We start from the raw sequence: 91,740 nt of genomic DNA, 5'->3' as shown, positions 1-91,740 counted from the left end.
GCCGTGCACGGCGCGCGCCGCGGCACCGATGCGGTGCATGCGGACCACCGATCGGCCGGTTTGGGGCGACCGACTTCCGGGTATAATTACGGCCTTCCTTTCGCCCCACGTCGCCACCTCGCGCGACTCATCGACGTCAGTCCAGCCCATGGCTCACTTCTCGTGTTTTCCCGGCGCTTCGGCCCTCTCCGATTTCCGTCAAACCCGTCTGCTCGACACGCTCAGGCAAATCGACGCCAACATCGTCGCGGTGCGCGGCCAGTTCCTGCACTTCGTCAATGCGGCCGTGCCGCTGTCGGCCGACGACAGCGCACGCATCGACGCGCTGATGCACTATGGCGCGCCGTTCGAGCCGGCGGCCGAGAAGGGCGCGGCCGAGACCTTCGTCGTGCTGCCGCGCTTCGGCACGGTCTCGCCGTGGGCGAGCAAGGCGACCGACATCGCCCAGCACTGCGGCCTCACGCAGGTGCGCCGCATCGAGCGCGGCGTCGAATTCACGGTCACGCTGAAGTCGGGCCTGCTCGGCGGTAAGAAGGCGCTGTCCGACGACGCGCGTGCAGCCGTCGCCGCTGCGCTGCATGACCGGATGACCGAAAGCGTGGTTGCCGCGCGCGACGACGCGAAGCACCTGTTCGACGAGCTGCCGGCCAAACCGCTCGCGAGCGTCGACGTGCTGGGCGTCGGCCGCGGCGCGCTCGAGCGCGCGAACGTCGAGCTGGGCCTCGCGCTCGCCGACGACGAGATCGACTACCTGGTCGACGCATTCCGCAAGCTCGAACGCAATCCGACCGACGTCGAACTGATGATGTTCGCGCAGGCGAACAGCGAGCACTGCCGCCACAAGATCTTCAACGCGCAGTGGACGATCGACGGCGAAGCGCAGGACATGTCGCTGTTCGCGATGATCCGCAACACCGAGAAGCTGAACCCGCAGGGCACGATCGTCGCGTATTCCGACAACTCGTCGATCATGGTCGGCGCCGAGGCCGAGCGCTGGTTCCCGCGCAACGCGGGCGCGGCCGGCGAGCCCGGCGAGCGTTATGGCCGCCACACCGAGCTCACGCACACGCTGATGAAGGTCGAGACGCACAACCACCCGACGGCGATCTCGCCGTTCCCGGGTGCGGCGACCGGCGCGGGCGGCGAGATCCGCGACGAAGGCGCGACGGGCCGCGGCGCGCGTCCGAAGGCCGGCCTCACGGGCTTCACCGTGTCGAACCTCGACCTGCCCGATGCACGCCAGTCGTGGGAAAACGCGCGCGACGCGGCGCAGCCGGTCGGCGAGCGCAACCCGAACGATGCGCACGGCCCGTACGGCCGCCCGGACCGCATCGCGTCGCCGCTGCAGATCATGATCGACGGCCCGCTCGGCGGTGCCGCGTTCAACAACGAATTCGGCCGTCCGAACCTCGGCGGCTACTTCCGCGTGTACGAGCAGAACGTCGGCGGCCAGGTGCGCGGTTATCACAAGCCGATCATGATCGCGGGCGGCCTCGGCAACATCGCGGATCAACATACGCACAAGCACGACGTGCCGGCCGGCTCGCTGCTGATCCAGATCGGCGGCCCCGGCATGCGGATCGGCATGGGCGGCGGCGCCGCGAGTTCGATGGCGACCGGCGCGAACACGGCCGAGCTCGACTTCGACTCGGTGCAGCGCGGCAACCCCGAAATCGAGCGTCGCGCGCAGGAAGTGATCAACGGCTGCTGGCAGCTCGGCGCGGAAAACCCGATCCTGAGCATCCACGACGTCGGCGCGGGCGGCCTGTCGAACGCGTTCCCCGAGATCGTCGACGGCGCGGGCAAGGGCGCGCGCTTCGAACTGCGCAAGGTCGCGCTCGAGGAATCGGGCCTGTCGCCGCGCGAGATCTGGTCGAACGAGGCGCAGGAGCGCTACGTGCTCGCGATCGCGCCGGCCGACCTGCCGCGCTTCGAGGCGATCTGCGCGCGTGAGCGCTGCCCGTTCGCGGTGGTCGGCGTTGCAACCGACGAGCGCCAGCTGCAACTCGTCGACGCCGAAGCGACCGGTGCCGACGAATACCCGGTCGACATGCCGATGGAAGTGCTGCTCGGCAAGCCGCCGCGCATGCACCGCGACGTCACGCGCGTGGCGACCGAGCGTGCGCCGGTCGACGTGACGGGGATCGCGCTGTCGGAAGTCGCGGTCGACGTGCTGAAGCACCCGACGGTCGGCAGCAAGTCGTTCCTGATCACGATCGGCGACCGTTCGGTCGGCGGCACGTCGGTGCGCGACCAGATGGTCGGCCCGTGGCAGGTGCCGGTGGCCGACTGCGCGGTCACCGCGCTCGACTATGCAGGCTTCAAGGGCGAGGCGATGACGATGGCCGAGCGCACGCCGCTCGCGGTGATCGACGCGCCGGCATCGGGCCGCATGGCCGTCGGCGAAGCGATCACGAACATCGCGAGCGCGCCGATTGCGTCGCTCGACAAGCTGAAGCTGTCGGCGAACTGGATGGCCGCGTGCGGCACCGCCGGCGAGGACGCCGCGCTGTTCGACACGGTCAAGGCGATCGGCATGGAGCTGTGTCCGGCGCTCGGGATCGGCATCCCGGTCGGCAAGGACTCGCTGTCGATGAAGACGAAGTGGGACGAGCAGGGCGTCGCGAAGGAAGTGGTCGCGCCGGTATCGCTGATCATCTCCGCGTTCGCGCCGGTCGAGGACGTGCGGCTCCACCTGACGCCGCAACTGCGCCGCGTCGCCGACGCGGGCGACAGCGTGCTGATCGCGATCGATCTCGGCCGCGGCAAGAACCGGATGGGCGGCAGCATCTTCGCGCAGGTTACGCAGCAGGTCGGCGACACGACGCCGGACGTCGACGATGCGGAAGACCTGAAGCGTTTCTTCAACGCGATCCAGTCGCTCAATGCGCAGGGCAAGCTGCTCGCGTACCACGACCGCTCGGACGGCGGTCTGTGGGCGACGGTGTGCGAAATGGCGTTCGCGGGCCACGCGGGCGTGTCGCTGAACGTCGACATGCTGACGCTCGACCCGCATCACGAATCCGACTACGGCGACGCGAAGGACTGGGCGAAGCAGACGAGCGGCCGCCGCGACGATCGCACGCTGCGCGCGCTGTTCTCCGAGGAGCTCGGCGCCGTCGTGCAGGTGCGCACGGCCGACCGCGACGCGGTGCTCGGCGCGTTGCGCGAATTCGGCCTGTCGACGTGCTCGCACGTGATCGGCTCGGTCAACGACCGCGACGTGATCGAGGTGTACCGCGACGCGAAGAAGATCTTCGACGCGCCGCGCACCGAACTCCATCGCGCATGGGGCGAAGTGAGCTGGCGCATTGCGCGTCTGCGCGACAACCCCGCATGCGCGGATGCCGAATACGACGCGCTGCTCGACGCGGCCGATCCGGGCATCTCGCCGGTGCTGAGTTTCGATCCGGCCGACGACATCGCCGCGCCGTTCATCGCGACGGGCGCGCGGCCGCGCGTCGCGATCCTGCGCGAGCAGGGCGTGAACTCGCATCTGGAAACGGCCTATGCGTTCGACCGCGCGGGCTTCGACGCGCACGACGTGCACATGAGCGACCTGCTCGCGGGCCGCGCGACGCTCGCCGATTTCGCGGGTGCGGTCGCGTGCGGCGGCTTCTCGTACGGCGACGTGCTCGGTGCGGGCGAAGGCTGGGCGAAGACGATCCGTTTCAACGCGAACCTCGCCGACATGTTCTCGGCGTTCTTCGCGCGTCCCGACACGTTCGCGCTCGGCATCTGCAACGGCTGCCAGATGCTGTCGAGCCTCGCGTCGATGATTCCGGGCGCCGAAGCATGGCCGAAGTTCACGCGCAACAAGTCCGAGCAGTTCGAGGCGCGCTTCTCGTTCGTCGAAGTGGAGAAGTCGCCGTCGATCTTCTTCGCGGGGATGGAAGGCTCGCGGATTCCGGTCGCGGTCGCGCACGGCGAAGGTTATGCGGACTTCTCGCAGCAGGGCGACATCGACCGCGTTGCAGTCGCAATGCGTTTCGTCGACCACCGCGGCGAAGCGACCGAGCGTTATCCGTTCAACCCGAACGGCTCGCCGGCCGGCATCACGTCGGTGACGACGGCCGACGGCCGCTTCTCGGTGCTGATGCCGCACATGGAGCGCGTGCACCGTACGGTCGCGATGAGCTGGCACCCGGAAGGCTGGGGTGAAGCGAGCCCGTGGATGCGTGTGTTCCGCAACGCGCGCCGCTGGATCGGCTGATCCGGATGATGTTCGCCCCGAACGCGCCGGTCGAGGTCGTCACGCTGCGCGACGAGCGCTATCACGACGTGTTCCATCCCGCGTAGCGAACGCGGCGGCGCGGGTGATGTCCGGCACGAGAGGCCGCTCTTCGGAGCGGCCTTTTTATCGCGCGTCGACCGGCTGCGGAACCCTCACGAGGCATGCGATCCCGCGCGCCAAATGAAAAAGCCGCTCCGAAGAGCGGCTTTCCGATGCACGGGCGACGGGCGCCTGCGTTACTGGATCTTTGCCTGCTGGCGCAGACCTTCCTCGAACGCCTGCAGCTTCTGCTGCACGAGCTGTTGCGCGATCTGCGCCTTCACCTGGTCGAACGGCGGCGGCGCGATGTCGCGGACGTCGTCGACGCGGATGATGTGCCAGCCGAACTGCGTCTTCACCGGCGCGTCGGTCATCTGGCCTTTCTGCAGCTTCTGCGCGGCTGCCGCGAATTCCGGCACGTACGCCTTCGGGTCCGACCAGTCGAGATCGCCGCCGTTCTTGCCCGAACCCGGATCCTTCGAGTATTGCTTCGCGAGATCCTCGAACTTCGCGCCGGCCTTGATCTTCGCGATCAGGTCCTTGGCCTGCTGCTCGTTGTCGACGAGGATGTGGTGCAGGTGATATTCGCGGTTGCCGCCGGCGCCCTTGACGAGTTCGTCGTAGCGCGCCTTCACTTCGGCGTCGGTCGGCTGGTTCTTCTTCAGGAAGCTCTCGATCATCGAACGCAGCACGACGGTCTGCTGCGCGACGGCGACCTGCGCCTTCACGTCCGGACGGTTCGGGATGCCTTCGCGGATCGCTTCCTGCATCAGGATTTCGCGGTTCACGAGTTCCTGGCGCACGGCCTGCTGCAGTTGCGGGCTGTCGGTCTGGCCTTGCTGGACGAGTTGCGCGACCATCGCGTCGGCGCGCGACTTCGGAATCGGCGTGCCGTTCACGACGGCGATGTTCTGGGCGAATGCCGGTGCCGCTGCGAATGCAGCCGCCGCGACCCACAGGCGAGGGGATTTCAGGATCATCGGGAATTCCTAATGAGACTAGATTGAAGATTCGTTGAATTCTTCGGGCGTGTAAGCCACGATCGCGAGCGCGTGAATGCCGCGCTGCATCGCATCAGCGAGCGCATCATACACCAGCCGGTGCCGTGCGACGCGCGGCTTGCCCGCGAATGCGGCCGACACGATCGTGACCGTGTAGTGGCCGCCCGAGGCCGCGCCGGCGTGGCCCGCGTGCTGCGCGCTGTCGTCGCGCACGGCGAGCGACACGGGTGCGAGCGACGCGGTGAGGCGTGCTTCGATCAGCGCGATGCGTTCGTCGGGCGACGCGTGGAGAAAGGCGTCCGTCATGTCATTCGTCCTTCAGGTATTTCGTGAGCCACAGGCTCTGCAGGATGATGAACACGACCATCGCGCCCGTCGTGCCAAACAGCTTGAAGTTTACCCATTGCGATTCGGTGAAGTTGTGCACCACGTACAGGTTCGCGACGCCGAGCACCGCGAAGAACAGCGCCCATGCGACGTTCAGCTTGTCCCACACGGGGTGCGGCAGCGTGAGCTGCTTGCCCATCATCTTCTCGATCAGGTTGTTGCCGAACGCATAGCGCGCGGCAAGCAGCCCGACCGCAAACAGCCAATACAGCACAGTCGGTTTCCATTGAATGAATTTCTCGTCATGCAGGACGAGGGTGGCGCCGCCGAAGACGACGATCACGCCGAGGCTGACCCACAGCATCGTGTCGACCTTCCGGTGCCGGAAGGCGACCCACGCGACCTGGGCCAGCGTCGCGACGATCGCGACGGCGGTGGCGGTGAAGATGCCCCAGACCTTGAAGGCGGCAAAAAACAGGATGATCGGAAACAGATCGAACAGGAATTTCATGGCGCTCGCAGCTGCGTGAAAGGCCGCTTGCGCGGCCTTTCACCGTTGTAGGGACCCGCCAGGCACCGCCGTTGCGGATCGGGACGGCCAGCCCGAGGGTAGCCGCCCGGCGAGGTCACCTCGCCGATCCGCCCGGCGCCGCTCATTCGTTTTCGGGTCGGGACTCGAAGTTTAACGCAGCCGAATTGATGCAGTACCGCAAACCGGTCTTGTCGCGCGGGCCGTCCTCGAAGACGTGCCCGAGATGCGCGCCGCAATGGTTGCAGCGGACCTCGACGCGCACCATGCCGTGCGAGTAGTCGACCTTCTCGTCGATCACCTCGCCGTCGAGCGGCTTGAAGTAGCTGGGCCAGCCGCAGCCCGAATGGAATTTGGAACCGGATTCGAACAGCGGCGTGCTGCAGACGACGCATTTGTAGATGCCGGCGTCCTCGGTGTCGGTGTATTCGCCGGTGAATGCGCGCTCGGTCGCCGCATGCTGCGTGACCTCGTACTGCATCGGCGTGAGCCGGCGGCGCAGCTCGGCGTCGTCCTTCTCGTACGGGAAGGTTTTGTCGTCGGAATCGTGGGACATGTGGGGTTCTCCTGATCGGTCGGTCGATACGCGCGGGTTGGGTACTTCAGGACGAGCAGCTCACTTCGAGCGACCCGGCCCAGTCGGGCGGCAACGCGGCGTACGCTTCATGCTCCGGTTGTTCGTCGAACGGCCGGCGCAGGATCTGCGCAAGCCGCTCGACCTCCGAAAAATCCTTATCCTTCGCGCGCCGGATTGCGACTTCGGCCAGATGGTTGCGCAATACGTATTTCGGGTTCACGCGGTTCATCGCGGCCGCACGTGCCGCGTCGTCGCGCGTTTCTTCCGACAGCCGCGCGCGGTAGAGGTTCGCCCAGGCGTCGAACGCGTCGCGGTCGATGAACAGGTCGCGCACGGGCGCGTCGCGGCTTGCGTCGTGTTTCGACAGTTGCGCGAGGCGGCGGAACGTCAGCGTGAAATCCGCGTGGCTCGCATGCATCGTCTCGAGCAGCTGGTTCGCGAGCTCGGCATCGTTCTCGCGTTCGAGTTCGAGGCCGAGCTTCGCGCGCATCGCGCGTTCGAGCGCGGGGCCGAAGCGTTCCGGAAATTTCGCAAGCACGGCCTGCGCGTCGTCCACCGCGCGCTCGGCGCGCGCATCGTCATCGGCGATGCCGTGCTGCAACCCGATCAGCGGCAGCAGTGCCTGCGCAAGGCAGTAGCAGTTCCAGTGCGCGATGCGCGGCTGCATCCGGTATGCGTAGCGGCCGCTGTTGTCGGAGTGGTTGCAGATGTGGTTCGCGTCGAAGGCGTCGACGAAGCCGAACGGGCCGTAGTCGATCGTCACGCCGAGGATCGACATGTTGTCCGTGTTCATCACGCCGTGGCAGAAGCCGACGGCCTGCCACTGCGCGACGAGGTCGGCCGTGCGCAGCGTCGCGGCTTCGAGCAGCGCGAGGTACGGATCGTCCGCGTCGCGGCAGTCCGGATAGAAACGGTCGATCACGTGATCGGCGAGCTCGCGCAGCAGGTCGGGGCGATCGTTCGAGAAGAAGTGCTCGAAGTGGCCGAAGCGCACGAAGCTTTCCGACACGCGCGTGACGACGGCCGACGTCTCGATCTCCTCGCGGACCACCGGCTGGTCGGAGCCGATCACCGTCAGCGCGCGCGTGGTCGCGATGCCGAGGTGATGCATCGCTTCCGAGCACAGGAATTCGCGGATCGACGAGCGCAGCACCGCGCGGCCGTCGCCCATCCGCGAGTACGGCGTGCGGCCGCTGCCTTTCAGTTGCAGCTCGTAGCGGCGGCCGTCCGTGCCGGTGCGCTCGCCGATCGTCAGCGCGCGGCCGTCGCCGAGTTGGCCGGCCCACACGCCGAACTGGTGGCCGGAGTACACCGATGCGTACGGCATCGCGTGCGTGGGCCAGTCGCGCGTCGGGTTGCCGGCGAACAGTTCGGCGAAGCCGGGCTGCGCGGCGAGCGACGCCGGCAGGTCGAGTAACTGCGCGACTTCGTCGGAAAAGCCGACGACGTACGGCGCGGCAAGCGGCGCGGCCGGCAGCCGCGTATGAAACGCGTCGCCGAGCTTGACGAACGCGCCTTCGGCGGGCGCGCCGAGCGTGGCGGCGAGGTCGGGAAGGGTGTCAGCCGGATCGGCTGCGCTTCGGGAAAACGACATGTTGAGCGCCTCTGGGTAAGCCGATATTGTAAGGCGGCGCCGCGCCGCCCGCATGGCGGCCCGCGCACCGTGCGCCACGCCCGTCCGGGCCGCTGACGGGCGCACGCCGGTCTCATGACAACGCATGAGTGTTCCTGATGGAAACAGCCGCCGGGCTGGTCACCGATTCGCGTCCTTCCGGGAGAACAAGACGATGGGTAAGCCGTTGCTGGGCCAGATGATGGACATGCCGTTGCTCGTGTCCTCGCTGATCGCGCATGCCGCGCGTCACGCGGGCAACACCGAGATCGTGTCGAAGCGCATCGAGGGCGACGTGCATCGCTACACGTACCGCGATTGCGAACGCCGCGCGAAGCAGCTCGCGCAGGCGCTCGCGCGGCTCGGCGTCGAAACCGGCGATCGCATCGGCACGCTGGCGTGGAACGGCTACCGGCATCTGGAGGCGTATTACGGGATCGGCGGGATGGGCGCCGTATGCCACACGATCAACCCGCGCCTCTTCCCCGAGCAGATCGCGTACATCGTCAATCACGCGGAAGACCGCTACGTCCTGTTCGACATCAATTTCGCGCCGCTCGTCGACGCGATCGCGCCGCAGTGTCCGCACGTGAAGGGCTGGGTCGCGATGACGGACGCCGCGCACCTGCCGTCCTGCGCGACGCCGTTGCTCTGCTACGAAACGCTCGTCGAAGCGGAGGACGGACGCTACGACTGGCCGCGCCTCGACGAGCGGCAGGCGTCGGGGCTCTGCTACACGTCGGGCACGACCGGCAATCCGAAAGGCGTGCTGTATTCGCACCGCTCGACGGTGCTGCACGCGTACGGCGCCGCGCTGCCCGACGCGATGAACCTGTCCGCGATGGACGCCGTGCTGCCCGTCGTGCCGATGTTCCACGTCAATGCGTGGGGGCTGCCGTACGCGGTGCCGCTCACGGGCGGCAAGCTGGTGCTGCCCGGCAAGGATCTCGACGGGAAATCGCTGTACGAGCTGATGGAGGCCGAGCGCGTGACGTTCTCCGCGGGCGTGCCGACCGTGTGGCTCGGCCTGCTCAACTACATGCGCGAAGCCGGCGTGCGCTTCTCGACGCTGAACCGCACGGTGATCGGCGGCTCCGCGTGCCCGCCCGCGATGCTGCGCACGTTCGAGGACGAATACGGCGTGCGCGTGATTCATGCGTGGGGGATGACCGAACTGTCGCCGCTCGGCACGCTCGCGAAGCTCAACTGGGCGCAGTCGCAGCGCCCGCTCGACGCTCAGCGCCGGCTGCTCGAGAAACAGGGGCGCGTGATCTGCGGCGTCGACATGCGCATCGTCGGCGAGGACGGACATGAATTGCCGTGGGACGGCGTCGCGTTCGGCGAACTGCAGGTGCGCGGGCCGTGGGTGATCGACCACTACTTCCGCGGCGACGCGTCGCCGCTGTCGGACGGCTGGTTCCCGACCGGCGACGTCGCGACGATCGACCCCGACGGCTTCCTGCAGATCACCGACCGCAGCAAGGATGTGATCAAGTCGGGCGGCGAGTGGATCAGCTCGATCGACATCGAGAACGTCGCGATCGCGCACCCGGGCGTGGCCGAAGCAGCCTGCATCGCATGCGCGCACCCGAAATGGACCGAGCGCCCGTTGCTCGTCGTGGTGCCGCGCGAAGGTGCGAACCTGAGCCGCGACACGCTGCTCGCGTTCTATGAGGGCAAGGTCGCGAAATGGTGGATCCCCGACGACGTCGTGTTCGTCGAATCGTTGCCGCACACCGCGACCGGCAAGCTGCAGAAGCTGAAGCTGCGCGAGACGTTCCGCGACTACGTGTTGCCGACGGCGCGATGCGAGCCATAAGTCCAGGCCCGGGCCGGCGACGGCCCGCGATCCGGTCGCCCGATCCGTCCCCGGATCGGGATGAAAAATTCAAATTGAACGACCGTGCTTTTCCGTTGTATGCTGCCTCCGTTCGATTCGGACATGCGGCTGTTCGACCGCGCACAATGAAGCGCAGCCACCCCGGCGCGCGATGCATGGAGGCAGGCAGATGGCAGTGGATTACTCGACTCGCGACGGCGTGGCCGTCCTTACGCTCAACAATCCGCCCGTCAACGGGCTCGGCCTGTCGACCCGCCAGGGCGTCATGGACGCGCTCGATCGCGCCGCGCAGGACCCGTCGGTCACGGCCATCGTGCTGACCGGCGCGGGGCGCGCGTTCTCGGGCGGTGCCGACATCACCGAATTCAATACGCCGAAGGCGCTGCAGGAGCCGACGCTGCACACCGTGATCCGTGCGGTGGAGGCAAGCGCGAAGCCCGTCGTCGCGGCGCTGCACAGCGTCGTGATGGGCGGCGGCCTCGAGCTCGCGCTCGGCGCGCACTACCGCGTCGCGGCGCCCGGCGCGCAGGTCGCGCTGCCCGAAGTGAAGCTCGGCCTGCTGCCGGGCGCGGGCGGCACGCAGCGTCTGCCGCGCGCGGTCGGGCTCGAAACCGCGCTGAACATGATCGTGTCGGGCGCGCCCGTGCCGTCCGAGCAGCTCGCGAAGAGCGGGCTGTTCGACGAAATGGTCGACGGCGACCTGCTCGACGCGGCCGTCGCGTTCGCGCGCAAGGTCGGTGCGCAGAAGGGGCCGCATCCGCGCGTGCGCGATCGCAAGATCGTCCACGAGAACGCCGCGGGCTTCATCCAGTTCGCGCGCAATTCCGCGCGGGCCGCCGCGCCGAACTTTCCCGCGCCGCACAAGTGCATCGACGCGATCGAGGCCGGCGTGCTGAACGGCTTCGACAAGGGCAGCATCGCCGAGCGCGAGGGTTTCGTCGCGCTGATGATTACGCCGGAAAGCCGCGCGCTGCGCCATGCATTCTTCGGCGAGCGTGCGGCGAGCAAGATTCCCGATGTGCCGGCCGATACGCCGCTGCGCGAGATCCGCCGCGTCGGCGTGATCGGCGCGGGCACGATGGGCGGCGGGATCGCGATGAACTTCGTCAACGCGGGCCTGGCCGTCACGCTGCTCGAGACGAAACAGGAAGCGCTCGAACGCGGCGTCGCGACGATCCGCAAGAACTACGACGCGCAGGTGAAGAAGGGCAAGCTCACGCAGGAGAAGCTCGACGCGCGCATGGCGCTGATCACGCCGACGCTGTCCTACGACGACCTGAAGGATGCGGACCTGATCGTCGAGGCCGTGTTCGAGGAGCTCGGCGTAAAGGAGCAGGTGTTCAGGAAGCTCGACGAAGTCGCGAAACCGGGCGCGATCCTCGCGTCGAACACGTCGACGCTCGACGTCGACAAGATCGCGGCGTTCACGAAGCGTCCGCAGGACGTCGTCGGCATGCACTTCTTCAGCCCGGCGAACGTGATGAAGCTGCTCGAGGTCGTGCGCGGCGCGCAGACCGCAAAGGACGTGCTCGCGACCGTGATGGCCGTCGCGAAGAAGATCCGCAAGACGGCGGTCGTGTCGGGCGTGTGCGACGGCTTCATCGGCAACCGGATGATCGAGCAGTACATCCGCCAGGCGCTCTTCATGCTCGAAGAAGGCGCGCTGCCCGCGCAGGTCGATCGCGCGATCGAGAAGTTCGGTTTCGCGATGGGGCCGTTCCGGATGAGCGACCTCGCCGGCAACGACATCGGCTGGGCGATCCGCAAGCGTCGCTATGTCGAAAAGCCCGATCTGCACTACTCGAAGATCGCCGACCGCCTGTGCGAACAGGGCCGCTTCGGCCAGAAGACGGGCGCCGGCTGGTACGACTACGTGCCGGGCGATCGCAAGGCGAAGCCGTCGTCGCTCGTTGACGAGATGGTCGTCGCGTATTCGAAGGAGCGCGGCGTCGAGCGGCGCAAGATCGGCGACGACGAGATCGTCGAGCGGCTGGTGTTCGCGCTCGTCAACGAAGGCGCGAAGATCCTCGAAGAGAAGATCGCATCGAAGGCGTCCGACATCGACATGGTCTACCTGACCGGCTATGGCTTCCCGCTGTGGCGCGGCGGTCCGATGCTGTACGCGGACGTGGTCGGCCTCTACAACGTCGAGCGCGCGATTCGCCGCTACGCGGCCGCGCCGAACGGCGACGCGTGGCAGCTTGCGCCGTCGATCGCCGAGCTTGCGAAGGCCGGGCGCGGGTTCAACGGCTGACGCGTGCACGGCGGCGCGAAGGACACGAGTTCAGAGCAAGCGCCGACGCGCCGACTCTGATCGACCGCGCAAGGTATGGGACCCGAGTAAGCGCTAAAGCGCTAACTCTGGTCGACCGCGCAAGGCATGGGACCAGAGTAAGCGCTAAAGCGCTAACTCTGGTCGACACACGGAGAAACGCAATGAAACGCACCGACGACGTACTGCTCGTGATCGACGTGCAATACGACTTCATGCCGGGCGGCGCGCTCGCGGTGCCGGACGGCGACGCGGTCGTGCCGGTGATCAACGCGCTCGCGCGACGCTTCGACCAGGTCGTGCTGACGCAGGACTGGCACCCGCGCGAGCACGTGTCGTTCGCGGCGAACCACCCGGGCCGCGAGCCGTTCTCGACGCTCGCGCTGCCGTACGGCGAGCAGGTGCTGTGGCCCGTGCACTGCGTGCAGGACACCGAAGGCGCGGCGCTGCATCGCGACCTCGACATCCCGCAGGCGCGGCTCGTGATCCGCAAGGGCGGCGACGCGCAGGTCGACAGCTATTCCGCGTTCGTCGAGGCCGATCGCACGACGCGCACGGGGCTCGCGGGCTATCTGCGCGAACTCGGCGCGAAGCGCGTGTGGTGCTGCGGGCTCGCGACCGACTATTGCGTCGCGTGGTCGGCGCTCGATGCGCGCTCGGCCGGTTTCGAAGCCGCAGTGATCAACGATGCGTGCCGTGCGATCGACCTGAACGGGTCGCTCGCGCACGCATGGCAGCAGATGCAGGCAGCGGGCGTCGCGCATGTGACGTCCGCGGGCGCGCGCCCGGCGGCGTAGCGCATTCCCCATCCGATTCAGGGTCTGTTTCCATATGGAAACAGACCCTGACATGAAGCAGGACCGAAGGAGACTCGCATGACCGAAGCCGTAATCGTATCGACCGCACGCACGCCGCTCGCGAAATCCTGGCGCGGCGCATTCAACATGACGCACGGCGCGACGCTCGGCGGCCACGTGGTCGCGGCCGCGCTCGAACGCGCGAAGCTCGACCCGGCGCGCGTCGAGGACGTGATCATGGGCTGCGCGAACCCCGAAGGCGCGACCGGCGCGAACATCGCGCGGCAGATCGCGCTGCGCGCGGGGCTGCCCGTGACCGTGCCGGGGATGACGGTGAACCGTTTCTGCTCGTCGGGGCTGCAGACCATCGCGCTGGCCGCGCAGCGGATCATCGCGGGCGAAGGCGACGTGTATGTCGCCGGTGGTGTCGAATCGATCTCGTGCGTGCAGAACGAGATGAACCGGCACATGGTCCAGGAGAGCTGGCTCGTCGAGCACAAGCCCGAGATCTACTGGAACATGCTGCAGACGGCCGAGAACGTCGCGAAGCGCTACGGGATCTCGAAGGAGCGGCAGGACGAGTATGGCGTGCAGTCGCAGCTGCGGGCCGCGGCAGCCCAGGAAGCCGGTCTTTTCCGCGACGAGATCGTGCCGATCACCGTGCTCGCGGGTATCGCCGACAAGGCGACGGGCCGCCTGTTCACGAAGGAAGTTACCGTATCGGCCGACGAAGGCATCCGTCCCGACACGACGCTCGAAGGCGTGTCGAAGATCCGTTCGGCCGTGCCGGGCGGCGTGATCACCGCCGGCAATGCGAGCCAGTTCTCGGATGGCGCGTCGGCGTGCGTCGTGATGAGCGCCGATGTGGCGCAGCGCGAAGGGCTGCAGCCGCTGGGCGTGTTCCGCGGCTTCGCGGTGGCCGGCTGCGAGCCGGACGAGATGGGCATCGGCCCCGTGTTCGCGGTGCCCAAGCTGCTGAAGCAGGCGGGGCTGAAGGTCGACGACATCGGCTTGTGGGAACTGAACGAGGCGTTCGCGGTGCAGGTGCTGTACTGCCGCGACACGCTCGGGATTCCAGAAGATCGCCTGAACGTGAACGGCGGCGCGATCGCCGTCGGCCATCCGTACGGGGTGTCGGGCGCGCGCCTGACGGGCCATGCGCTGATCGAAGGCAAGCGCCGCGGCGTGAAATACGTGGTCGTCACGATGTGCATCGGCGGCGGGCAGGGCGCGGCCGGCCTGTTCGAAATCATCTGATTTTTGACTGGCGGCGGCCGCGGTTTCGCTTCGGCGAGGCCGGCGGCCGCGATGCGACGCGAATCGGCGCGGCAGGATTGCCATTCGAAACGATCGGGAGGAAAAAAGCGTGCTCCCGGCAATGCCGTTTCCCCTTACTTGTCAAACGAATTGCCCCACCTATACTTGCTCTGACATTTGCCTTTCGGCACGATGGGCCGGATCGTACGTCGCGCGATACGTGCCGCGAAGGTTGAACCAACGCAGCAGACCGACCGGGGACCGAATGAGTACGACCTATGCAGCCGGGGAACCGCCGCGCGTCGTCAGCGCGGCCGCGAGGCTCTACGCGAAATGCCTGCTGATCGGTTTCGCGTTGCTGCCTGCCTATCTGATTGCCTATCTGTGGTTTTTCAGCGACCCGCACGTCGTGTTCGAGAGCCACGCATTCCATGAAATCGCGATTGCGGCGGCGACCCTCGAGGGTGCGTTCGTCACCTATGTGACGTGGGTGTGCTACCGGTCGTCCGGCGAGCCGCTGCTGCGCTGGCTGACGCTCGGCTTTCTCGGCTTCGCGATGATTTATTCGCTACACGGTGCGTTCACCGGGATGGCGCACCACAATATCTGGCTGTTCCTGCTGTACGGGCCCGCGTCGCGGCTCGTGATGTCGATCCTGCTGCTCACGGGGCTGATGTCTTATTCGAGTCCGCCCGATCGCTTCGAGAAGCGCACGAGCGTGCGGACGTGGCTGCCGTGGATCGTGTTTTTCGTGATCGTCAACGTGGTCGTGGCGTACATCGCGTATTCGCCGGTTGCGGGCGCGCTGGGCACGCGGCTGTCGATGGAAGGCGGCGCGCTCGTGTTCTCGCTGCTGAACGTCGGCGTGCTGCTCGCACGGCGGATCCGCTCGCCGCTGATGGTGATCTACGGCGTGTCGATCATGGCGTTCGCGCTGTCGTCGCTCGCGTTCATTCTCGGCAAGCCGTGGAATCACATGTGGTGGCTCGCGCATGCGATCTTCGCGGGCGGGTTCTTCCTGCTCAGCTACGGCGTTGTGCAGGCGCTGCAGACGACACGCTCGTTCTCGGCGATCTACAGCCAGGAAGACCTGATGAGCCGGCTGTCGGAGTCGATGGCGCGCGCCGAGAGCGCGCTGCAGGAACTGCGGCGCACGAACCAGAAGCTCGAGTACATGGCCGCGACCGATCCGATGACGGGCGCATCGAACCGCCGGCAGTTCATCGCGCAGGTCGAGCGCGAGATGGTGCGGGCCGAGCGCGACGGCACGCCGTTTTGCCTGCTCGCGCTCGATCTCGACAATTTCAAGAACATCAACGATGCGTACGGGCACCAGATCGGCGACGAGGTGCTGCGCGGCGTCGTACGCCAGTGCCTCGAGGCGATCCGCCCGGCGGGCGGGCTCGCGCGAGTCGGCGGCGAGGAGTTCATGGCGCTGCTGCCGGAGATGCCGCTCGAGGGCGCGCGGATGACGGCCGAGCGCGTGCGCTCGTCGATCGCGAGTTCGCCGTTCGGGCTGGACTTCAAGCGCGTGCAGGTGACGGTCAGCGTCGGCGTCGCGCAATACGGGGTCGACGGCAGCACGGTCGATGCGCTGCTGCGCGTGGTCGACGAGCGGCTGTACCAGGCGAAGAGGGAAGGACGGAACCGGGTCGTGTCGCGGTGACGCGGGTTCGAGCGGCACGCCGGCGCCGTTGAGCGAGTGCGGTGCGTTCGACAACGCGGTTGTGCGGAAGCGATGATCGATGCAGACCCTGCCGAAGCCCTGGGGGCGGAAACACCCCCGGGGCTTCTGCATGCTCGGTTGGCGCGCGATGGGCAATGCGCTAGCGCGATGCCACGACCGCTGCGTCTTTCGGCTGCACCTCCTGCATCCGCTGCGACGCCTGCCACCAGTACTTGCCCGCGCGCTGCTGCGGATCGCGGATCGCGAGATACGTCGTACTCCAGAGCTGCGCCGCGTTGGCTTCGGTGGCGTCCGCGCTGCGCGTGCCGAACGCATCGGTCCGGTACTGCCCGTTCACGTAGGACCACGTCCACATCTCCGACGTGCGCATGTCGCGTCCATTCGAGATCACCTGCCAGATCGTCTGCCGCGCCTGCGTGAGCAACGCCCGGGTGGTCGCCGACAGATCCTGGCGCGCGAGTTGGCGATCGAGCCCGGCCACCCACATCGCCTGCTGCCACGACCAGATGACCGTGCCGTGATACGCGGAGCTCGTGAACTTCGGCCACAGCGACTGGTTCGCATACGCCGGGTTCGCGATCAGCATCCCGGCATCGGTCACGAGCCCGGTCGGGAACGGCCGCGTGACGTCGGTGACGATTCGCTGGAGCGCGTCGTCCGGCGGCGTGCCGAACAGCAGCGCGAAGCCGCCGTCGGAATTCATCACCGGAATCGGATTGCCCTGCTGATCGAGCGACAGCGCGTAGAACGACAGCGGTGCACTCGGCGCGGCACCGGCCGGCACGCCGGCGGACGGCGCATAGGCCGACACGTCGGTGGCCGCCTGCGCGGCCGGCACGCTGACCTGGAACAGCGGCGGCGCCTGCGTTTCCCACGTGGCGGCTTGGTTCGCCGTGTTGGCGAGCGTCGCGCGCTGCGCGGCATCGAGGTACGGATCGAGCAGGCCGCGCGCGAGGAACGCATTCGCCGCGCGCAACGCGGCCGGCACGAGCACCGCGTTCACGTCGTACGGGTAGACGCCGCCGCCGAGCCCGTCGGTGCTGTCGCGCCAGTTGCCGACGATCTCGCCGGGCCGCAGGTGGATCAGGTTCGCGACCGACGGCTGCTGCGCGAACGGCTGCGCGGTCGTCGCGACGTGCAGCAGGTTGACGACCAGGCGGCTGCCGTTGGTCTGCCCGTCGCTGCCGCGCTGCGCCAGATAGGCCGCAGCGCGGGCCTGGCCGCGCGTATCGTCGATCAGCCACGCGGCCGCGATCGGCGCGAGCAGGTAGTCGCTGTCGATCATCTTGTAGTCGTAGGTCGGCGTCGGATCGTTCGGCCGTCCGTTCTTCTGGTTGTCGACCAGCGCGAATTCGCCGATGCCTTCCTCGTGCGCGACCTTGCCGTCGGCCGACAGGCGGCTCAGCACTGACGACAACCCGGCCTCGATCGCCGCCGGTTCGAGCACGGGCATCAGCATGCGGACCGAGATCAGCGTGTCGCGGCCGAAGTACGTGTCGTACTGCCACGAGCCGGCCAGCAGCTTGTCGTGGAAGCTCAGGAATTCGAGCACGTTCTGGCTGACCGGATCGGGGTTCACGGACGGCGCGAGCAGATCGGCGCGCGTGATCGGCGACAGCGGCGTCTCGCCCGACAGCGCGTCGACATGCAGCTTCAGCGTGTGCGAGCCCGCCGGTGCGCGCAGCACGAGCTTGCCGCCCGCTGCCGGCGCGATGCTGCCGCCGTCGCGTAGCGTGATGCGCAGCGCATAGCCGGGTGCACCGTCGATCCGGTCGCGTTGCCATTGCGCTGTGCCACCCTGGATCGCCGGCGCCGTGACGATCTGCTGCGGAATCGTTGCGCCGCCGTTGAAGTCGCGCAGGAAGCGTACGTTGCTGAGCACGCCCTGGCGGATCGTCAGCGTATCGGTGTCCACCGACACGTCGGCGCCGATGCCGTACAGCGTGCGGCCGTGCGTGTCGGGGGCCGACAGCGCGGACGGCGGCGTGTCGAGACTCCAGTTCACCGGCTGCGCGGTGTCGTCGAACCACAGCCCCGTGCCGCTGTTGCCGGCGGGGAAGACCACGAGCAGGCGCGGTTTCGTCGACGAGCGTGCCAGCAGGTGCGCGGCCACCTTGTCCTGCCGGTAGAACGCATTGATCTGGCTACCGGTGTCCATGCGGAACGACAGCGCGGCGTTGTTCGACGGCGTGCCGCTCGACTGGACGTCGTCGTCGTTGCATGCGGCGAGCAGGCCGGCGCAGACGAACCCGAGACACAGCGACTTCGCAAGGCGATGCATGTTGATGTCCCTCCTGGTGACTGGCGATTTTTATCGGAATGGTCGAATGAACGGATCTGCTGTCCGTTTCGTTCAGTGCTGCGGAAATTCGGGTGAATGCCTGGAATTAATCGGGATGCGGTGCTTCTGCGATAAGCGAATTGCGAGGCAAATAAGCGAATGACTGATTGGTGCCGAAAACGGAAATGGCAGAGGGCGTCGCCCCGGCGCGGCACGGGAAAAGGCTCAGGGGTAGCCTTCGCGTGAGCGAATGGCGACTCGTGTACGGCGGGAGAAAATGAAACGTAAGCCGTCGTAGGGGATTCTAAATTTACGGGAAAGTTGAAGTCAATAATGTTTTGGCGGTTTTCCGATATTCGATTGAAAAGGTGATCGCAATTATTACCCGTTGCGTCGGTAAAATATGCGATTCAATGAAGTTGAATAATGGAGTTGCGATATCCGGTGGCGAAATAATTGGCAATGACGTTCCAATCCGGCGATTGATGCCGGACAGGAATTGAATCGTCGCGTTTGTGCCGGCCGTTGTCGGGCAATGCCGGAGGGCGCGGAAGACGAAGCGCGTGAAGCCTGAGCAATCCGCGTTCCTGCGATTCAGCGGAAGAAGGACTCCGTTCCCGGCTTAGAAGCGCGATCCGGATAACCGGCCCCGTGGTCGCCGTCAAGTGATCGGCACCGGTTCGGCGCCGCGAACCGTGCGATCGTTCCATCGGAGGCGTCAAGTTTGGTAGGCTTGGTGCCTGCCGCCGTTTGCACGGATCGCACCGTCGAGTGTCGACGCGGTGAAAAAGTGCGTATCGTCGCCGGAAAGGTCGGACGACAGCCGATTCGATACGCGCTTTTTTCCCGGTTGCCCGCGATCGTGTGCAAGCGAGGCGGGCAGACGACTGGCCGCCGCGATGCGAGCCACGCCCGTATCGTGAACCCTAACGAACGACAGGAGCGAACAAAGTGATCCGACATATCGTCATGTGGAAGTTGAAGGAATCGGCGGAAGGCGCGACGCGCGCGCAGAACGCGCTGAAGCTGAAGGAAAAGCTCGAAGGCTGCCGCGATCTCGTGCCGGGCATCCTGCAGATCGACGTCGGCCTGGCGACGCCCGGCCTCGACGCGACCTCCGACATCGTGCTCGTGTCCGATTTCGCGGACAAGGCCGCGCTCGACGCCTACCAGGTGCACCCGGTTCACCAGGAAGTGAAGAAATTCGTCGTCGCGGTGGCCGAATCGCGCGAGTGCGTCGACTACGTCGTCGACAGCGCACGATGAGCGACGCGGCATCCCCGGCGGACGTCCCGTCGATCGAAAGCCCGTTCGTCGACCTGCTCGGCGTGCGGCTCGTGTCCGCGAAGGATGGCGCGAGCGAGATCGTGCTGCCGCTCGAAGAGCGGCACATGAACACCTGGGGCATCGCGCACGGTGGCGTGACGATGACGCTCGCGGATATCGCGCTCGCGATGGCGGCGCGCAGCCTGACCGACGATGGCATCGGCGTCGTCACGGTCGAGATGAAGGTGAACTTCATGCAGCCGGGGCGCGGCGAGTTGCGTGCGTACGGCCGCGTGATGCATCGCTCGACGACGATGGCCTACTGCGAAGGCGAAGTGCGCGACAGCGACGGCAACTTCGTCGCGAAGGCGCTCGGTACGTTCAAGTACATGCGGCGGCTCGCGGTGGGCCGCGACATCAAGCGGCAACGCTCGCGCACGGCGCCGGACGCGCAGCCCGGCCCGAGCGACGCGTAAGCGCCCGGACGCACGGCCCTGCCTTTTCACAGGCAGGGCCGTTTTGTTCGGCGGCGCGGGATTGCGTGCCGGACGCGTTTCACTGGACGCCGAAGGGCCGGAATTTCGATATGCAGCGCACGTAGCACCGGCCTGACGCGGGCGTGGCATCATGTGACGCTTGTCCGTTCACGGCGCCGCGCAGGCACCGTTCTCATCGATGCCGCTGAATCCGAAGATCGCCCAGGTGCTCGACATGATCGAGCGAGCGAAACGCCCGTCCTATCACCACCAGACGGCGCAGCAGGCGCGCGCCGCGTACGAGAAGAGCGCGCCGATCCTCGACGTCGCGCCGGCGCCGATGCATTCTGTCGAGGAATGCGTCGTGCCGACGCGCGACGGCCGCACGATCGGCGCGCGGCTGTACCTGCCGGTCGAGCCGAGCCTCGCGGAGCCGTTGCCCGCGCTCGTCTACTACCATGGCGGCGGCTTCACGGTCGGCAGCGTCGACACGCACGACGCGCTGTGCCGGATGCTCGCGCACGGTGCGCAATGCGCGGTGCTGTCGGTCGGCTACCGGCTCGCGCCCGAACACCGGTTCCCGACCGCGGTGAACGACGCAGACGACGCGTTGCGCTGGCTGCATCGCGAGGCCGCGGCGTTCGGCATCGACGCCGCGCGGCTGGCGGTCGGCGGCGACAGCGCGGGCGGCACGCTCGCGACCGTTTGCGCGGTGCTTGCGCGCGACGCAGGCATTCGCCTGGCGCTTCAGATGCTGATCTATCCGGGCGTGACGGGTTACCAGGAAACGGAATCGCACGCGCGGCTCGCGAACGGCTATCTGCTGTCGCAGGACACGATCCAGTGGTTCTTCACGCAATACGTGCGCGATCCGGCGGACCGCGACGACTGGCGCTTCGCGCCGCTGGACGGCACGCGTGACGCGCCGTCGTTCGCGGCCGTCGCGCCGGCGTGGATCGCGACGGCCGAATACGATCCGCTGAGCGACGAGGGCGCCGCGTACGCGGACAAGCTGCGCGCGGCCGGCAACGCGGTTACGCTGGTCTGCTATCCGGGGATGATCCACGAATTCTTCAAGATGGGCGGCTACGTGCCCGAGGTGCGGGCTGCGCATGCCGACGCGGTCGCGGCGCTGAAGGCCGCATTCGACGACGTTTGACGGGCGGGCGATCGACAGCGCGCGCCGCATGGAGAGCTGCGATGACGGACGGCGTAGTGGAAACGGGCGACTGGACGGTACTGGGTGGCGATGCTGCGCGGATTCGCGACGCGGTATTCGTGCGCGAGCAGCAGATTCCGCCGGAATGGGAGCTCGACGACGACGATCCGTTATCGCTCCATGCGGTCGCGTACCGGATCGACGCGGCGACGGGAATACGCCGCGCGGTCGCGACGGGGAGGCTGTTGCCGTCCGGCACGATCGGCCGCGTCGCCGTGCTGGCCGACGCGCGCGGGCAGGGCGTCGGGTCGGCCGTGCTGAACGCACTGCTCGGTGCCGCGCGGCGCCGCGGCGAAACCGTCGTGCGGCTCTACGCGCAGGATTCGGCGGTGTCGTTCTATGTGCGGCACGGCTTCGCGGCGGTCGGCGAACCGTTCGTCGAAGCCGGTGTGCCGCACGTCGAGATGACGCGCGCGCCGTAGCGCGGGCAATGCGGTTCAGCGCGGCCGCGTTGCGTCGACGTCGAACGTGAACGCGCGCTCGAACGCACCCGGGCGGACGGTGCGGTGCGAGCCGTCGTCGTCGCAGCGCTCCTTGATCTCGACCGTCAGCCGCACGCCTTCCTTCATCGTGACGCGCAGCGCGGTCGTGCCGCGCGTGCCGTACTCGGGCGTCTCGATGAACGCGGCCGACAGCGCGCGCTCGCGCTCGATCGGAATGCCCGTGTGCGGCAGCGCGTCGTCGTCCGCGACATGCGGGTCGCGCATCAGGTCGATCAGTTCGTCGAGCGACGGGGTCGGATTGTCGGTGAGCAGCGTGCCGAGTTCCGCGCGCTTGCGCACCACTTTCGGCCAGGGCGTATCGAGCCGCGCATTCGACAGCGCGTGCACACCCGGCGCGATCGCGACAGGCGCGGCGACGGCGCTTTCGCCCTCGGGCGCACGGTTGCAGAACCACGCGAGTTCGCGCCGCTTCCAGTCGCCGACGAGCAAGTTGAAGCCGTTGTATACGGCCGCATGCTCGGCAAGCTGCCCGAGATAGTCGAGCGGCGCGACGGACGGGCCGCGAAGGAAATCGGACACGAGCTTGCCGCGGGTCGGCGCGCCCGCGCGGATGTCGAATGGCGCGCGGTAGTTCGTCAGCGCCGCGAAGCGACCGTCGCGCGTTATGCCGAGCCACGTGCCGCCGGCTTCGAGATCGCGGCCGGCCAGCACGCCCGGTACATCCTCCCACCAGGTGAGCGGCGCGCTCGTGCGGCGAAAGAACTCGTCGCGGTTGGCAATGAGGGTAAAGACGGGACCGGCGGCGGCATCAGGCTGCCAGTCGAAGGCAATCAGGCACATCGGGCGAATCTCTCACAGGAAACATCGGGCGCCGGCCGCGACTCGCGAGCCGGCGCGCGAACGGGTTGTCAGCGCGTCACGCTTCCGTCGGCCACGCGTACGGGAGCGCGTCGAACGCGAGCGCCGGGCCGTCGGTCGAACCGACGTGCACGGTGCCGCTGTCGAGCGCGACGAGCTTGATCTCGACGAGCGCGTCGACGCCGCCCGCGGGCGCGGCCGCCGCGTTGACGATCATCCCGCACGGCTGGCCGGGATCGTCGCTGTGGAACAGCTCGACGCCGGCATGCGCGGTATCGGTCTCGCCGGCGACATGCGCGAGCGCGGTGCGGCGCTTGATGGTGCCGCGGTACTGGCTGCGCGCGACGACTTCCTGGCCCGGGTAGCACCCCTTGCGGAAGTTGACGGCGCCGATCACGTCGAAGTTGACCATCTGCGGCACGAACTGTTCGACGGCCGGCTGCGTGATGCGCGGCTCGCCCGCGCGAACGTCGAGCCAGTCCCACACGGCCGGCGACACGACCGGCAGCGTGCCGGCGAGCGCGGCGATGCGTGCATCGACTTCCGCGCGCGGGCCGATCCACAGATAGCGCTTGCGGCCGGCCGCATCGGGCACGCGAATCAGCGTGCCGGCCGGCCCGTCGACCTTCACGTGCACACCGTCCGGCAGCGCATCGAAGATGCCCGACAGCGCGTGGCGCACGTCGCCGGAGAAGCCGACCACCGCGAGCGCGTCGCTCGCATCCGTGAGCTTCGCCTTCGCGCGCAGCACGAACATCGACAGCCGCTTCTGCACGGCGGGCTGCACATCCTTCGACACCAGCAGGCGCACGCCGTGGCCGGCACGCCATGCGAGGAACGACCCGAGGAGGCGCCCCTTCGGCGAGCAATAGCCGGACAGCCGCGCGCTCGCGGCATCGAGATGCTCGATGTCGTTGGTCAGCTGGCTGTGCAGGAACGTCGCGGCGTCGTCGCCGGCCACGTCGATCACGCCGAACTGCGGCAGCGGCATGCAGGCGCCCGGCGCGTCGAAATCGGCGGCGGACGGGCGGGGGAAAACGGGGAGCGAGGCGGATGCGGCCTGGGCAGCCGGTGAAGCGAACGGTGTGCTCATGGAATGAGGGAACAGTCAACCCTGACTTTGACGGAGGCGAGCAAGTATTATATGGGTCTTACCTGAGTCACGTTTCCATGTCCCTACTGAAGAAATGCGCCGCGACGATCGTGGCGCTGGCCGTCGTTGTGGCCGCTGCCGGCGCGGGCGGCGGGTATTACTGGGCGACCCGGCCGCTGCTGCTGGGTTCGACATCGCTCGACGTCACGATCAAGCCGCGCAGCAGCGTGAAGAGCGTCGCGCTGCAGCTCAAGCGCGGCGGCGTGCCGGTCGAGCCGTTCGGTTTCGTCGCGATGACGCGCGTGCTCGGGCTGTCGAGCCGGCTCAAGTCCGGCAACTACGAATTCAAGACGGGCATCACGCCTTACGAAGTCCTGCAGAAGATCGCGCGCGGCGACGTGAACGAGTACGTCGCGACGGTCATCGAAGGCTGGACCTTCAAGCGGATGCGCGCGGAACTCGACACGAATCCCGACCTTGCGCACACGACGGCCGGCATGAGCGACGCCGAGCTGCTGCGCGCAATCGGCGCGTCGGACAGCGCGGTGCAGCGCGGCAGCGGCGAGGGGCTGTTCTTCCCGGATACCTACCTGTTCGACAAGGGCACGAGCGACCTGAACATCTATCGCCGCGCGTACCACCTGATGCAGACTCGTCTCGACGAGGCCTGGGCCGCGCGCGCGCCGGGGCTGCCGTACAAGTCGCCTTACGAAATGCTGACGATCGCGTCGATCGTCGAGAAGGAAACGGGCCACGCGGCCGACCGCGCGTTCGTCGCGGCCGTGTTCGCGAACCGGTTGCGCATCGGCATGCCGCTGCAGACCGATCCGTCGGTGATCTACGGGCTCGGCGACGCGTACGACGGCCGCTTGCGCAAGCGCGACCTGGAGGCCGACACTCCTTACAATACCTACACGCGACGCGGCCTGCCGCCGACGCCGATTGCGTTGCCGGGCGTCGCCGCGCTACAGGCGGCGATCAATCCGGCGCAGACGAGCGCGCTCTATTTCGTCGCGAAGGGCGACGGCACGAGCGTGTTCTCGGATACGCTCGGCGACCACAACAAGGCCGTGGACAAGTACATACGAGGTCAATAATGGCGAGCGGTAAATTCATCACGTTCGAAGGCATCGACGGGGCGGGGAAGACCACCCACCTGCAATGGTTCTGCGAACGTCTTCAGGGCAAGCTGGCCGCGGCCGGCCGGCAGGTCGTCGTCACCCGCGAGCCGGGCGGCACGCAGCTCGGCGAGAAGCTGCGCGAAATCCTGCTGAACCAGCCGATGGATCTCGAGACGGAAGCGCTGCTGATGTTCGCCGCGCGCCGCGAGCATCTTGCGCTCGTGATCGAGCCGGCGCTCGCGCGCGGCGACTGGGTCGTATCCGATCGCTTCACCGACGCAACGTTCGCGTACCAGGGCGGCGGTCGCGGGCTGCCGCGCGACAAGCTCGAGACGCTCGAGCGCTGGGTGCAGGGCGGTTTCCAGCCCGACCTCACGGTGCTGTTCGACGTCGCGCCGCAGGTCGCGAGCGAGCGCCGCGGCGCCGCGCGCATGCCCGACAAGTTCGAAAGCGAATCCGACGCGTTCTTCACGCGCACGCGAGGCGAATACCTGCGGCGTGCGGAAGAGGCGCCGCACCGCTTCGCGATCGTCGACGCGACGCAGTCGATCCCCGAGATTCGCCGGCAGCTCGAACGCGTGCTCGCCGCGCTGTAACCCGCAAGGAACGCACCACATGATCTATCCGTGGCAGACCGACGACTGGAACCGCCTGCAGCAACTTCGCGCGCAATGGCCGCATGCGCTGCTGCTGCACGGCCAGGCCGGGATCGGCAAGCTGCAGTTCGCGCAGCATCTCGCGCAGGGTTTCCTGTGCGAATCGCCGCTGCCGAACGGCGAGCCGTGCGGCACCTGCGCGGCCTGCACCTGGTTCTCGCAGGGCAACCACCCGGACTACCGGATCGTGCTGCCCGAGGCGCTGGCCGGCGAAGCGCCGGGCGCCGCGGACGACGCGAAGCCGGCCGACGCCGACGAAGGCGGCAAGAAGACGCGCGCGCCGAGCAAGGAAATCAAGATCGAGCAGGTGCGTGCGCTGCTCGACTTCTGCGGGGTCGGCTCGCACCGCGGCGGCGCGCGTGTCGTCGTGCTGTATCCGGCTGAGGCGCTCAACGTCGCCGCGTCGAACGCATTGCTGAAAACGCTGGAGGAACCGCCGTCCGGCGTCGTGTTCCTGCTCGTGTCGGCGCGTATCGACCGCCTGTTGCCGACGATCATCAGCCGCTGCCGGCAGTGGCCGATGACCGTGCCGGCGCCCGACGCGGCCGCGGCCTGGCTCGCGGCGCAGGGCGTCGACCATGCGAGCGCGCTGCTCGCCGAAGCCGGCGGCGCGCCGCTCGCCGCGCTGGCGCTCGCGAGCGACGAGAACCGCCCGCTGCGCGACTACACGCTCGGGCAGCTCGCGGCCGGTGCGGCATGCGACCCGTTCGCATGCGGCGAGACGCTGCAGAAGCTGCCGGTGCCGCTGGTGCTCGGCTGGCTGCAGCGCTGGCTGTACGATCTGCTCGCGCAGCGGATGGCGGGCGCGCCGCGCTACTTCCCGATGCACGCGGCGGCGCTTGCGCGCTGCGCGGAATCGGTCGACGCGAACGCGTTCGCGCGCTTCATGAAGGCCGTGACGCGGCAGCGGACGGTCGAGAACCATCCGCTGAACGCGCGGCTCGTATTCGAGGAATTGTTTCTCGGATATCGGGAAATGTTCGCGTGACCCGGCATTGTTTCTGATGGGTTGCGAAACGATGCCCGGCTTGCTCAGCGACGCGACCGTGGCCGGCCTGCCTGCGAACGCCGCCCGCTGCCGCACGCCGGCGAGCGCTTGAGCGCCCGCCTTACGTATTCAGGAAACACGATGTTCGTCGACTCTCACTGCCACATCAATTTCAAGGGCCTGGCCGACCGCCTGCCGGCCGTTCTCGAGAACATGCGCGAGCACGACGTCACGCACGCGCTGTGCGTGTCCGTCGATTTCGAGACGCTACCCGAAGTCCTCGCGATCGCGGACGCGTACGACAACGTCTACGCGTCGGTCGGCGTGCACCCCGATCACGAGGACGTGCGCGAGCCGACGCTCGCGGAACTCGTCGAGCTGGCCGCGCACCCGAAGGTCGTCGCGATCGGCGAAACGGGCCTCGACTACTACCGCCTCGAGGGCCGCTCGATCGCCGACATGGAATGGCAGCGCGAACGCTTTCGCACGCACATCCGCGCGGCGACCGCGACGATGAAGCCGCTGATCGTCCACACGCGGTCGTCGTCGGAGGACACGCTGCGGATCATGGCCGAGGAGCGCGCGGACGTGCCGGGCGGCGTGATGCACTGCTTCACCGAGCCCTGGCCCGTCGCCGAGCAGGCGCTCGCGCAGAACTTCCATATCTCGCTGTCGGGCATCGTCACGTTCAAGAACGCGACCGACGTGCAGGACGTCGCGCGGCGCGTGCCGCTCGACCGGCTGCTGATCGAGACCGACTCGCCGTACCTCGCGCCGGTGCCGTATCGCGGCAAGCCGAATGAACCTGCGTACGTCAGCCATGTCGGACGCTTTATCGCATCCGAGCGCGGGATCGCCGTCGAGGCGCTGGCCGATGCGACGACGCAGAACTTTTTCCGGCTGTTCAAGATCGCCCGCTAACGACGCGCGCGCAGCCGACAACCCAGGGAAGGAGCCCACAACAATGACGAAGCCGACCAACCATCTGACCAAACGCGCACTCGTCGCCGCCGCGCTGGTCGCGAGCGGCCTGTTCGCCGCAGCCGGCGCGCATGCCGAGTCGCTCGACGCGATCGTCAAGGCGGTCAAGTTCGACGACATCGCCGACATCGGCAAGCAGCTCAAGAACGGTCTCGATCCGAACACGCTCGCGCCGAACGGCGACCCGCTGCTGGTGATCGCCGCGCGCGAGAAATCCGACAAGGTCGCGGCAGCGCTCGCCACTACGCCGAATGTCGACCTCGAGAAGGAAGACAAGGCCGGCGAGAACGCGCTGATGCTCGCGTCGCTGAACGGCGACGTCGGCCTCGTCAAGCTGCTGATCGACAAGGGCGCGGAAGTCAGCAAGAAGGGCTGGGCGCCGCTGCACTACGCGGCGACCAACGGCCAGGACGCGGTCGTCAAGGTGCTGCTCGACCACGACGCGTATATCGACACGGCTTCGCCGAACGGCACGACGCCGCTGATGATGGCCGCGCGCGGCAACCATGCGTCGACGGTCACGCTGCTGCTCGACCAGGGTGCCGATCCGCAGGTGAAGAACCAGCTCGGCATCACCGCGCTCGAGTTCGCGAAGCATTACAAGGCGCCGGACGCGATCGACATCCTGAGCAAGCGGACGGTGCGTATCGGCGCGTCGGCGCCGGCAGACGCGCAAAAGAGTGCAAAATGACGGTTTTCGGTGCACCGGCCAGCGCGGCGGTGCACGCCCGGCCGGACCGATTCCGGCCGGAGAAGGATGTCCGGCGTCGCGCCGGCCAACGCAGCAGGCGGTCTCGGGCCGCATTGACATAAGGAACACCATGTTGCGCGCAATGTTTTGTGCCGCGGCGTTTGCCGTGCCGTTGTCGGCGGCGGCTTTCACGGGCGCGGATCTCGACCGGCTGTGCGCGAAGACGGACGTCAAGTCGCGGGCGTCGTGCGCGGCCTACATCGAAGGCGCCGCCGACGGTGTCTACAACACCATCGACGCGATCGGCGGCACCACGGGGCCGCGTGTCGGCCAGTATTTCTGCCTGCCGCCCGACATCCGGGCGCAGCAGATGACCGATGCGGTGCGCAAGTACATCGCTGAAAATCCGAAGCTGGCCGACTACAACGCGAGCACCGCGGTGTCGCTCGGTCTCGGCAAGGCGTTTCCCTGCAGGGGCGGCAACTGATCTGACGCCGTGTCCGGGCGCGAGCGTTGCCCGGACGTTGCCGACGCATCCAGGACGAGGCGTGCGCGCCTCATAACCGAAGCATCCCGGGCGCCGATGATTTCAATCGAGGAACTGCAGCGCATCGCCGATGCGCCGCTGCATTCGTGGCTCGGCACGCTGGCCGTGTCGGTCATCGTCGTACTCGTCGTCACGATCGTGCACCGTCTCGGCGCACGCATCGTCAAGCGCATCGCGCAGCCGTATCCGCTGATGAGCGCGATCCTGCGCTACATCGACAAGCCGTCGCTCGTCGTGCTCGCGCTGCTGGCGCTCGAATTGCTGTGGGTCCAGGCCGACGACGGCATGTCGTTCGTGCGCGGCATGCGCACCGCGGCGGCGGTCGGCTCCATCGTGTCGCTCACGTGGCTGCTGGTGCGGCTCGCGGCGGGCGTCGGCGACGCGATCATCCAGGCGCATCCGCTCGATACGGCCGACAACCTCCAGGCGCGGCGCATCCATACGCAGGCCAAGGTGCTCGTGCGGACCGTGATGGTGCTGATCGTGATCATCGGCACCGGCGCCGCGCTGATGACGTTCCCGAATGTGCGCCAGGTGGGCGCGAGCCTGCTGGCGTCGGCCGGCGTCGCGGGCCTGGTCGCCGGTATTGCCGCGCGGCCGGTGCTCGGCAACCTGATTGCCGGGCTGCAGATCGCGCTTACGCAGCCGATCCGGCTCGATGACGTGGTCGTGATCCAGGGCGAGTGGGGGCGCATCGAGGAAATCACCGGTTCGTTCGTGTCGGTACGGTTGTGGGACCAGCGGCGCCTCGTCGTGCCGCTGCAGTGGATCATCGAGAACCCGTTCACGAACTGGACGCGCAACAGCGCGGAAATCATCGGCACGGTCTACCTGTCGGTCGACTACCGCACGCCGCTCGCGCCGCTGCGCGAGGAGCTCGCGCGGCTCGTCCACGCGGCGCCCGAGTGGGACGGCCGCGTGCAGGTGCTGCAGGTGACCGATGCGACGGAGCGCACGATGCAGTTGCGCGCGCTCGTCAGCGCGGCCGATTCGTCGTCGTGCTGGGATCTGCGCTGCCGCGTGCGCGAAGGGTTGATCGCATACCTGCAGGACCGCTATCCGCAATGCCTGCCGCGCAGCCGGATGGAACTGTATCCGCACGGCTCCGCGCCGGACGCGCCGAATCCCGAACGGTCGCACGCGCGGGCGCCTGCCGCCAGCACGGCGGCCAACACCGCAGCCGATCCGCAGGCCGTCGACGGCCGCTGAACGCGGCCCGCGTGCCTGCCCGCCATCCATCGCCATGACTGCACTGAACACGCTTGCTATCGCCAATTACCGCTCGCTGCGCGAGCTGATCGTGCCGCTCGCGGCGCTCAACGTCGTCACGGGGCCGAACGGCAGCGGCAAGTCGAGCGTGTACCGCGCGCTGCGGCTGCTCGCCGACACCGCGCAGGGCCGCGTGATCCCGTCGCTCGCCCGCGAGGGCGGCTTGCCGTCGACGCTGTGGGCCGGCCCCGAGCGTTTTTCGCGCGCGATGCTGAACGGCGACGAGCCGGTAACGGGCACGGTGCGCAAGGAGCCGGTGAGCCTGAAGCTCGGCTTCGCGTGCGACGATTTCGGTTATTCGATCGATCTCGGCCTGCCGGTCCGGAGCAACTCGCAGTTCGCGCTCGATCCGGTGGTCAAGCGCGAATGCATCTGGGGCGGCGCGCTGCCGCGCCCGTCGACGCTGCTGGTCGATCGGCAAGGGGCGCAGATCCGCGCACGCACCGCGTCGGGCGACTGGCGGACGATTCCGCAGCCGGTCGCGAGCTTCGACAGCATGATGACCGAGTTCGCCGATCCGACCGGCGCGCCCGAGATGATCGCGGTGCGCGAGCGGATCCGCTCGTGGCGCTTCTACGACCATTTCCGGACCGATGCGCAGGCACCGGCACGGCAGTCGAACATCGGCACCCATACGCCGGTGCTGGCGGACGACGGTGCGGACCTGGCCGCCGCGCTGCAGACCATCCGGGAAATCGGCGACGGCGCGGCACTCGATGCGGCGATCGACGATGCGTTTCCCGGCGCATCGGTCGAGATCGACAATCCGGGCGGCCGCGGCCGCTTCGACGTGCTGATGCGCCAGCCGGGGCTGCTGCGGCCGCTCGCGGCGGCCGAGCTGTCCGACGGCACGCTGCGCTTCCTGCTGCTCGCGGCCGCGCTGCTGACGCCGCGGCCGCCGGCGCTGATGGTGCTGAACGAACCGGAGACGAGCCTGCATCCCGATCTGCTGCCGGCGCTCGGCCGTCTGATCGCGCAGGCCGCGCGGCGCTCGCAGGTGCTGGTCGTGTCGCATGCGGCGCGGCTCATCGCGACGCTCGAGCGCGAGGCCGGCTGCGAATCGCTGGTGCTCGACAAACAACTCGGCGCGACCGCGCTCGTCGATGCGGACACGCGCGACCTGCCGGCATGGAAGTGGCCGTCGCGTTGACGGGCACGGCGGCATGCGCTTGGCCGCAATCGGCGCCCGGATCGGGTGTATGGTCCGACTGTGGTCGATGCGGTGCGATCGGGCCGGACCGGATGAATGTATCCTGTCTGTAACAACGCCCATAAAATGCAAGACAGGCGGTTCCGGGCATCGGGATCGCGAATAATGACGGGATATCCGGCTGGCGCCATGCCGGCCAGCGCTGCACGGGGCGGGGCGCGCGAACGACGCACACTCCCGCCAGCCGCGCAGTACGGGACAGGACACAGGAGACGTGGACCATGAGAATTGCCCAGATCGCCCCGCTGACCGAATCCGTGCCGCCGAAGCTGTACGGCGGCACGGAGCGCGTCGTGTCCTACATCACCGAGGCGCTCGTCGATCTCGGCCATGATGTGACGCTGTTCGCGAGCGGCGACTCGACGACACGGGCGAAGCTCGAGCCGGTCTGGCCGCGCGCGCTGCGGCTCGACACGTCGATCCGCGACCGCGTCGCGCCGCACATGCTGCTGATGGAGACGGTCGCGCGCCGCGCGAAGGACTTCGACGTGCTCCATTTCCACATGGACTACTACTCGTTCTCGGTCTTCAACCGGCAGGAAACGCCTTACGTGACGACGCTGCACGGCCGGCTCGACCTGCCGGAGCAGCAGCCGGTATTCGACACGTTCAACACGGCGCCGGTGATCTCGATCTCGAACTCGCAGCGCCAGCCGCTGCCACAGGCGAAATGGCTGACGACCGTCTACCACGGGTTGCCCGATACGCTGTACATGCCGCAGCCCGTCGAGCCGCGCTATCTCGCGTTCCTCGGCCGCATCTCGCCGGAGAAGCGCGTCGACACGGCGATCAGCATCGCACGCCAGTGCGGGCTGCCGATCCGGATCGCCGCGAAGATCGATGCGGCCGACCAGGAATATTTCGACCGCGAGATCAAGCCGCTCTTCGCGTTGCCGCACGTCGAATACATCGGCGAGATCGCCGATCACCAGAAGGCCGAATTCCTGTCGGGCGCACATGCGCTGCTGTTCCCGATCGACTGGCCGGAACCGTTCGGCCTCGTGATGATCGAGGCGATGTCGTGCGGCACGCCGGTGATCGCATTCAATCGCGGTGCGGTGCCCGAGGTGCTGGACGAGGGGGTGTCGGGTTTCATCGTCGAGGATGAAATCAGCGCGGTGGCCGCCGTGAACCGGCTGCACCTGCTGCCGCGTGCGCGCGTGCGGCGGCGATTCGAGGAGCGCTTCACGTCGCGCCGGATGGCGCAGCAGTATGTCGACGTCTACCAGTCGGTGATCCGCGCGCAGAAGCGCTCGCGCTTCAAGGTGATCGACTCGACGACCTGACGCAGGGCGCGGGCGGATAAAAAAACGGCGATGTCCGCGAGGACATCGCCGTTTGCGCACGGGCGGTGCGTGAGCGTCAGATCTTGAGCTTCGTGACCTTCGTGCCGTTGATCGACACGTCGCCCATCAGGCCCGCGTTCGTCAGCACGACGACCTGGACCGGTGCGGTGGCCGTGGTCGTGTCGATTGCGCCGTTCGCGCCCATCTTCACGAGCGCGACCGATGCGCCGGCGCCGGCCGCCCAGCCGTCCGAGCCGCGGAATTCGTCGAGCGCTTGCTGCGTCATGAACAGGAACACGATCGCCTTCGACTGCGCACCGGCTTGCAGGCCGACCGACAGCGACGACGTGTTGTAGTAGCCGACCGTGCTGCCGCCGACGCGCAGCGCGCCGTTGCCGGACTGGCCGCCGACGATGAAGCCGGCCTGGAGCACGTCAGGGAAGACCAGCACGCCGCGCGATTTCGCGACGAGTTCACGCGAACCCTTGACCGTGGAATACAGGCGCGACAGCGTCCCATCGACACTCGCGTCGATCGCCTGGCGCTTCGATGCGTTGGTCGCGGCGTTGTCCGGCTTGTCCGGGGTGGTGGTGCAACCGGTGAGCGCGAGGCTACCGACGATGAGCGCAGCGGCGGCTTTCAGCACAAGATTCCGTTTTTGCATCGTTCTTCTCCATCGGATGACGTTCGGAGTGAGTCTCGCTCAAGGAGCGGATCACGTCGGCAGTTATATCACAGCGGATTACAACTCCTTTTCGTTCGCGCATGAAAGAGCGTCAAATCGCGTTGGCGGTGTCGCGGCGCGCCAACGGACGGATCGGCGCACGCGCGCCGACGCGCCCCGCGCCGGGGCGGCATGCGCGGAACACGACGTAGATTGGACGGCGACGGCGCTTGCGGGCGTGTCAGTGTGTGACCGGCGGGACGGGCGGCTTGATCGGCGGGCGGCGCAGCGCGCGGCGGATCAGTGCGATCACGACGCCGCAGGCGAACAGGAACGCGGCCGGTACGACCCAGTAGCCGACGAATGCGTGCCACAGATAGCCCGCGAGCGTATTGCGGCGCACCACGTATTCGTCGCGAGCCGCCTGCTGGCGCGGCGCGTTGGTGGCGAGCACGTCGGCCGGGCAGCCGGCCGCGCGCGCCTCGTCAGGATCCCCGTGGCACTTCGTGGCGGCGCCGGCTGCCTGCTGCGCGTCGGTGAGCTGCCAGGTGGTCAGCGCGAGCTGCAGGTCTGCCTTGTTGTAGGCCATTTCCTCGCGGATCTCGCGCACGGCGACGATCGCGACGGGCACGGCCCAGAACACGATCACGATCAGCCAGCGGCGGAACCAGCGGTGTTGTCTCCATGCCATCCATGCCTCCGTTTGACGCGCGTGCGCGTCTGTCTCGAGGGCGGCCCGATGGCGCTTCTTGTACTTGGGTGGGCCGCGTTGCAGCCATCATAGAAGAAAACGCGGCGAATTGCCGCACCATGTGTCGGTGCCGGTACGGCGGGTCCGGAAAGCGGGGCGGGCGGAGGCGGACGGTCGAACGACGGCGGCGCAACGCGCGCGGCAGGTCGAGGTGCGAAACACGTGCGGCAGGCGCTTCAGGTGCGTACGCGTCGATGCGCATGCAACGAAAACAAAAATGCCGCGCCCGCAGAAGCGGTGCGCGGCATTCGAGGCGGGAGCGCCGGAACTCAGGCGGCCGGCTGGCTGCTCAGGCAGCTCTTCATGAACGCCTTGCGGTCGTCGCCCTTCTTGCCGGTTGCCTGCGTGTTGCAGGCCTTCATCTTTTCCTGCTGCGTCATCGCCTTCGCGGGCTTTGCCGACAGGCAGTCCTTCATGAACGCCTTGCGTTCGTCGCCCGTCTTGCCGGCTGCCTGGGTGTTGCAGGCCTTCATCTTGTCCTGCTGGCTGTTCGCCGCGAACGCGGGGGAAGCCAGCATGCCGCCGAGAAGCACTGCGGCTACGAGCGATTGGATTTTCATTTCGACACTCCCATGGGGTGAATTGCGTGTTATCGACGCCGTCACGAAGCACGTCGCGATGAGGATAGGGCCGCATCGCACCGCGCGCTCCGATTATGGCAAATCAATGTGAAAACACCTAAACGGCACTTCCTATAACGTTGGGGGCGCCACGGCCGTTGACGACGCGCGCCGCGGCGCGATCGGGACAAACCATGACATACGGCGGCCGGCATCGGCCATGGCGCCGGAACCTGCCGGATCCCGGCCTCGAGCCATTACAATCGCGGCCATGAATACTCCGAATCCCGCATCCCCTTCGTCCGCGGCGGCCCTGCCGCGCATCGCCGTGCTCGCCACCGGCGGCACGATCGCCGGTGCCGCGCCCGACGCGGCCAGCACGGCCGGCTACCAGGCCGGCGCGCTCGGCGTCAATTTCCTGGTCGACGCGGTGCCGGCGCTCGCGTCGGTCGCGCGCATCGACGCCGAGCAGATCGCCAGCATCGACAGCAAGGATCTCGCGCTGCCGCTGTGGAACACGCTCGCCGTGCGGATCGACGCGCTGATGGCCGATCCGGCGATCGACGGCATCGTGATCACGCACGGCACCGACACGCTCGAGGAAACCGCGTATGCGTTGCATCTGGTCGTGAAAGGCGACAAGCCGGTCGTGCTGACGGCCGCGATGCGGCCGGCGACCGCGCTGTCGTCCGACGGCCCGCTGAACCTGCTGAACGCGGTGACGGTGGCCGCGCATCCGGCCGCGCGCGGGCAGGGCGTGCTGGTCGCGTTCAACAACCGGATCCACGGCGCGCGCGACGTCGTGAAGACGAGCACCTATGCGGTCGACGCATTCCAGTCGCCGGAACTCGGCGCACTCGGCTGGGTGCAGGACGGCCGCGTCGAATTCGCGCGCCGCGTTACGCGTTCGCGCGATGCGCAACTGGCGATCGCCGGCGCGTGGCCGCCGGTCGAAGTCGTCACGAGCTACGCGGGCGTGACGCGCACGACCGTCGATGCGCTGGTGGCGGCTGGCGTGTGCGGGCTCGTCGTGGCCGGCACCGGCAACGGGTCGATCCATGCGACGCTGCAGGCGGCGCTCGCCGATGCGGTGAACGCGGGCGTTGCCGTGGTCCGTGCGTCGCGCGTCGGCTCCGGGCATGTGATGCGCAACGGCGCGGCCAACGACGATCTGCTCGGCTTCGTCAGCGCGGGCTCGCTGAATCCGTTCAAGGCGCGCGTGCTGCTGATGCTCGCGCTGGCGAACGGCATCCGGGCGCGCGACGAACTGCAGCGCGTATTCGATACGTTCTGACCGATGTCCGCCCGCCGCTCGTGCGGCGCGGCGTCGCCAAAGAAAAAGGCAGGCCCGATGGCCTGCCTTTTCCGTTTTTCGATCCTGCGCGAATGCTCAGGACTGCGGCGGAATCACGAGCTTCTGGCCCGGATAGATCTTGTCCGGGCTCGACAGCATCGGCTTGTTCGCTTCGAAAATCGCCGGGTACTTGTTCGCGTCGCCATACACTTCCTTGGCGATCGCCGACAGCGTGTCGCCCGGCTTCACGTCGTGGTACTGCACTTCTGGATCGTCCGGCTGCAGATCGTCGTCGTTGACGCCCGCGACGCCTTGCACGTTGCCGGCCGCGACCTTGACCTTGGCCTTCGTGTCGAGATCGGCGACGCTGCCCGACAGCGTGACGGTGCGCGATGCGCCGTCGAACGCGACCGTCAGGTTCGACGTGTCGAGACCCTGCGTGCTGATGTAGTTCTTGATCGCATCGGCCGCGGTCTGGTTCGCGGCATTCGGATCTTCCGCCGCTTGCGCGTCGGCATGACCCAGCAGTTTTTCACCCGCCTCTTTGATAAACGAAAGAAGACCCATCGCTGCACTCCTTAGGTGGTTGAAAAGAAAACGCGCCATGAAGTGGCGAAAAAAACACCGCGCTGGGCGCGTTCACCGGAGTGAACGCAAGCGCGGCGGTTTTCTCGAAAGGCGTGGCGAAAGTGTAGGCGTTCAGCGCGACGATTGCATGAAAAATCGCAAGCTTGAACGTAAAGAAATGTAATACGCGAAATCCGACAGGCGGACACCCGACGACGACGTCTGACCGACCAAGGCTTCCCCGGCGCCGCCGGGTGCCGCTGCGGACCCCACCACGCCGCTCTCAGCCCAGAGCGGCGTTTTTCGCCCCGTCGCGCATGCCGTTAGCGATGCGCGGCGGGGCGCCCCACCGTGATGCGCGAGTGCGTCGCGCATCGATGCGACCGGCCGCGGCCGGATCGCGCATGTTCTTCGCGCGTGTCCGCCATTGCAGCGGAACCGCGCGTTTTTGCGTCCGCGTTACGCGGCCGGCGTCTGGCCGATCTCGAAGTTCGACATGATCTCGAGCGCGCGCACGAGTGCCGAGTGATCCCATCCCTTGCCGCCGTGCGACGCGCACACGCTGAACAGTTGCTGCGCGCTCGCGGTATGCGGCAGTGCGAGGCCGAGCTTGCGTGCGCCGTCGAGCGCGAGGTTCAGGTCCTTCTGGTGCAGCTCGATGCGGAAGCCCGGATCGAACGTGCGCTTCGTCATCCGCGCGCCATGCACTTCGAGGATGCGCGATGCGGCGAAGCCGCCCATCAGTGCCTGGCGAACGCGCTCCGGATCGGCGCCCGAGCGTGCGGCGAACAGCAATGCTTCGCCGACGGCTTCGATGTTCAGCGCGACGATGATCTGGTTCGCGACCTTGCAGGTCTGGCCCGCACCGTTGTCGCCGACGAGCGTGATGTTCTTGCCCATCTTTTCGAACAGCGGCTTGGCGCGCTCGAATGCCTGTTCAGGGCCGCCGACCATGATCGTCAGCGTCGCTTCGCGTGCGCCGACTTCGCCGCCGGACACCGGCGCGTCGAGGTAGTCGCAGCCGAGCGCGTTGATCTGCTTCGCGAATTCCTGCGTGTCGAGCGGCGAGATCGAGCTCATGTCGATCACGAGCTTGCCGGCCGTCAGCCCCTTCGCGACGCCGTCGTCGGCGAACAGCACGTTACGCACGTCGGGCGTGTCCGGCACCATCGAGATGATGATGTCCGCGTTCTGCGCGACTTCGGTCGAGTTCGCGACGACCTTGGCGCTCGCGCGCAGGTCGTCCGGGATCGGGAACGCACCGTTCACGACGAGCTGATGATCGCCCTTGAGCAGGTTGCGCGCCATGTGCGCGCCCATGATGCCGAGGCCGATGAATCCGATGGTTGCCATGTGAAAGTCTCCTAGAGGGGCGAAAGCGGGAAGGGCGGATCTCAGGCGGCGCGGCGCGCCGAGCCCGGTGCGCAGCCGGCGACGCTTTGCAGCCAGCCGAGCCCTTCCGTCGTGGTGGTGCGGGGCTTGTATTCGCAGCCGACGTAGCCGGTATAGCCGAGCCGGTCGAGCAGTGCGAACAGGAACGCGTAGTTGATCTCGCCCGTGCCCGGCTCGTTACGGCCCGGGTTGTCCGCGAGCTGGACGTGGCCGATCGACGCGAGGTTGCGTTCGATCGTCGCGGCCAGTTCGCCTTCCATGCGCTGCATGTGATAGATGTCGTACTGCAGGAACAGGTTGTCCGAGCCGACCGCGCGGATCACGTCGAGCCCTTCGGACGAGCGGTTCAGCGCGAAGCCCGGGATGTCGAAGCGGTTGCACGGCTCGACGAGCAGGCGGATGCCTTCGCGCTTCAGCGCGTCGGCGGCAAAGCGCAGGTTGTCGACGATCGTGACGAACGTCTTGTCGCGCGCCGTGCTGGCCGACGGGATGCCGACGAGGCAGTTCAGTTGCGGTACCTTCAGCGCCTTCGCGTAGTCGATCGCACGGCCGACACCTTCCTGGAACTCGCCGACGCGATCGGGCAGGCACGCGATGCCGCGCTCGCCCTGGTCCCAGTTGCCGGCGGGCAGGTTGTGCAGCACGAGGCGCAGGCGGTGCGTCTCGAGCCGCTCGGCGAGTTCCTCTTTCGCGTACGGATACGGGAACAGGAACTCGACGGCGTCGAAGCCCGCGTCCGCTGCCGCCTTGAAGCGGTCGAGGAACGGCACTTCGTTGAACAGCATGGTCAGGTTTGCAGCAAACTTCGGCATGAGCTAAGCCTCTTCGGTCGGTCAGTCAAAAATGTCCTGCGGATCAGTCGAGCATCGAGATGGCGGTCGGTGCGTGCTCGGCCTTTTCGGCGAGATCCTCGAATTCGTTGATCGCGTCGATTTCGGTGCCCATCGAGATGTTCGTCACGCGCTCGAGGATCACTTCGACGACCACCGGCACGCTGAACTCTTCCGCGAGCGTCTGCGCCTGCCGCAGCGCCGGCTCGATCTCTTCCGGCTTGAACACGCGCAAAGCCTTGCAGCCGAGGCCTTCGGCAACAGCCACGTGGTCGACGCCATAGCCGTTCAGTTCCGGGGCGTTCACGTTGTCGAACGCGAGCTGCACGCAGTAGTCCATGTCGAACGCACGCTGCGCCTGGCGGATCAGCCCGAGGTACGAGTTGTTCACGACGACGTGCACGTACGGCAGCTTGAATTGCGCGCCGGCCGCCAGTTCCTCGATCATGAACTGGAAGTCGTAGTCGCCGGACAGCGCGACGATCGGGCGGCTCGGATCGGCCGCACGCACGCCGAGTGCGGCGGGGATCGTCCAGCCGAGCGGGCCGGCCTGGCCGCAGTTGATCCAGTTGCGTGCCTTGAACACGTGCAGGAACTGCGCCGCGGCGATCTGCGACAGGCCGATCGTGCTGACGTAGCACGTATCGCGGCCGAACACCTTGTTCATCTCTTCGTACACGCGCTGCGGCTTGACCGGCACGTTGTCGAAGTGCGTCTTGCGCTGCAGCGTGCGCTTGCGTTCCTGGCATTCCGCGACCCATGCGCCGCGGTCCTTCAGCTTGCCGGCCGCCTTCCATTCCTGCGCGACGGCGACGAACAGTTCCAGCGCGGCCTTGGCGTCCGACACGATGCCGAGATCCGGGCCGAACACGCGGCCGATCTGCGTCGGCTCGATGTCGACGTGCACGAACTTGCGGCCCTTCGTGTAGACCTCGACGCTGCCCGTGTGACGGTTGGCCCAGCGGTTGCCGATGCCGAGCACGAAGTCGGATGCGAGCATCGTCGCGTTGCCGTAGCGGTGCGACGTCTGCAGGCCGACCATGCCGGCCATCAGCGGGTGATCGTCCGGAATCGCGCCCCACGACATCAGCGTCGGGATGACCGGCACGCCGACCGTTTCGGCGAACCGGACGAGCAGGTCTTCGGCCGCTGCGTTGAGCACGCCGCCGCCCGACACGATCAGCGGCTTGTCCGCATCGTTGAGCATCGCGAGCGCCTTCTCGATCTGCGCGCGGGTGGCCGCGGGCTTGTAGACCGGCAGCGGTTCATACGTGTCGATGTCGAACTCGATCTCGGCGAGCTGCACGTCGATCGGCAGGTCGACGAGCACCGGGCCCGGACGGCCCGAGCGCATCAGGTGGAACGCCTGCTGGAACACGCGCGGCACGAGCGCCGGCTCGCGCACGGTGACGGCCCACTTGGTGACCGGTTTCGCGATGGATTCGATGTCGACGGCCTGGAAGTCCTCCTTGTACAGGCGCGCACGCGGTGCCTGGCCGGTGATCGCGAGGATCGGAATCGAGTCGGCCGATGCGGAGTACAGGCCCGTGATCATGTCGGTGCCGGCGGGCCCCGACGTGCCGATGCACACGCCGATGTTGCCCGGCGCGGCACGCGTGAAGCCTTCGGCCATGTGCGAGGCGCCCTCGACGTGGCGGGCCAGCACGTGGCTGATGCCACCCGACTTGCGCATCGCAGAGTAGAACGGGTTGATGGCCGCACCCGGCACACCGAACGCGGTCTGGATGCCTTCCTTCTCGAGCACGAGTACGGCTGCGTCGACGGCTCTCATCTTGGCCATGAATGTCTCCTTGAATGTGGCGGATCGTGCGAATGGGTCTGTTGGAAACACTTTAGGGACGCAGGAAAGGTTTGATAAGATCAGCTGGAGTCGCTTATTTCGAAACTAAAAGTATGGAATGACGACCGGACGGGGTTTCCAGCCGGTGTCGGAACAGAGACGGAGACGGCAGATGGATCGCTTCAAGCAGATCGAGACGTTCGTGCGGGTTGCCGATGCCGGCAGCCTCGCGGCGGCGGCGCTCGAGGAGGGCGTGTCGCCGGTGGTGCTCGGGCGGCGCATCGACGCGCTCGAGAAGCGCCTCGGCGTGAAGTTGATGTACCGCTCGACACGGCGGCTGGTGGTCAGCGAGGACGGCGCCGCGTTCCTCGAGCGCTGCCGCGGGCTGCTGTCCGAATGGGACCAGGCGGAGAACGAGCTGGCCGCCGGGCGGCGCGCGGTCAGCGGGCACCTGATCGTGTCCGCGCCGGCAGCGTTCGGGCGCAAGCACGTCGCGCCGCACGCGCCGGGCTTCCTGGCCGACAAGCCCGAGATGCAGCTGTCGTTCAACCTGACCGACCGTGTCGTCGATCTCGTGCGCGAAGGCTATGACCTGTCGATCCGGATCGGGGGCGCCGTCGATCCGAACTTTGTCGCGGTGAAGCTCGCGTCGAACCGGCGCGTCGTGTGCGGCACGCCCGACTATTTCCGCCGGCACGGCCGGCCGAAGTCGCTCGACGACCTGCTGAAGCACAACTGCCTCGCGTTCAACCTGCAGGGCGGGCAGAACCGCGGCTGGTATTTCCAGCGCCACGGCAAGATCGCGACGATGCGCGTCGCGGGCAATCTCGACTGCAACGACGGCGAGTTGCTGCACCGCTGGGTGGCCGAAGGCCTCGGGCTCGGCTGGCGCTCGACGTGGGAAATCGCCGCGCAACTCGAAACGGGCGAGCTCGAGACCGTGCTCGACGAGTATGCGCTGCCCGACTACGACATCCTCGCGGTCTACCCGCAACAGCGCTACGTGCCGGCGCGCGTGCGCTATTTCATCGACTACCTGCGCGACGCGTACGCGCGCCCCGGCTACTGGAGCACCACGCCGTAACGGCGGCGGGCGGCCCGGCCACAGGGCTGACCATGGATTTTTTACGCTTCATGTGCGTTGCACGGGAATAAACTCGACGCAGCGACGGTAAGGTCATCGAGCGCGCACGTTGCCGGTCTGTCCGGGCGCCATGCGCGGAACGGGCGCGGTTTCGGCCGCCGGGACCAGGGAGGCCATGTGGGGCAAGCCGGACAGGCGGTCGATGAGCGGGCGGAGGGCGATGCGATAGCGCGCGGCGAGCGGTTTCGTACCCTCGTGCTGCCGCATCTCGACGCCGCGTACAACCTCGCGCGCTGGCTGAGCGGCAACGCCAGCGATGCGGACGACGTTGTCCAGGACGCGTGCATGCGCGCGCTGCGCTTCGTCGATTCGTGTCGCGGCGACAACGCGCGGCCGTGGCTGCTGACGATCGTGCGCCACACCTGGTACACCGAGTGGCGGCGCCGTACGCACGCGCACGAGGTCGCGCTGCCCGACACGCTCGACGACACCGACGTTCCCGACGACTGGCAGCCGGCGACCGAGGATCCGCTCGCGCAGTTGCTGCGCGGCGAGAACGTGCGGCTCGTGAATGCGGCGCTCGCGAAGCTGCCGCCCGAATACCGCGAGGTGCTCGTGCTGCGCGAGATGGAGGACCTGAGTTACCGCGAGATCGCGGCGATCGCGGACGTGCCGGTCGGCACGGTGATGTCGCGGCTCGCGCGCGGCCGTCGCAGGCTCGCCGTGCTGCTGGGCGGCGAGCCCGAGCCGGCGGCCAAAGGCAGGCCGGGCCGTACGCCGGCAGGCGGAACCGCATCGGAGGCTATCGATGGACTGTAACGAAGCGCGAGCGTTGCTGGACGCGGACGTCGACCGCGAGCTGTCGGCGCCCGATGCGTTGCGGGTCCAGCAGCATGTCGAAGGGTGCGACGCGTGCCGCCGCGATCGCGCGCGGATCGTTACGCTGGTGCAGGCCGTGCGGCAGGCCGACTATCACCGCGCGCCGGAGGCGCTGCGGGCGAGTATCCTCGCGAGCCTGCCGGCAGCGGGGGACGGGCGGGCCCGTGGGCCATCCCGGGCGGAACCCGAGCCGCGATCGCAGCCGCGGCCGCGCGGCCGTCGCTGGTTCTCCTGGCTGGGTGGCGGCGTATCGGCACGCCCGGCGCCGGCTGGCCCGGGGCCGCGCGTCGCCGTGCTGCCCGGGCTCGGCTGGGGCGTCGCGCTGCTGGTGGCGCTTGCCGCGGCGGCCGGGATGGCGCTGTCCGCGCACCACGCCGACACTGACCGCACGGTCGACGAACTCGTCTCGAGTCACGTGCGGGCCGACCTGTCTGCGCGCGACATCGACGTGATCTCGACCGACCGGCATACGGTCAAGCCTTGGTTCAACGGCAGGCTCGACTATGCGCCGCCGGTCGAGGATCTCGCGGCGAGCGGTTTCGCGCTGGTCGGCGGCCGGCTCGACTACGTCGGGCGGCGCCGCGTCGCGGTGCTTGTCTACCGTTACCGGCAGCACGTGATCGACGTCTACGTGCGGCCGGCGGGTGAAGGGCCGGCGGCCCCGTACTCGACCGTGTCGCAGGGCTATGCGCTCGACCGCTGGGACGCGGCCGGGATGACGTGGTGGGCCGTGACCGACGCGGAGCCGTCGGCGCTCGCGGCGTTCAGGACGGCGCTCGACGCGCGGCTCGCCGGCACGCGCAGCGAGTGACGGCGCGCCGGGCCGCGGGCCCGGCGCGCTTGTATTCCGACCCCGGTCGCAAAAAGCCGACGCGTGGCCGCTTGCACCGGCCTGGCCTTTCAAGTCTTTGAAAACACGGCCGAATCCAGCCGCGAATCGTCGAACGGCCTTGCATGCGCCCCGTATCCGGGTTAGAATCTTCGGCTTCTCACTTGCCACACCGGTTCAGACGCCCGGGTGGCTTTAATCCACAAGGAGTGTGTAATGCGTCATTACGAAATCGTATTCATCGTGCACCCCGATCAAAGCGAGCAAGTGCCCGCGATGATCGAGCGTTACAAGTCCACGATCACGTCGCACGGCGGCCAGATCCACCGTGTCGAAGACTGGGGCCGTCGCCAACTGGCCTACATGATCGAGAAACTCGCGAAGGCTCACTACGTCTGCATGAACATCGAGTGCGACCAGACGACGCTCGACGAACTCGAACACGCGTTCAAGTTCAACGACGCCGTGCTGCGTCACCTCATCGTCAAGATGAAGAAGGCCGAAACCGGCCCGTCGCCGATGATGAAGGAAGTTCAGCGCGAAGAAGCCAAGAAGGCGGCTGCAGCTCAGCCGACCGAAGCGCAGGCTTAAGTTCGTCATTCATTAAGCCATCAAGGAGCGCGCCACTCACGTGAACAGGTTGCAATTGACGGCGAGCGTCGTCGAACGCGCACCGGTGCGATATACGCCGGCAGGTGTTCCGATCGCAAGCGCCACATTGCATCACCGCACGGAAGTCGTCGAAGCAGGCATTCCCCGTCAGGTCGAAATGACGATCGAGGCGGTGGCGGCCGGTGAGGCGAGCGGCAGGCTGGAAAGCCGTGAAATGGGCGTCGAGACGCTGTTCACGGGCTTCCTGGCAAAGAAAAGCCGCAACGCGAGAACCTTGGTGTTTCACATCACTGCATTGCAGGACATTGGAAAGGACTGAAATCATGGCCCGCCCGACTGGTAAAAAATTCGACAAGCGTCGTCAGCAACAAAACCCGCTCTTCAAGCGCAAGAAGTTCTGCCGTTTCACGGCCGCCGGCGTCGATCAGATCGACTACAAGGACACGGAAACGCTGAAGGACTTCATCGGCGAAAACGGCAAGATCACGCCGGCTCGCCTGACGGGTACGAAGTCGCACTATCAGCGTCAGCTCGACACGGCAATCAAGCGTGCGCGTTTCCTCGCGCTGCTGCCGTACACCGATCAGCACAAGGCGTAACTCGGCGACGCCATAAGGAGAATTCGAATGCAAATCATTCTGTTGGAAAAAGTCGCCAATCTGGGCAACCTCGGCGACATCGTCAAGGTCAAGGACGGTTACGCTCGCAACTTCCTGATCCCGAACCGCAAGGCTCGCCGTGCAACGAAGGAAGCGATCGCCGAATTCGAAGTGCGCCGCGCTGAACTCGAAAAGATCGCCGCTGAAAAGCTGGCAGCGTCGCAGGCAGTCGGCGAGAAGCTGAACGGCCAGGCGTTCGAAATCACGCAGAAGTCGGGCGTTGACGGCCGTCTGTTCGGCTCGGTCACGAACGGCGACGTCGCGGAACTGCTGAAGAAGGCAGGTTTCGAAGTCGAGAAGCTGCAAGTTCGCATGCCGGAAGGCCCGCTGAAGATGATCGGCGAGCACAGCGTCCAGGTCGCACTGCACACGGACGTCGTCGTCGACGTCACGGTCAACGTGATCGGCGACCACGCGTAAGCGTATGCAAGCTTTCCGGGCGGCCTCCGCTGTCCGGACAAGGGCAGGCGCCCGGGCAACCGGGGCCTGCCTTTTTTATTGCCGCATCACTGGCGGCCGGTATGGCGTCGTCCTGTGTAATTCGCGATAATCCCAACCCATGAACGCGCCGCAAGATCCTCAAATCGAATCGCTGAAAGTCCCGCCGCATTCGGTCGAAGCCGAGCAGTCGGTGCTCGGCGGCCTGTTGCTCGACAACGCGGCATGGGACCGGATTGCCGACTTCCTGTCGCAGGGCGATTTCTATCGCTACGACCACCGGATCATCTACGAGCACATCGGCCGGCTGATCGCGTCGACGCGCCCGGCCGACGTCGTCACCGTGTACGAAGCGATGACCACGTCCGGCAAGGCCGACGACGTCGGCGGGCTCGCGTACCTGAACGCACTCGCGCAGAACACGCCGAGCGCGGCGAACATCCGCCGCTACGCGGAAATCGTGCGCGACCGTGCGGTGCTGCGCCGGCTCGTGTCGGTCGCCGACGAAATCTCGGCCGACGCGTTCAATCCGCAGGGCAAGGAAGTCCGCCAGCTGCTCGACGAAGCCGAGTCGAAGGTGTTCTCGATCGCCGAAGAGGGGGCGCGCGGCAACCAGGGCTTCCTCGAGATCGGCCCGCTGCTCACACAGGTCGTCGAGCGCATCGACACGCTGTACCACACCGCGAACCCGAGCGACGTCACCGGTACGCCGACGGGCTTCGTCGACCTCGACCGGATGACCTCCGGGATGCACGGCGGCGAACTGATCATCGTGGCGGGGCGCCCGTCGATGGGTAAGACCGCCTTCTCGATGAACATCGGCGAGTACGTCGCGGTCGAGTACGGGCTGCCGGTCGCGGTGTTCTCGATGGAAATGCCGGGCACCCAGCTCGTGATGCGTATGCTCGGCTCGATCGGCCGGCTTGACCAGCACCGGATGCGTACGGGCCGCCTGACGGACGAGGACTGGCCGAAACTCACGCACGCGGTGCAGAAGATGAGCGAGGCGCAAATCTTCATCGACGAGACGGGCGGCCTGAACCCGATGGAATTGCGCTCGCGCGCGCGGCGTCTCTCGCGGCAATGCGGCAAGCTCGGCCTGATCATCGTCGACTACCTGCAGCTGATGTCGGGTTCGTCGCAGGGCGAGAACCGCGCGACCGAAATCTCGGAAATCTCGCGATCGCTGAAGAGCCTCGCGAAGGAACTCGACGTGCCGGTGATTGCGCTGTCGCAGCTGAACCGCGGCCTCGAACAGCGTCCGAACAAGCGTCCGGTGATGTCCGATTTGCGCGAATCGGGCGCAATCGAACAGGACGCGGACGTGATCCTGTTCATTTACCGCGACGAAGTCTACAACCCGGACAGCCCGGACAAGGGCACGGCCGAGATCATCATCGGCAAGCAGCGTAACGGCCCGATCGGTCCCGTTCGGCTCACGTTCCTGGGTCAATACACGAAGTTCGACAACTTTGCAGGGGCGCAGAACTTCTACGGCGAGTAACGCCGGATGTAAACTCTTATTTCGCCAAGCGTTGTATCCAATCCCGCCGTGCGCATATGCGCGCGGCGCGGCGCGATCGGAAACGGTACAATGTCGCCCGTTTTCGTGACAGTAGTTTGACAATCTCTCAGGAATCCCATGTTCGGTCGATTCATGCCCACCGAGGGCAAGTTCTTTGAACTCTTCAACGCGCACGCGAAGCACATCGTTGCCGGCGGACGCGAACTCGAACTGCTGATCGACAATCTCGCCGACGCCGAGATTCACAAGCAAAACGTGCAGACGGCCGAGAAGGCCGCCGACAAGCTCACGCACGAAGCGATCGATCTGCTGCACAAGACTTTCATCACGCCGCTCGATCGCGACGAGATCCACAAGCTGATCACGACGATGGACGACATCCTCGACCTGATGGAAGACGTCGCGACGGCCGTGTCGCTGTACGACGTGCAGGCCGTCACGTCCGAGGCGAGCCAGCTCGCGCACATCGTCACGCGGTCGGCCCAGCACGTGCAGCAGGCGGTCGGGATGCTGTCCGACATGAAGCAGTCGGCGCAGATCCTCAAGCAGTGCGAGGAGATCGACCGCTGGGAGTCGGAGGCCGATCGCGTGCTGCGCGCCGCGATGTCGAAGCTGTTCCGCGAAGAAGACGACGTGAAGACGCTCATCAAGCTGAAGGCGATCTACGAGCTGCTCGAAGAGATCACCGACAAGTGCGAGGACGTCGCGAACATCATCGAAGGCATCGTGCTGGAAAACGCCTGAGCGGACCACGATGCATTCGATACAACTCGCCCTATGGATGGTCGCGACGCTGGTGCTCGTCGCGCTCGTATTCGACTTCATGAACGGCTTCCACGACGCGGCGAACTCGATCGCCACCGTCGTGTCCACCGGGGTGCTGAAACCCCAGCAGGCCGTGGTGTTCGCGGCGGCGTTCAACGTCATCGCGTATTTCATCTTCCACCTGAAAGTCGCGCAGACCGTCGGTAGAGGCACGATCGATCCCGAGATCGTCGACCACTATGTCGTGTTCGGCGCGCTGGTCGGTGCGATCGGCTGGAACGTGATCACTTGGTACTACGGGATCCCGTCGAGCTCGTCGCACGCGCTGATCGGCGGCCTCGTCGGCTCGGCGCTTGCGAAGTCGGGCTGGAGCTCGCTGAACATCGACGGGCTGATGAAGACCGTCGCGTTCATCTTCATTTCGCCGCTGCTCGGTTTCATCCTCGGTTCGCTGTTCATGCTCGGCGTGTCGTGGCTGTATTTCCGTACCGCGCCCAGCAAGGTCGACCGGCGGTTCCGCAGGCTCCAGCTGCTGTCGGCCGGCCTGTACAGCTTGGGCCACGGCGGCAACGACGCGCAGAAGACGATCGGCATCATCTGGATGCTGCTGATCGCGTCGGGCTATGCGTCGGCGACGTCCGATGCGCCGCCCGCGTGGGTGATCGGCGCGTGCTACCTGTCGATGGGCCTCGGCACGCTGTTCGGTGGCTGGCGCATCGTGCGCACGATGGGCCAGAAGATCACGAAGCTCAAGCCGGTCGGCGGTTTCTGTGCCGAAAGCGGCGGCGCGATCACGCTGTTCATCGCGTCGTTCCTCGGCATCCCCGTATCGACCACGCATACGATCACCGGCGCGATCGTCGGCGTCGGCGCGACGCAGAAGCTGTCGGCCGTGCGCTGGGGCGTCGCCGGCAACATCGTGTGGGCGTGGGTGCTGACGATTCCGGCGTCCGCGCTGATCGCAGCCGGCGGATGGTGGCTCGGACACCGGATCTTCTGATCGGCAACACCGCCGGTTCGACATGAAATGCGCCGCAGGCCGAAAGGCTGCGGCGCATTTTCTTTGGAGGCGAGGAAGTTTGCGACGAACGGCGGGGCTGCGACGGATGCCGGCGAGGTTACCGTCGAGGTTCGAGCAACGGGTCAGTAACTCCCGTTCGCGAACCGGGCAATCGGATCGTCCGCGGTGCCGGTGCGCGGGCTGACGGGCGAGGATTGCGTCGACGCACGCAGCACCTGCACGGGCGCGGGGTCGGTGTCGCGCGACGCCGTCGCGGCTGCTGCGGGCGGCGGTTCCGCATCGAATGCGGCGGCTTGGGCGGCGGTCAGTGCCGTCGTCGGAATCTGCGCGCCGACTTCCGCCGGGCCGGCCGACGCTGCATTCGCGGTCATCGCGGTCGGGCCGCCATCGCCGTTCGCCGACGTTGCCTGTTGCCGGGCTGCCTGCACGCGCGGCGGCGGCGGTTCGTACGGATCGGCGGACGCGGCCGCAGGCGCAACCGCGGCGGTCGTCACGGCCCGCGCAGCCGGCATGACCGGAGCGGGCGACTGCGTCGCTCCGGCTTGCGACGAAGCATAGGCAGGCGGCCGCGGCGCGGCGGCAGTCATGACGGGGGCGGGCGCAACCGCCGGCGGGTTGCGCGGCTCGTCGCGCTTCGCTTCGTAGGTCGGCGCATCGAACGGCGTGGGCGTCGCGCGTGGTGGCGCGACGCGGCGAATGCCGTCGAAACGCTTGGCCCAGTATGGGTTCGTCAGGTAGTCGAGCCGCACGGTGCCGCCCGTCGACGGTGCGTTGACGAAGCGCAGCTTGCCGACATAGATGCCGACGTGCGAATGCGGCCGCCCGGTCGTATTGAAGAAGATCAGGTCGCCCGGCGCGATCTGGTCGGGGTCGATCGATACGCCGCGGCCGCTCATGTCGGCGGTCGTGCGCGGCAGGTTCACGTCGGCCGCGCGGCCGATCACGTAGCGCACGAGCCCGCTGCAGTCGAAGCCGCTCGTCGGCGTATTGCCGCCCCAGCGATACGGGACGCCGACAAGGCTCATCGCCTGGATCGAAATCTCTTCCTGGCCGACGCTGTGATCGACGAATTTCGGGAAATTGGCAGGGGCCGGGAATGCGCGCGGCGTCGTGATCTTCATTCCCGGCTCACGCGATGCCGACTGCGGCGGCAGGCTGGAGCAGGCCGCAAGCAGCGAAACGACGGCGACGGGAACACAGATTCGAAGCATGGCAAGGCGGGCGAACGCGGCGCGCTCGCGAATCGTATGACAACAGACAGACCCGATGGTAGACGCTCCAGCGGGGCTTAAGCAACCATTCTTGAGAATTTACTTGAAGTTTCGCGCGTAAATGGGGCTTTTGCGTGACGATGCGTTACAGTGTTTTCGACCCCAAATAAAAACGGCGCTCCGGAAACGGAGCGCCGCGATGCGTCGAAAGCCGGCGGACCGGCCTGCCGCGTTACAGGATGTCCGACGCGTAGTCGGCGAGCCGCGAGCGTTCGCCGCGCGCGAGCGTCACATGGCCGCTGTGGCCCCAGCCCTTGAAGCGGTCGACGACGTAGGTCAGGCCCGAGCTGCCTTCGGTCAGGTAGGGCGTGTCGATCTGCGCGATGTTGCCGAGGCACACGATCTTCGTGCCGGGGCCCGCGCGCGTGACGAGCGTCTTCATCTGCTTCGGCGTCAGGTTCTGCGCCTCGTCGATGATCAGGTACTTGTCGACGAACGTGCGGCCGCGCATGAAGTTCATGCTCTTCACCTTCAGGCGTGAACGGATCAGTTCCTGCGTCGCGGCACGTCCCCATTCTCCGGCAGCGTCGTCGGTCTTCTGCAGCACTTCGAGGTTGTCGTCGAATGCGCCCATCCACGGCTGCATCTTCTCTTCCTCGGTACCGGGCAGGAAACCGATGTCCTCGCCGACGGGCACGGTCGCGCGCGTCACGATGATCTCGTTGTAGCGCTTGTCGTCGAGCACCTGCGCGAGGCCGGCCGCGAGCGCGACGAGCGTCTTGCCGGTGCCGGCCTGGCCGAGCAGCGTGACGAAGTCGATCTCGGGGTTCATCAGCAGGTTCAGCGCGAAGTTCTGCTCGCGGTTGCGCGCGGTGATGCCCCACACGTTGTTCTTGTGGTGGCTGTAGTCGCGCAGCGTCTGCAGCAGCGCCGTCTTGCCGTTCAGCTCGCGGACGATCGCGTGGAACGTCGGCTCGCCGTTCTGCGGTTCGAGATAGGCGAACTCGTTGACGAGCATCGACGCGACGAGCGGGCCCGTCACGCGGTAGTACGTGGTGCCCGTCTTCGTGTCCTGCCAGCTCTCCATGCCCTTCGCGTGCTTGGTCCAGAAGTCCTGCGGCAGTTCGCGCACGCCGCTGTAGAGGAGATCGGAATCCTCGAGCACCTGGTCGTTGAAGTAGTCTTCCGCGGGCAGGCCGAGCGCGTGCGCCTTGATCCGCATGTTGATGTCTTTCGACACCAGCACGACCTGGCGGTCGGGCCGGTCGCGCTGCAGCGCGCGCACGACGCCGAGGATCTGGTTGTCGGCCTTGCCTGCGGGCAGGCCTTCGACGGGCGCGATGTCGGCGAGCTTCGTCTGGAAGTACAGGCGACCGAGCGCCTCGCGGCTGCCGAGGCGCGACAGCGGGATGCCGGCCGTGATCGCGCCGGCATCGGCGACGAGCGCGTCGAGCGTGCGGCTGACCTGGCGTGCGTTGCGCGCGACTTCGGACATCCCCTTCTTGTGGTTGTCGAGTTCCTCGAGCGTCATCATCGGCAGATAGACGTCGTGTTCCTCGAAGCGGAAGAGGCTGCTCGGGTCGTGCATCAGCACGTTGGTGTCGAGCACGAACAGTTTCTGCAGTTCGGCTTCGGCGGGCTTGCGGCCGCGCGACTTCGTCGCCGCGCCGGCATCGCGCGCGGGAGCCGCGGCCGGTTTGTCGGCGGCCGGCTTGTCGTGGCGCGCGACGACCGGCGCCGCGGGTGCGGCTGGCGCCTGCATCGGCTGCAACAGTGCGGCCGTCTGTCTGGTCTTGCGGCCGCGTGCGGGTGCGCTCGCGGCATCTTGCGCCGAAGTCGCGACGGCGCGCAGCGGCGCGGCCGTATTCGCGGCTTCGATCATCGGTTGGGCCACGCTGGCCGGACCATAGTCACCGGCTGTGGATGCGTCCCCTTCGGCGGATTTTTTCGCGGCTTTCGCGGGCCGCGCTTTCGCCTTGTATTCGTCGGGCGGCAGCAGGCTGCCGAGCTTGCTGGGGGGGGTAGGCAAAGGCATGGTGTCCCTCGGGAGGAATCGTGTCGCAAGGCGTGCGCCGCTGATCGCATCCTGCGTGACGTAGACGCATGCAGTTTGCGCGCGGTGGCGCACAGGAATTTCGTCTAGCCGGTTCGCCTAAGTGTCGATCAGCTCCTTGACGGGGTGAGGGCCAGCCCGCGGGCCGGCGCGCAATCCATAAAAAAAGCCGCTGCCCCGTCGACAGGGACATGCGGCTCGGCTGATACCGTCGTGATGCGCGTCAGGTGCCGGGAAGCATCGCATCGAGCACCGGCGCAGCTACGAGAAATATGGGGCGAACTGGCATTCATTGCGGCCCAATATAACGCGCCTCAAAGCGCTTGTACAGCACTTAGCACGTCGTCGACATGCCCCGGCACCTTGATGCCGCGCCATGCCTGACGGAGCACGCCGTCAGCGTCGATCAGGAACGTCGAGCGCTCGATTCCACGCACTTCCTTGCCATACATTTTCTTCATCTTGATGACATCGAACAGCGCGCACAGCGCTTCGTCGGCATCGGAGATCAGCGGGAACGGCAGTTCGAGCTTTGCCTTGAAATTGTCATGCGAGCGCAGGCTGTCGCGCGACACGCCGATGACTTCGGCACCGGCTTTCTTGAACTTCGGATAGAGATCGCGGAACTGCAGCCCTTCGGTCGTGCAGCCCGGCGTGTTGTCCTTCGGATAGAAGTACAGCACGAGCTTCTTGCCCTTCAGGTCGGACAGCGAAATGTCGCCGCCCGTGGCCGGTGCAGTGAAATCGGGAACTTGACGGTCAACTTCGACGGACACGTGTTTCTCCTGTTGTTATGGAAAGGCGCCGCTGCGGCGGCGCGGTTCGGCGGGGCGTCGCGGCAGCGCCGCAAGGGCGCTGCGGGCGACGCCGGCTCGCGTGCGAACTCAGTCGGGCTGGACGATCAGTTCGCCGGAGCGGCCGGGGATTTCGCCCCACGTGACAGGGTACGATGGCAGCGAGTCGCGGTCCAGCGTCGCGTGGTAGTCGCCCATCGTCGCAAACGTGTGGCCTTGCGCGCGCCAGCCGGCGAGCAGTTGCTCGAACACGGGCGCGAGCTTCTGGCCTTCCAGTTCCGCATGCAGCGTGAACACCTGGTCGTGCGGATTGGTTTCGGTGAACCTGAGGATGTGCGCGGCGACATTGTGCGTGTCGACGCCGTCGATGCCGAGCACTTCGTCGAGCGTGGGTAGCGTCGTCGGCATCTGCACGTGCGACAGCGTGCGGCCGGCGACGACGGGCAGGTACGGCGAATGGCCGCGGCCGTCGGACGCGTAGCGCATCCCCCATGCGTCGATCTGCTCGAACGCGGAGTCGTTCATCTGCCAGCCGGCCGCGCCGTGCGTGACGGGCGGCGTGCCGAAGATCTCGATGAAGCGCGCGTGGCTCTTCTGCATTTCACGCGCGGTCCAGTCGCGATCGCGCGCGCGGACGTTGTCCTGCCAGTACACGTGATCCCACGTGTGGATCCCGCATTCGAAGCCGGCCTCGTGAATCGCGCGCATGTCGGAGATCGCACGGCGGCCGATGTCGGGGCCCGGCAGCAGCACGCCGTACATCAGCTGCTTCACGCCGTAGTGTTCGACCACCGACGTGCGCGACACTTTCTTCAGGAAGCCAGGGCGGAACACGCGCCGCAGCGCCCAGCCCGTGTGATCGGGCCCGAGGCTGAAGAGGAAGGTCGCGCGCGCACTGAAGCGGTCGAAGATGCGCGCGAGGTTCGGCACGCCTTCGCGCGTGCCGCGCAGCGTGTCGACGTCAATCTTGAGGACGATGCGAGCCAAGCGAGCGTCCCGATCAGCCTTGCTGTTCGACGAGCGCGCGCGCGTCGGCGACGTGGCCGCGATACGCTTCGAAGATGTTGCGCAGCGCGTCGTCGAACGTCGCTTGCGGCGCCCAGCCGAGCTCCTGCATCGTGTTGTCGATCTTCGGCACGCGGTTCTGCACGTCCTGGTAGCCGTTGCCGTAGTAGGCGCCGGACGTCGTTTCGACGAGCTTCACCTGCTTGGCCGAATCGGCATACTCGGGGAATTCCGCCGCCAGTTCGAGCATCTTGTGCGCGAGCTCGCGAACCGAGAAGTTGTTCTTCGGATTCCCGATGTTGTAGATCTTGCCCGATGCGACGCCGTTCGCGTTCTCGATGATCTTCATCAGCGCGCTGATGCCGTCGCCGATATCGGTGAACGCGCGCTTCTGCGAGCCGCCGTCGACGAGGCTGATGTTCTCTCCGCGCACGATGTGGCCGAGGAACTGCGTGACGACGCGCGAGCTGCCTTCCTTCGGCGTGTAGATCGAGTCGAGGCCCGGGCCGATCCAGTTGAACGGGCGGAACAGCGTGAAGTTCAGGCCTTCCATCCCGTAACCCCAGATCACGCGGTCCATCAACTGCTTCGAGCACGCGTAGATCCAGCGCGGCTTGTTGATCGGGCCGTAGGTGAGGGCGGACGCGTCCGGGTCGAACTGCTCGTCCGAGCACATGCCGTAGACCTCGGAGGTCGACGGGAACACGAGGTGCTTGCCGTACTTGACGGCCGAACGCACGATCGGCAGGTTCGCCTCGAAGTCGAGCTCGAACACGCGCAGCGGCTGCTGGACGTAGGTGGCGGGCGTCGCGATCGCGACGAGCGGCAGGATCACGTCGCACTTCTTCACGTGATACTCGACCCACTCCTTGTTGATCGTGATGTCGCCTTCGAAAAAATGCATCCGCTCGTGGTTGACGAGGTCGCCAAGCCGATCGGTCTGCATGTCCATGCCGAACACTTCCCAATCGGTGGTTTCAAGAATGCGCTTCGACAGGTGATGGCCGATGAAGCCGTTCACACCCAGGATCAGGACTTTTTTTGCTTTCATGAATGACGGGAAGAATGAATGAACTGCGCGAATTCCGCGGGCGTCACGACGGTTTCGCTGCCGTCGCGCTGCTGCCACAGCTCGAGAATGGATAAGGCGCGGCTGTCGCCGCAGACGCCGAATAGCGCATTATCGCTTACGTGCAGGCCGGGCGGCAAATCTGCCGCGGCGGCCGCTGCCGCGCTGCCGGGCGCCGCGAGGCGCGCGCGCGCGATCACGAAACGCGCGCCGCCGACGTCCGTAAACGCGCCCGGATAGGGCGGCGCGACCGCGCGCACCAGGTTGTAGACCTGCGCGGCCGGCTTCGACCAGTCGACGCGGCCGTCCTCGGGCTTGCGCCCGCCGAAGTAGCTGCCGGTCGCGAGATCGTTCGGCAGGTGCGCCGCCTCACCCGCGAGCAGCGCGGGCAGCACGCGCCAGAGCGTCTGCTCGGCGGCCACCGTGACCTTGTCGAACACCTGCGTGGCGGTATCGTCCGGCAGGATCGGCACCGCGGTCTGGCCGATGATCGCGCCCGCGTCGGGCTTCGCGGCCATTTCGTGCAGCGTCGCGCCGGTTTCGGTCTCGCCGTTCAGCACGGCCCAGTTGGTCGGTACCCGACCCCGGTATTTCGGCAGCAGCGAACCGTGCATGTTGTACGCGCCGCGCGGCGCGATCGCGAGCAGGTCCACCGGCAGCATGTGCCGGTAGTAGAACGAGAAGATGAAATCCGGCTGCGCGTCCGATACCGCGCGGCGCAGCGCCGGATCGGCGGGATCGGCCGGCGTGACGACCGGAATGCCGTGCTCGGCCGCGACGGACGCGACGCTGCCGAACCAGATGTTCTCGTTCGGGTTGTCCTCGTGCGTGACGACGAGCGCGACGTCGACGCCGCGCGCGAGCAGCACCTGCAGGCACCGCACGCCGACGTTGTGATACGCGAAGACGACCGCGCGCGGCTTCATTGCGAGGCTCCCGCGCGATTCGCGCCGGCCGGCACCGCCGGCATGCCGTCATGCTGCTCGAGCACGGCCTGGATCAGGTAGCGCGGCCGTGCGCGCACCTGCTGGTAGATGCGGCCGACGTATTCGCCGAGCAGGCCGAGCGCGAAGATGATCACGCCGAGCAGGAAGAACGTGATCGCGAACAGCGTGAACACGCCTTGCACTTCCGCGCCGACGATGAAGCGCCGCACGAGCAGCAGCACGAACAGCGCGGCGGAGCCGAGCGACAGGATCACGCCGATGAACGACAGCCACTGCAGCGGCACGACCGAGAAGCCCGTCACGAGGTCGAAGTTCAGCCGGATCAGGCTGTACAGCGAGTACTTCGACTCGCCCGCGAAGCGCTCCTCGTGCGCGACCTCGATCTCGGTCGGCTTCTGCGCGAACGTATAGGCCAGCGCGGGGATGAACGTGTTGACTTCGCCGCACACGTTGATCGTGTCGATGATGCGGCGGCTGTACGCGCGCAGCATGCAGCCCTGGTCGGTCATCTTGATGCGCGTGATGCGCTCGCGCAGGCGGTTCATCATCTGCGACGCCTTGCGCCGCCACAGGCTGTCCTGGCGCTGCTTGCGGATCGAGCCGACGTAGTCGTAGCCCTCGCGCATCTTCGCGATCAGCTTGCCGATTTCCTCGGGCGGGTTCTGCAGGTCGGCGTCGAGCGTGATGACGATCTCGCCGCGCGATTGCGCGAAGCCCGCGAGGATCGCCATGTGCTGGCCGTAGTTGCCGTTGAGCAGCACGACGCGCGTCGTGTCGGGGCGCACATGGAACTGGTCGGCGAGCATCGCGGCCGAGCGGTCGCGGCTGCCGTCGTTGATCAGGATCACTTCGTATGACGTGTCGAGTGCGTCGAGCGCCGGATACAGCCGCGCGAACAGCGCGGCGAGGCCGTCTTCCTCGTTGTACACGGGGATGATGACCGATACTTCGGGCCGGCCGGCGTCCAGGTGCCCGGCGCCCGGATGCCCGGCGCGTGCTTCAAGGTGACTCATGTACGCTTATTTTCCGTATTGTTCGCAAATCTGGTTGATGGCGTCGACCACACGACGCACGTCGCCCTCGGTCATCTGCGTGAACAGCGGCAGCGTGACGGTCGACGCGCCGTACCGTTCGGCGTGGGGGAACATGCCCTCCTTGAAGCCGCGCGCACGGTACAGCGTGAAAAGATGGATCGCCGGGTAGTGGATGCCCGTGCCGATGCCGCGTTCCTTCATCTGCGCCATGAACTCGGCGCGCGGGATCGACAGCCGCTCGAGCGGCAGCGTGATCTGGAACATGTGCCAGTTGCCGTTCTCGAATTCGGCGACCGGCAGGCCGACGCCGAGCTTCGCGGCCGGGCCGCCGTCGAACGCGGCGAAATACGCGCGGGCCAGCGCGCGGCGCTGCGCGGTGAAGCGCTCGAGGTGCGGCAGCTGGCCGAGGCCGACGCGCGCGGCGACGTCGGTCAGGTTGTACTTGCCGCCGAGCACGTCGCAGTCCATCCCGTCGAAGCCCGTGCGCGTGATGCCCTGCAGCCGGTACTTCTGCGCGAGTGTCGCTTCGTCCTCGTTGTTCAGCACGAGCGCGCCGCCTTCGATCGTCGTCAGGTTCTTGTTCGCGTGGAAGCTGAACGACACGATGTCGCCGAACGCGCCGATGCGCTTGCCGTTCCACGTCGAGCCGAGCGCCTGCGCCGCATCTTCGATCACGCGCAGGTTGTGCGCGCGCGCGATCGCGTACAGGCGGTCCATGTCGACCGGCAGGCCGGCCAGGTAGACGGGGATGATCGCCTTCGTGCGCGGCGTGATCGCCTGCTCGAGCTTGTCGAGGTCGATGTTGCGCGTGACGGGATCGATGTCCGCGAATACGGGCGTCGCGCCCGTCTCGAGGATCACGTTGCTGGTCGAGACCCACGACGCCGGCGTCGTGATCACCTCGTCGCCGGCGCCGACGCCCGCGATGCGCAGGCCGATCTCGAGCGTGCAGGTGCCCGAGTTGAACGCGCGGACCGGACGGCCGCCGCAGTATTCGGACAGCGCCGCTTCGAATTTCTGGCACTGCGGGCCGGTGGTGATCCAGCCCGAGCGCAGCACTTCGACGACGCCCTGGATGGTTTCCTCATCGATCTCGGGGCGGGTGAACGGCAGAAACGGAGCGGTAGTCTGGCTCATGAACGCTTTGGCCTGTAATGGCGTGTAATAAAAGGGTCGGGCAATCCCGTCCGAAACCGGCATTAAACACCGGTTGGCGGATTCGTACCGTGATTTTTTGTAGGCGGACGCTTAACGCCGCGAGGCATGCTCAGCTTCGTGCAAGCACGAGTACCCCGATCAAAATGATGCCGATGCCGACGAGCCGCTGGACCGACAGCACCTCGCCGAACAGGTACCAGGCCGCGAATGCGTTGACGACGTAACCGAGCGACAGCATCGGGTACGCGATCGACACGTCGACCCGCGACAGCCCGAGGATCCAGACGACGACGCTCAGCACGTAGCAGCTCAGGCCGCCGATGATCGGCAACTGGGTCGCGATCTTCAGGCCGACCGGGATGATGTTCGCACGGCTGAATTCGAAGTGTCCAACGGCGTTGACGCCGGCTTTCAGCAGAAGTTGCGCACAGGCGTTGAGCATTACGCCGGTGATGATGCAGGCGAACGAAACGGGATTCATGCGATGGGCGTCCTTACGATTGCGGTTTCTCGACGATCACGCGGCGGTTGTCGCGCGCGATCACGCGCATCGGCACGCCTTGCTTGACCAGCGTGTCGTACTGGCCGGGCGGCATGATCGCCAGCGCATGGGTTTCCTGTTTCCAGCGCGTGATCCATTCGTTGACGGTCGGAATCCATTTGTTCGGCTCGACCGAGATCCCGAACGCGAGCTCGTCCTGGCGCTGGACCATGATCGTCGTGTGGCCCATATAGAACGGGAACGTGTGATCGAGCATCTCGATCGAGTAGAACGGCGTGTCGGGCGGCAGCTTCGCCAGTTCGGTGCGCACGGCGGGCGCGAGCAGCGCGCCCGAGCTGTAGCGGCCGAACTCGTCGTGCCCGGTGCCGCCGATCGTGCCGAACGCGAGCCACGCGGCGCCGAACGCGGCGATCGCGGCCGCGACGCCCGTGCGGCGGTTCAGCCACGCGGCCGCGAGCGTCAGCGCGGCCGAGACCGCGAGGCCCGCGTACAGCCACATCTGGAACGCGCGATACAGCGCGTTCGGCGTGCGGGCGTCACCCTGGTACGCGAGGAAGATGATCCCGAATGCCGCGACGACGAAAAACACGAGATAGCCGAGCAGGTGGCGGCGGAACCGGTCGGCCGACATCAGCGGCAGGTACGCGCCGATGATCAGCGCGAGCGCCGGTGCGATCGGCAGCACGTACGAGATCAGCTTCGAATGCGACGCGCTGAAGAACAGGAAGATGAATGCGCTCCAGATCAGCAGCACGAGCATCGGCGAGAAGCCGTTCGGCTGGCGCGGCATCCGCAGCGCATGGCGGATACTCTGCCACGCGACCGACAGCCACGGCAGGAAACCGACCAGCAGCACCGGCACGAAGTAGTACAGCGGTCCCGGGCGGTTCTGTTCCGGGGTCAGGTAGCGGCGGAATTGCTGGACGATGAAGAAGAAGTTCAAGAATTCGGGGTTGCGCTGCTGGACGAGCACGAACCACGGCGTGACGATCGCGAAGAAGATCACGAGGCCGCTGACCAGGTACAGGCGCTTCCACAGCGTCCAGTCGCGCGCGATCAGCGTATAGAGCACGAGCACGGCGCCGGGCAGGATCACGCCGACGAGGCCCTTCGACAGCACCGCGAACGCCATCGCGGCCCAGCACGCCCACATCCAGCCGCGTACCGCGGCCGGGCGCAGCCCGGGCCGCTGCGCGAGCAGCAGCGAGCAGAGCGACAGCGCCATCCAGAACGCGAGCCCCATGTCGAGCGCGTTGAAGTGGCCCATCAGGTTCCAGTACGGCGAGCATGCGAGCACGACGGCCGCGAGGAAGCCCGACAGCGGGTTGAACAGGCGCGCGCCGGTGAAGCCGACGAGCAGCACGCCGGCGAAGCTCGCGATGGCGGTGTAGAGGCGCGCCTGCCATTCGCCGATGCCGAACCACGCGAACGTCAGCGCGTTCAGCCAGGTCTGCAGCGGCGGTTTCTCGAAGTACTTGTAGCCGTTGTAGCGCGGCGTGATCCAGTCGCCGGTGACGAACATCTCGCGCGCCATCTCCGCGTAGCGGCCTTCGTCGCTCGGGATCAGGTGGCGCAGCCCGAGCGGCGCGAACCAGACGATCGCGAGCGCGACGAGCAGGAGGACGAGCGTGATGCGATTGAGCGGTAGCCTCGACGGCGTATCGTTCATGGGTTTTCAGCCTGTTGGTTGTTGTGACGGGCCGCCGGCGGGTTGCGCCGGGGGCGGGCGGCCTGGCCGGGGCGATCCGGGGATCGACCCGCTGCGCCGGCCCGAGTTTTACCGCATCGGGGATTAACGTTCAATTAAGAGCGCGGCGGCGACTTTGCGGCCCTCGGCCATCAGGATGTTGTAGGTGCGGCAGGCGGCCTGGAAATCCATCGTCTCGACGCCGATCCGCTTGGCCGTGAGCGCGGCGACCAGCCGCGGGTGCGGGAAGCGCAGCCGCGCGCCGCTGCCGAAGATCACGAGTTCGGGCGTCGGGTCGAGCAGCATCGCGAAATGCTCGGGCGCGAGCGCGTCGAACGACGACACGGGCCATGCCTGGACCGGCGCGCCGGGCAGCACGATGACGCTCGTTTCATGGCGTTCGAGATTGACGTCGACATAATCGGGGCCGTAGCCGGTGACGGTGTTGAGCGCGCCGCTCGCGTCCTGGTGCAGTTTCAAATCGGTATTCCGCGGTTCCGTAGGGGAATGTGTTGCAGGGCCGCACGGGCCCGGGGCGGCCGGTTTCGCACGCCGGTGCACGCGGGACGCCTGACGGCGCGGCCCGGTGCGGCTATGGTGCATTGCGAAAGTCGGCCAAAATCCGCTAAATTATAACTTTTTGGTCGCCCCCGGGCGCCACTTGCATCGCGCGCTGCCACAAGTCGTGCGCGATCGCCCGCTTTTCCCCAGTCTAGACAGCGCGCACAGACCGGCCGCTTTCCAGTTTTGATCCCGTCCCCCCGGCTGCAAGGCCAACCCAGGAACCGTGTCGTCGTGAAACCGATTCAGAAGTCGAACAAGCTGCTCAACGTCTGCTACGACATCCGTGGCCCGGTGCTCGAGCACGCGAAGCGCCTCGAGGAAGAAGGCCACCGCATCATCAAGCTGAACATCGGCAACCTCGCGCCGTTCGGCTTCGACGCGCCGGACGAGATCATCCAGGACATGATCCGCAACCTGCCGACGTCGTCGGGCTATTCGGATTCGAAGGGCGTGTTCTCGGCCCGCAAGGCCGTGATGCACTACACGCAGGAAAAGGGCGTCGTGGGCGTCGGCCTCGACGACATCTACATCGGCAACGGCGCGTCCGAGCTGATCGTGATGGCGACCCAGGGGCTGCTGAACGACGGCGACGAAGTGCTGCTGCCCGCACCCGACTACCCGCTGTGGACGGCCGCCGTGAGCCTGTCGGGCGGCACGCCCGTGCACTACGTGTGCGACGAGCAGAACGCGTGGATGCCCGATCTCGACGACATTCGCCGCAAGATCACGCCGAACACGAAGGCGATCGTCGTGATCAACCCGAACAACCCGACGGGCGCGCTTTATTCCGACGAATTGCTGCTGGAGCTGATCGAGATCGCGCGCCAGCACGGGCTGATCGTGTTTGCCGACGAGGTCTACGACAAGATCGTCTACGACGGCCTCGAGCACACGGCGATGGGCTCGCTGTCGGAGGACGTGATCACCGTCACGTTCAACAGCCTGTCGAAGAGCTATCGCTCGTGCGGTTACCGCGCGGGCTGGATGGCCGTGTCGGGCCTCGGCGGCGACAACCGCCGGCGCGCGAAGGACTACCTCGAGGGGCTCGGCATCCTGTCGTCGATGCGCCTGTGCGCGAACGTGCCGGGGCAGTTCGCGATCCAGACGGCGCTCGGCGGCTACCAGAGCATCAACGAGCTGATTGTGCCGAGCGGGCGCCTGTACAAGCAGCGCGAGCTCGCGTACGACATGCTCACGTCGATTCCCGGCGTGACCTGCGTGAAGCCGCAGGCCGCGCTGTACATGTTTCCGCGCCTCGATCCGAAAATCTATCCGATCCAGAACGACCAGCAGTTCATACTCGACCTGCTGCTCGAGGAGCGCGTGCTGCTCGTGCAGGGCACGGGTTTCAACTGGGCGACGCCGGACCACTTCCGCGTGGTCTTCCTGCCGAACCTCGACGACCTGACCGATTCGATCAACCGGATCGCACGCTTCCTCGACGGCTACCGCAAGCGCCATTCGGCCTGAGCGGACAGGACCACACGGAACCCATTACTTCTTACTCATCGATCACACGCAGCATGGAACCGATCAAAGTTGGCCTGTTGGGCTTCGGCACGGTAGGCAGCGGCACCTTCACGGTGCTGCGCCGCAACCAGGAAGAAATCAAGCGACGCGCGGGGCGCGGCATCGAGGTGACGCGCATTGCCGTGCGCAACCCGGCCAAGGCGCAGGCTGCGCTCGGCGGCGACGCCGGCGCCGCGCAGATCACCGACGATTTCAATTCGGTCGTCGACGATCCGTCGATCGCGATCATCGCCGAGATGATCGGCGGCACCGGCATCGCGCGCGAGCTGGTGCTGCGCGCGATCGCGAACGGCAAGCACGTCGTGACGGCGAACAAGGCGCTGCTCGCGGTGCACGGCACCGAGATCTTCGAGGCCGCGCGCGCGAAGGGCGTGATGGTCGCGTTCGAGGCGGCCGTCGCCGGCGGCATCCCGATCATCAAGGCGCTGCGCGAAGGCCTGACCGCGAACCGCATCCAGTACATCGCGGGCATCATCAACGGCACGACGAACTACATCCTGTCGGAAATGCGCGACCGCGGGCTCGACTTCGCGACCGCGCTGAAGGCCGCGCAGGAACTCGGCTACGCGGAAGCCGATCCGACCTTCGACATCGAAGGCGTCGACGCCGCGCACAAGGCGACGATCATGAGCGCGATCGCGTTCGGCGTGCCGGTGCAGTTCGACCGCGCGTACGTCGAGGGCATCAGCAAGCTCGACGCAACCGACATCCGCTACGCGGAAGAACTCGGCTATCGGATCAAGCTGCTCGGCATCGCGCGCCGCGCCGAAAACGGCATCGAGCTGCGCGTGCACCCGACGCTGATCCCGGAGAAGCGCCTGCTCGCGAACGTCGAGGGTGCGATGAACGCGGTCGTCGTGCACGGCGACGCGGTCGGCACCACGCTGTACTACGGCAAGGGCGCGGGTGCGGAGCCGACCGCGTCGGCGGTCGTCGCGGATCTCGTCGACGTCACGCGCCTGCACACGGCCGACCCCGAGCATCGCGTGCCGCACCTCGCGTTCCAGCCCGACAGCCTGTCGAACACGCCGATCCTGCCGATCGAGGAAGTCACGAGCGGCTACTACCTGCGCCTGCGGGTGGCCGACCAGACCGGCGTGCTCGCCGCCATCACGCGCATCCTCGCCGAATCGGGCATCTCGATCGACGCGCTGCTGCAGAAGGAGTCGGAACAGGTCGACGGCGCGAACGGCGAGACCGACATCATCCTGATCACGCACGAGACGCTCGAGAAGAACGTCAACGCGGCGATCGCGCAGATCGAGAGCCTCGCGACGGTCGTGTCGAAGGTGACGAAGCTGCGCATGGAAGCGCTGAACTGAGGATCGACGACGACATGAACTACATCTCCACGCGCGGCGCCGGCATCGGCGAGCGCCACACGTTTTCCGACATCCTGCTCGGCGGTCTCGCGAAGGACGGCGGGCTCTACCTGCCGGCCGAGTATCCGAAGGTGTCCGCCGACGAGCTCGCGCGCTGGCGCGGGCTGCCGTACGCGGATCTCGCGTTCGAGATCCTGTCGAAATTCTGCGACGACGTGCCGGCCGACGACCTGCGCGCGATCACGCGCCGCACATACACGGCCGACGTGTACAGCAACACGCGCCACGGCGAGAACGCAGCCGACATCACGCCGCTGAAGACTCTCGGCACCGAGAACGGCGCGGCGCTGTCGCTGCTCGAACTGTCGAACGGCCCGACGCTCGCGTTCAAGGACATGGCGATGCAGTTGCTCGGCAACCTGTTCGAGTACACGCTCGCGAAGCACGGCGAAGCGCTGAACATCCTCGGCGCGACGTCGGGGGACACGGGCAGCGCGGCCGAGTACGCGATGCGCGGCAAGGCCGGCGTGCGCGTGTTCATGCTGTCGCCGCACCGGAAGATGAGCGCGTTCCAGACGGCCCAGATGTTCAGCCTGCAGGATCCGAACATCTTCAACCTCGCGGTCGAAGGTGTGTTCGACGACTGCCAGGACATCGTGAAGGCCGTGTCGAACGATCACGCGTTCAAGGCGCAGCAGAAGATCGGCACGGTCAACTCGATCAACTGGGCGCGCGTCGTCGCACAGGTCGTGTATTACTTCAAGGGTTATTTCGCGGCGACGCAATCCAACGACGAGCGCGTATCGTTCACGGTGCCGTCGGGCAACTTCGGCAACGTGTGCGCGGGCCACATCGCTCGGATGATGGGGCTGCCGATCGCGAAGCTCGTGGTCGCGACCAACGAGAACGACGTGCTCGACGAGTTCTTCCGCACGGGCGCGTATCGCGTGCGCAGCGCCGAGAACACGTATCACACGAGCAGCCCGAGCATGGACATCTCGAAGGCATCGAACTTCGAGCGCTTCGTGTTCGACCTGCTCGGCCGCGATCCGGCGCGTGTGATGCAGCTGTTCCGCGACGTCGAGGAGAAGGGCGGTTTCGATCTCGCGGCGAGCGGCGATTTCGCGCGCGTCGCCGAGTTCGGCTTCGTGTCGGGACGCAGCAGCCACACGGACCGCATCGCGACGATCCGCGACGTGTTCTCGCGCTACGACACGATGATCGATACGCACACGGCCGACGGCGTGAAGGTTGCGCGCGAGCATCTCGACGCAGGCGTGCCGATGGTCGTGCTCGAGACGGCGCAGCCGATCAAGTTCGGCGAGACGATCCGTGAAGCGCTCGATCGCGAAGCCGAGCGGCCGGCCGCATTCGACGGGCTCGAGGCGCTGCCGCAGCGCTTCGAGGTCGTGAAGGCCGATGCGCAGCAGGTAAAGGACTTCATCGCCGCACATACGGGCGCGTAACGCGTGGCCGGGCCGCGGGCCCGGCAGCGCAAGACGGCCGGAATGCCGATTCGTCGAACGGATCGGGGTTCCGGCCGTTTCGTTTGGCGGCGCGGTGCAGCGGTGCAGCGGTGCTGCGGTGCTGCGATAAGCAGGCGTTCGGCGGCCGCCGCGCTTTGCGGTCGAACGTCGCGCGAAACAGGTGCCAGACCCGCGCGTGCGCGCCGATCACGGTTTTCGCATGTCGGCCATATCGCGCGCCCGCGCGACGGCGTCGCTACAATGACGTATTGACTCCAACGATCCCCGATTCCATCGATGTCGAACCCGAATCCCGCGGCGCCGCGCGCGCCGATGCTGTCGACCGCCGAGGCGCTCGCCGCGCTGCTCGATGCCGCGAAGCCGCTACCCGGCACCGAAACCGTCGTCACGCTCGACGCGCTCGGCCGCGTGCTGGCGGCCGACGTGAGCTCGCCGCTCGACGTGCCGCCGATGCATACGAGCGCGATGGACGGTTATGCGGTGCGCGTCGCCGACCTGCTGCACGGCGAGCGGCGTTTGCCGGTGTCGCAGCGGATTCCGGCCGGTCACCCGGCCGCGCCGCTCGCGGCCGGCACGGCCGCGCGGATCTTCACCGGCGCGACGGTGCCGCCCGGCGCCGACGCCGTCGTGATGCAGGAGCAGACGGCGGCCGACGGCGATGCGGTCGAGATCCTGCATACGCCGAAGGCCGGTGAATGGATTACCGCGCAGGGCGCGGACATCCGGCAGGGCGCGGTGATCCTGCCGGCCGGCACGCGGCTCACGCCGCAGGCGCTCGGCCTTGCCGCGTCGGTCGGCTGCGCGCAACTGTCGGTCGCTCGGCGGCTTCGCGTCGCGGTGTTCTTCACCGGCGACGAGCTGACGATGCCGGGCGAGCCGCTGAAGCCCGGCGCGATCTACAACTCGAACCGCTTCACGCTGCGCGGGTTGCTGGAGCGGCTCGGCTGCCATGTGACCGACTACGGGATCGTGCCCGACTCGCTCCCCGCGACGCGCGACACGCTGCGCGAGGCCGCGCGCGATCACGACGTGATCCTGACGAGCGGCGGCGTGTCGGTCGGCGACGAGGATCACGTGAAGCCTGCCGTCGAGGCCGAAGGGCGGCTCGCACTGTGGCAGATCGCGATGAAGCCCGGCAAGCCGCTCGCGTACGGCGCGGTGCGGCGCGGCGACGATCGCCCCGATGCGCACTTCATCGGGCTGCCCGGCAACCCGGTATCGAGTTTCGTCACGTTCCTGCTGTTCGTGCGGCCGTTCCTGCTGCGCTTGTCCGGCGTGCGCGACGTCGCGCCGCGCGCTCTGTCGCTGCGTGCCGACTTTTCGCAACGCAAGGGTGACCGGCGCAACGAATTCCTGCGTGCACGCGTCAATGCGGCCGGCGGCCTCGATCTGTTCCCGAACCAGAGCTCGGCGGTGCTGACGTCGACGGTCTGGGGCGACGGCTTGATCGACAATCCGCCGCAGCACGCGATCAGCGCCGGCGAGACCGTGCGTTTCATTCCGTTTTCCGAACTGCTGTCGTAACGCGACGGCTTCCCGAACCATGAAGATCCAGCTGAAATTTTTTGCAAGCGTACGAGAAGCACTGGGCGTCGCCGACGAGCAGGCCGACGTGCCGGACAGCGTAACGACCGTCGGCGACGTGCGCGCGTGGCTGCGCGTGCGCGGCGGTGCGTGGGCCGAGACGCTCGCCGAAGGGCGCGCATTGCGCATGGCGTGCAACCACGAGATGACCGATCCCGACACGCGGCTCACCGAGGGCTGCGAGGTCGCGTTCTTTCCGCCGGTGACGGGCGGTTGAGCTTTGCATGGGGCTGGAATAAGCGCTGAAGCGCTAACTCTGGTCGACAGAGGCAGACGATGGCAACGATACGAATCCAGACCGACGACTTCGATCTGAACGCCGAAGTCGCGGCATTGCGCGCGCGCAACCCGAAGATCGGCGCGATCGCGTGTTTCGTCGGCACGGTGCGCGACCTGAACGAAGGCGATTCGGTCGCCGCGATGGAGCTCGAGCACTATCCGGGGATGACCGAGAAGGCGCTCGAGAAGATCGCCGCCGAGGCAGGCCGGCGCTGGCCGGGCATCGACGTCGCGATCGTGCATCGGGTCGGCAGGCTCCTGCCGCTCGACCAGATCGTGATGGTGGCGACGGTTGCCGCGCATCGCGGCGATGCGTTCGCATCGTGCGAATTCGTGATGGACTACCTGAAGACCGAAGCGCCGTTCTGGAAAAAGGAAACGACGCCGGACGGCGAGCGCTGGGTCGATGCGCGCAGCACCGACGATGCGGCGCTCGCGCGCTGGGGCGTCGAATCGGGCAACACGCCGCGCTGAGCGCCACGTCAGCGCGATGCGGCAATGTGCCGCATGTGCGCAATCGTCGCGCGCGACGTGTGCGCGTTACGCGTCCGGATCGGCGCTGCGCCCGATGATCTTCGTCGGAAACGGCTCGCCGCGGGCGCGCGACGGCAATGCGTGCGGATCGTCGCCCGCATCGCGGCGGCGCGGCGCGATCGCATCGAGCAGCGCCTGCTGCTCGGGCGGAATCCGGTAATTCCAGCCGAACCGGCTCAACTGCAGGCTCTGCGCGATCCGCAGCGCGGGTTCCATGAAGCGGATCGCCGCGGGCGGCGCGTAGCGCGCCTCGACGGTCTTCAGGAACAGCGACAGCCAGCGGCTGAAATGGGCCGGCTCGATCCCGTCGAGCGGCTGGTGCGCCTGCTGCACGTTGCCGCGATAGCCCTTGGTGCCGAGCACGAGGCTCGACCAGAACGTGACCATCTTCGGCAGATGGTCGTCCCAGCGGCCGGCCAGTTTCGCATCGAACACGGGCCCGAGCAGCGGATCGGCGCGCACGCGGTCGTAAAACGCGTAGACGAGATCGCGGATGTTGTCTTCGGTCGGCTCGGCATCGCGAGGGCGGGCCGGGGCGGTATCGGGCAAGGCGGGCAGGGCGGTCATGGCAAAAAGGGCCGGGAGATCGAGGCAACGACGGAGCGACGGCGCGGGCAACGCGCAGGACGCCGGCAGGATTTTGACGCAAAATAGCGTCCTACAACCCCTGGAAAACGTGCGAATGCTATGCATCTTATTGCGCGCGCGCCATCCGGGCAACCCGGGGCCGCGGAACGGGACCGTCAGCCGACCCGGCGCGCGTCCCGACCGGCCCGGCCCGTGTAATCGGGGCACGATCGATCTTTTCCGTATTCGCCCATGAGACTCACCGACTACACCGACTATTCGCTGCGCGTGATGCTGTACCTTGCCGTGCGCGGCGAGGGGCTCGCGACGATCCAGGAGATCTCGGACGCCTACGGCATCTCGAAGAACCATCTGATGAAAGTCGTGCAGCAGCTCGGCGAGCTCGGATGGGTCGACACGGTTCGCGGCCGCAATGGCGGGCTGCGGCTGTTCCCCGAATCACTGCAGCTGACGGTCGGCCAGGTCGTGCGCGCGACCGAGAGCGACTTCGCGCTGGTCGGCTGCTTTTCGGCCGACGGCGGCGAATCGCGCGGCTGCGTGATCGAGCCGCAGTGTCGCCTGAAGGGCGTGCTGGCGGCCGCGCGCGATGCGTTCTTCGCCGAACTCGACCGTCACACGCTCGGCGAGCTGGTCGAACCCGCGTCGCCGCTCATGGCATTGCTCGGCATCCGTCCGGTCGCGCTCGTGCGCGCCGCGCCGTCACCGGACGAATCGCCCGCACCCGTCGAGCCGCCGTCTACGGCCGGCTGACACGCGGGCGCCGCGTCCCGCGATCCGGCTGCGTCCCGCCTCTCGGCCGCGGCATTGCCATCCAGCGACTTTTTGCGCTGAATCAACCCGAATTTCGCTTGAAAGGCGCATAACCATCCTCATCTTGGTGTTAATCGAAAATTGGAGGTCTCGACAAAATGAGAATCGACAAGCTCACCACCAAGTTCCAGGAAGCACTCGCGGACGCGCAAAGCCTTGCGGCAGGCCGCGACAATCAATACATCGAACCCGTTCACGTACTGGCGGCGCTGGTCGCGCAGCACGACGGTTCCGCGCGCTCGCTGATGTCCCGCGCGGGCGTTCACGTGCAGGCGCTGCAAGGCGCGCTGAACGAAGCGATCTCGCGCCTGCCGCAAGTCACGGGCACGGGCGGCGACATCCAGATCGGCCGCGAGTTGGCCGGGTTGCTGAACCAGGCCGACAAGGAAGCGCAGAAGCTCAACGACACGTTCATCGCGAGCGAGATGTTCCTGCTCGCCGTGTCCGACGACAAGGGCGACGCCGGCAAGCTCGCGCGTCAGCACGGCCTCACGCGCAAGGCGCTCGAAGCCGCGATCGCCGCGGTGCGCGGCGGCTCGCAGGTGCACAGCCAGGATGCCGAAAGCCAGCGCGAGGCGCTGAAGAAATACACGGTCGACCTGACCGAGCGCGCCCGTTCGGGCAAGCTCGATCCGGTGATCGGCCGCGACGACGAAATCCGCCGCTCGATCCAGATCCTGCAGCGCCGCACGAAGAACAACCCGGTGCTGATCGGCGAGCCGGGCGTCGGCAAGACCGCGATCGTCGAAGGGCTCGCGCAGCGGATCGTCAACGGCGAAGTGCCCGAGACGCTGAAGGGCAAGCGCGTGCTGTCGCTCGACATGGCCGCGCTGCTCGCGGGCGCGAAGTATCGCGGCGAGTTCGAGGAGCGCCTGAAGGCCGTGCTCAACGACATCGCGAAGGACGAAGGCCAGACGATCGTCTTCATCGACGAGATCCATACGATGGTCGGTGCCGGCAAGGCAGAAGGCGCGATGGATGCGGGCAACATGCTGAAGCCGGCGCTGTCGCGCGGCGAGCTGCACTGCATCGGCGCGACCACGCTCGACGAATACCGCAAGTACATCGAGAAGGATGCCGCGCTCGAACGCCGCTTCCAGAAGGTGCTCGTCGACGAGCCGAGCGTCGAGGCGACGATCGCGATCCTGCGCGGGCTGCAGGAGAAGTACGAACTGCACCACGGCGTCGACATCACCGACCCGGCGATCGTTGCAGCGGCCGAGCTGTCGCATCGCTACATCACCGACCGCTTCCTGCCCGACAAGGCGATCGACCTGATCGACGAGGCCGCTTCGAAGATCAAGATGGAAATCGATTCGAAGCCCGAAGAGATGGACAAGCTCGACCGCCGGCTGATCCAGCTGAAGATCGAGCGCGAAGCCGTGAAGAAGGAGCAGGACGAAGCGTCGCAGAAGCGCCTGCAGCTGATCGAGGAGGAGATCGACCGCCTCGGCCGCGAATATGCGGACCTCGAGGAGATCTGGACCGTCGAGAAGGCCGCGGTACAGGGCAGCGCGCAGCTCAAGGAAGAGATCGAGAAGGCGCGCGCGGACATCGCGCGGCTGCAGCGTGACGGCAAGCTGGAGAAGGTCGCCGAGCTGCAGTACGGCAAGCTGCCGCAGCTCGAGGCGCAACTGAAGCAGGTTACGCAGGCCGAAGAGCAGGAGCAGCACAACCCGACGCGTCCGCGCCTGCTGCGCACGCAGGTCGGCGCCGAGGAAATCGCGGAAGTCGTGTCGCGTTCGACGGGGATTCCGGTATCGCGGATGATGCAGGGTGAACGCGAGAAGCTGCTGCACATCGAGGAAAAGCTGCATGAGCGCGTGGTCGGCCAGCATGAGGCGATCGGCGCGGTGGCCGACGCGATCCGCCGTTCGCGCGCGGGTCTCGCCGATCCGAACCGTCCGTACGGCTCGTTCCTGTTCCTCGGCCCGACGGGTGTCGGCAAGACCGAGCTGTGCAAGGCACTGGCGTCGTTCCTGTTCGATTCGGAAGAGCACCTGATCCGCATCGACATGAGCGAGTTCATGGAGAAGCACAGCGTCGCGCGGCTGATCGGCGCGCCGCCGGGTTATGTCGGCTATGAGGAAGGCGGCTACCTGACGGAAGCCGTGCGCCGCAAGCCGTACAGCGTGATCCTGCTCGACGAGATCGAGAAGGCCCATCCGGACGTGTTCAACGTGCTGCTGCAGGTGCTCGACGACGGCCGCATGACGGACGGGCAGGGGCGCACGGTCGACTTCAAGAACACGGTGATCGTGATGACGTCGAACCTAGGCTCGCAGGTGATCCAGGCGATGACCGGTGCGCCGCAGGACGAGATCAAGGACGCCGTGTGGCTCGAGGTGAAGCAGCACTTCCGCCCCGAGTTCCTGAACCGGATCGACGACGTCGTCGTGTTCCATGCGCTCGACCGCAGCAACATCGAGTCGATCGCGAAGATCCAGCTGGCGCGCCTGCACGACCGGCTCGCGAAGCTCGACATGGCGCTCGACGTGTCGGAAGCAGCGCTCGAGCAGATCGCGAAGGTCGGCTACGATCCGCTGTTCGGCGCGCGGCCGCTGAAGCGCGCGATCCAGCAGGAGATCGAGAACCCGGTCGCGAAGCTCATCCTCGCGGGCCGCTTCGGTCCGAAGGACGTGATTCCGGTCGACGTCAACGACGGCAAGTTCGTGTTCGACCGCGTCGTTCACTGAACGCCGGCCACCGGCCGCACGCCCGGTTCGCGCCGGGCGCGCAAAAACAAACACCCCGCCGAGGCGGGGTGTTTGCATATGGAGCGGCTCAATTGGGCCATGAAACGGGGGCCGCGAAGCGGCGTGGGCTCAGCCCTGCTTGTTGCCGCCGAACATGCCGGCGAGTTGCGACAGCGAGCCGAGCACGTTCGACGGGTCGACCTGGGCCTGGCCATCGGCCGGCACCGCGCCGTCCGGCGTCGCGTGGTTGACGACGTGCGGCAGTACCTGCGCGAGGACGGTCGAGGCCATCGACGGGTCGACGCCGAACTTGCTTGCCAGCGCGCCGATCGCGTCCGGGCCGAGCACGTTCTGCAGCGCATCCGGCGAGATCGGCTGGTTCTGGCCGGTGCCGACCCACGAGCCGATGATGTCGCCGGCGCCGCCTGCCTTGAACTTTTCGATCAGGCCATTCAGGCCGCCCGGCTGGTTGTTGATGAATTCGAGCGCGGTCGTGATCAGTGCGCTTTGCGAGTTGCCGCCGGCCTGGCCGCCGATCAGACCGCCGACGATGTCGAGGAGACCCATGGTTCTTCACCTTTACCGATAAGGGCGCCGCAATAAGGGCGCCCGTTGAACGAATACCGCGCGCATGCCGTCGCGCGCGCGGCGCATATCAGGCGCCCGACGCCGCGGCGGCGGAGGCTGCCTTGTCCTTCTTGCTCTTTTTCTTCGAACCCTTCGTCGCCTTCGCGGACGACGCTGCGACCGGTGCGCTCGCACCCGCGTCGGCGGATGCCGCTGCGGCCGCTGCCGCCTTTTCCTTCTTCGACGCGCGCTTGGCCTTGGCCGGCTTCGTGGCCGTATCCGGTGCGCTTGCCGCCGGGGCCGGCGCCGTGGCCGTCGTGCCGGCCGTCGCGGTCGTGGACGTCGATGTGGTGCCTGCCGACGTCGTTGCCGGCGTGGTGGCCGGCGCGGTCGCGGCCGGCTTCGACAGCTTCACGCCCTTCGGCGGCGTCGCCGAGCCGCCGATCGTCAGGCCGTTCTCCTCGAGATGCCCGACCGATTTCGTGCCGAGGCCCTTCACGCGGTTCGCCAGATCGTCGGCGTCCTTGAACGGGCCGTTCTTGGTGCGTTCGTCGATGATCGCCTTCGACTTCACGGGCCCGAGACCCTTCACGGATTCGAGCGTGGCCTGGTCGGCCGTGTTGACTTCGACGGCTGCGGCAAGGCCTGCGGCAAGCGACAGCGATAGCGCGACGAACAGCATCAGCAGCTTTTTCAGCATGGCAAGGGCTCCCTGGTTCTGACGGATGAATGGCTGTTGCAACGGACGGCGGGGCGGCACGCGGCCGGACGTCGCCGTTAAGCATAGGACAAATGCGTGCCCTTTTTAAGACCGGCTGACCGAATCTTGCGGAAGGCTTGCGTCGCTGTAAAGGCCGAAAGCCGTGCCGGGCGGCGATTTTGACCATTCTTTACGGTGTCGCGGGGCATCGCGGCTTGTCGTCGCGCTGGCCGTTCGATAGTGCTTGACTTAGAGTTGGCTCTAACTCCTAACCTTGTTCCTGCCATGTCGAAAACCGTATCCAAACCTTCCTCCGCCGGTCCGCTGACGATCGGGCAAGTCGCCGAGCTGACCGGCGTGTCGACGCATACGCTGCGGTATTACGAGCAGGCCGGCCTGCTGCGCGCGATTTCGCGCACGGCGGCCGGGCACCGGCTCTATGCGCCGGCCGACCTTGACTGGCTGGCGTTCGTGATGCGCCTGAAGGCGACCGGCATGCCGATCGCGCAGATGCAGCAGTTCGCGGCGCTGCGCGCGCAAGGCGAGCCGACGTTCGGTGCGCGGCGCCGGTTGCTGGTTGCGCATCGCGACGCGGTGCGGGTGCATATCGCGGAGCTGCAGGCGAGCCTCGACGCGATCGGCGACAAGATCGCGTACTACGAGGCGCGGGAACGCGATACGGAACGACGGGCGACACCTTCTCACTCTCAATCGGAACAGGACGGACACAATGGAACAACTCGTTGAAGATCGTTATACGCGCGGCTGGAACAAACTGAAGGAAATCGACGGCGAAGTGGGCGAACGCGTGATCGCGGCGCTTGCGCCGATCGCGCCGGACTTCGGGCGGCTCCTGGTCGAGTTCGGTTTCGGCGACATCTACAGCCGGCCGCAGCTCGACCTGAAAGCACGTGAAATCGCGACGATCGCGGCGCTGGCCGCGCTCGGCAACGCGCAGCCGCAACTGAAGGTGCATATCGAGGCTGCGCTGAACGTCGGCTGCACGCGCGACGAGATCGTCGAAGTGTTCATGCAGATGGCCGTCTACGCGGGTTTCCCGGCCGCGCTCAACGCGCTGTTCGCGGCGCACGAGGTGTTCGTGCGGCACGACGAAGCGGCCGGTGAGGCCGGGAAAGCAAGCGAAGCGGCCGCGCAGGCCGCGTGATGGCGGGCGCGTCGGCTCGTCACACGCGGTGCGGCGCGACGATCCGGTGTTTCGCGATCCGCCGGTACAGCGTCGCGCGCGAGATGCCGAGCGCCTGCGCGGCCGCGTCGGGCCGCCAGCGGTGCGCGGTGAGCGCCGCGACGATGCGGCCGCGCTCGTCGTCGGGCAGTGCGCCGGCCGGCGCGGCGCCGAGCTGCGCGGCGATGTCGGCTGGCAGGTCGCGCCGCGTCACGCGCGCTGTGTCGCACACCGCGCACGCATAACGCAGCACGTTGCGCAGTTGCCGTACGTTGCCGGGCCACGGATAGGCGGCGAGCTGTTCGGCGAGCGTCGCGTCGAGCATGAGCACGTGGCCGGTCGCCTGCGCTTCCTCGGCGAATACGGCCGCAATCACGTCGCGCACGTCCGCGCGCTCGCGCAGCGGCGGCAGCTCGAACGTCGCGCCGCTCAGCCGGTAGTACAGATCTTCGCGGAACGTGCCGTCGGCCACCATGCGCGCGAGATCGCGGTGCGTCGCGCAGATCACGTCGAGATCGACGCGCACGGGCGTATCGCTGCCGAGCGGCACGACCTCGCCGTCGGCGAGTACGCGCAACAGGCGTGTCTGCAGCGCGAGCGGCATGTCGCCGATTTCGTCGAGAAACAGCGTGCCGCCGTCGGCGAGCGCGATCTTGCCGCGCGCGCCGTGCTTGCGCGCACCGGTGAACGCGCCGGCCGCATAGCCGAACAGTTCGCTCTCGATCAACGCTTCCGGCAGCGCGCCGCAGTTGACGGCAACGAACGGCCGCGCGCGCCGCGCACCGGCATCGTGGATCGCGCGCGCGAACACTTCCTTGCCCGCACCGGTTTCGCCGAGCACGAGAATCGGCAGCCGCTTGCTCGCGACCCGCAGCGCGAGCTCCGCCTGTTGCGCGATGTGCGTGTCGCTGCTGTGGAGGAACGGCGTCAGCGCGCCGACGTGGCGCGTCGCGGTGCCCGCGCGCCGCGATACCGTGCCGGGCTCGCGGCCGGCGGCGCGTCGTAGCGGCGCACGCAGCCGCGCATAGAGCGGTGCGCCGGTCGCGCGCAGCCGCAGCGCGACGATCGTATCGAGCCGCGCGGCATCGCGCAGCGGCATCTCGTTTGCGTCGAAGATCTCGTCGATATGGCGCGGTTCGCGCAGCGCCGGCAGCGCATCGCGCGCCTGCCGGTTCGCGGCGACGATATTGCCGCAGTCGTCGAACGCGATCAGCCACTCGGGTTGCGCTTCGACGTAGTGACGGTTCGGATGCCCGAACAATATCCAGTGCTGCGCGGTGCTGTGCACGAAGTAGCCGTCCTCGATCAGCGCCGCGCTCTGCCGCACGAGCTGGTACACCAGGCGCTGGCTGTCGCGGCCGTCGGGCGAATGGACGGCCGACGCGTCGAGCACGCCGATCAGCTCGCCGCCGGGCGAGAAGATCGGCGCCGCGCTGCAGGTGAGCGTTGTGAACGCCGCGCGAAAGTGATCGGTCTTGTGCACGGTGATCGGTGCGAGATCGGTCAGCACGCTCGCGACGCCGCACGTTCCTTCCTCGCTTTCGGACCAGCACGAGCCGATGTGCAGCCCCGCATGGCGGAAGTCGTTGCGGCGCTCGCGGTCGATCCGGTAGTCGATCGTCACGCCGTGCGCGTCGGTCAGCATCACGCAGTAGTCGGCCACGCGGATCATGTCGTGCAGCCGTGTCAGGCACTGGCCCGACGCACGCAGGAAGGCTTCCTCCTTGTCGCGCACTTCGCGCAGCTCGGACGCGGTCAGCACGCGCGGGCCGATCGACGAAGCGGGGTCGAGACAGTAGCGCTCCAGCGAACGTTGCCACGACGACACGAGGCGCGCGGAATCGGCCGGCGCGGGCAGGCGTCCGGCGAGCGCGCCGAGCACACGGTCAGCGTGCTGGGCCTGGGGGACGGCGTAGGGCATGGTCGGCTCCGGTTCCGTACGGCGGGGAATTCGATGCTCTTGTAGCACATCCGGTCCGGCGGATCACATTGCATCGCAGCACGCGGCGCGCGTGAGACGTTCGTCTCATGTGTCTCTCGTCCGGTCTCGCGCAGTTGAGACGCCCACAGCGTGGCGTTCGGCTTGTCGCGCCATGCGCCACGCCGCGTCAACGCAGGGTTTGCGGGCAGGCCGGCGCGCTTGCGCGGGCGCCGCGACGAGCGCGTCGTCGCATCGACGGCGTGAGACGCGCGGGTAGATTCGACGCGCGCTGCGTCGCCACGGTCGCGAATCCGGAACACATGCATGCCCGCCGCGCTAGCGCGGGCGTGGGTTTCGCGGTCATCGCACGCACGATGGCACGCCGCTTGCAAAGATCACGGGCAAGTCCGGCGCGGTCGCGTCGGCGACGACGATCCGCAGCCCGTCGATGGCAGCGGACGAAACAGGCAAGGCCGGAGCGGGCGCCAATGCGCCGGCGCCGGTCAACTGGATGGAGACAAACCCGTGACGACGCCCGTTACCGTCGGTGTGATCGCGAACCCCGCATCGGGGCGCGACATCCGCCGCCTCACGACGCATGCATCCGTGTTTCCGACGGCGGAGAAGGCGAACATGATCGTGCGCCTGCTGGCCGGCCTCGGCGCGATGGGCGTCGAGCGCGTGCTGACGCTGCGCGACCGGGCGGGCATCGCGACGCTGCTGCTGCGCGCACTCGACACGCATCGCGCGGTCGCGCCGCACGAGCGCTGGCCCGAGGTCGAGTTCGTCGACCTGCCGATCACCGATACCGTCGCCGACACGCAGGCCGGCGCCGCGTACCTGCACCGGATGGAAGTCGCGCTGATCGTCGTGCTCGGCGGCGACGGCACCCATCGCGCGGTTGCCGCGTTTTGCGGCGCGACGCCGCTCGTCGCGCTGTCCACCGGCACCAACAACGCATTTCCCGAACATCGCGAGGCGACCGTCGCAGGCGTCGCGGCAGGACTCGCCGCGACCGGCGCCGTGCCGGCCGAGGTCGCGTTCACCCGCAACAAGCGGCTCGTCGTGCGCTGCGTGGCGGGCGCACAGCCGGGGCGCGAAGAGATTGCGCTCGTCGACGTGTGCGCGGCGCGACAGCGCTTCATCGGCGCCCGCGCGATTTCTGGGTCCGGCGACATCGACTCGCTCTACCTGACGTTCGCGGAACCGGACGGCATCGGCCTGTCCGCGCTCGGCGGCGCATGGGCGCCGCTCGAGCGCAGCGCGCCGCACGGGCTTGCAATGCGCTTCGCGGACGAAGGCAAGACGGCCGGCACGCCGCTCGTCGCGCCGATCGCGCCGGGCCGCGTCGACCGCGTCGTGATGCGCAGTTGCGAGCGGCTCGAACCGGGGGCGTGGCAAACGATCCCGTTCGAGCGCGGCACGCTCGCGTTCGACGGCGAGCGCGAGATCGAGGTGGCACGCGGCGATCGCTACGAGATTTCGCTCGACTGGCGCGGGCCGCTTACCGTCGACGTCGGCCGCACGCTGCGCTACGCGTCTTCGCGGCAATTGCTGCGTGACGCCGGTGCGTGGCGCGATTGAGCATCCGGTTTCCCGAACGACATATCGACATCCATAACGATCATCAAGGAGGTACCGATGGACAACGTGACGGGCCAGGCCGTGAACGTCGACGGCGGCTTCACGTTCCACTGACGGCCGCAGGCCGTGCAATCCGTCGCCACGGCACGGCCGCGGCGGCATTCGCAGTCAGACCTATCCAGGAGACACACATGACCGTTTCGACCCAGCTCAGCAGGGACAAGCTGCTGGACGCATACCGGCTGATGCGCACGATCCGCGAATTCGAGGAGCGCCTGCACGTCGAATTCGCGACCGGCGAGATTCCCGGCTTCGTTCACCTGTACGCGGGCGAGGAGGCGTCCGCGGTCGGCACGATGCTGCACCTCGGCCTTGCCGACTACGTCGCGACCACGCACCGCGGCCATGGCCATTGCATCGCGAAGGGCGTCGACGTGCACGGGATGATGGCCGAGATCTACGGCAAGAAAACCGGCGTTTGCCACGGCAAGGGCGGCTCGATGCACATCGCCGACCTGTCGATGGGGATGCTCGGCGCGAACGGGATCGTCGGCGCGGGCGGTCCGCTCGTGTGCGGCGCGGCGCTCGCGGCGAAGCACAAGAAGTCCGGCGGCGTCGGTGTGTGCTTCTTCGGCGACGGCGCGTCGAACCAGGGCGTGATCTTCGAATCGATGAACCTCGCGTCGGTGTGGCGGCTGCCCGCGATCTTCGTCGCCGAAAACAACGGTTATGCGGAAGCGACGTCGTCGAGCTGGTCGGTCGCGACCGACAACATCGCGGATCGCGCGAACGGGTTCGGGATGCCGGGCGTGATCGTCGACGGCTTCGACTTCTTCGCGGTGCACGAAGCGCTCGGTGAGGCCGTCGAGCGTGCGCGCAACGGCGGCGGCCCGACGCTCGTCGAGGTGAAGTTCACGCGCTATTTCGGTCATTTCGAAGGCGATGCGCAGACCTACCGCGCACCCGGCGAGGTGCAGAAGCTGCGCGACGAGAAGGACTGCCTGAAGCACTTCGAGACGCGCGTCGTGCGCGCCGAGGCGCTGACGATCGCCGACCTGCGCGCGGTCGATGCCCAGGTGAAGGCGCTGATCGACGACGCGGTCGCGCAGGCGAAGGCCGCGCCGCTGCCCGACGCGACCGACCTGCTGACCGACGTCTACGTGTCGTACCCGTGAGCGCGGCCTGACACCGCAGCCGGCACGGCGAACCGAACATTCCAGGAGACAGACATGGCAAGGAAGATCACTTATTCGCAGGCGATTAACGAGGCGCTCGCGCAGGAGATGGCGCGCGACGACAGCGTGATCGTGATGGGCGAGGACAATGCGGGCGGCGCGGGCGCGCCGGGCGAGGATGACGCGTGGGGCGGCGTGCTCGGTGTGACGAAAGGGCTGTTCCACAAGTTTCCGGGCCGCGTGCTCGATACGCCGCTTTCCGAAGGCGGCTACATCGGCGCGGCGGTCGGCGCGGCCGCGTGCGGGATGCGGCCCGTCGCGGAACTGATGTTCATCGATTTCATGGGCGTGTGCTTCGACCAGATCTTCAACCAGGCCGCGAAATTCCGCTACATGTTCGGCGGCAAGGCGGTGACGCCGGTCGTGATCCGCGCGATGTACGGCGCCGGGCTGCGCGCGGCCGCGCAGCACTCGCAGATGCTCACGTCGCTGTTCACGCACATCCCGGGGCTGAAGGTCGTGTGCCCGTCGACGCCGTACGACGCGAAGGGGCTGCTGATCCAGGCGATCCGCGACGACGATCCCGTGATCTTCCTCGAGCACAAGCTGCTCTATACGCGTGAGGGCGACGTGCCGGAGGAATCCTATGCGATTCCGTTCGGCGAGGCGAACGTGATGCGCGACGGCGACGACGCGACCATCGTCACGTATGGCCGGATGGTACATCTCGCGATGGATGCGGCCGCGAAGCTCGCGAAGGACGGCATCCAGGTCGACGTGATCGACCTGCGCACGACGTCGCCGCTCGACGAGGAAACCATCCTCGAAAGCGCGGAGCGCACCGGGCGCGTGGTGGTGGTCGACGAAGCGAACCCGCGCTGCTCGATCGCGACCGACATCGCCGCGCTCGTCGCGCAGCGCGCGTTCCGAACGCTCAAGGCGCCGATCGAGCTCGTGACCGCGCCACATACGCCCGCGCCGTTCGCGAGCGTGCTGGAAGACCTGTATATCCCGTCCGCCGATGCGATTGCGCAGGCGGTCCTGAAGACGAGGAGCTGACACGATGTCGATTCACATGATCACGATGCCCAAGTGGGGGCTGTCGATGGAGCAGGGGCAGGTCAACGGCTGGCTGAAGGCGCTCGGCGAACGCGTGACGAAGGGCGACGAAGTGCTCGACGTCGAGACCGACAAGATCTCGTCGGGCGTCGAATGCGCGTTCGACGGCACGCTGCGCCGGCAGGTCGCGCAGGAAGGCGAAACGCTGCCGGTCGGCGCGCTGCTCGGCGTCGTCGCGGCGGCCGAGGCGAGCGATGCCGACATCGATGCGGCGATCGCCGAGTTCCAGCGCGATTTCGTGCCGAGCGCGGCGTCCGACGAAGCGGCGGGCCCGCAGCCCGAGAAGGCGCAGATCGGCGGCCGTATGGTGCGCTTCCTGAAGCTCGGCGACGGCACGGGCACGCCCGCCGTGCTGATCCACGGTTTCGGCGGCGACTTGAACAACTGGTTGTTCAATCACGCGGACCTCGCCGCGCACCGGCCCGTGTGGGCGCTCGACTTGCCCGGTCATGGCGAGTCGGGCAAGGCGGTCGATACGGGCAGCCTCGATGAACTGGCCGACGCGGTGCTCGCGCTGCTCGATGCGCAGCACATCGAGCGCGCGCACCTGATCGGCCATTCGATGGGCGGCGCGGTCGCGATGGCCACGGCCGAACGCGCGCCGCAACGCGTCGCGTCGCTGACGCTGATCGCGAGCGCGGGGCTCGGCACCGACATCAACCGCGCCTATATCGACGGCTTCGTCGCCGGCAACAGCCGCAACACGCTGAAGCCGCACCTCGGTGCGCTGTTCGCGGACAACGCGCTCGTGACGCGGCAACTCGTCGAGGATCTCGTCAAGTACAAGCGGCTCGAAGGTGTGCAGGCCGCGCTGGAAAAGATCGCGAACGCCGCGTTCGACGGCGCGGCGCAGCGGCGCGTGTTCCGCGAGCGGCTCGCGGCGCTTGCGCCGCGCACGCTCGTGATCTGGGGCGAGCGCGACCAGGTGATCCCCGCGCAGCACGCGCAGGGCTTGCCGGACGGCGTGCGCGCCGAGGTGATCGCCGGCAGCGGGCACATGGTGCAGATGGAGGCGGCTGCCGACGTGAATCGCCTGATCATCGCGTTCCTCGGAGACTGACGATGGCCGCCGCGCTCGAACGACCCAGTCTCACGGCACTCGGCCAGCCGGGCGCGAGAAGCCGCGACAAGCTCGCGCGCATTCCGGTGCGCGTCGAGTCCGCGGCCGGCGCGGCGCTGCCGAAGCCGCCGTGGCTGCACGCGCGGCCGATGATGAGCGCGGCGGTGGCCGACATGGCGGCCGTGCTGCGCGACCATCGGCTGCATTCCGTCTGCGAGGAGGCGATGTGCCCGAACATCGGCGAATGCTTCGCGCAGCGCACCGCGACCTTCATGATCATGGGCGGGCTGTGCACGCGGCGCTGCCCGTTCTGCGACGTCGCGCACGGCCGCCCCGAGCCGCTCGATCCCGACGAGCCCGCGCGGCTGGCCGATGCGGCCGCGGCGCTCGGGCTGCGCTACGTCGTGATCACGTCGGTCGACCGCGACGACCTGCGCGACGGCGGTGCCGCGCATTTCGCCGCGTGCATCGCGGCGGTGCGCGCGAGCGTGCCGGGCATCGGCGTCGAAGTGCTGACGCCGGACTTCCGCGGCCGCGTCGCACGTGCGCTCGACGCGCTGTCGTCGGCCTGGCCGGACGTGTTCAACCACAACATCGAGACGGTGCCGTCGCTGTATCGCGCGGCGCGGCCGGGCGCCGACTATCGCGGCTCGCTCGAACTGCTGGTGCAGGCGAAGGCCGCGCGGCCGACGCTCGTGACGAAATCGGGGTTGATGCTCGGGCTCGGCGAGCGCGACGACGAGGTGCGCGACACGCTGCGCGACCTGCGCGCGCACGAAGTCGACGTGCTGACGCTCGGCCAGTATCTCGCGCCGTCCGCGCACCATCTGCCGGTGCGGCGCTACGTGAGCCCGGACGCATTTGCCGCGTGGCGCGACGAGGCGCTGGGGCTCGGTTTCAGGGAAGTCGTCGCCGGCCCGCTCGTGCGGTCGTCCTATCACGCGGCCGACGTGCTGGCGGATGCGTAGCGGGCAGTGCGTCAGGCTTGGGTCGATACGTGCGCGCGGCTCACGTGGCGCAGGTAGAACACGAGTCCGGCGCCCGCGAGCATCAGGCTGACCGTGTTCGCGAACCAGAAGCCGCGCGCGCCCGTCAGCCATGCGGGCGCGATGCCGCCGACGTCGAAGCCGAGCACGTAGCCGCCGCTGAGTCCGACGCCCCACAGCGCGACCGCATAGATCACGGTCGGCACGATCGCGACCTTGTACGCGCGCAGCACGAACGCCGACGTGACCTGCAGCGCATCGAACACGTGGTAGCACGCGACGATCGCGACGAGCGGCAGCGCGGCCGCGGCGACGGTCGGGTTCGGTGTATAGCCGCCGACGATCAGCGGGCGCAGCGTGAATACGAGTACGCCGTATGTCGCGGCAACGCCGCACGCGAACATCACGCTGTGCCGGCCGAGCAGCCGTGCTTCTTCGGGGCGTCCGGCGCCGAGCGCGCGCGCGACCAGCGTCGAGGCCGCCACGCCGATCGACAGCGGCGTCATGTACAGCACCGCGCCGATGTTGCCGGCGATCTGGTGGCCGGCGAGCGTCGTCGTGCCGAACTGCGCGATGAACAGCGCCATGCAGGTGTACGACGTGACCTCGATCAGGTACGACAGGCCCATCGGCACGCCGAGTTTCAGGATCGCCTTCTGGCGTTCCCAGACGGGCCAGCAGAAGCGCGAGAAGATCGCGAGCGGCGCGAACACGTCGAGCTTCGCGAGCAGCGTGTAGCCGATCAGCGCGAGCGCCCAGTTGATCAGCGTGCTGGCGAGCCCGCAGCCGGGGCCACCGAGCGCCGGCACGCCGAACCCGCCGAAGATGAACCACACGTTGAGCGGAAACTTGAGCAGCAGCGCGCCGATCTGCAGGATCATCGCGAGCCGCGGCTTGCCGGCCGCGTTGGTCAGCGCGTTGTAGATGCGGAAGACGAGGCTGGCGGGCAGCCCGTACGACAGGATGCGCAGGTAGTCGACGGTGCGGTCGTGCAGCGCGGCGGGCGTGTGCGCGATGTGCAGCAGCGGCTCGGGAAAATGCAGAAGCAGGAAGCCGGGTATCGCGAGCAGCAGCGCGAGCCACAGTGCCTGGCGGACTTCCTCGCCGATCTCGGCATAGCGCCGCGCGCCGTACAGTTGCCCGGTGATCGGCTGCAGCGCGGAGAGGATGCCCGTCAGGCCGATATAGATCGACACGTAGATCGACGAGCCGAGCCCGAGCGCGGCGAGATCGGTGGCCGAGTAGCGGCCGACCATCGCGGTGTCGATCACGCCGAACGCGATGATCGCGAGCTGGCCGACCAGCACCGGCCACGCGAGACCGACGATCCGGCGGATGTCGCCGAACATTGTCAATCGGCCGCTTGGCGGCGCGGCGGGCGCCGCTTGACGGGCGTCTTCGGCCGTTCGATGCGCTCGTACAGGCGGAAGCGTTCGTCGCGGTCGGCGACGCGGCGGCCTTCCCATACGAGACGCCACACGTATTGCGACATCGCGCTCGGCTCGCCGAAGTCGGAACGGTCCTGGCGCAGGATCACGTCGCAGTCGCCGGAGAAATCGAAGTGCATGTTGCCGAAGTACGCGAAGGTCGCGATCTGCGCATCGCCGAGCCGCACCGGCGAGATGCACTCGTAGTCGGACGGCAGGTGCAGCGCGATCTGCTGCGCGACATCGCGATAGGTCCGGCCGTAGTTGACGATCGGCAGCCACAGCGTCATCAGCAGCACCCACATCAGCGTGGTGCCCGCGCCCGACAGCACGACGCTGCGCCACAGCACCTTCGGCTGCCGCGAGACGCGCCAGCGCACGAGCACGCACCAGCACACGGTGACGATCACCGCGCAGATGAACGACAGGATCTTGAAATGCGGCTCGTAGCCGGGCACGAGACGCGCGAGGTTGCGCGCGAGCGGATGCGGGAAGCCCGTGAGCGACGCGAGCCACACGAGCCATACGAAGGTGCCGAGAATCGTGAAGCTCAGCACAGCGAACCAGTCGAACGCGTTGATCGCACCGCGCTTGAGGGTCGGCAGCGCGAACGTCGCGAGCACCGCGAGCGGCGGCAACAGCAGCATGTACATGCGGTTCGACTGCTGGCTCTGCAGGATCACGAGCGCGACGAGCGGCACGGCGACCGACAGCGGAATCGCGATGTGCGCGCGGCGGCGCATGCCGGCCCAGCTCCACCACGCCCAGATCGCGAGCGGCCACGCGGGCCACGTGAACAGCGGCAGGTTTTTCGCCGCATACGCGAGCACGGCGGTCGGCGGGCCCGAAAAGCGCATCAGGCTGCCGTGGATCCACTGGTTGAAGAACCATGCGGCGTCGTCGGGCGCCGCGACGAACGCGGCAAGCGGCCACAGCGCGAAGATCGCGGCCGCGAGCGGTACGCCGACCAGCGGCAGCCGCAGGTTGCGCATCTCGGGCGTGACGAGCCACAGCGCGGCGGTGCCGGCGAGCAGCGCGACGACCAGCACCGGGTTGCCGGACAGCGCGACGAGGCCGATCGCGAGGCCCCACCACAGCGCGCCCTGCATCGGCTTGTCGATGCCGCGCACGATCCCGTAGACGAGCATCGCGATCCACGCGAACTGCGCGACCTGCGGCGTTGTCTCGTGCCCGCGTTCCGCGAGGCCGAAGCATGCGACGAGGACCAGCAGCGCGCCGTCGGCGAGCGTGCGGCCGTAGTCGCGCGGCTCCGGCTCGCCACCGAACGCGTACTTGAACGGCTGGACCTCGGCGCGCCGGCCGAGCAGGTAGGCCGCGTACCAGACGAATGCGCATGCGACGCAGAACAGCACGCCCGTGTCGACGCGCGACGCATTGCTTGCATCGACCCACGGGCCGAGGCCGCGGATCGACAGCGCGCCGAGCCAGTAGCCGAGCGGCCCGTCGGACGTGATGAACTTGCCGACGAGGTTCGGCAGCAGCCAGTCGTGCCAGCCGCCCTTGGCCATCGTCCACATCACGCCGAAGCCCGCCGCGTCCTCGTTCTTCCACGGGTCGCGGCCGAACAGGCCGAACGCGGCATAGACGAAGCAGAGCGTGAGCAGCAGCCAGCGCGGCAGCGCACGCGTGGCGGAGGCGGTGAGACGGACGACAGGCTTCATGCAGATGAGCGTTTTGTTATGGGCAGGCGGCCGGCGCGGGTGCGCGCGGTCGAGCCGGTTTCGAGCATCCGGCATTGTAGACGCGCCGGCTGCTGCGCGTCAGGTCGGTGCCCGGACGCCGACCGGTGTTTTTCCGGCGAGCAGAGACAAAAAAGGGCAGCCTGGGCTGCCCTTTTGTGCGATACCGGTGCGTTGCAACCACCGGATGCGGCGCGAAGCTTACTTCGCCTTGCCGCTGGCGCGTACGCCGAACTTGTTCTTGAACTTCTCGACACGGCCTGCCGTGTCCATGATCTTTTGCTGACCCGTGTAGAACGAGTGCGATTCCGACGACACTTCGATCTTGGCGAGCGGGTAGGTCTTGCCGTCGAGTTCGATGTTTTCGCGCGTCTGGATCGTCGAGCGCGTGATGAACTTGAAGCCGTTCGACATGTCTTGGAAGACGACTTCGCGGTAGTTCGGGTGGATGCCTTCTTTCATGGTCTTTCCTTGGTGAGAGCGGTAGCCAACCCGCCGCTTGCCGTGCCGGAGCGCGCACATTGCGCATACCAGACGACGCCAAGCCCGGCGCGAGCCACTTGCCTAAGGTCGAAAAACGGCGATTATGCCAGAAAATCAGATGGTTGACGAATAATTTTCACGGTGCGTCGAGTGCGCCGGTGCTGGCCGGATCCTGCCGGTAGTAGCGGGCGAGCAGCCGGTACAGCTCCGGAAATTCTGACTCGAACGCTTTCGGCCGCACGAACAACGCCTCGCTGCACACCGCGAAGAATTCCGACGGGTGGTCGGCCGCATAGGGATCGATCAGCGATTCACGCTCGAAGCGCGCCCACGCGCGGTCCGGAACCGCGTCGACGCGTGCGCAGAACTGGTCGTACGCATGTTCGAACACGTCGGCCCACGCCTGCGCATCGAGGTGCGGCGCGTGCCAGCGGCGAAAAAGGGGCGGATAGCCGTCGGCCGCGCCGTTGACCATGTCGATCTTGTGCGCGAACTCGTGGATCACGACGTTGTACGCATCATGGCCGTCCGTCATCTGCGCGTCTTCCCACGACAGGATCACGGGGCCGCCTTCCCATGCCTCGCCGCTCGCATCCTGCTCGACTTCGTGGACGACGCCGTCCTCGTCCTGCACGGTCTTGCGGATCACGAATTCGCCCGGATACACGACGACGCCGACCCAGCCGTCGTACAGCGACAGGTCGAGATTCAGCACCGGCAGGCAGGCCTGCGCGGCGATCGCGACGATCATCGCATCGGTCAGTTCGAGCCCGTGCGCGGTCGAAAACGATTTCTTCGCGATGAACAGGCTCGTCAGCTCGCGCAGCCGGCCGAGCGCGTCGGGCGACAGCGTCGCGAGGAACGGCAGGCGCGCGACGGTGTCCTGCCACAGCGCGTCGGGGATCGGGTGGCTGCGCAGCGCGCGGTCGCGGCGGCGGTCGTCGAACCAGCGGGTCAGTTTCGAGAGCATGGAGGCTGCGGACAGAAATCCAAAGCCTGTCTTTTAACTCAATCGATCTCTTTTTGCCATGACGCGAAGAGGCCGCCGACGAGCGCGACGCCCGCCAGGAAGTAAAAGCCGTCGAGCGACGCGAGGAACGACGCCTGTTGCGCGACCATGCGGGCGATGGCGGCGATCGCGAGGCCATGCGCTTCGTTCAGTGCGTGCCCGGCGGCCGCATAGCTGCGCGTCAGGGCGTCGACGGTCTGCTGGAACATCGGGTCGAACACGTTCGCGCGCTCGACGAGCCGCGTCTGGTGCACGGCCACGCGATGCTGTTCGACGATGATCACCGACGACGTTGCGAACGAGATCGTCAGTTGCCGCACGATGTTTTTCAGCCGGTAGCCGTGCGTGTACTCGTCGATCGCGAAGATCCGGAACGTCAGGTTGGCCACCGGCAGCACGATGAACAGAAGCAGCAGCCCGCGCAGCAGCAGCGGGACGATCAGCGCGGCTTCGCCGACCTGCGGCGTCATCCGCGTCATCCACAGCGCGGCCGTAACGGCGATCGCGAACCCCGGCACGACGAACCATTTCTTGTGCGTGACGAATTTCGCGTAGCGCAGGTACGCGAACAGCGCGGTGGCCGAAATCAGCGACATCGTGCCCACCAGGCGCCCGGCGTTCTCGACCGGATAGCCGAGCCCGCCTTCGAGAAACCTCGATGTCAGGTAGCTGAAACCCGTCGTCTCGTAGTAATAGAACATGTAGAGCAGCAGCCCGACCTGGTACGTCCGCTCGCGGAACGCATGCAACCGCACGAGCGGCGTCGGGTGATGCCACTGGTGATACGCGAACCACGCGAGTGCGCCGATTCCCGCGATCGTCAGCAGGATCAGCATCGGCGAGCCGCTGTAGAGCTGGTAATGCACCTGCTGCAGCACGATCTGCAGCGCCCCTTGCGCGAGCGCGAACACGACGTACGGCCAGAAGTGTCCGGAGCCGCGTTCGTCGTCGGGTGTCCGGCCCGAATCGGGCAGCGTGAGCAGCGCAAGGATCGCGAACGCGATGCCGGCGGGCGCCGTGCACGCGAACAGCGCGCGCCATGTCGAATGCGCGACGAGCAGCCCGCCGACGATCGGCGCGAGCGCACTGCCGAGCAGGATCATGATCAGGAACGCGCGCGTCGCGGGAGGCCGTTCCTGCGGCTTGAAGCTGATCTGGATCAGGATCCGGCACGCGCCCATCATCGGGCCGATGAAATACCCCTGGAAACCGCGCGCGAACGCGAGTTCCAGCGACGTGTCGGCAAGCGCAGCGGCGATCGCGCCGAACGAGAACATCAGCATGCAGCCCGCGACGTAGCGGCGATGCCCGAGCCGGTCGACCCACCATTGCTGCTGCAGGATGCCGAGCACGGCCGTGATCGCGTACGCGCTCGACGACCACACGAGTTCGTCGGGCGATGCGTTGATGCCGCCCGCGATGTAGCTCGCGAAGAACGAGAAGGCCGCGTTGTCGAAATAGTCGATGCCGGTGACGAGCGCGAGCGCCCACGGGAACAGGTCCGCACGCAGGTTTGCGCGGCTCCACAGTGGCGAGCGGCCGGGCACCGCGTTCATTCTCGATCCTTGCGCGTGCGCCGCGAGCCGGCTTCGGCCTGCCGCTGCGCGATCAGCGCATCGGGGTTTTCGCCGGCGAGACGCCGCTCGACGTAGTCGATGTCGTGCTGCAGTTCCTTGCGCAGCACGACGGCTTCCTTCAGTTCGCGCTGGACGGCCGCGATCCGCCGGTCGAGCGTGCCGATCTGCTCGGCGAGGCCGGTGCGGATGTCGCGCAGCGACGCATCCGAATAGCGGCGCCGGCCGTCGCCCGTTTCTTCCAGCGGGCGCTTCAGCATTTCGGTGATGCCATGCAGCGAGAAGCCGAGCGCGCGCAGCCGCAGGATGCGCGCGAAGCGCTCGAGATCGGCTTCGTCGTAGAGGCGGTAGCGGCCTTCGCTGCGCGACGGCGTGACGAGCCCGCGCTCTTCGTAATACTTCAGCGTGCGCGGCGTGACGCCGAGCCGCGATGCGGCGTCGCTCACGGTCAGCAGCGGGGTGGTGGCGTCGTTCGGCATCGGGAGGGCGATTCGGTCGGGGCGATGCCGCGATTATAGATCAACCTGTACGTTCACGTTCAGGTTGGGGCGGAAAAACGGCCGCCGGGCAGGATGCGCGGGCGGCCGTTCGTTGCGGCGCGGGGCGATCAGCCGCCGCGGCGCATCAGGTCGAAGAACTCGGAGTTGCTCTTCGTCTGGCGGATCTTGTCGAGCAGGAATTCCATTGCCTCGACTTCATCCATGTCGTGGATGAACTTGCGCAGCACCCAGATCTTCTGGAGGATCTCGGGCTTGATCAGCATTTCCTCGCGACGCGTGCCCGACTTGTTCAGGTTGATCGACGGATACACGCGCTTTTCCGCGAGGCGGCGCTCGAGGTGCACTTCCATGTTGCCGGTGCCCTTGAACTCTTCGTAGATCACGTCGTCCATGCGGCTGCCGGTTTCGATCAGCGCGGTGCCGATGATCGTCAGCGAACCGCCTTCCTCGATGTTGCGCGCCGCGCCGAAGAAGCGCTTCGGACGCTGCAGCGCATTCGCGTCGACACCGCCCGTCAGCACCTTGCCCGATGCCGGGATCACGGTGTTGTATGCGCGTGCGAGGCGCGTGATCGAGTCGAGCAGGATCACGACGTCGTGCTTCATTTCGACGAGGCGCTTGGCCTTCTCGATCACCATTTCGGCGACCTGGACGTGGCGCGTGGCCGGTTCGTCGAACGTCGATGCGATCACTTCGCCGGCGACCGAGCGCTGCATTTCGGTCACTTCTTCAGGACGCTCGTCGATCAGCAGCACGAACAGGATCACGTCCGGGTGGTTCTGCTTGATCGCGTGTGCGATGTGCTGGAGCATCACGGTCTTGCCCGACTTCGGCGACGCGACGAGCAGGCCGCGCTGGCCCTTGCCGATCGGCGCGATCATGTCGATGATGCGGCCCGTGACGTTTTCCTCGCCGCGCATTTCGCGCTCGAGCGACAGCGGCTTGTTCGGGTGCAGCGGCGTGAGGTTCTCGAACATGATCTTGTGTTTCGAGGCCTCGGGCGGCTGCCCGTTGACTTTGTCGACCTTGACCAGCGCGAAGTAGCGCTCGCCGTCCTTCGGCGTGCGGACTTCACCTTCGATGGTGTCGCCGGTGTGCAGGTTGAAGCGGCGGATCTGCGACGGGCTGATATAGATGTCGTCGGTGCTCGCGAGGTACGACATTTCCGGCGAGCGCAGGAAGCCGAAGCCGTCCGGCAGCACTTCGAGCGTACCGTCGCCGAAGATCGTCTCTCCCGTCTTGGCGCGCTTTTTAAGAATGGCGAACATCAACTCCTGCTTGCGCAGGCGGTTCGCGTTTTCGATCTCGAGGCCATTGGCCATTTCGATCAGTTCGGACACGTGCAGAGACTTGAGCTCGGATAAATGCATACGGAGAACCCGCCAGGGAGGAGAAGCGACGAAAGAAATAAGGGAGGAGGGCGAGCGGAAGCGCTCAGAGACTTAAATGCGTCTTGTAGACGTTTTTTAATTCTAGCATAGGCCGATTCGCGCTTGAGCGGCCGATCGGCGGCTTGACGACGGACGTGTTGCCGGTTGACAACACGTCCGCGGAACTGCCGGTATTACAGGTGGCTGTCCAGGAATGCGGTGAGCTGCGACTTCGACAGCGCGCCGACCTTCTGCGCGGCGGCCGCGCCGTTCTTGAACAGGATCAGCGTCGGGATGCCGCGCACGCCGAATTTCGCGGGCGTTGCCTGGTTGTCGTCGACGTTGATCTTCGCGATCTGCAACTTGTCGCCGTAGTCCTTCGCGACTTCGTCGAGGATCGGGGCGATCATTTTGCACGGGCCGCACCATTCGGCCCAGAAATCGACGAGCACGGGCTTGTCGGACTTGACGACGTCCTGTTCGAACGATGCGTCGCTGATGTGTTTGATCTGTTCGCTCATTGGGTCAATACCTCTTACGGTTCGGGGACTGCCTGCTTGCGCGTTGCGGCGTACCGGCCGCCGTAGGCTGCCGGCCGCTGCGGCAGGTCACTCCGCTCTCCGGAAAGGAGGGGCGTAAGCGCTGCATGCCGCGGCTCGCGGGTCGTTCGGGCGTCATATTAGCCTAAATTGCTATCTGCTGCGGGCGGCGATAGTAGCCGCTACGCGAGTAGGGGTACGACGTGACGTTCGACCGTTGTGCCCTGCAGGTGGAGGCCGGCTCGCAAATTACAAGGGGGCGGCATATATGTAGCGATTCGGGGCGCTGGACACGCGCCGGCTGGCAGGGTTGTTCGCATTGGTGCGAACAAACGGTCGCATTCATCCGGAAGCGGTGATAGAATATGCCGTGACGGGCCTCCTCGCATGGTGGGGCGGTGAACCTGGTCAGGTCGGGAACGAAGCAGCCACAATCGTTTTCCGCCAGTGCCGAGGGTCGGGCTCGTCACCTTCCTTCTCGCCCCGTTCGCAGGGCGTTTTTTATTTCCGCGTCACACTCCGTTTTACTTGCACTTTGCTCGTCTTCCGCACCGTTTCGCGTGTCGGCGCGACGCAGCGTTGCTGATACAATTTCCCGATGACCTATCAAGTTCTCGCACGCAAGTGGCGTCCGAAGGATTTCGCTTCGCTCGTCGGCCAGGAGCACGTCGTCAGGGCGCTTACGCACGCGCTCGACGGCGGGCGTCTCCATCACGCCTATCTGTTTACCGGAACCCGCGGTGTCGGCAAGACGACGCTGTCGCGGATCTTCGCGAAGGCACTCAACTGTGAAACCGGCGTCACGTCGCAGCCGTGCGGCGTGTGCCGTGCCTGTCGCGAGATCGACGAGGGGCGTTTCGTCGATTACGTCGAGATGGATGCCGCGAGCAATCGCGGCGTCGACGAGATGGCTGCGCTGCTCGAGCGCGCGGTGTACGCGCCCGTCGATGCGCGCTTCAAGGTCTACATGATCGACGAAGTGCACATGCTGACGAACCACGCGTTCAACGCGATGCTGAAGACGCTCGAAGAGCCGCCGCCGCACGTCAAGTTCATCCTCGCGACGACCGATCCGCAGAAAATCCCCGTCACCGTGCTGTCGCGCTGCCTGCAGTTCAACCTGAAGCAGATGCCGGCCGGGCACATCGTGTCGCATCTCGAACGGATCCTCGGCGAAGAGCAGATTACGTTCGAGCCGCAGGCGCTGCGCCTGCTCGCGCGTGCCGCGCAGGGCAGCATGCGCGACGCGCTGTCCCTCACCGACCAGGCGATCGCCTATTCGGCGAACGAGGTGACCGAGTCGGCCGTGTCGGGCATGCTCGGCGCGCTCGACCAGACTTACATGGTGCGCCTGCTCGACGCGCTCGCGGCCGGCGGCGGCCCGGAAATCCTCGAGATTGCCGACGAGATGTCGCTGCGCAGCCTGTCGTTCTCGACCGCGCTGCAGGATCTCGCGAGCCTGCTGCACCGGATCGCATGGGCGCAGTTCGCGCCGGGCTCGGTGCTCGACGAATGGCCGGAAGCGTCCGACCTGCGCCGTTTCGCGGAGACGCTGAGCCCTGAACAGGTGCAGTTGTTCTATCAGATCGCGACGGTCGGCCGCGCGGAGCTCGGCCTTGCGCCGGACGAGTACGCCGGTTTCACGATGACGCTGCTGCGGATGCTCGCATTCGAGCCGGCCGTTGCCGCCGGCAGTGCGCCGGGTGGCCAGCCGTCCGTGCCGGGTGCCGTGCCGGGCCCGCGCGCTGCCGCGGCATCGGT

General features: G+C 67.1%; 86 protein-coding genes, 1 other RNA gene and 1 pseudogene (1 of these 88 cut by a window edge). 49 read left to right on the top strand and 39 right to left on the bottom strand.

Annotated elements, in window-relative coordinates; genetic code table 11:
* The first annotated feature begins 148 nt into the window (after window positions 1-148).
* The gene (gene purL, locus OEJ37_RS15630; RefSeq protein WP_263344779.1) at window positions 149-4,213 is read left to right on the top strand and encodes a phosphoribosylformylglycinamidine synthase; all 4,065 of its coding nucleotides are present in this window, start codon (window positions 149-151) and stop codon (window positions 4,211-4,213) included.
* Window positions 4,171-4,299 carry a hypothetical protein gene (locus OEJ37_RS15625; RefSeq protein WP_263344778.1) on the top strand — a complete coding sequence of 43 codons (129 nt, stop codon included), beginning with the start codon at window positions 4,171-4,173 and terminating at the stop codon, window positions 4,297-4,299. The genes purL and OEJ37_RS15625 overlap by 43 nt, the downstream gene beginning before the upstream one ends.
* Window positions 4,300-4,470: 171 nt before the next feature.
* On the opposite strand, the gene OEJ37_RS15620 is transcribed toward OEJ37_RS15625, so the two are convergent.
* From OEJ37_RS15620 to OEJ37_RS15600, 5 genes are all read right to left on the bottom strand, one after another.
* The gene (locus OEJ37_RS15620) at window positions 4,471-5,253 is read right to left on the bottom strand and encodes a peptidylprolyl isomerase (RefSeq protein WP_174418969.1); all 783 of its coding nucleotides are present in this window, start codon (window positions 5,251-5,253) and stop codon (window positions 4,471-4,473) included.
* 18 nt (window positions 5,254-5,271) lie between these two features.
* Window positions 5,272-5,580: a BolA family protein gene (locus OEJ37_RS15615; protein WP_047900921.1), complete on the bottom strand. Its 309-nt coding sequence runs from the start codon at window positions 5,578-5,580 to the stop codon at window positions 5,272-5,274.
* 1 nt (window position 5,581) lies between these two features.
* Complete coding sequence (locus OEJ37_RS15610) at window positions 5,582-6,112, bottom strand: septation protein A (protein WP_069745154.1); 531 nt, start codon at window positions 6,110-6,112, stop codon at window positions 5,582-5,584.
* A 142-nt stretch (window positions 6,113-6,254) separates the two neighbouring features.
* Window positions 6,255-6,686, bottom strand: a complete 432-nt coding sequence (msrB, locus tag OEJ37_RS15605) for a peptide-methionine (R)-S-oxide reductase MsrB (protein ID WP_034181203.1) — start codon at window positions 6,684-6,686, stop codon at window positions 6,255-6,257.
* Between the two features lie 46 nt (window positions 6,687-6,732).
* Window positions 6,733-8,301: a protein adenylyltransferase SelO gene (locus OEJ37_RS15600; protein WP_175920204.1), complete on the bottom strand. Its 1,569-nt coding sequence runs from the start codon at window positions 8,299-8,301 to the stop codon at window positions 6,733-6,735.
* Between the two features lie 193 nt (window positions 8,302-8,494).
* On the opposite strand from OEJ37_RS15600, the gene OEJ37_RS15595 reads away from it, so the two are divergent.
* From OEJ37_RS15595 to OEJ37_RS15575, 5 genes are all read left to right on the top strand, one after another.
* Window positions 8,495-10,138, top strand: coding sequence for a 3-(methylthio)propionyl-CoA ligase (locus OEJ37_RS15595; protein WP_263344776.1), 1,644 nt, complete (start codon window positions 8,495-8,497; stop codon window positions 10,136-10,138).
* Window positions 10,139-10,328: 190 nt separating this feature from the next.
* On the top strand, window positions 10,329-12,413 hold the full coding sequence (locus tag OEJ37_RS15590) for a 3-hydroxyacyl-CoA dehydrogenase NAD-binding domain-containing protein (protein WP_263344775.1): 2,085 nt from the start codon (window positions 10,329-10,331) through the stop codon (window positions 12,411-12,413).
* A 182-nt stretch (window positions 12,414-12,595) separates the two neighbouring features.
* Complete coding sequence (gene pncA / locus OEJ37_RS15585) at window positions 12,596-13,228, top strand: bifunctional nicotinamidase/pyrazinamidase (RefSeq protein WP_263344774.1); 633 nt, start codon at window positions 12,596-12,598, stop codon at window positions 13,226-13,228.
* A 78-nt stretch (window positions 13,229-13,306) separates the two neighbouring features.
* Window positions 13,307-14,485, top strand: coding sequence for an acetyl-CoA C-acyltransferase (locus OEJ37_RS15580; RefSeq protein WP_263344773.1), 1,179 nt, complete (start codon window positions 13,307-13,309; stop codon window positions 14,483-14,485).
* Window positions 14,486-14,750: 265 nt separating this feature from the next.
* The gene (locus OEJ37_RS15575; protein WP_263344770.1) at window positions 14,751-16,151 is read left to right on the top strand and encodes a GGDEF domain-containing protein; all 1,401 of its coding nucleotides are present in this window, start codon (window positions 14,751-14,753) and stop codon (window positions 16,149-16,151) included.
* 160 nt (window positions 16,152-16,311) lie between these two features.
* Here OEJ37_RS15575 and OEJ37_RS15570 read toward each other — a convergent pair whose 3' ends face one another.
* Window positions 16,312-18,453 (bottom strand): hypothetical protein, encoded by a 2,142-nt coding sequence (locus OEJ37_RS15570; protein ID WP_263344769.1) that lies wholly within the window; start codon window positions 18,451-18,453, stop codon window positions 16,312-16,314.
* 718 nt (window positions 18,454-19,171) lie between these two features.
* Window positions 19,172-19,363: a hypothetical protein gene (locus OEJ37_RS15565; RefSeq protein WP_174418978.1), complete on the bottom strand. Its 192-nt coding sequence runs from the start codon at window positions 19,361-19,363 to the stop codon at window positions 19,172-19,174.
* Window positions 19,364-19,404: 41 nt separating this feature from the next.
* Between OEJ37_RS15565 and OEJ37_RS15560 the strand changes: the two genes are divergently transcribed.
* The 4 genes from OEJ37_RS15560 to OEJ37_RS15545 all read left to right on the top strand — a co-directional run bounded on the left by OEJ37_RS15560 (window position 19,405) and on the right by OEJ37_RS15545 (window position 21,836).
* On the top strand, window positions 19,405-19,719 hold the full coding sequence (locus tag OEJ37_RS15560) for a Dabb family protein (protein WP_175947628.1): 315 nt from the start codon (window positions 19,405-19,407) through the stop codon (window positions 19,717-19,719).
* Window positions 19,716-20,195: a PaaI family thioesterase gene (locus tag OEJ37_RS15555; protein ID WP_263344766.1), complete on the top strand. Its 480-nt coding sequence runs from the start codon at window positions 19,716-19,718 to the stop codon at window positions 20,193-20,195. Before OEJ37_RS15560 ends, OEJ37_RS15555 begins: the two co-directional genes overlap by 4 nt.
* A 199-nt stretch (window positions 20,196-20,394) precedes the next feature.
* Entirely contained in the window at window positions 20,395-21,354 is a 960-nt protein-coding gene (locus OEJ37_RS15550) for an alpha/beta hydrolase (protein WP_174419040.1), read from the top strand.
* A 41-nt stretch (window positions 21,355-21,395) separates the two neighbouring features.
* Window positions 21,396-21,836, top strand: coding sequence for a GNAT family N-acetyltransferase (locus tag OEJ37_RS15545; RefSeq protein ID WP_174418981.1), 441 nt, complete (start codon window positions 21,396-21,398; stop codon window positions 21,834-21,836).
* 15 nt (window positions 21,837-21,851) lie between these two features.
* Here OEJ37_RS15545 and OEJ37_RS15540 read toward each other — a convergent pair whose 3' ends face one another.
* The gene (locus OEJ37_RS15540; RefSeq protein WP_174418982.1) at window positions 21,852-22,697 is read right to left on the bottom strand and encodes an NRDE family protein; all 846 of its coding nucleotides are present in this window, start codon (window positions 22,695-22,697) and stop codon (window positions 21,852-21,854) included.
* A 76-nt stretch (window positions 22,698-22,773) separates the two neighbouring features.
* A complete protein-coding gene (locus tag OEJ37_RS15535) occupies window positions 22,774-23,808 on the bottom strand; it encodes a YgfZ/GcvT domain-containing protein (protein ID WP_263344750.1) in 1,035 nt (344 codons plus the stop codon).
* A 77-nt stretch (window positions 23,809-23,885) separates the two neighbouring features.
* Between OEJ37_RS15535 and mltG the strand changes: the two genes are divergently transcribed.
* From mltG to OEJ37_RS15490, 9 genes are all read left to right on the top strand, one after another.
* Window positions 23,886-24,905 carry an endolytic transglycosylase MltG gene (mltG, locus tag OEJ37_RS15530; RefSeq protein WP_263344748.1) on the top strand — a complete coding sequence of 340 codons (1,020 nt, stop codon included), beginning with the start codon at window positions 23,886-23,888 and terminating at the stop codon, window positions 24,903-24,905.
* Window positions 24,905-25,525: a dTMP kinase gene (tmk, locus tag OEJ37_RS15525; RefSeq protein WP_034181217.1), complete on the top strand. Its 621-nt coding sequence runs from the start codon at window positions 24,905-24,907 to the stop codon at window positions 25,523-25,525. Before mltG ends, tmk begins: the two co-directional genes overlap by 1 nt.
* Window positions 25,526-25,544: 19 nt before the next feature.
* Window positions 25,545-26,573 carry a DNA polymerase III subunit delta' gene (locus OEJ37_RS15520; protein ID WP_263344747.1) on the top strand — a complete coding sequence of 343 codons (1,029 nt, stop codon included), beginning with the start codon at window positions 25,545-25,547 and terminating at the stop codon, window positions 26,571-26,573.
* Between the two features lie 141 nt (window positions 26,574-26,714).
* A complete protein-coding gene (locus OEJ37_RS15515) occupies window positions 26,715-27,494 on the top strand; it encodes a TatD family hydrolase (RefSeq protein WP_174418986.1) in 780 nt (259 codons plus the stop codon).
* Window positions 27,495-27,537: 43 nt separating this feature from the next.
* Window positions 27,538-28,245, top strand: a complete 708-nt coding sequence (locus OEJ37_RS15510; protein WP_174418987.1) for an ankyrin repeat domain-containing protein — start codon at window positions 27,538-27,540, stop codon at window positions 28,243-28,245.
* 130 nt (window positions 28,246-28,375) lie between these two features.
* Window positions 28,376-28,732: a Rap1a/Tai family immunity protein gene (locus tag OEJ37_RS15505; protein WP_011885036.1), complete on the top strand. Its 357-nt coding sequence runs from the start codon at window positions 28,376-28,378 to the stop codon at window positions 28,730-28,732.
* A 96-nt stretch (window positions 28,733-28,828) separates the two neighbouring features.
* Window positions 28,829-30,001, top strand: coding sequence for a mechanosensitive ion channel family protein (locus tag OEJ37_RS15500; protein ID WP_263344746.1), 1,173 nt, complete (start codon window positions 28,829-28,831; stop codon window positions 29,999-30,001).
* A 34-nt stretch (window positions 30,002-30,035) separates the two neighbouring features.
* Window positions 30,036-31,211, top strand: a complete 1,176-nt coding sequence (locus OEJ37_RS15495; protein WP_263344745.1) for an AAA family ATPase — start codon at window positions 30,036-30,038, stop codon at window positions 31,209-31,211.
* Between the two features lie 281 nt (window positions 31,212-31,492).
* Window positions 31,493-32,557 carry a glycosyltransferase family 4 protein gene (locus tag OEJ37_RS15490; protein WP_152857510.1) on the top strand — a complete coding sequence of 355 codons (1,065 nt, stop codon included), beginning with the start codon at window positions 31,493-31,495 and terminating at the stop codon, window positions 32,555-32,557.
* 76 nt (window positions 32,558-32,633) lie between these two features.
* Here OEJ37_RS15490 and OEJ37_RS15485 read toward each other — a convergent pair whose 3' ends face one another.
* The 3 genes from OEJ37_RS15485 to OEJ37_RS15475 form a co-directional block, all read right to left on the bottom strand.
* Window positions 32,634-33,221, bottom strand: a complete 588-nt coding sequence (locus OEJ37_RS15485; protein ID WP_174418990.1) for a YSC84-related protein — start codon at window positions 33,219-33,221, stop codon at window positions 32,634-32,636.
* Window positions 33,222-33,462: 241 nt separating this feature from the next.
* Complete coding sequence (locus OEJ37_RS15480; protein ID WP_174418991.1) at window positions 33,463-33,912, bottom strand: hypothetical protein; 450 nt, start codon at window positions 33,910-33,912, stop codon at window positions 33,463-33,465.
* 329 nt (window positions 33,913-34,241) lie between these two features.
* Window positions 34,242-34,532, bottom strand: coding sequence for a PsiF family protein (locus OEJ37_RS15475; protein WP_034181226.1), 291 nt, complete (start codon window positions 34,530-34,532; stop codon window positions 34,242-34,244).
* A gap of 271 nt (window positions 34,533-34,803) precedes the next feature.
* Here OEJ37_RS15475 and OEJ37_RS15470 point away from each other — a divergent pair, with 271 nt between their 5' ends.
* A complete protein-coding gene (locus OEJ37_RS15470; RefSeq protein ID WP_263344744.1) occupies window positions 34,804-35,826 on the top strand; it encodes an asparaginase in 1,023 nt (340 codons plus the stop codon).
* 96 nt (window positions 35,827-35,922) lie between these two features.
* Here the strand turns inward: OEJ37_RS15470 and lysM are convergent, their stop codons facing one another.
* The 4 genes from lysM to gcl form a co-directional block, all read right to left on the bottom strand.
* Window positions 35,923-36,393 (bottom strand): peptidoglycan-binding protein LysM, encoded by a 471-nt coding sequence (gene lysM, locus OEJ37_RS15465; protein WP_047900890.1) that lies wholly within the window; start codon window positions 36,391-36,393, stop codon window positions 35,923-35,925.
* A gap of 459 nt (window positions 36,394-36,852) precedes the next feature.
* Window positions 36,853-37,746 carry a 2-hydroxy-3-oxopropionate reductase gene (locus OEJ37_RS15460; RefSeq protein ID WP_263344743.1) on the bottom strand — a complete coding sequence of 298 codons (894 nt, stop codon included), beginning with the start codon at window positions 37,744-37,746 and terminating at the stop codon, window positions 36,853-36,855.
* Between the two features lie 41 nt (window positions 37,747-37,787).
* Window positions 37,788-38,597 carry a hydroxypyruvate isomerase gene (gene hyi, locus OEJ37_RS15455; protein ID WP_263344741.1) on the bottom strand — a complete coding sequence of 270 codons (810 nt, stop codon included), beginning with the start codon at window positions 38,595-38,597 and terminating at the stop codon, window positions 37,788-37,790.
* A 43-nt stretch (window positions 38,598-38,640) separates the two neighbouring features.
* Entirely contained in the window at window positions 38,641-40,416 is a 1,776-nt protein-coding gene (gene gcl, locus OEJ37_RS15450) for a glyoxylate carboligase (RefSeq protein WP_174418995.1), read from the bottom strand.
* A gap of 172 nt (window positions 40,417-40,588) precedes the next feature.
* On the opposite strand from gcl, the gene OEJ37_RS15445 reads away from it, so the two are divergent.
* From OEJ37_RS15445 to OEJ37_RS15400, 10 genes are all read left to right on the top strand, one after another.
* A complete protein-coding gene (locus tag OEJ37_RS15445; protein ID WP_152857503.1) occupies window positions 40,589-41,500 on the top strand; it encodes a LysR family transcriptional regulator in 912 nt (303 codons plus the stop codon).
* A gap of 177 nt (window positions 41,501-41,677) precedes the next feature.
* The gene (locus OEJ37_RS15440) at window positions 41,678-42,319 is read left to right on the top strand and encodes an RNA polymerase sigma factor (RefSeq protein ID WP_174418997.1); all 642 of its coding nucleotides are present in this window, start codon (window positions 41,678-41,680) and stop codon (window positions 42,317-42,319) included.
* Complete coding sequence (locus tag OEJ37_RS15435; RefSeq protein WP_263344739.1) at window positions 42,309-43,190, top strand: anti-sigma factor family protein; 882 nt, start codon at window positions 42,309-42,311, stop codon at window positions 43,188-43,190. The genes OEJ37_RS15440 and OEJ37_RS15435 overlap by 11 nt, the downstream gene beginning before the upstream one ends.
* Before the next feature lie 234 nt (window positions 43,191-43,424).
* Window positions 43,425-43,799 (top strand): 30S ribosomal protein S6, encoded by a 375-nt coding sequence (gene rpsF, locus OEJ37_RS15430; RefSeq protein ID WP_004193673.1) that lies wholly within the window; start codon window positions 43,425-43,427, stop codon window positions 43,797-43,799.
* Window positions 43,800-43,839: 40 nt separating this feature from the next.
* A complete protein-coding gene (gene priB / locus OEJ37_RS15425) occupies window positions 43,840-44,139 on the top strand; it encodes a primosomal replication protein N (protein WP_011657069.1) in 300 nt (99 codons plus the stop codon).
* A 4-nt stretch (window positions 44,140-44,143) separates the two neighbouring features.
* Entirely contained in the window at window positions 44,144-44,419 is a 276-nt protein-coding gene (gene rpsR, locus OEJ37_RS15420; protein ID WP_034181234.1) for a 30S ribosomal protein S18, read from the top strand.
* Between the two features lie 27 nt (window positions 44,420-44,446).
* On the top strand, window positions 44,447-44,899 hold the full coding sequence (gene rplI / locus OEJ37_RS15415; protein ID WP_152857501.1) for a 50S ribosomal protein L9: 453 nt from the start codon (window positions 44,447-44,449) through the stop codon (window positions 44,897-44,899).
* Window positions 44,900-45,038: 139 nt separating this feature from the next.
* Window positions 45,039-46,421, top strand: coding sequence for a replicative DNA helicase (locus OEJ37_RS15410; RefSeq protein ID WP_072437193.1), 1,383 nt, complete (start codon window positions 45,039-45,041; stop codon window positions 46,419-46,421).
* A 138-nt stretch (window positions 46,422-46,559) separates the two neighbouring features.
* Entirely contained in the window at window positions 46,560-47,186 is a 627-nt protein-coding gene (locus OEJ37_RS15405) for a DUF47 domain-containing protein (protein ID WP_263344737.1), read from the top strand.
* Window positions 47,187-47,196: 10 nt separating this feature from the next.
* Window positions 47,197-48,207, top strand: coding sequence for an inorganic phosphate transporter (locus OEJ37_RS15400; protein ID WP_047900879.1), 1,011 nt, complete (start codon window positions 47,197-47,199; stop codon window positions 48,205-48,207).
* Between the two features lie 143 nt (window positions 48,208-48,350).
* Here OEJ37_RS15400 and OEJ37_RS15395 read toward each other — a convergent pair whose 3' ends face one another.
* Both OEJ37_RS15395 and OEJ37_RS15390 read right to left on the bottom strand, forming a co-directional pair.
* Window positions 48,351-49,439 carry an NlpC/P60 family protein gene (locus tag OEJ37_RS15395; RefSeq protein ID WP_263344735.1) on the bottom strand — a complete coding sequence of 363 codons (1,089 nt, stop codon included), beginning with the start codon at window positions 49,437-49,439 and terminating at the stop codon, window positions 48,351-48,353.
* A 232-nt stretch (window positions 49,440-49,671) separates the two neighbouring features.
* Window positions 49,672-51,474 carry a PhoH family protein gene (locus tag OEJ37_RS15390; protein WP_174419000.1) on the bottom strand — a complete coding sequence of 601 codons (1,803 nt, stop codon included), beginning with the start codon at window positions 51,472-51,474 and terminating at the stop codon, window positions 49,672-49,674.
* On the opposite strand from OEJ37_RS15390, the pseudogene OEJ37_RS34920 reads away from it, so the two are divergent.
* Window positions 51,370-51,614 (top strand): annotated as a pseudogene (locus OEJ37_RS34920) (hypothetical protein); the annotation flags it as partial. The gene OEJ37_RS15390 and the pseudogene OEJ37_RS34920 sit on opposite strands and share 105 nt — an antisense overlap.
* A 192-nt stretch (window positions 51,615-51,806) precedes the next feature.
* Here the strand turns inward: OEJ37_RS34920 and OEJ37_RS15385 are convergent.
* The 9 genes from OEJ37_RS15385 to OEJ37_RS15345 all read right to left on the bottom strand — a co-directional run bounded on the left by OEJ37_RS15385 (window position 51,807) and on the right by OEJ37_RS15345 (window position 60,168).
* Window positions 51,807-52,268: a peroxiredoxin gene (locus OEJ37_RS15385; RefSeq protein ID WP_006756046.1), complete on the bottom strand. Its 462-nt coding sequence runs from the start codon at window positions 52,266-52,268 to the stop codon at window positions 51,807-51,809.
* A gap of 108 nt (window positions 52,269-52,376) precedes the next feature.
* Window positions 52,377-53,273, bottom strand: coding sequence for a polysaccharide deacetylase family protein (locus OEJ37_RS15380; protein WP_263344733.1), 897 nt, complete (start codon window positions 53,271-53,273; stop codon window positions 52,377-52,379).
* A 13-nt stretch (window positions 53,274-53,286) separates the two neighbouring features.
* Window positions 53,287-54,342 carry a bifunctional UDP-4-keto-pentose/UDP-xylose synthase gene (locus tag OEJ37_RS15375; protein WP_152857497.1) on the bottom strand — a complete coding sequence of 352 codons (1,056 nt, stop codon included), beginning with the start codon at window positions 54,340-54,342 and terminating at the stop codon, window positions 53,287-53,289.
* On the bottom strand, window positions 54,339-55,286 hold the full coding sequence (locus tag OEJ37_RS15370; RefSeq protein ID WP_175920190.1) for a formyltransferase: 948 nt from the start codon (window positions 55,284-55,286) through the stop codon (window positions 54,339-54,341). The genes OEJ37_RS15375 and OEJ37_RS15370 overlap by 4 nt, the downstream gene beginning before the upstream one ends.
* Window positions 55,283-56,320, bottom strand: a complete 1,038-nt coding sequence (locus tag OEJ37_RS15365; RefSeq protein WP_174419002.1) for a glycosyltransferase — start codon at window positions 56,318-56,320, stop codon at window positions 55,283-55,285. Before OEJ37_RS15365 ends, OEJ37_RS15370 begins: the two co-directional genes overlap by 4 nt.
* A 6-nt stretch (window positions 56,321-56,326) precedes the next feature.
* Window positions 56,327-57,478 (bottom strand): DegT/DnrJ/EryC1/StrS family aminotransferase, encoded by a 1,152-nt coding sequence (locus OEJ37_RS15360; RefSeq protein ID WP_034181244.1) that lies wholly within the window; start codon window positions 57,476-57,478, stop codon window positions 56,327-56,329.
* 130 nt (window positions 57,479-57,608) lie between these two features.
* The gene (locus OEJ37_RS15355) at window positions 57,609-57,980 is read right to left on the bottom strand and encodes an SMR family transporter (protein WP_174419004.1); all 372 of its coding nucleotides are present in this window, start codon (window positions 57,978-57,980) and stop codon (window positions 57,609-57,611) included.
* A 13-nt stretch (window positions 57,981-57,993) separates the two neighbouring features.
* The gene (locus OEJ37_RS15350; protein ID WP_263344732.1) at window positions 57,994-59,670 is read right to left on the bottom strand and encodes a glycosyltransferase family 39 protein; all 1,677 of its coding nucleotides are present in this window, start codon (window positions 59,668-59,670) and stop codon (window positions 57,994-57,996) included.
* Between the two features lie 123 nt (window positions 59,671-59,793).
* Window positions 59,794-60,168: an Mth938-like domain-containing protein gene (locus tag OEJ37_RS15345; RefSeq protein WP_041492864.1), complete on the bottom strand. Its 375-nt coding sequence runs from the start codon at window positions 60,166-60,168 to the stop codon at window positions 59,794-59,796.
* A gap of 315 nt (window positions 60,169-60,483) precedes the next feature.
* On the opposite strand from OEJ37_RS15345, the gene OEJ37_RS15340 reads away from it, so the two are divergent.
* From OEJ37_RS15340 to OEJ37_RS15315, 6 genes are all read left to right on the top strand, one after another.
* Window positions 60,484-61,722: a pyridoxal phosphate-dependent aminotransferase gene (locus OEJ37_RS15340; protein WP_174419006.1), complete on the top strand. Its 1,239-nt coding sequence runs from the start codon at window positions 60,484-60,486 to the stop codon at window positions 61,720-61,722.
* A 53-nt stretch (window positions 61,723-61,775) separates the two neighbouring features.
* A complete protein-coding gene (locus OEJ37_RS15335; protein ID WP_152857493.1) occupies window positions 61,776-63,104 on the top strand; it encodes a homoserine dehydrogenase in 1,329 nt (442 codons plus the stop codon).
* Between the two features lie 14 nt (window positions 63,105-63,118).
* Window positions 63,119-64,570, top strand: a complete 1,452-nt coding sequence (gene thrC, locus OEJ37_RS15330) for a threonine synthase (RefSeq protein ID WP_175947664.1) — start codon at window positions 63,119-63,121, stop codon at window positions 64,568-64,570.
* Window positions 64,571-64,867: 297 nt separating this feature from the next.
* On the top strand, window positions 64,868-66,115 hold the full coding sequence (gene glp, locus OEJ37_RS15325; RefSeq protein WP_175920188.1) for a gephyrin-like molybdotransferase Glp: 1,248 nt from the start codon (window positions 64,868-64,870) through the stop codon (window positions 66,113-66,115).
* 19 nt (window positions 66,116-66,134) lie between these two features.
* Window positions 66,135-66,392, top strand: coding sequence for a molybdopterin converting factor subunit 1 (gene moaD / locus OEJ37_RS15320; protein WP_011352296.1), 258 nt, complete (start codon window positions 66,135-66,137; stop codon window positions 66,390-66,392).
* A gap of 59 nt (window positions 66,393-66,451) precedes the next feature.
* Window positions 66,452-66,928, top strand: a complete 477-nt coding sequence (locus OEJ37_RS15315) for a molybdenum cofactor biosynthesis protein MoaE (RefSeq protein WP_152857490.1) — start codon at window positions 66,452-66,454, stop codon at window positions 66,926-66,928.
* 66 nt (window positions 66,929-66,994) lie between these two features.
* On the opposite strand, the gene OEJ37_RS15310 is transcribed toward OEJ37_RS15315, so the two are convergent.
* Window positions 66,995-67,555, bottom strand: coding sequence for a group III truncated hemoglobin (locus OEJ37_RS15310; RefSeq protein ID WP_263344731.1), 561 nt, complete (start codon window positions 67,553-67,555; stop codon window positions 66,995-66,997).
* A 252-nt stretch (window positions 67,556-67,807) separates the two neighbouring features.
* On the opposite strand from OEJ37_RS15310, the gene OEJ37_RS15305 reads away from it, so the two are divergent.
* Both OEJ37_RS15305 and clpB read left to right on the top strand, forming a co-directional pair.
* Window positions 67,808-68,326, top strand: coding sequence for an Rrf2 family transcriptional regulator (locus tag OEJ37_RS15305; protein ID WP_174419010.1), 519 nt, complete (start codon window positions 67,808-67,810; stop codon window positions 68,324-68,326).
* A 158-nt stretch (window positions 68,327-68,484) separates the two neighbouring features.
* A complete protein-coding gene (gene clpB / locus OEJ37_RS15300) occupies window positions 68,485-71,082 on the top strand; it encodes an ATP-dependent chaperone ClpB (protein ID WP_174419011.1) in 2,598 nt (865 codons plus the stop codon).
* A 129-nt stretch (window positions 71,083-71,211) separates the two neighbouring features.
* Here clpB and OEJ37_RS15295 read toward each other — a convergent pair whose 3' ends face one another.
* The gene (locus OEJ37_RS15295; RefSeq protein WP_263344730.1) at window positions 71,212-71,649 is read right to left on the bottom strand and encodes a YidB family protein; all 438 of its coding nucleotides are present in this window, start codon (window positions 71,647-71,649) and stop codon (window positions 71,212-71,214) included.
* Window positions 71,650-71,737: 88 nt separating this feature from the next.
* A complete protein-coding gene (locus OEJ37_RS15290; protein ID WP_263344729.1) occupies window positions 71,738-72,349 on the bottom strand; it encodes a ComEA family DNA-binding protein in 612 nt (203 codons plus the stop codon).
* 285 nt (window positions 72,350-72,634) lie between these two features.
* Here OEJ37_RS15290 and OEJ37_RS15285 point away from each other — a divergent pair, with 285 nt between their 5' ends.
* Together OEJ37_RS15285 and OEJ37_RS15280 are read left to right on the top strand one after the other, a co-directional pair.
* Complete coding sequence (locus OEJ37_RS15285) at window positions 72,635-73,096, top strand: MerR family transcriptional regulator (protein ID WP_263344728.1); 462 nt, start codon at window positions 72,635-72,637, stop codon at window positions 73,094-73,096.
* Window positions 73,080-73,514, top strand: a complete 435-nt coding sequence (locus OEJ37_RS15280; RefSeq protein ID WP_263344727.1) for a carboxymuconolactone decarboxylase family protein — start codon at window positions 73,080-73,082, stop codon at window positions 73,512-73,514. The genes OEJ37_RS15285 and OEJ37_RS15280 overlap by 17 nt, the downstream gene beginning before the upstream one ends.
* A gap of 19 nt (window positions 73,515-73,533) precedes the next feature.
* On the opposite strand, the gene OEJ37_RS15275 is transcribed toward OEJ37_RS15280, so the two are convergent.
* The gene (locus OEJ37_RS15275; RefSeq protein WP_263344726.1) at window positions 73,534-75,453 is read right to left on the bottom strand and encodes a sigma-54-dependent Fis family transcriptional regulator; all 1,920 of its coding nucleotides are present in this window, start codon (window positions 75,451-75,453) and stop codon (window positions 73,534-73,536) included.
* Between the two features lie 525 nt (window positions 75,454-75,978).
* Here OEJ37_RS15275 and OEJ37_RS15270 point away from each other — a divergent pair.
* From OEJ37_RS15270 to lipA, 5 genes are all read left to right on the top strand, one after another.
* Entirely contained in the window at window positions 75,979-77,037 is a 1,059-nt protein-coding gene (locus OEJ37_RS15270) for an ATP-NAD kinase family protein (protein WP_263344725.1), read from the top strand.
* Window positions 77,038-77,228: 191 nt separating this feature from the next.
* Window positions 77,229-78,212: a thiamine pyrophosphate-dependent dehydrogenase E1 component subunit alpha gene (locus OEJ37_RS15265; protein WP_263344724.1), complete on the top strand. Its 984-nt coding sequence runs from the start codon at window positions 77,229-77,231 to the stop codon at window positions 78,210-78,212.
* Between the two features lie 54 nt (window positions 78,213-78,266).
* Entirely contained in the window at window positions 78,267-79,271 is a 1,005-nt protein-coding gene (locus OEJ37_RS15260) for an alpha-ketoacid dehydrogenase subunit beta (protein ID WP_034181263.1), read from the top strand.
* A gap of 4 nt (window positions 79,272-79,275) precedes the next feature.
* A complete protein-coding gene (locus tag OEJ37_RS15255) occupies window positions 79,276-80,391 on the top strand; it encodes an acetoin dehydrogenase dihydrolipoyllysine-residue acetyltransferase subunit (protein ID WP_263344722.1) in 1,116 nt (371 codons plus the stop codon).
* 2 nt (window positions 80,392-80,393) lie between these two features.
* The gene (lipA, locus tag OEJ37_RS15250) at window positions 80,394-81,359 is read left to right on the top strand and encodes a lipoyl synthase (protein WP_174419017.1); all 966 of its coding nucleotides are present in this window, start codon (window positions 80,394-80,396) and stop codon (window positions 81,357-81,359) included.
* Window positions 81,360-81,370: 11 nt separating this feature from the next.
* Here lipA and OEJ37_RS15245 read toward each other — a convergent pair whose 3' ends face one another.
* The 8 genes from OEJ37_RS15245 to trxA form a co-directional block, all read right to left on the bottom strand.
* Complete coding sequence (locus OEJ37_RS15245) at window positions 81,371-82,726, bottom strand: MATE family efflux transporter (protein ID WP_263344721.1); 1,356 nt, start codon at window positions 82,724-82,726, stop codon at window positions 81,371-81,373.
* Between the two features lie 2 nt (window positions 82,727-82,728).
* Window positions 82,729-84,561 carry an ArnT family glycosyltransferase gene (locus OEJ37_RS15240; protein WP_174419019.1) on the bottom strand — a complete coding sequence of 611 codons (1,833 nt, stop codon included), beginning with the start codon at window positions 84,559-84,561 and terminating at the stop codon, window positions 82,729-82,731.
* Window positions 84,562-84,705: 144 nt separating this feature from the next.
* Window positions 84,706-84,966: a type B 50S ribosomal protein L31 gene (locus OEJ37_RS15235; RefSeq protein ID WP_006753671.1), complete on the bottom strand. Its 261-nt coding sequence runs from the start codon at window positions 84,964-84,966 to the stop codon at window positions 84,706-84,708.
* Window positions 84,967-85,123: 157 nt separating this feature from the next.
* Window positions 85,124-85,957 (bottom strand): zinc-dependent peptidase, encoded by an 834-nt coding sequence (locus OEJ37_RS15230; protein ID WP_263344720.1) that lies wholly within the window; start codon window positions 85,955-85,957, stop codon window positions 85,124-85,126.
* 38 nt (window positions 85,958-85,995) lie between these two features.
* On the bottom strand, window positions 85,996-87,552 hold the full coding sequence (locus tag OEJ37_RS15225; RefSeq protein WP_263344719.1) for an MFS transporter: 1,557 nt from the start codon (window positions 87,550-87,552) through the stop codon (window positions 85,996-85,998).
* On the bottom strand, window positions 87,549-88,049 hold the full coding sequence (locus OEJ37_RS15220) for a MerR family transcriptional regulator (RefSeq protein WP_174419022.1): 501 nt from the start codon (window positions 88,047-88,049) through the stop codon (window positions 87,549-87,551). Before OEJ37_RS15220 ends, OEJ37_RS15225 begins: the two co-directional genes overlap by 4 nt.
* Before the next feature lie 128 nt (window positions 88,050-88,177).
* Window positions 88,178-89,440 carry a transcription termination factor Rho gene (rho, locus tag OEJ37_RS15215; RefSeq protein ID WP_006478662.1) on the bottom strand — a complete coding sequence of 421 codons (1,263 nt, stop codon included), beginning with the start codon at window positions 89,438-89,440 and terminating at the stop codon, window positions 88,178-88,180.
* 194 nt (window positions 89,441-89,634) lie between these two features.
* Window positions 89,635-89,961 (bottom strand): thioredoxin TrxA, encoded by a 327-nt coding sequence (gene trxA, locus OEJ37_RS15210; RefSeq protein ID WP_006402348.1) that lies wholly within the window; start codon window positions 89,959-89,961, stop codon window positions 89,635-89,637.
* 390 nt (window positions 89,962-90,351) lie between these two features.
* On the opposite strand from trxA, the gene ffs reads away from it, so the two are divergent.
* Together ffs and OEJ37_RS15200 are read left to right on the top strand one after the other, a co-directional pair.
* An RNA gene (gene ffs / locus OEJ37_RS15205) (signal recognition particle sRNA small type) lies at window positions 90,352-90,450 on the top strand.
* 127 nt (window positions 90,451-90,577) lie between these two features.
* On the top strand, window positions 90,578-91,740 hold the start of the coding sequence (locus OEJ37_RS15200; protein ID WP_263344717.1) for a DNA polymerase III subunit gamma/tau. 1,198 nt of this gene lie beyond the right edge of the window; only the first 1,163 of its 2,361 coding nucleotides appear in the window; the start codon lies at window positions 90,578-90,580; its stop codon lies off the right edge, out of view.

It is taken from the genome of Burkholderia sp. BKH01 (assembly GCF_025685725.1).
GTDB classification, from domain to species: domain Bacteria; phylum Pseudomonadota; class Gammaproteobacteria; order Burkholderiales; family Burkholderiaceae; genus Burkholderia; species Burkholderia pyrrocinia_C.
Note: the sequence above shows the minus strand (reverse complement) of the source record. Positions and strands in the feature narration are given on the sequence as shown.

Coding starts and splice junctions, on each gene's coding strand:
- purL (WP_263344779.1), top strand. CDS start 149: ATGGCTCACTTCTCGTGTTTTCCCGGCGCTTCGGCCCTCTCCGATTTC.
- OEJ37_RS15620 (WP_174418969.1), bottom strand. CDS start 5,253: ATGATCCTGAAATCCCCTCGCCTGTGGGTCGCGGCGGCTGCATTCGCA.
- OEJ37_RS15615 (WP_047900921.1), bottom strand. CDS start 5,580: ATGACGGACGCCTTTCTCCACGCGTCGCCCGACGAACGCATCGCGCTG.
- OEJ37_RS15610 (WP_069745154.1), bottom strand. CDS start 6,112: ATGAAATTCCTGTTCGATCTGTTTCCGATCATCCTGTTTTTTGCCGCC.
- msrB (WP_034181203.1), bottom strand. CDS start 6,686: ATGTCCCACGATTCCGACGACAAAACCTTCCCGTACGAGAAGGACGAC.
- OEJ37_RS15600 (WP_175920204.1), bottom strand. CDS start 8,301: ATGTCGTTTTCCCGAAGCGCAGCCGATCCGGCTGACACCCTTCCCGAC.
- OEJ37_RS15595 (WP_263344776.1), top strand. CDS start 8,495: ATGGGTAAGCCGTTGCTGGGCCAGATGATGGACATGCCGTTGCTCGTG.
- OEJ37_RS15590 (WP_263344775.1), top strand. CDS start 10,329: ATGGCAGTGGATTACTCGACTCGCGACGGCGTGGCCGTCCTTACGCTC.
- pncA (WP_263344774.1), top strand. CDS start 12,596: ATGAAACGCACCGACGACGTACTGCTCGTGATCGACGTGCAATACGAC.
- OEJ37_RS15580 (WP_263344773.1), top strand. CDS start 13,307: ATGACCGAAGCCGTAATCGTATCGACCGCACGCACGCCGCTCGCGAAA.
- OEJ37_RS15575 (WP_263344770.1), top strand. CDS start 14,751: ATGAGTACGACCTATGCAGCCGGGGAACCGCCGCGCGTCGTCAGCGCG.
- OEJ37_RS15570 (WP_263344769.1), bottom strand. CDS start 18,453: ATGCATCGCCTTGCGAAGTCGCTGTGTCTCGGGTTCGTCTGCGCCGGC.
- OEJ37_RS15555 (WP_263344766.1), top strand. CDS start 19,716: ATGAGCGACGCGGCATCCCCGGCGGACGTCCCGTCGATCGAAAGCCCG.
- OEJ37_RS15550 (WP_174419040.1), top strand. CDS start 20,395: ATGCCGCTGAATCCGAAGATCGCCCAGGTGCTCGACATGATCGAGCGA.
- OEJ37_RS15545 (WP_174418981.1), top strand. CDS start 21,396: ATGACGGACGGCGTAGTGGAAACGGGCGACTGGACGGTACTGGGTGGC.
- OEJ37_RS15540 (WP_174418982.1), bottom strand. CDS start 22,697: ATGTGCCTGATTGCCTTCGACTGGCAGCCTGATGCCGCCGCCGGTCCC.
- OEJ37_RS15535 (WP_263344750.1), bottom strand. CDS start 23,808: ATGAGCACACCGTTCGCTTCACCGGCTGCCCAGGCCGCATCCGCCTCG.
- mltG (WP_263344748.1), top strand. CDS start 23,886: ATGTCCCTACTGAAGAAATGCGCCGCGACGATCGTGGCGCTGGCCGTC.
- tmk (WP_034181217.1), top strand. CDS start 24,905: ATGGCGAGCGGTAAATTCATCACGTTCGAAGGCATCGACGGGGCGGGG.
- OEJ37_RS15520 (WP_263344747.1), top strand. CDS start 25,545: ATGATCTATCCGTGGCAGACCGACGACTGGAACCGCCTGCAGCAACTT.
- OEJ37_RS15515 (WP_174418986.1), top strand. CDS start 26,715: ATGTTCGTCGACTCTCACTGCCACATCAATTTCAAGGGCCTGGCCGAC.
- OEJ37_RS15510 (WP_174418987.1), top strand. CDS start 27,538: ATGACGAAGCCGACCAACCATCTGACCAAACGCGCACTCGTCGCCGCC.
- OEJ37_RS15505 (WP_011885036.1), top strand. CDS start 28,376: ATGTTGCGCGCAATGTTTTGTGCCGCGGCGTTTGCCGTGCCGTTGTCG.
- OEJ37_RS15500 (WP_263344746.1), top strand. CDS start 28,829: ATGATTTCAATCGAGGAACTGCAGCGCATCGCCGATGCGCCGCTGCAT.
- OEJ37_RS15495 (WP_263344745.1), top strand. CDS start 30,036: ATGACTGCACTGAACACGCTTGCTATCGCCAATTACCGCTCGCTGCGC.
- OEJ37_RS15490 (WP_152857510.1), top strand. CDS start 31,493: ATGAGAATTGCCCAGATCGCCCCGCTGACCGAATCCGTGCCGCCGAAG.
- OEJ37_RS15485 (WP_174418990.1), bottom strand. CDS start 33,221: ATGCAAAAACGGAATCTTGTGCTGAAAGCCGCCGCTGCGCTCATCGTC.
- OEJ37_RS15480 (WP_174418991.1), bottom strand. CDS start 33,912: ATGGCATGGAGACAACACCGCTGGTTCCGCCGCTGGCTGATCGTGATC.
- OEJ37_RS15475 (WP_034181226.1), bottom strand. CDS start 34,532: ATGAAAATCCAATCGCTCGTAGCCGCAGTGCTTCTCGGCGGCATGCTG.
- OEJ37_RS15470 (WP_263344744.1), top strand. CDS start 34,804: ATGAATACTCCGAATCCCGCATCCCCTTCGTCCGCGGCGGCCCTGCCG.
- lysM (WP_047900890.1), bottom strand. CDS start 36,393: ATGGGTCTTCTTTCGTTTATCAAAGAGGCGGGTGAAAAACTGCTGGGT.
- OEJ37_RS15460 (WP_263344743.1), bottom strand. CDS start 37,746: ATGGCAACCATCGGATTCATCGGCCTCGGCATCATGGGCGCGCACATG.
- hyi (WP_263344741.1), bottom strand. CDS start 38,597: ATGCCGAAGTTTGCTGCAAACCTGACCATGCTGTTCAACGAAGTGCCG.
- gcl (WP_174418995.1), bottom strand. CDS start 40,416: ATGGCCAAGATGAGAGCCGTCGACGCAGCCGTACTCGTGCTCGAGAAG.
- OEJ37_RS15445 (WP_152857503.1), top strand. CDS start 40,589: ATGGATCGCTTCAAGCAGATCGAGACGTTCGTGCGGGTTGCCGATGCC.
- OEJ37_RS15435 (WP_263344739.1), top strand. CDS start 42,309: ATGGACTGTAACGAAGCGCGAGCGTTGCTGGACGCGGACGTCGACCGC.
- rpsF (WP_004193673.1), top strand. CDS start 43,425: ATGCGTCATTACGAAATCGTATTCATCGTGCACCCCGATCAAAGCGAG.
- rpsR (WP_034181234.1), top strand. CDS start 44,144: ATGGCCCGCCCGACTGGTAAAAAATTCGACAAGCGTCGTCAGCAACAA.
- rplI (WP_152857501.1), top strand. CDS start 44,447: ATGCAAATCATTCTGTTGGAAAAAGTCGCCAATCTGGGCAACCTCGGC.
- OEJ37_RS15410 (WP_072437193.1), top strand. CDS start 45,039: ATGAACGCGCCGCAAGATCCTCAAATCGAATCGCTGAAAGTCCCGCCG.
- OEJ37_RS15405 (WP_263344737.1), top strand. CDS start 46,560: ATGTTCGGTCGATTCATGCCCACCGAGGGCAAGTTCTTTGAACTCTTC.
- OEJ37_RS15400 (WP_047900879.1), top strand. CDS start 47,197: ATGCATTCGATACAACTCGCCCTATGGATGGTCGCGACGCTGGTGCTC.
- OEJ37_RS15395 (WP_263344735.1), bottom strand. CDS start 49,439: ATGCTTCGAATCTGTGTTCCCGTCGCCGTCGTTTCGCTGCTTGCGGCC.
- OEJ37_RS15390 (WP_174419000.1), bottom strand. CDS start 51,474: ATGCCTTTGCCTACCCCCCCCAGCAAGCTCGGCAGCCTGCTGCCGCCC.
- OEJ37_RS15375 (WP_152857497.1), bottom strand. CDS start 54,342: ATGAAAGCAAAAAAAGTCCTGATCCTGGGTGTGAACGGCTTCATCGGC.
- OEJ37_RS15370 (WP_175920190.1), bottom strand. CDS start 55,286: ATGAAGCCGCGCGCGGTCGTCTTCGCGTATCACAACGTCGGCGTGCGG.
- OEJ37_RS15365 (WP_174419002.1), bottom strand. CDS start 56,320: ATGAGTCACCTTGAAGCACGCGCCGGGCATCCGGGCGCCGGGCACCTG.
- OEJ37_RS15360 (WP_034181244.1), bottom strand. CDS start 57,478: ATGAGCCAGACTACCGCTCCGTTTCTGCCGTTCACCCGCCCCGAGATC.
- OEJ37_RS15355 (WP_174419004.1), bottom strand. CDS start 57,980: ATGAATCCCGTTTCGTTCGCCTGCATCATCACCGGCGTAATGCTCAAC.
- OEJ37_RS15350 (WP_263344732.1), bottom strand. CDS start 59,670: ATGAACGATACGCCGTCGAGGCTACCGCTCAATCGCATCACGCTCGTC.
- OEJ37_RS15335 (WP_152857493.1), top strand. CDS start 61,776: ATGGAACCGATCAAAGTTGGCCTGTTGGGCTTCGGCACGGTAGGCAGC.
- thrC (WP_175947664.1), top strand. CDS start 63,119: ATGAACTACATCTCCACGCGCGGCGCCGGCATCGGCGAGCGCCACACG.
- glp (WP_175920188.1), top strand. CDS start 64,868: ATGTCGAACCCGAATCCCGCGGCGCCGCGCGCGCCGATGCTGTCGACC.
- moaD (WP_011352296.1), top strand. CDS start 66,135: ATGAAGATCCAGCTGAAATTTTTTGCAAGCGTACGAGAAGCACTGGGC.
- OEJ37_RS15315 (WP_152857490.1), top strand. CDS start 66,452: ATGGCAACGATACGAATCCAGACCGACGACTTCGATCTGAACGCCGAA.
- OEJ37_RS15310 (WP_263344731.1), bottom strand. CDS start 67,555: ATGACCGCCCTGCCCGCCTTGCCCGATACCGCCCCGGCCCGCCCTCGC.
- OEJ37_RS15305 (WP_174419010.1), top strand. CDS start 67,808: ATGAGACTCACCGACTACACCGACTATTCGCTGCGCGTGATGCTGTAC.
- clpB (WP_174419011.1), top strand. CDS start 68,485: ATGAGAATCGACAAGCTCACCACCAAGTTCCAGGAAGCACTCGCGGAC.
- OEJ37_RS15295 (WP_263344730.1), bottom strand. CDS start 71,649: ATGGGTCTCCTCGACATCGTCGGCGGTCTGATCGGCGGCCAGGCCGGC.
- OEJ37_RS15290 (WP_263344729.1), bottom strand. CDS start 72,349: ATGCTGAAAAAGCTGCTGATGCTGTTCGTCGCGCTATCGCTGTCGCTT.
- OEJ37_RS15285 (WP_263344728.1), top strand. CDS start 72,635: ATGTCGAAAACCGTATCCAAACCTTCCTCCGCCGGTCCGCTGACGATC.
- OEJ37_RS15280 (WP_263344727.1), top strand. CDS start 73,080: ATGGAACAACTCGTTGAAGATCGTTATACGCGCGGCTGGAACAAACTG.
- OEJ37_RS15275 (WP_263344726.1), bottom strand. CDS start 75,453: ATGCCCTACGCCGTCCCCCAGGCCCAGCACGCTGACCGTGTGCTCGGC.
- OEJ37_RS15265 (WP_263344724.1), top strand. CDS start 77,229: ATGACCGTTTCGACCCAGCTCAGCAGGGACAAGCTGCTGGACGCATAC.
- OEJ37_RS15260 (WP_034181263.1), top strand. CDS start 78,267: ATGGCAAGGAAGATCACTTATTCGCAGGCGATTAACGAGGCGCTCGCG.
- OEJ37_RS15255 (WP_263344722.1), top strand. CDS start 79,276: ATGTCGATTCACATGATCACGATGCCCAAGTGGGGGCTGTCGATGGAG.
- lipA (WP_174419017.1), top strand. CDS start 80,394: ATGGCCGCCGCGCTCGAACGACCCAGTCTCACGGCACTCGGCCAGCCG.
- OEJ37_RS15245 (WP_263344721.1), bottom strand. CDS start 82,726: ATGTTCGGCGACATCCGCCGGATCGTCGGTCTCGCGTGGCCGGTGCTG.
- OEJ37_RS15240 (WP_174419019.1), bottom strand. CDS start 84,561: ATGCCGGATGCTCGAAACCGGCTCGACCGCGCGCACCCGCGCCGGCCG.
- OEJ37_RS15235 (WP_006753671.1), bottom strand. CDS start 84,966: ATGAAAGAAGGCATCCACCCGAACTACCGCGAAGTCGTCTTCCAAGAC.
- OEJ37_RS15230 (WP_263344720.1), bottom strand. CDS start 85,957: ATGCTCTCGAAACTGACCCGCTGGTTCGACGACCGCCGCCGCGACCGC.
- OEJ37_RS15225 (WP_263344719.1), bottom strand. CDS start 87,552: ATGAACGCGGTGCCCGGCCGCTCGCCACTGTGGAGCCGCGCAAACCTG.
- OEJ37_RS15220 (WP_174419022.1), bottom strand. CDS start 88,049: ATGCCGAACGACGCCACCACCCCGCTGCTGACCGTGAGCGACGCCGCA.
- rho (WP_006478662.1), bottom strand. CDS start 89,440: ATGCATTTATCCGAGCTCAAGTCTCTGCACGTGTCCGAACTGATCGAA.
- trxA (WP_006402348.1), bottom strand. CDS start 89,961: ATGAGCGAACAGATCAAACACATCAGCGACGCATCGTTCGAACAGGAC.